We start from the raw sequence: 114548 nt of genomic DNA, 5'->3' as shown, positions 1-114548 counted from the left end.
GCGCTGGGCCTCGTCGCCCCAGCGGAACACCGTGATGCCGGGGATGAGGACCCCGATGTAGCACATGGCGACGTCGAAGCTGGCGCGCCCGAGTTCCTCGGCGATCAGGACGAGTTCCATCGGTCCCCCGCCGTCGCCGCCCTCCTCCTCGGCGAACGGAAGTGAGAACCAGCCGAGGTCCGCCATGCCGCGGAACAGCTCGGGCGGTACGACGCCCTCCTCGTCCCACTGCTTCGCCTTCTCCGCCGGGCACACGTCGGCGACGAACTGCCGTGCCGTCGCGCGCAACATGTCCTGTTCGTCGGTCAGCCCGAAGTCCACGGCCACTCCTCGCCACCACTAGGCCATTTATCTATCTAATTATTCTATGTTAGCTGATGGAGCTGATGGAATCCACGCGGTCACCAGCCCCTTGGATCTAGCTGAAACGTCAAGTAATGGCCATGGGTTGCCTGGTTGCGTACCCCATCCGTCGGCGCGAGGTGGACGCGGCGCAGGCGGTGAGCGGCAGATACGGCCCTGCACTCCCGAAGCTGCCGCGAAGTGACAAGTATGCTGCCATCAAGGTCGTTTATGGCTGTTACGGTCCTGTCATGACTCGCCGTGATCGCTCCTTGGAGCTTCTGCGTCAACACTCGGCGCTGGCTGGTGTCGCGGCATTCCCGTTCGACTTCGACCTCGATCGCGCCGAGCACGGTGAGGCAGTGCGGCTGGCATCCGGGACGGCTCTGCAGGTGGTGGCTGGAGACGACACCGGTGGGAGCTACTTCGTGTGCTCGAACGGTGAAGTTCTCTATGCCAGCTCCGAGGGCGAGGCCGGCCTGGTCGGCGACAGTGTGGACGAGGCCCTCGAAGTATTGATCGGCCTACCGGGCTGGCGGGACTACACAGACCTCGACCTCCACACCGACATTGCCGAGCTGGAGGCTGCCGTTGCCCGGACCGAGGAAAGCATCCGTGGCTCCTACGCCTCGCAGCTCGATCTCGATCGCAGCCGACTTCTGGCCGGGCTTGGACTTCGCCGGCTCCCGCAGCTGGAACTGATCCGGCGGCTGCACCGGTCACTACTTCGCACCGAGCCGGACTTCATACTGCTCAAAGCGGACGAGGGGTGCGCCTATGCCCTGCTTGACCGGCTCCCGCGCCCGCCTCTTTGGAAAACCGCCCTCGCTCCTGGGCGAGCAGATCTCGTCATGCTTCGCTCGGACCGCACCCGCTGGGCTGAGGTCGCGGACGATCCGGCACGCCGCGCAACCTTGCTTCGAGCGGCCCAGTACGACCGCCAGACCACCGACCTCCCGCTTCTGCGGGAGGTGCTCCGAGCCGAGGCCCAGCTCGGCCACACCGAAGAGCTACGTCTGGCTGCGGTTCTGGTAGGTCTGCACGGGCACGCCGAGGACTACGAGCTGATCCAGTCGCTCCGTATGGCCAACTCGGACGTCTACTACGGGCTGGGAGGCTTCCCGGAGGCGGCACAGGACTTGAGCGCGTGGGCGACCGCGTTCGATGTCTCCCACCATGGTCAAGACCCGGCGGAAGAGGATGAGCTCGCTTGGGCCGAGCTGGCCCGTCGCCAGGGCCGAACCGAGCTGGCCCGCAGCATCCTGCTACGACTGCTGGATGAGGCGGGACCGCGTGACGCACCGCTCCTCGGGCACCTCGCCGGACAGTTCACGAGGCTCGGGGACTTCATCCAGGCTGCACGCGCGCGGAAGCTGCATGCCTCCCTCCAGGACGACCCGCAGCAACGTGGGGCCTCGATGCTCAGCCTCGCCACGCTGCAACGACGGGCCGGCGATGTCGAAGCGGCCTGGAAGTCGTTGCAGCGTGCCGTCGCGGAGCTCGACGGTCCTCCGCCAACGCCCCCTACCGACCAACTCGCACTGGACCTGAACCTCCATGAGCAGGAGCGCCGCACCGTTGCCTGGCGCGGCCTCCAGCTCGGTCATAGGGCTGCTGAGGAGCACTTCCTTGTCGCACGCGCCGCAGCGGCGACGGGGCTGTCCGCGACCGCGCGTGCAGCACTGGCGGCAGGCATCGCCGTACTGGGCACACTCACGCGCCCAACCGATGATCTCCGCGGGCTGGCCAATGCGGTGACAGAGGAGGTGGAGGGCCGGTAGGGACGGCGCAGAAAACTGGCGTTGCCGTCAGGTTCGGCGAGCGGTGATCTGGGCTGCAGAGTGTGCGCTCCATCCCATGCGTTCCCCTGAGCTCCGCTGAGGGGGCGCGCCACCGGGCCACTGCGTCATGGTTCATCAGATCCTGTACGCGCCCGGTGGTACACCGATGGCGGTTCCGTACTCGGTGCGGGCCAGTACCCCTGTTCCGCGCATCGGGACGTCGGAACCGATGGTCAGGGGGCTGAGGCCGATGGCCCGGGCGAGAGCCGGAGCCATATCGAACACGGCCCACTTCCATGCGTCTTCCTCGTCTTCCGAGGCGTGCGCCGCGTCCCGTTCGGGAGACAGCCCCAGTTCGACGCGGCGATGCCGCTCGTACGGCAGGGGGTCGCCGATGGTCAGCAGGTGGTCCTCGCCGTCGCCGGTCTCGCTGTAGCGACGGATGACGACACCGTTCTCGGCGACGACCCACGCGGATCCGTCCCCCTGGGCGCCGTAGTAGTACGCCTGCGCTTGGCCGTAGCGGGTACTGAGTCTCTCGCACACCCGGAGTACTTCGTCGGCGCGTTCCTTGTCGATCGGGTCGCACCATCGGCCGGCCACGAAGGTCCAGCCGTCGAGCTCCGGGCTGACGAATACCCGGGCGAAGCACCCGGGGCCATCTGTCGGACCGTCGTGGCTGTCGGCGTCAACGACATCGTTGGCCAGCGCGAAGGTGACACTGGATCGCAGTCCCTGCCGGAAATCAGCAGGGAATCATGGATCTCCTCGGCCTGAGCTGAGCCGACGATTCGCGCGGATCTACACCGTCTCGGAACCCAGGACCCCCTCTACCGGAGGTTCTGCCTCTATCGAGATCGCGACCTCCGCGAAAGCAGGCCAACGACTCGCTATGTGACAGAGGCGCTTCGACAGGACAACTGCTCAGCGCGCTCACTCGTCAGGTCGACCCAGCCGTAAAGGTGGGTGTCATCATCCGGCCGTAGCTTCCGAGGTGGGCGCCCCGTCAGGGGCGCGGGCTCCCTGTGATCTGTGGTTCCGCCGCGTGGGCGCGAGTGACCAGAAACGATGCCGTAGGCGGGCAGCCGGGCCGGAAGACCCCGGCTGCCCGTCCGTTCGGACGGTGTCTCAGACCATGGCGAGCCGGTCCACCAGCAGCTCCACCCTCCGCTCGGCCTCCGCCGGCGGCAGCCGTCCCGCCCGGGTCAGGGTGGCCAGCCCGTGCAGGGCCGCCCAGAACACCTCGGTGAACAGTGCCGGGTGGACGCCGTCCCCGGCGACCTCGCCGAGGCTTTCCAGCAGGGCGGCGAAGGCGTCCTTCAGCGGCTCCGGGGTGTCCTCGTGCGCGAACGCCAGGCCGCCGTCGAGCTGGAACATGGCGTCGTAGACCGCCGGGTTGCGCTCGGCGAAGTCGAGGTAAGTGCGGGCGAGGGCGGTGACCCGGGTGCGAGGGCCGTCCGCGGCGGAGGTCGCGGCCCGCAGCGCCGCGGCCATCTCGGCGGCGCCCTGGAGGGCGACGGCGCCGATGATCTCGCGCTTGCCGCGGAAATGGCTGTAGAGGACGGGCTGGCTGTATTCGATGCGCTCGGCGAGCCGGCGGGTGGTGACCGCGTCCCAGCCCTGCTGCTCGGCGAGTTCGCGGGCCGTCGCCACGATGAGGCGCTCGCGGCCCGCCCGTTCGCGCTCCTTGCGTTCCTGTACCGACATGATTCGATCCTAGCACTGCTAGACAATCGATCGGCAGTAGGACTAGCGTTGCCTCATCGTCTAGCAACACTAGATCCCAGGAGGGGTCATCATGCTCAACGCACTCGGGGTCTTCACCACCGTGGTCGTCGGCCTGATGGTGGGGGTGGAGTTCTCCGTCGCCTTCGTCATCAACCCGATCCTCAACGGACTCCCCGGCGACAACGGCCTGCGCGGCCGCACCCACGGGGCCCGGATGCTCGGCGCCGTGATGCCGTTCTGGTACATCGGCTCGCTCGTCCTGAGCGCGGTCTGGGCCATCGCCGGATGGCATCACCACGGCGCCGGCCTCGTCGTCATCGCCGCCGCGCTGCTGATCTTGAGCGTGATCATGTCGCTCCTGCTGCTCGTCCCGATCAACAACCGGGGCAAGACGTGGACCACCGAGAACGTGCCCGAGGACTGGAAGGAGCAGATGAACCGCTGGGACCGCTTCCACTACGTCCGCGTTGCCGTCATCATCGCCGCCTTCGCCCTGCTGGCCGCCGCCCTCGCCTGAGCCCGCGGGCCGAGACCGCGCAGGTGGCGGCACTCCTCTACTCCGCGGGCGGTAGCCGGCGATTCGCACGGATCTACACCGCCCTCGGAACCCAGGACCCCCTCCACCGGAGGTTCTGCCTCTATCGAGATCGCGACCCCCGCGAAAGCCAGGTCGTTCGAGAACCCCGGGCCTCCGCCTTCTCAAACGACCTGGCATCCCAGCAGGCCAACGGCTCGCTATCTGACAGATGCGCTGCGACAGGACGACGGCGGCCGTCGTGGACGCCGATCCCGACGGCCCCGTCCCCTGGCTGGCCACCGCGTACATACTCGGTCCGACACTGGCCGACGCGGTCGAGGAGTACGGGCCGCTGCCACCGAAGTCGGTGCCGGCCCTCGGGGCCGGACTCCCCGAGGCACTGATCGCCGTGCACTCCGCCGGGCTGGCGCACCGCGAGCTCAAACCGTCCAATGTGCTGCTCTCCGCCCAGGGCCCGCGGGTCATCGACTTCGGCATCGTCCGCGCCACCGACGGCTACGAACTCACCCTGTCCGGTGTGCTGCTCGGCTCCCCGCGTTACATGTGTCCCGAGCACGCCACGAGTCACCCGATGGGCCCGGAGGGGGACGTGTTCTGTCTCGGCTCGGTCCTGGCCTTCGCCGCCACCGGGAACGCGCCCTTCGACGGATCGTCGGCCGCGACCCTGCTGTACCAGGTCGTGCACGGCACGCCGGATCTGACGGGGATCCCGGATCCGCCGAACACGATCATCGAGCTCTGTCTCAACAAGTCCCCGTCGGCCAGGCCGAGTCCGGACCGGGTGTCCGCAGCGTGCGCTCCCGGTGGCGCCGACACGCTGGACCGGGACGACTGGCTGCCGGAAGCCGTGGCCTCCTCGGTCGGCCGACAGGCTGCCGCCCTCATCGATATCGATATGGATATGGATCTGGATCTGGACGTCGGGGCCGAGTCGAGGGCGGACACCGTCGAGCGGGAGCCCGTCCGCGCCGCCGCCGGCCCCACTCTCGCCGGCGGCGTCCGCACCGACCTGCGCAGGACCGTTCAGCAGCTCGTCACCGAGCGCCCGAGCCCCCACCACGTCGTCTTCCCCGAAGAGCCGACGCCCGGAAGGGCGAGCTGCTCTGGAACCTCACCGATGGCCAGGACACCGGCATCAACGCCTGGCAGCTCTCCTGCGACAGCGAGGGGCCGCTGATCGCCCAGCACTTCGACAGGGTGTACGCCCTCCCGATGCCCCGGACCTGAAGGGGCACCGAAAGGCCGGGCAGGTCCCCGGCGGGAGGAAGAGAGGACCTGCCCGGCGCCGGGTCGCCCGCTGTCGTCAGCGCAGGGCACCCTTGGTGGCGTCGGCGATGAAACCGCGGGCGAAGAAGGTGAACACCAGCACCAGGGGGATGACCGACAGCAGCACCCCGGCCATCACCATGCTGTAGTCGGTGGAGTGGCCGGCGTACAGCTGGGCCAGCGCCACCTGGAGGGTGAGGCGGTCCGGGTTGACCAGCATCACCAACGGCAGGATGTAGTCGTTCCAGGCGCCGATGAAGGTGTAGATGCCGAGGAACGCGAGGGCCGGGCGGACGCACGGCAGCACCACGTGCCAGTACAGACGGAAGAATCCGGCGCCCTCGATCCGGGCGGCGTCCAGCAGTTCGTCGGGGACACTGCTGCTGGTGTACTGGCGCATCCAGAAGATGCCGAAGGCGTTGGCGGCGGCGGGCACGACGAGTGCCTTGAGCGTGCCGAGCCAGCCCAGCTGCACCATGATCTCGTACTGCGGGATGATCGCCAGCTGGGTCGGCAGGATGTACATCGCCAGCAGGACTCCGAACAGGTACTTCTTGCCGGGGAAGTCGTACTTGGCGAAGGCGAAGGCGGCCAGCGAGTCGAAGAACAGCACCAGCAGCGTCGTACAGACCGCCACGATCATCGTGTTGAACAGCGACCCGAAGAAGTCCATCTTGTCGAACAGGTGCTGGATGTTGGTCAGCAGGTGGTCGCCGAACCACAACTTCGGCGGGTACCTGTAGATGTCCTGCGAGGTGTTCGTCGCCATGACGACGATCCAGTAGAAGGGGAACACCGAGATGACGACACCGGTCATCAGGATGATGTGGACGCTCAGCCCCCTGAAGCGGCTGCGGTTCCGGCTGTTCACGGCCGTCGCTCCTTACGCTGCACGAGGCTCCAGTTGATGCCGACGATGAGCAGGATCACCAGGAAGAAGGCCCAGACGATCGCGGCCCCGTAGCCGAAGTCGTTGTTGTCGAAGGCCTGGTGGTAGAAGTAGAGCAACGTGGTCAGACCGGCCTGGCCCGGCCCGCCGGAGTTGGGATTGGTGGACGCCTCGCTGCCGAACAGCACCTGTGGTTCGGTGAAACTCTGCAGGCCGGTGACGGTGGAGATCACCACCGTGAACAGGATGATGGGCCGCAGCAGCGGGATCGTGAGGGAGAAGAAGATCCTCGCCGGGCCTGCCCCGTCCATCTTGGCCGCCTCGTAGAGCTCCGAGGGGATCGCCTGGAGACCGGCCAGATAAATGATCGCGTTGTAGCCGGTCCACTGCCAGGTCATCAGCGTCGCGATCACCAGCTTGATCGTCCACTCGTTGCTCATCCACGGCACGGCCGACACATGCACCGACCTGAGGATGGCGTTGATCAGGCCGAAGTTGTTGCTGAAGATCGCGCCGAAGAAGATCGCGATGGCCACCAGCGAGGTGATGCTGGGGATGAACAGCGCGACCCGGTAGAAGGCCGTGAGCCGCTTGGTGGAGTTCACCAGCACCGCGAGCACCAGTGCCATGAAGAGCATCGGCACGGTGGACAGCACCCAGATGACCAGGGTGTTGCGGATGGAGAGCCAGAACACCGGGTCGTCCCAGAGGAAACGGAACTGCTGGAACCCGACGAAGTGCATGTCCCCGATGCCGTCCCACTTCTGGAATGCCAGAAACACGGTGTAGAGCACCGGGAAGAGCATGAAGACCGTGAAGAGCAGGTAGTACGGCGAGATGGCCAGGTACTGCGGCCAGTACCTGGCGACCCGCCGCCGCGACCCGGGCCGGGCCCCGGCCGACACCGGGCGGATCCGACGTCCGGGCCGGCCCGGACCGCGAGAGCGGTCGGGGCCCGGCCGGCCGGCGGCCGCGGTGTCGGATCCGGAGGACGGTCCGGTGGCGGCCGGGCCGGCTACCGGGCTTGACGACATATCACTTCACTCCCTGCCGCTGGGCGATCTGCTTGGCCTGGCCGACCGCGTCCTTCCAGGCCTGGTCGGGGTCCTTGCCCTTGGCCTCGATGCTGGTCAGCTCGCTGAAGTAGGGCGCGGAGACCGCCGCGTCGGCGGGAGCCTCGTAGGTGCTGGGGATCTTCTGGGCCGCCGGGCCGAAGATCTCGATGGTCTTCTGGCCGCCGAAGAAGGCGTCGCCCCCGGTCAGCGCCGGCAGCTCGTAGGCGGCGGGGGCGGTCGGGAACAGGGCCGCGTCGGTGAAGCCGCGGGCCTGGTTCTCCGGGCTGAGGATCCAGCTGATGATCTTGAAGGCTTCTTCGGGGTTGCCACTGGTCGCGGGGATGGCCAGGAAGGACCCGCCGAGGTTGGACGGCCCGCCGGGCAGGCTCGCCACCCGCCACTTGCCCTTGGTGCCCGGGGCGGCGCTCGTGATGTCCAGCGCGTGCCAGGCGGCACCGATCTCGGTGCCCAGGGTGCCGCCGCTGACGGCGGCGTTCCAGGTGTTGTCGTTGATCTTGGCGTCGATGCCGAGGGTGTAGGGCCTCACGGCGGTGGTCCAGGCGGTTCGGATGTGGTCCTGGTCGCCGATGAACTTGTTGTCCTCGTCGATGAACCGCTGACTGCCCTGGCCGATGATCATCGAGAACACCGAGCCGATGTTGTTGATCAGCACGGTCTTCGGTACGGCCTTGTGCAGTTCGACGCCGGCCTTGAAGTAGTCGTCCCAGGTGGACAGTTGGGAGGAGACCTTGGCGGGGTCGGTGGGCAGTCCCGCCTTCGCGAAGAGATCCTCGCGGTAGAACATGGCGCAGGGGCCGATGTCGATCGGGAAGCCGATGAGCTTGCCGTCCTGGGTGGTGGCCTGCTTCAGCTTCCAGGACAGGTACTGCGGGACCAGCTTGTCCGCACCGACGGTCTTCAGGTCGACGAAGCGGTTGGCGTTGGGCAGGAACGAGGCGATGTCCTCGCCCTTGACGCCGGTGATGTCCGGCGCGGACTGCGCGGCCCTCAGGCCGGTGAGCAGCTTGGTCTTGAAGTCGCCGCCGACCACGGAGGTCTTGAGACTGATGTCGGAGAAGTGCTTCTTGGCGTCCGCGACGACCTTGTCGCTCAGTCCGCCGGACCAGTACCAGAGGGTCAGGTTCTTGCTGTCCTTGCTGCCACCCGCGCCGGAGCCGCCGCACGCGGCGGTGGCACCTGCCGTGGCGGCCGTCAGTGCGGCGGCCTGAAGGAATCGTCTGCGGGAAAGGTCCACGGTCTTCTCCTGGTGTTCGGCTTGTCCGGCAAGGACGTGTGAGTCGTGGCCGATGGCGCGGGGGGGGTGATGAGGGTGACGGGGATGGGGGAGCTGACGGCGATGGTGCGGAGGGCGGGGAGCGCGGGGAGAGTGGGGATCCGGATGGCTGAAGGGCGACGGTGGCCGACGAACGCACCTCGCTGCCCGGAACGTGTGACGTGGTCTTCTCAGACGGTGCCGACGCGTCAATGGCGGCGAAAAGCACCATTGATCCGCTTCGGCCGACCGGAGTGGGGCCCGAGCCCGGCTCGAATTACGCAAGAGAGTGCACCCGGTGCACGGCTTTGACAAGGGTCAAGCGGAGATCGAGACATTCATGCGCAACTTTGCTTGAGTTTGGCGAGTTGACGAGTATGGTCTGCCGCATGCTCGCTGACCGAAGACATGAGTTGATCCTGCGTGCACTGCGCGCGGACGGTCCCACCAGCGTGATCTCCCTGGCCGAGGCGGTCGGGGCGAGCCAGGCCACCATCCGGCGCGACCTCGCACAACTGGAGGACGAGGGGCTGCTCAAGCGGGTCTACGGCGGTGCGGCCCCCGTCATCGGTGAGGACGACCCGTTCGCGGACGTGGCCGCGGTCCGGGTCGAGGCCAAGGACGCCCTGGCCGCCTGGTGCGCAAACCTCGTCAAGGACGGCGAGACGGTCCTGCTCGACATTGGCACCACGGCGCACCGGGTGGCCCGCCATCTGCGCGGCCGGTCCCTGACCGTGATCACCAGCAATCTGGCCGTCTACGAGGAACTCCAGGACGACAAGGCCGTCCAGTTGATCCTGCTGGGCGGCGTGGTCCGGCGCGACTACCGCTCGCTGGTCGGTTTCCTCACCGAGGACAACCTGCGGCAGATCCACGCCGACCGGCTGTTCCTCGGCACCAGCGGAGTCCGCCCCGACGGCCAGGTGCTGGACACCACCGCCGTCGAGGTGCCCGTCAAGCGGGCGATGATCGCCGCCAGCGCCCAGGTGGTGCTGCTGGCGGACGCGGGCAAGTTTCCCGGCACCGGGATGGCCCGGGTGTGCGGGCCGGCGGACCTCGACATCGTGGTCACCAACGCTCCGGCCGACGAGAAGACCTGTATCCGCCTGCGTGAGGGGGGAGTTGAGGTGGTCGAAGTATGAAACTCACGATCCTGGGAGGCGGCGGTTTCCGCGTCCCGCTGGTCTACCGGGCGCTGCTGGGCGACCACGGTGAAGGACGTGTCACCGAGCTGACCCTGTACGACCTGGACGCCTCCCGGCTGGCGACCATCCGCAAGGTCCTCGCCGACCAGGCCGCCGGGCACCGCGACCCGCCCGTCGTCACGGTCACCACCGACCTGGACGAAGCGGTGACCGGAGCCGACTTCGTGTTCTCGGCCATCCGTGTCGGCGGGCTCGCCGGGCGCGCGGCGGACGAGCGAATCGCCCTGGAGCAGGGCGTACTGGGCCAGGAGACCGTCGGCGCGGGCGGCATCTCCTACGGGCTGCGCACCATCCCGGTGGCGCTCGCCATCGCCCGCCGTATCGCCGCCCGGGCGCCCGACGCCTGGGTCATCAACTTCACCAACCCCGCCGGGATGGTCACCGAGGCCATGACCGCCCACCTCGGCGACCGCGTGATCGGGATCTGCGACTCCCCGGTGGGTCTCGGCCGCCGGGTGGCCGGCGCGCTCGGCGCCGACCCGGCACGCGTCCGCCTGGACTACGTGGGCCTGAACCACCTCGGCTGGCTGTGCGGTCTGTACGCCGACGGCCGGGACCTGCTGCCGTCCCTGTTCGAGAACGAGGCGGCGCTGACCTCGTTCGAGGAGGGCAAGCTCTTCGGCGCCGACCTGCTCCGCACGCTCGGCGTGCTGCCCAACGAATACCTGCACTACTACTACTTCAACCGCGAGGCGGTCGACTCCGCCCGGACCGCCGAACAGACCCGCGGCGCCTTCCTCAACTCCCAGCAGCAGCGCTTCTACGACTCCATGGGCACGGCCGACGGCGGCCCGCCCGCACCCCGCGCCGCCTGGAACGCCTGGGACGCCACCCGCCTGGAGCGCGAGACCACCTACATGGCGGAGAACCGCGAGGCCGTCGGCATGGGCGAGCGGGACGCCTGCGACCTGGAGTCCGGCGGATACGAGCAGGTGGCCCTCTCCCTCATGCGGGCCATCGCCCTGGACGAGCGCGCCACCCTCATTCTCAACGTCCGAGGCCGCGGCCGGATCCCCGCTCTCGACGACGACGCCGTGATCGAGGTCCCCTGCCACGTGGACGCCAACGGTGCCCGCCCCATCGCCGGGGCCGCGTTGCCCGATCACGGCGCGGGTCTGGTGTGCTCGGTGAAGGCGGTCGAGCGCTCGGTCATCCAGGCCGCCGACACCGGCGATCGCACCCATGCGGTCAAGGCGCTGACCATCCACCCGCTGATCGACTCGTATGCCGTCGCGCAGCGCCTGCTCGACGCCTACCAGCGCCACTTCCCCGAACTCGCCTACCTGCGCCGCTGAGCCGTCCCCCTGATACGGCAGTTGTTCCACACACCCACCGTGGAGCGCGGGTCGTGCGACAGCCGGGCACCCGGACAGCCGCCTGTCGAGCGGATCGACGGCGTCCGAGGCCTGCGACCGGCGTGAGCGCACATGCTCGTCGTCGGCCTGCCTCGCGCGATGGATGCACACCTCCGGGGCGCGAATACGCCCCTTTCGCGCGGTTCCGACCGTCATCCGTCGCTGTTCTGCTTGACGTGCAGCGCGCACTGCCCCACCGCCCGGGCCGTCACGAGGTGGCTGTCAGGGCGTCCGCCTCCCCGGAACCCGTCCCCGCCCTCCCCCGCCTCCGTGAACCCACGCCCCACGACCTCCGACGCATCGCCGAGGCCGTCCGGGGCTCCCTGCCGCCGGCGGCTCTCCCCGCGGCAACGGAAGAGGTCACATGTCGTCCACGGCCAGGCAGTACGCCCTCGCCCGAGGTGAACGTCGTCGACCCCCGCCCTGTTCGCTGATGCTCGTGCGCATCCCCCCACCCCCGCTCACGTATGGGAGGACATGTGTCTGCCCCGGAAAGCTCCCCGGAAAGTTCCCCAGAAGGCGCCGCCGGGCCCCCCGCCGACGGACAGCGGTTCACCAGTCTCAGCACCCACGCGGCTCGTCAGCTCGCCACCACCACCAAGTCCGAACCACAGATGCAGGCCATCACCTCGCGATGGCTGCTCAAGGCGCTGCCATGGGTGGACGTCAAGGGCGGCACCTACCGGGTGAACCGGCGACTCCAGCTCCGTGTCGGCCGGGGCCGGGTGCAGTTCGAGCAGAACGGTGCGGACGACATCAAGGTCATCCCGGAGACGCTGACCGAACTGCCCGCCCTGCGCGGCTACTCCGACACCGCGGCCCTGAAGGAGATCTCCGCACGGTTCCGGGTGCGCGAAGTGCGTGCGGGCCAGGTCCTCTTCGACGCCGGGCAGCCCGTCACCGAGGCATATCTCGTCGTCCACGGCCGGTTCACCCGCTACACCACCGGCAAGTACGGCGAGCAGGAAGTCACCGGGGTCCTCACGGACGGCGACGGGATGGGGGACGAGGCCATCGGTCAGGCCGACCCGCTGTGGTTCGGCTCGGTACGGGCCGAGACTCCGGGCGTGGTGCTGGCACTCAACTGGGACGCGCTCATGCAGTTCGTGGCGCGCACCCCGTCGCTCGCGGCCCAGCTGGACGCCTTCGCCGAGCGGCAGAGCAAGCCCATGAACCGCAAGGGCGAGGCCGACGTCCCCGTGCAGGCCGGACACGTGGGCGAACCGGTCCTCGCCGGCGGCTTCGTCGACTACGACCTCGCCCCGCGCGAATACGAACTGTCCCTCACCCAGACCGTCCTGCGCGTCCACACCAGGGTGGCCGACCTCTACAACCATCCGATGAACCAGACCGAGCAGCAACTCCGCCTGACCATCGAGGAGATCCGCGAGCGCCAGGAGTGGGAGCTGGTCAACAACCGCGAGTTCGGTCTGCTGCACAACGTCGACTACGGCCAGCGCGTCAGCACTTTCACCGGTCCCCCCACGCCCGACGACCTCGACGAGCTGCTGTCGATGCGCCGCAAGACCCGGCTGTTCCTGGCCCATCCCAAGGCGATAGCCGCCTTCTTCCGGCAGTGCAACCGACGCGGACTGGTGCCCGGCACCGTGAACGTCGACGGTCACGAGGTGCCCGCGTGGCGCGGCGTTCCGCTCTTTCCCTGCGGCAAGATCCCGATCAGTCCCCATCACACCACCAGCATCATCGCGCTGCGTACGGGAGAGAAGGACCAAGGGGTCGTCGGCCTGCACCAGACCGGCATCCCGGAGGAGTACGAGCCCGGTCTGAACGTACGGTTCATGGGCATCGACAGCACCGCGATCATGAGTTACCTGGTCACCGCCTACTACGCGATGGCCATCCTCGTGCCCGACGCCGCGGGGATCCTGGAGAACGTCCAGATCGGGCGGACCGCGGAATGAGCGCACCATCGGCATCCGGTCCGCCGCTGCGACTGCCCGCTCCGCGGGGCCCCGCCCCCATCGGGCGAGCCCGTCGGAGCGGGGCGGTCCCCGGACTGCGGTACCGGCCCGCCGTCCCCGCGGACCCGGGGAAGGTCGCGGAGGTCGACCGCAGGCTGGAGGCCTGGGTCCGTCGTCTGGACGCGTTTCCCAAGGAGTGGACGGGTGACTTCGCGGGGTTCCAGTTCGGCCGGGCCGTCGTACTCCAGCATCCGGGCGCGGCCGACCTCGAACGCCTCACGGTGGCCGGCAAGCTGCTGCTGGCCGAGAACCTCGTCGACAACTGCTACTGCGAGGAGGACGAGGACAGGGGCGGCTCAGCGCGCGGACTCGGCGGCAGGCTGATCACGGCACAGTCCGCGCTCGACCCCTTCCACAGCACTCCCGAACTCGAAGAGCAGTGGCGGCGCGGCATCCAGGCCGACGGGCCACTGCGCTCGTACCACGGGGCCTTCAAGGACTACGCCGTCTTCGCCACTCCCAGCCAGACCGACCGGTTGGTGCACGATCTCGCCCGGCTGCACCTGGGCTATCTCGGTGAGGCCGCCTGGGCCGAGATCCGGTACGTGCCGCCGGTCTGGGAGTACCTGGTGATGCGGCAGTTCAACAACTTCCGCCCCTGCCTGTCGGTCGTCGACGCCGTGGACGGCTACGAGCTGCCCGAAGCCCTCTACGTCCGTCCCGAGATCCAGCGGATCACCGCGCTCGCCGGCAACGCCACCACGATCGTCAACGACCTGTACTCCTTCACCAAGGAACTGGCCAACGATCCCCGCCATCTGAATCTGCCTCAGGTCATCGCCGCCAATGAGCGGTGCGGGCTGAAGGCCGCCTATCTGAAGGCCGTCGAGATCCACAACAGGATCATGGAGGCGTTCGAGGAGGAGTCGGCGGTTCTCTCCGTCACCTCGCCTCTCGTCGAGCGCTACACCAGGGGCCTGGCCGCCTGGGTGTCCGGCAACCACGAATGGCACGCGACCAACACCCACCGCTACCACCTGCCGAACTACTGGTAACGCCCCACCCGTGGTCCCTCGCCCATCGCGCCACAAGGAGTCACCTTTGGCCATCACCGAAGCCGGTACCGCGGCAGCGCCGATGCCGACCCAGGCCAGCCATCAGTCGACGTACCAGAGCCGCGTCGCGGACTACTGGAACGCCGAGGAGAACCCGGTCAACCTCGAACTCGGAAAGATAGACGACCTCTACCACCACCACTACGGCGTCGGGGACGTCGACTGGTCCGTACTCGACGAGGACCGGGACGGGGGCGACACCGCCGAGCGCCGCGGCCGGATCACCGCCGAACTGCACCGCCTGGAACAGGCACAGGCCGACCTCCTCGCTTCCCATCTCGGTCCCCTCTCCCCCGCCGACCGCGTCTTCGACGCCGGCTGCGGGCGCGGCGGCGGCAGTGTGGTGGCCCATCTGCGGTACGGCTGTCACGCCGACGGCGTCACGATCTCCAGGAAACAGGCCGACTTCGCCCAGGAGCAGGCCCGCAAACGGGGCATCGACGACAAGGTCCGCTACCACCACCGGAACATGCTCGACACCGGCTTTCCCTCCGGCGCGTACGCGGCTTCCTGGAACAACGAGTCGACCATGTACGTGGAGCTGGACCTGTTGTTCGCCGAGCACGCACGGCTGCTGCGCCGCGGCGGACGCTATGTGACGATCACCGGCTGCTACAACGACGCCTACGGGCGGGCCTCCCGGGAGGTGTCGCTCATCAACGCCCACTACATCTGCGACATCCACCCACGGTCGGCGTACTTCCGCGCCATGGCCCGCAACCGCCTCGTACCCGTCCACGTCAAGGACCTGACCGCCGACACCATCCCCTACTGGGAACTGCGCAAGCGGGCCGACCACCTGGTCACCGGCATCGAGGACACGTTCCTGAGCGCGTACGAGAACGGCAGCTTCCAGTACGTGCTCATCGCGGCCGACCGCGTCTGACATCTCCGCCCCCGGAGGGGCACCGGGCCAGGGTCCCCGATCAGCGATGCGGGTCGGGGCCCCGCGTGGCCATCCGCCCACGGCGCCCACCCGGACGAGGGCGGCAGCGGCGGCACCTCCGCGGACCAGGCCATCCACTCCCTTGCCTCACCGCGAGCACGCACCTAGCCTGACTTTGTGCCTCGAATAAACAAAACCCGAACGCGCAACGCCGTGCCGGGTGCCGGCAGCGACCTCACCCGTCTTCGTATCGCCATCACCACCTTCTTCGCCCTCGACGGCTTCGTCTTCGCCGGCTGGATCGTCCGCATCCCCGCCATCAAGCAACAGACCAACGCCTCCGCGAGCACCCTCGGCCTGGCACTGCTGGGAGTCTCCGCCGGCGCCGTCGTCACGATGATGTTCACCGGACGTCTCTGCCACCGCTACGGCAGCCACCCGGTCACCGTCCTCTGCGCCGTCCTCCTCTCACTCAGCGTCGTCCTGCCGCCACTCACCCACTCCGCCCTCGCCCTCGGCGCCGCGTTGTCCGTGGTCGGCGTGGCGTACGGCGGGATCAACGTCGCCATGAACAGCGCCGCCATCGACCTGGTGGCCGCGCTGCGGCGACCGATCATGCCGAGCTTTCACGCGGCGTTCAGCCTGGGCGGCGTGATCGGCGCGGGGCTGGGCGCGCTGGTCGCGGGCTCGCTGTCCCCCACCCGCCATCTGCTCGCCCTCACCGTGATCGGTCTGCTCGTGACGGCCCTCGCCGGACGCACCCTGCTGCGCCACGACCCTCCGACGCCACCGGAGCGCGGCCAACTGCGCAAGGAACACAAGGAAGACGCCCCACACCGCCTCGACTCCCGCACCCGTGCGCTGGTGATCGTGTTCGGTCTGATCGCCCTGTGCACGGCGTACGGTGAGGGCGCCCTGGCCGACTGGGGAGCGCTGCACCTGCAGCAGGACCTGCGGGCCCGTCCGGGCCTCGCCGCCGCCGGTTACTCCTGCTTCGCGCTCGCCATGACGATCGGACGGGCGGGTGGGACGAGGCTGCTGGAACGGCTCGGGCGGACCCGGACGCTGGTGGGCGGAGGCGCCACGGCCGCCATCGGCATGCTGCTCGGCGCGCTCGCCCCCTCCGTGTGGGCGGCATTGCTCGGCTTCGCGATCACAGGGCTCGGGCTCGCCAACATCTTCCCGGTCGCCGTCGAACGCTCCGGCTCCCTCGCGGGCCCCAGCGGCGTCGCCATCGCCTCCACGCTCGGCTACGGCGGGATGCTGCTGGGACCGCCCGCGATCGGGTTCATGGCCGACTGGTTCTCGCTGCCCACCGCCCTCACCAGCGTGGCGGCGCTGGCCGCGCTGGCCGCGCTCATCGGGTACGTCACGCGCCGGGCGGCCGTGACCTGACGGGGCGCCGCCCTTTGCGGACGTCCGCCTCGCACGTCTCCCTCGCACCTCTCCCTCGCATGTCCACCGGGGACGTCCATGCGGACCGGGCGGGCGTGCGCCACCTCACAGGGGTCGGCGGGGCGAGGCGGGAACACCCGGGGGTGGTCGGCCGTTGTGTCGTACGTGGCTGCGGAGGGGACAGTGTCCCCGGGCCTCACCTACAGCCCATGGGGACGATCGTCCGGCTGAAGCCCCATGGAGCCCTCCGCCGAGAGGCGACCGCCCTCCGCCGGCCACCTTGTACGGCCCCGGCTGGTCTCCCCCGTCCAGTCGGGGCCTTCTCCTTGCCCACCGGGCGGGATGACTGCCGCCGGTCCGGGGCCGAGGCCCACAGCGCCGACGCCACCAGCGCGATGCTTCCTCCTGCAAGATGCCGAACGGGGCCCGTCGGCACGGTCAGCGGTGCGCGCCGAGCCTCGCCGCGTCCGGGAACCGGCGGAGCAGTTCGGGACTGCCGCCCACCACCACGGGGTGGCCCACCGCGGCCAGCAGGGGGATGTCGGAGACGTGATCGCCGTAGCCGTAGCAGTCCGCGGGGTCGATGCCGGGGTACTGCCCGAGCACCGCGGCGACCGCGGCGCCCTTGCCCGCACCGACGACCGGCGCCCCGACGACCTCTCCGGTGAAGCGTCCGCCCCGCTCCGCCGGCCGGGTGCAGACGACATGGTCCGCCCCGACGTCCACGGCGACCGGGCGAAGAACCGCGGGGAACGACCCCGACACCCGGAGACCTCGGGTCTGCCAGAGACCTCGGGTCTGCCAGAGACCTCGGGTCTGCCGGAGACCTCTGGAGCGCTGAAGAGGACCCAGTGCGCCCACTCCACCCCGCTGGCCAGATTCCACTTCCCCGTGACGGTCCAGCCGTTCCGGCACGGTACGGCACCGCCCGACGGCGGCGTCACGGCGGCCGCGATTCTGACGTCGGGCGACTCGCCCCACAGGTCCCGCTGCCCCCGCTCGGGAAAGAACGCCGCGAATCGGCCGTGGGCGGCCCAGAGCATCGCGCACCACGCGGCGGAGGCACACCCTTCGGCCACGGTGACCGTCGCCTCGAAGAGCGGCGCGACGGCGCCCTCGTCACCTCCCCACGCGCGCGGCACGAAGTGGCGCGGGAACCCGGCGGTGGTCAACGCGTCGACCACCTCGGGTTCCAGGCGGCGCGCGCGGTCCGCCGCCGTCGCGGCGGCGGCCGCGACCTTGGCCGCCTGCCACACCTGATCACTCCGGCCCACGGCCACGCACCGACTCCTTCACCATCAGGAGGGACGGCGAACTTCCCTCGCAATCGAGCGGATCGACCGGTCGTGCTCCGTTACGAGTTCCGTCACTGGCTCCGGCGGGCTCCCGCCGCCGGGTGCCCAGTGATGGCTGCCCACCGCCGCGCCAAGCTATGTCCCCGAGGGGCTCCACCGGCCCGCGGGCCGGTGGAGCCCCTCGCCGTGTGACCCGGTACGCGTCTCCCGGCCCTGGAACACGGTTCATCCGGCACACTCGCCCCATGGAGATTCCGGAGTTCGTGGAAACCCTGGACGAGGAGGGCCGTTCGCTGGCCGCGGCGGCGGAGGAGGCGGGGACCGACGCGAAGGTGGCGACCTGCCCGGGCTGGCAGGTGCGGGATCTGGTGCGGCACACGGGCATGGTGCACCGGTGGGCCACGGCGTTCGTCGCCGAGGGGTACACCGCGTACCACCCCGACGGCGGCCTGCCCGGACTCGACGGCGCCGACCTCCTGGCCTGGTTCCGGGACGGCCACCGCAGGCTCGTCGACACGCTCGCCACCGCGCCGCCCGATGTGGCGTGCTGGAGCTTCCTGCCCGCGCCCTCGCCGCTCGCCTTCTGGGCACGTCGACAGGCGCACGAGACGACGGTGCACCGGGTCGACGCACAGTCGGCGCTCGGCAGGACGCCCGGCGCGGTCGCGCGGGGCTTCGCGGTGGACGGCATCGACGAGTTGCTGCGCGGCTTCCACGGGCGGGCCAGGAGCAGTGTGCGTTCGGAGGTGCCGCGCGTACTGCGGGTGCGGGCGACGGACACCGGAGTGGGCCCGGGAGTGGCCGCGGACGACACGGACGCCGTGTGGACCGTACGACTGTCGACGCGACCGCCCGTGACCGAGCGGGGCGGGGAGACGGACGAGGACGCCGACTGCGAGGTGGCGGGGCCCGCCGCGCGGCTCTATCTGGCCCTGTGGAACCGGCTGCCGTTCCCGGACCTGACCGGAGACGCCTCGCTGGCCGCGCTGTGGCGGGAGAAGTCCGGGGTGACCTGGAGCTGAGCCACCGGGCCGGGTTCCGCCGGCGTCCGGCGGCTGCCCGCCGGGGCACGGCAGGCCTCGGACCGCGCCCCTCAGCCGCAGTCGGCCGGGTCACCCGCCAGCATCCGTGTCAATACCGCACGCTGCACCGGCAGCACCTCGCCGTGCAGTGCGCGTCCCCTCGGGGTGAGGGAGACGCGTACGCCCCGCCGGTCCTCCGCGCACATGCCACGCGTCACCAGACCGTCCTTCTCCAGGCGGGCGATCAGCCGGGACAGGGCGCTCTGGCTCAGATGGACGCGGTCGGAGATCTCCTGGACACGATAGGAGGGGCCGCCGTCGGACGCGGGGCCCCCTGCCAGCACGTCGAGCACCTCGAAGTCGCTTGCGCCCAGGCCGTGTTGGTGCAACGCGCGGTCGATCTCGCACAGAGTGCGCGCATGCACCGCGAGGATGTCGCGCCACTGGTCCACGAGCACCTGCTCGGCCTTCTTCGCCGCCATGCGCGCACCGTAGCAAAGAACCAGATTTGTTGCATCGTAATTAAATGCACTTGCATCCAATGCATGTGCATGTACTGTCTTCCGCATGACCTCTCCGCTCACCACCCCCACGCCCGAGGGACGCTGGACCCCACGGCTGTGGGGCACCCTGCTGGTGCTCTGCGCCGCGATGTTCCTGGACGCGCTGGACGTGTCGATGGTCGGCGTCGCCCTGCCGTCCATCGGCTCCGAACTCGACCTCTCCACCTCGACGCTGCAATGGATCGTCAGCGGCTACATCCTGGGATACGGCGGACTGCTCCTCCTCGGCGGCCGCACCGCCGACCTGCTGGGCCGCCGCCAGGTCTTCCTGGTGGCCCTGGGCGTCTTCGCGCTCGCCTCACTGCTCGGCGGACTCGTCGACTCGGGCCCGCTGCTGATCGCCAGCCGCTTCATCAAGGGCCTGAGCGCGGCGTTCACCGCACCGGCGGGCCTGTCGATCATCACCACGACCTTCGCCGAGGGCCCGCTGCGCAACCGCGCCCTGTCGATCTACACCACCTGCGCGGCCACCGGCTTCTCGATGGGCCTCGTACTGTCCGGCCTGCTCACCGAGGCCAGTTGGCGCCTCACCATGCTGCTGCCCGCGCCCATCGCGCTGCTCGCCCTGCTCGTCGGCCTGAAGCTCCTCCCGCGCAGCGCACGCGAGAAGGACCACAACGGGTACGACATCCCGGGCGCCGTCCTCGGCACGGCGTCGATGCTGTTGCTCGTGTTCACCGTCGTCGAGGCCCCACAGGCCGGCTGGGCCTCGACCCGTACGCTCCTGTCCTTCCTCGCCGTGGCCGTCCTGCTCACCGTGTTCGTGCGCGTCGAACGGCGCTCGGCGGGACCGCTGATCCGGCTCGGCGTGCTCCGCTCCGGCAGCCAGATCCGCGCGCAACTCGGCGCGATGGCCTTCTTCGGTTCGTACGTCGGATTCCAGTTCCTGGTGACGTTGTACATGCAGTCGCTGCTCGGCTGGTCGGCCCTGCACACCGCGCTCGCCTTCCTGCCCGCCGGCGCGCTGGTCGCGCTCTCCTCGACGAAGGTCGGTGCCGTCGTCGACCGCTTCGGGACCCCGCGGCTGATCGCGGTGGGCTTCGTCCTGATGGTCGTCGGCTACGCGCTGTTCCTACGCGTCAGCCTCGATCCGGTGTACGCGTCCGTGATCCTGCCGACGATGCTGCTGATCGGAGCGGCCTGCGCGCTGATCTTCCCCTCGCTCAACATCCAGGCCACCAACGGTGTCGACGACCACGAACAGGGCATGGTCTCGGGTCTGCTCAACACCTCGGTCCAGGTGGGCGGCGCCCTCTTCCTCGCCGTCGTGACCGCGGTCGTGACCGCGAACTCCTCGGCGGGCTCCTCCCCGCAGGACGTCCTCGACAGCTACCGGGCCGGCCTGCTCGTGGTGACGGGCATAGCCCTGGCGGGGCTGCTGATCACACTGCCGGGCCTGCGGACCCGGCGTCCGCGGGAGTCGACGGTGGTCGCCAGGTCCGTACCCGAGACCGAGGAGCGCCGGGTCGCCGTCCGCGACTGATCCCGCTCGAACCGCCCCCGCTCGAACCGATCCCACTCCAACCGACCCCGTCCAACCGACGCGCCCGGCGGGCAGCACCCTGCCTGCTGGGCGCGCTCCCATGACACACTCGCCGCATGGGGATACGTACGCAGGCGCACCGGGACGCGATGACGGTGGAGATCGGGTACGCGCTGTTCAGCGCGGCCTTCGCGGCGGCCCTCGCACTGGGTGCCGTAGCCGGTCCCGCGCTGCTCTTCGATCTACCGTTCTCCCTCGAAAAGTGCCTGATCACCTCAGGGGTGCTGCTGGCCACCGCACTCTTCGCGGTACGCGTGGTCACGGTGCTCGTCCGCTTCGGCCGCGCGGCCGGCGCTCACCCGAGCCACCCCGGCCGCACCAACCCCGACTCGTAGGCCAGCACCACCAGTTGGGCCCGGTCACGCGCGCCCAGCTTCACCATGGTCCGGCTGACGTGGGTCTTGGCGGTGAGCGGGCTGACGACAAGGCGCCGCGCGATCTCGTCGTTGGACAGACCGATCCCGACCAGGGCCATCACCTCCCGCTCCCGTTCGGTGAGCCGGGCGAGCGACTCGGCGGCCGCGGGCTCCTTGGAGCGGGCCGCGAACTCGGAGATCAGCCGGCGCGTCACCCCCGGTGACAGCAGCGCGTCGCCCCCGACCACCGCCCTTACCGCGCGCAGGAGTTCGTCCGGCTCGGTGTCCTTGACGAGGAAGCCGGACGCACCGCAGCGGATCGCCTCGAAGACGTACTCGTCGAGCTCGAAGGTGGTGAGCATGACCACCTTGACCTCCTTCAGGTCCGGCTGCTCGGTGAGACGGCGGGTCGCGGCGAGGCCGTCGAGCAGGGGCATGCGGATGTCCATCAGGACGACGTCCGGGCGCAGTTCCCGTACCTTGCGCAGCGCCTCCTCGCCGTCGGCCGCCTCGCCGGTCACCTCCAGATCCGGCTGCGCGTCGAGCAGCGCCTTGAAGCCTGCCCGGACCAGCGACTGGTCGTCGGCGAGCAATACGCGGATCACCGGTCCTCCTTGAGCCTCAGTGGGAGCACGGCCAGCACCCGGAACCCTCCGTCGTCGCGCGGGCCCGCCTCGATGGTGCCACCGAGGGCCGCGGCCCGCTCCCGCATTCCGGCCAGCCCGTTGCCGCTGCCGCCCGCGTCGACGCCGACCGCGGGCCCGTCGTCGTCGATCCGCAGCCGCAGCACGCCCTGCGCGGCATCGAGCCGCACGCGCGCGTGCCGCGACCCCGAATGCCGTACGACATTGGTGAGCGCCTCCTGGACGATGCGGAACGCGGCGAGGTCGGTACCCGGCGGCAGCTTCGGGGGGCCGCCCGGGCTCTCGATCTCGACCGTCAGACCCGCGCTCGCCGCCTGCTCGACGAGTTCCGGAAGCCGGTCGAGCCCGGGCGCCGGAGCACGCGGCGCCTCCCCCGGCGTACGGAGTGTGTCGAGCACCTGCCGGACCTCGCCGAGCGCCTCCTTGCTGGCCTCCTTGATGGTGGTGAGTGCCGTGCGGGCCTGCTCGGGGTCGGAGTCGAGGAGCGCGAGACCGACGCCCGCCTGGACGTTGATCACCGAGATGCTGTGGGCGAGGACGTCGTGCAGCTCGCGGGCGATCCGCAGCCGTTCCTCGTCGGCGCGGCGGGCGGCGGCCCGCGCACGCTCGGCACGGTCGCGGGCCCACTGCTCCCGGCGTACCCGAGCCAGCTCCGAGACCACCACGATCACCACCACCCAGGTGACGATGGCGAGCTCCTGGTTCCAGGAGGCGGCCCGGTCCCCCGTGGGCGGCAGCCGGCGGTAGAGCCAGTGCCCGATCAGCAGATGGCCGGCCCAGAGCATGGCGACGGCCGTCCAGGCGGCCCTGCGGTGCCCGGCGACGACCGCACCGAAGCAGCCGGCGGCCACGGTGACGAAGACAGGCCCGTACCCGTACCCGGCAGCCAGATACACCAGCGCCGTCGCGGCCGTCCCGAAGGCGACGAACACCGGGTACCGCTGCCGCCACAGCAGCAGGCCGGTGCCGGCGATCAGCAACGCCCTCGCGAGGAAGTCCAGGGGCGCGTGTTCGCCGGCCTGGGCGTGCGCGGCGAACTGCGAGCCGACGAGCACGAAGACGGTCAGCAGCAGGGTGGAGCGCCACGGCCACCGGTCACCGCGCTCGCGTTCACCCTGCCCCGCGCCGTGCCCCGCGCCCTGCCTCTCACCCTGCCCCTCGCCGTGCTTCTCGCCGTCCCAGCGGTGCCACCCCGGTGGCCCGTGCCGCCACCACGGCGGCGTCCCGCCCCAAGCCGGGGACCTGGGAGTTCGCTGCTCTTCCATGACGGTCACGCTAGACGTCACGGGCCGCCCCGGGCGTCAGCCGAACGAGGTGATCACGCGTACTCCCCCCGGAGTACCTCCACGGCCGTACCGCGGGTCAGGATCCGGACCCGCCGCCTCCGCCGCCCACGGTCCCGGTCGGCTCGGGGAACACCAGGCCCACACCGTGGGCGAGTTGGTCCACCGCCTGCCGGAAGAACGGCTCACGGTCCTCCACGAGCCGGTTGAACTGCCCGAAGAGCTCGAAGCCGATCAGCCCGAAGAGCTGGGCCCAGGCGGCCACGAGCGCCGTGACCACCTCGGGCGGGAGATCGGGGGCGAGGTCGGCGGCCATCCGCTGCGCCTCGGCCTTCAGCCCGGCCGACAGCGGGGTACGGGCCAGTCCCTTGCCCCGGTACGCGTCACGGACGATGCCCACCAGGAGCAGTCCCACCCGGGAGGCTGCCGGGATCGTCGTATCCGGCGCGATGTAGCCGGGCACGGGCGAGCCGTAGATGAGCGCGTACTCGTGCGGATGCTCCAGCGCCCAGCGACGCGCCGCCATGCCCACCGATGTCCAGCGCTCGCGCGGCCCGGCGTCCGCGACCTCGGCGTGCGCCGCCTCCGCGCTCTCGCCCAGGGAGTTGTAGGCGTCGATGATGAGTGCGGTCAGCAGGTCGTCCCGGCTGGGGAAGTAGCGGTAGAGCGCGGAGGAGACCATGCCGAGCTCGCGGGCGACGGCTCGCAGCGAGAGCTTGGCGGCGCCGTCCGCGGCGAGCTGTCTGCGCGCCTCGTCCTTGATGGCCGCGGTGACCTCGATCCTGGCGCGGGCACGTGCCCCTCGTGCGGTACTCATGCGGGGCAGTGTGCCACGTTTTCAGAGCAGTGCACACAAACGAGATCGGTGCACACAAAAGTGAGCGGCGCACCAAATCGAGAGCACTGCTCTTGCTTTGGAGCGCCGCTTCCGTGCAGACTGCTCTCAAGCGAGAGCAGTGCTCACAAACAGGAGCAGCGCTCTCCCCAATGAGCAGCGCTCTCTCAACCGATGGGGGTCACCATGTCCACACACGTCCAGAAGCCCGGCTGGTTCACCGTCCACATCCTCAATCGCTCCGTGGCCTGGATGACCCGCCGCGGCATCAGCGTCTGGGGTTCCCGGGTCCTGGCCGTCCGCGGCCGCAAGAGCGGCGCGTGGCGCACAACTCCGGTCAATCTGCTCACCGTCGACGGGCGGCAGTACCTGGTCGCCCCCCGCGGTCACGTCCAGTGGACGCACAACATGCGGGCCGCGGGAGGCGGTGAGCTGCACCTCGGCAAGAAGGTGGACGTGTTCACCGCGACCGAGATCGGCGACGACGACAAGGTCCCGCTGCTGCGCGCCTACCTCAAGCGCTGGAAGGCCGAGGTCGGTGTGTTCTTCGCCGGGGTCGGCCCCGATTCGTCCCCCGAGGAGCTGCGGCGCATCGCCCCCGACCACCCGGTCTTCCGGATCACGGTCGAGAGCTGACCGCCGCCGACCGACCGAGCGGTCGACCGCGGCCCACACCTCGGCCCAGGTCACTCCTCGGCCCAGGTCACTCCTCGGCCCAGGTCATTCCTCGGCCGCGGTCACCTCACTGACCGCGGGTCGCCTGTCGAGCGCGGTCAGGGCGCGCCCGGCCAGCGGGTGGGACCGTACGAGCTCGCCCAGCGTGGTCGAACCGCGGGTGATCCCGGCGAACGCCTTCCAGGCCGGCCGGAAGCCGGTGATGACCGCGTGCAGCATGCCCGGCCTGCGCTCGAAGGCGGTGAGCATGCGCTTGCCGACGCTCATCTCGACGCCGAGCCCGGCCTTGATGGCGAAGGCGTAGTTGAGCGCCTGACGCCGGGTGTCCACCGCGTCGTGCGCCTCGGCGATCCGTACCGCCCACTCCCCCGCGAGCCGGCCGGAGCGCAGCGCGAAGGAGATGCCCTCGCGGGTCCAGGGTTCGAGCAGCCCGGCCGCGTCACCGCAGACCAGCACCCGCCCCCGGGAGAGCGGCGAGTCGTCGGCGCGGCAGCGCGTCAGGTGGCCGGAGGAGATGCTCGGCTCGAACCCGGCGAGGCCGAGCCGGGCGATGAAGTCCTCCAAGTACCGCTTGGTGGCGGCGCCTTCACCGCGCGCGGAGATCACGCCGACGGTGAGCGTGTCGCCCTTGGGAAACACCCAGCCGTAACTGCCGGGCATGGGACCCCAGTCGATGAGGACCCGCCCCTGCCAGTCCTCGGCGACGGTCTCCGGCACCGGGATCTCGGCCTCCAGGCCCAGGTCGACCTGATCGATCTTCACTCCGACGTGCGCCCCTATCCGGCTGGCGCTGCCGTCGGCGCCGACGACCGCCCGCGCCAGCACCGTCTCGCCGCCCTGCAGGACGACGGCGACGGTGCGCCGGTCGGGCACGGCGGACCCGTGCTGTTCGACCCGCGAGACCGTGACGCCGGTGCGCAGTTCGGCGCCCGCCTTCTGCGCGTGCTCGACGAGCTGCTGGTCGAACTCGGGCCGGTTGATCAGCCCGAACAGCATCTGCTTGGAGCGCCGGGTGCGGGTGAACTTGCCGTCGAGCGAGAACGTGACCGCGTGCACCCGGTCCTTGAGCGGCAGCTCGAAGCCGGGTGGCAGGGCGTCGCGCGAGGGGCCGACGATGCCGCCGCCACACGTCTTGTAGCGGGGCAGCTCCGCCTTCTCCAGCAGCAGGACGCTGCGTCCCGCGACCGCTGCCGCATAGGCGGCCGAGGCGCCCGCCGGCCCCGCGCCGACCACGACGACGTCCCATACCCGCTGTTCGTCGTCCGCCGAAGAGTTCTCGCTGCTCACGATGGTCTACTGCTCCCAGTCCAGCCGTCTGCCGCACCTGTCCCGAGCATCCTACGGCGGGCATCGCCGCAGACCGCTGTGGGAGGATCGGGGGCGTATGCGCCCTGCACACCAGTACGTGCGTGCGCATCGCCCGATCAATCGCCCGATCACCTGTACACAGAAGTACAACGTCGCACCTACGAGGAGCGTGCCCATGTCGTCGAATCCGGTCGCCGAGACCGTCGCCTCGCTGATGCCCAGGGCGCAGGCGGAGCTCACCGAGCTGGTGGCCTTCCGGTCGGTGGCGGACTTCGACCAGTTCCCCAGGAGTGAGAGCGAGAATGCCGCGAACTGGGTCGCCGACGCGCTGCGCGCCGAGGGATTCCAGGACGTGGCGCTGCTCGACACCCCGGACGGGACGCAGTCGGTGTACGGCCATCTGCCCGGGCCCGAGGGCGCCAAGACCGTTCTGCTGTACGCGCACTACGACGTGCAGCCGCCGCTGGACGAGGCGGCCTGGACCACTCCGCCGTTCGAGCTGACCGAGCGCGGCGGCCGCTGGTACGGGCGCGGGGCCGCCGACTGCAAGGGCGGCTTCATCATGCACCTGCTCGCGCTGCGTGCGCTGAAGGCGAACGGTGGCGTTCCGGTGAGCGTCAAGGTGATCGTCGAGGGCTCGGAGGAGCAGGGCACGGGCGGTCTGGAGCGGTACGCCGAGGAGCACCCGGAGCTGCTGACCGCGGACACCATCGTGATCGGCGACGTCGGCAACTTCCGGCTCGGCCTGCCGACGGTCACCTCGACCCTGCGCGGGATGACGCTCGTACGGGTGCGGATCGACACGCTGGAAGGCAATCTGCACTCGGGCCAGTTCGGCGGGGCGGCGCCCGACGCGCTGGGCGCGCTGATCCGCGTACTGGACTCGCTGCGCGCCGAGGACGGTTCGACGACGATCGACGGGCTGACCGGGGACGCGCGCTGGGAGGGGCTGCAGTACGAGGAGGCGGCGTTCCGCAAGGACGCCAAGGTGCTGGACGGGGTCGAGCTGATCGGCTCCGGCACGGTCGCCGACCGTATCTGGGCGCGTCCGGCCGTCACCGTGCTCGGGATCGACTGCCCGCCGGTCGTCGGCGCCACCCCGTCCGTGCAGGCGGGCGCCCGCGCGCTGGTGAGCCTGCGGGTGCCGCCGGGCGTGGACGCGGCCGAGGCGACCAAGCTGCTGGCGGCCCATCTGGAGGCGCACACTCCGTGGGGCGCGCGGGTGAGCACCGAGCCGATCGGTCAGGGCCAGCCGTTCCGCGCCGACACCTCCAGTCCGGCGTACACGGCGATGGCCGAGGCCATGGCGGTCGCCTACCCGGGCGAGGAGATGCAGTCCGCGGGCCAGGGCGGCTCCATCCCGCTGTGCAACACCCTCGCCTCGCTGTACCCGCAGGCGGAGATCCTCCTCATCGGCCTGAGCGAGCCGGAGGCGCAGATCCACGCGGTGAACGAGAGCGTCTCCCCCGAGGAGTTGGAGCGCCTGTCGGTCACCGAGGCGCTGTTCCTCCAGAAGTACGCGGCGAGCTGACAGCTCCGCCGGGAGCAGAGGGCCCCGCTGCGGGGCGCGGGCCCTGGACGCAGCCGTCGTAGGCGGTGAAGTCCCGAAACCGCCAGCCGTGTGCCGTTGGAGGTAGCTTGACGCAATGAACACCCCTGACCCGGTGCGCGTGTTACGCCTCAAGGCGCACGATGACGTCTCCACGGCGTTGGCGCTGTGCAGTGATCGTGAACTGGCGGAGCTCGTCGACGCCGCGGCACCGCTCGGCCGGGGCATCGGGGGCAGATCGGCGCTCCTGGAGGTCGACGGCACTCCCGTCTTCGTGAAGCGGGTGCCGCTCACCGACGCCGAGTCGCTGCCGGAGAACCTGCGGTCCACGGCGAACCTCTTCGGTCTGCCGATGTTCTGCCAGTACGGCATCGGAGGGCCCGGCTTCGGAACCTGGCGCGAGCTCGCCGTGCACACGATGACCACCAACTGGGTGCTGGCGGACCGGTTCGAGGGCTTCCCGCTGATGTACCACCGGCGGGTGCTGCCGGACGAGGTACAGCCGCTGCCCGAGGAACTGGCCGATGTGGAGCGGGCCGTGGCCTACTGGGGGGACTCGGCGCAGGTGCGCCGTCGGATCGAGTCCCTGCGCGACGCCTCGGCGTGTGTCGCGCTGTTCCTGGAGTACCTCCCGCACAACCTCCACGACTGGCTGGGCGCCCGGGTGCGGGACGACGAGCAGGCGGTGTCCCTGGTGGAGCGGGGGCTCAGGGACGGCGTCTCCTTCATGAACGCGCGCGGACTCCTGCACTTCGACGCGCACTTCGAGAACATCCTCACCGATGGCCGGCGCCTGTACTTCGCGGACTTCGGCCTCGCGCTGTCCTCGCGTTTCCACCTCTCCGGCCAGGAGCGCGAGTTCTTCGCCCAGCACGAGAACTACGACCGGTCCTACACGATGACGTACCTGGTGAACTGGCTGGCCACCGCCCTCTACGGGTACGGGAGGGACGAGCGAGAGGCCTTCGTGCGCGCCTGCGCCGAAGGCGAGCGCCCCCGGGACATCCCTCCGACCGCCGCCGCCCTACTCACCCGCCACGCGCCCCTCGCCGCCGTGATGGGGGACTTCAACCGCAGACTCCGGCTGGAGAGCCGACGGACCCCGTACCCGGCCGACGAGCTGCGCCGCATCGCTCAGAGCAGTCAGAGCAGTCAGAGCAGTTCGACCGTCTCGGCGTAGTGACAGGCGACCGGGTTCCCGCCGCCCCGGTCGATCAGCTCCGGCGCCCGCTCCACGCACGAGGTCCGCTCGCTCTCCGTGAGTTCGTTCGCGAACCTGGGGCACCGGGTGCGGAAGCGGCAGCCGCTCGGCGGGCGGATGGGGCTCGGTACGTCGCCCTCCACCGTGACGCGTCGCCGGGCCCGCTCCTTGCGCGGGTCGGGCAGCGGGATGGCCGAGACGAGGGCCTGGGTGTACGGGTGGGCGGGGCGGGCGAAGAGCTGCCGGGCCGGGGCGATCTCGACGAGGCGGCCCAGATACATGACCGCCACCCGCCTGGCGACATGCCGCATCACCGACAGGTCGTGGGCGACGAAGAGGAAGGACAGGCCGAGTTCGCTCTGCAGGTCCATCAGCAGATTGAGCACTCCGGCCTGGATGGACACGTCCAGCGCGGACACCGGTTCGTCGAGCACGACGACCTTGGGGCGCAGCGCCAGCGCGCGGGCGATGCCGATGCGTTGACGCTGTCCGCCGGAGAACTCGTGCGCGTAGCGGTTGCCGTGCTCGGGGTTGAGACCGACCAGGCGGAGCAGCTCGCGCACCTCGTCGCCCGCTCCGGGGCCGTACCGGCCGTGAATGCGCAAGGGCTCGGCGACGATCTCGTGCACCGAGATCCGGGGGTCGAGGGAGGCGTACGGGTCCTGGAAGACGATCTGCAACTCCCGTCTCAGGGGCCGCATCTGACGTCTGCCCAACTCCGTCAGTTCACGCCCCTGGTAGCGGACCTGGCCGGAGGTGGCGCTCTCCAGGTTGAGCAGGGTGCGGGCGATGGTGGTCTTGCCGGAGCCCGACTCGCCGACCAGGCCGAGGGTTTCGTTCTTGTGCAGGTCGAAGGAGACTCCGCAGACGGCGTGCACGTCGCCCACGCGGCGGCGTACGACTCCGCGTGACATGACCGGGAAGTGCTTGACGAGGTCGCGTACCTGGAGCACCGGCTCACCGGTGCCGCCGTGCCCAGGGAGCGGTGCCAGGGGCTGGGGCGCGCTCATACGGTGTCCTCGCTCTCCGTGTCGGCGAAGCGGGCCAGCGCCTCGGAGTCCGCGCCGACCGCCTCGAAGAGATCCCCCGCGCCCGTGTCGACGAGCCGGTCGGCGAAGTGGCAGGCGCTGAGATGACCGTCGTGCCCCGTCGTCCGCAGCGGGGGTTCGTCGGTGTCGCACACGTCCTGCCGCAGCGGACAGCGCGGCGCGAACGGACAGCCGGGCGGCAGATGCAGCAGCGAGGGCGGGGAGCCGGTGATGGGGGTCAGCCGTTCCTCCTCGCGGTCCATCCGGGGCAGCGAGCCGAGCAGGCCGAGGGTGTAGGGCATGCGCGGGGTGTAGAAGATGTCCTCGACGGAGCCGGTCTCCACGATCCGGCCGGCGTACATGACGGCGACCCGGTCGGTGTGCCCGGCGACGACCCCGAGGTCGTGGGTGATCAGGACGAGGGCGGCACCGGTCTCGGAGCGGGCCGTCTCCAGGGCGTCGAGGATCTGGGCCTGCACGGTGACGTCGAGGGCGGTGGTCGGCTCGTCGGCGATGATCACATCCGGGTCGTTGGCCATGGCGATGGCGATGACGACGCGCTGGCGCATACCGCCGGACAGCTCGTGCGGGTAACTGTCCACGCGGCGCTGGGGACTTGGGATGCCGACCGTGCCGAGCAGTTCGACGGAGCGGTCACGGGCCGCGCGGTGGCTCAGGTCCGGCTGATGGCGCAGGAGCGTTTCGGCTATCTGATACCCCACCGTGTACACGGGGTTGAGCGAGGTCATCGGGTCCTGGAAGATCATGGCGACGCCACTGCCGCGGAGGTCCGACAGTCGTGCGTCGGACAGGCCCAGCAGTTCCGTGCCCTCGAACCGCACCGAGCCGCGCACCCGGGCCGTCGCCGGGAGCAGCCCCATCACGGCGAGCGCGGTCACGGACTTCCCCGACCCCGACTCGCCGACGATGCCCAGGGAATCGCCGCGTTCCAGCCGGTAGCCGACCCCGCGGACGGCCCGTACGACACCGTCCTCGGTCGGGAACTCCACGCTCAGGCCCTCGACTTCGAGTACGGAGTCCAGGGCGCCGCCCGCCTGTACGCCCTCGCCGGTCGTCATCACTGTCGCACCCTTTGCTGCCGGGGGTCGAAGGCGTCGCGCAGCCCGTCGCCGATGAAGTTGATGGTCAGCGCGATCGCGATGATGAAGGCGCCGGGGATGTAGAAGAGCCAGGGCCGGGTGTCGACGGCCGTCTGGGCCTGGGCGACGAGCAACCCCAGGGAGGTGTCGGGGGGTTGGACGCCGAAGCCGAGGAAGGACAGGGCGGTCTCGGTGAGGATGCCGGTGGCCACCAGGACCGTCGCGTTGACGATGACGGGGCCGAGTGCGTTGGGCAGCAGATGGCGGAAGATGATCCGGGTGTCGGAGGCGCCCAGCGCGCGGGCCGCCTCGATGAACTCCTTCTCGCGCAGCGACAGCACCGTGGACCTGACGACCCGGGAGACGTACGCCCAGGTCAGTCCGGCGATGACGACGGCGATCCAGTACCAGGAGCCGCCGCTGCGCGAGGAGATCACCAGGGCGATGGCGAGCAGCGGCAGGGTGAGGACCAGGTCGGCGATACGCATCATGATCGCGTCGACGATGCCGCGGTAGAAACCGGCGATGGCTCCCCAGACCGCGCCGACGGCCGTCGAGCCGAGGGCGATCATGATGGCGATCTTGAGCGAGGTCTGGGTGCCGCGCATCACCTGGGCGTACGCGTCGATGCCGGTGGAGTCGGTCCCGAACGGGTGCTTCCCCGAGGGTGCCTGGGAGTTGTCCGGGGTCATCCTCCCGTACGAGTAGTGCCAGAAGTGCGGCGCGACGAAGGCCCAGACGACGATGAGCAGGAAGATCACCAGGCTGGTCATGGCCGCCCGGTGGCGCAGGAAGCGGCGCAGGATCAGCTGGGTCTGGGTGCGTTCCTTGACGGTGAACTCGTGCTCGGTCCGGGCCGCACCGCCGCCGGACGCGCCGGGTGCCGAGGACGCCTGGGTGTCAGTCATACCGGATCCTCGGGTCGAGAACGGCGTACAGCAGGTCGGAGATCAGGTTGAACGCGATGACGACGACCGCCGACAGCAGCAGCCACGCCATGGTGCGGTAGACGTCGACGGTCTGGGCCGACTGGACGAGCATCTCGCCCATCCCGTGCCACTGGAAGATCGTTTCCGTGACCACGGCGCCGCCGAGGATCTGGGCGACGTCGAGCGCGGTCACGGTGGCGAGCGGGATGAGCGCGGTGCGCAGGGCGTGCCGGGTCATGACGGTGCCGCGGCGCAACCCCTTGGCGCGGGCCAGTCGTACGTAGTCGCTGCCCAGCACCTCCAGCATCGAGGCACGTGTGTAGCGGGTCCAGGAGGCGAAGGAGACCAGGGCGAGGGTGATGGTCGGCAGGACGAGATGGCCGACGCGGTCGCTGAACTCGTTCCACAGGGTGTCGTGGTCGAGATACGTCGACTTCTCGCCGATGGTGCCCAGGAACTGGCTGCCGGTCTTCTCGTTCACCCAGATCCCGGCCTGCTTGAGCAGCACGGCGAACCAGAACACGGGCATGGCGAGGAAGAGGAACCCGACGAAGGTGATGCCGTAGTCGGAGATCGAGTACTGGCGGATCGCGCTGTACACCCCGAAGACCACGGCGAGCAGCAGGGCGATGAGCATCGCGGCGGCGACCAGGGTGACGGTCACCCGGAACCGGGTGACCAGGTCGTGCCCGATGTTCAGGTTGGACTGCACGGAGGGGCCGAAGTCGCCGTGCAGTACGCCGGTGATCCAGTTCCAGTAGCGGGTGGCGACGGGTTCGTCGGCGTGGATGTGCCGGGCGAAGGCGGCGACGGCGGCCTTGCTCGGCGCGGGCTGACGTGAGGTGGCGAAGTTGGCTACGGGGTCGCCCGCGTTGACCACGACGAGAAAGACGATGAACGTGGAGGCGATCAGTACGGGGATGGAGACGAGTACGCGGCGCACGGTGTAGGCGAGCATGCGGCCTTCCCTCGGATGCCGTCCGGTGGCGGGAGCCCGGCCCCGGGCGCGGACGCCGGGGCCGGGTTGCTGCGGGAACTCGTACGGTCCGTGGGGCTACTTCTTCAGGCCCCATTCGGCGGTGTTGTACGGCGGACCCACGTTGGTCGCGTTGTCCCGCATGTTGACGAACCGGGACTGCACCGCGAGGAAGGTCGGCTTCTGGTACAGGGGCAGTACGTACGCGTCCTGCACCATCAGGCTGTCGGCCTGGTTGAGGAGTTGGGCTGCCTTCGCCGCGTCCGTCTCCCCGACGGCCTGCGAGACCAGTGCGTCGACCTGCTTGTTGCTGTAGCCGCCGAAGTTGCCGCCGCCACCGGTCACCCAGTTCTGCTGGGCACCGCTGGAGGGGAACGGCGAGGCCACCCAGGCGAAGACGATGATGTCGTACTGGTGGCCGGTGAGCACCGTGCCGAGGTCGGCGGCGCCGATCGGCTTGATCGTGACCTTGATGCCGAGGGAGGCCAGCGCGCTCTGCAGGATCTGGCACTCGCTCTGGCGGATCGCGTTGCCGGTCGTGTAGCGGCAGTTGAAGGGTCCGACCGCGGTGCCGTCAGGTGCCTTCAGCGTGCTGCCCACACCGGTGAACTCCGCGTCGGTGAGGTACTTCTTCGCCTTCGTGAGGTCGCCGGAGCCCTGCCCGCTCGCCGTCACCACGTCCTGGTAACCGGCCTGACCCGGCACGAGGTTGTGGTTGCCGAGCTGCTTCACGTTGGGGTCGAACTGCTGGACCGTCTTGGCCATGATGTCCTTGACGCTGATGGCCGTGAACATCGCCTGACGCAGGGGCTTGTACTTGCCCAGGACCGGGTTGTGCAGGTTGAGGTCGAAGTGCTCCCAGTTCAGCCCGCTGCCGATGGTGTAGGTGACGTCCGGGATGCTCTTGATCTGGTTGACCAGGTCCACCTCGGGCTGTGGGTAGATACCCTGCACCTCGTTGTTCTTGAGCGCGATCGGCTCCTGCGTGGCATCCGTGATGACCTTGAAGATCAGCCGCTGCAGGGTCGCCTTGTGCGCGCCCCACCACTTCGGGTCGGGTACGAAGGTGGCGTGGTCGTTGTCCGTCCAGTCCTGCATCTTGTAGGCGGCCGCGGTCGCGTACTTGCTGGGCGGGGTCTTCTGGAAGTACTGCCAGCCCTGGGTCATCTGAGCTGCCGTCATATGGGCCGCGTCGCCGGCCGTGGCACCGGACAGCTTCTCGGCGACATGGGCGGGATAGAGCGGATAGCCCGCGCCGAACAGGGACTTCCAGTCCGAGTAGGGCTTGGACATCACCATGGTGACGGTCTTGCCGCCGTCGGATCCGGCGATCGACTTGATCCGGTCGTATCCCGCGGTGCTCTGCGGCAGACAGCCCTTGGTCTGGGTGGAGTCGCCGGCCGGGGGTGGCGGACAGTCCTTGCCGTCGTTGGTGCGCCAGTAGTAGATGAAGTCGTCGGCGGTGATCTGGGTGCCGTCGTTCCAGGCGGCCTTCGGGTTGATCTTGTAGACGATGGTCTGCGGGCCGGCGCTCGTCTGGGTCGCCGAGGTGAGCAGATCGGTGTTGAGCTTCACGCTGAAGTCGGGCTGCGGGACGAACGCCGACGGCAGGACCACGCCGAGGGCCTCGCCGTTCTCGAAGGTGTTGCCGTTGGAGTCCTGCACGTTCCACTGCTGGATGTTCTTCTCCAGCGTGTAGGTGAAGGTGCCGCCGGACTTGGTCGCGGCCGAGTTGCACGTCGTCGCCCTGCCCTGCGTGGAACAGGACGACAACCCCGCGGAGCTGCTCTTGTTCGAGCCGCCCCCGCCGCCGCCACTGCTGCACGCGGCCAGGACCAGCGTGAGCCCGGCGGCGAGCGTGAAGCCCTTCGTGAGGGCCGAAGAGTGCGCGCGCATGTCCCTCCTTCGACCGGCGGTGATTCCGGTCCTGTTGAGGCGGCTCAGGGCCGCACAGAGGTGAGCTGCTGCACATTCACGGTAGGACTGTCAAATGCTTTCGTACGTTCCCGGGCCGTATCGGGATGGCGTCGATTTCCCCTCGCTTCGCTCTAGGAACCCCACATGCCGGGCAAAAACACGAGGCGTAGGGGCGTGGGGCGGTCGACATTTCCGCCGGATACGTTCAACGGCCCCCGCTCCGGGCGCCGTTGACCATCGGCGCGGCCGGCACACCTTGTGGCCGTACACCGTCAACATCAGCCGAGGGGTGGCCCGGCGTCGACGTCAGCCGAGCGGTATCCCGGCCTCCAGATAGAGTGGCGCCCCGCGCTCGCGCGCCCGCAGCGCCCACCGCAGCCGTTCGTAGCGCACGGGCGGCAACAGGTCGGCGGCCTCCCGCTCGGTGACGAAGCGCCAGGCACGCAGTTCGGGGCCGGGCAGCAGCAGTCGGCGGGCCTCGGCCGAGTCGAGGCGGCCCCCGTCGAAGAGCAGCCGCAGACCGCCGTATCCGGGAGGCGCGGGCGGCTCCCAGTCCACCACCAGCAGACCGGGTACGTCGTCGAGCCGTATGCCGGTCTCCTCCGCGACCTCGCGCATGCCCGCGCGCGCGGGAGCCTCCCCCGGTTCGACGACACCACCGGGAAACTCCCAGCCCGCCTTGTACGTCGGGTCGACGAGCAGCACCCGGTCCTGCTCGTCGAAGAGGAGCACCCCGGCGGCCACGGTCTCGGAGGTGGGTTCGGGGGTCTGCACGATGTCGCACACGGTCGCGTCCCCGGTGCGCACGGCCTCCGCGATACGCAGTGCGGTGTCGTACGGGGTGAGGGCGCTGGTGTCGACGGGGTGGGCGTCGGCGGTGAGCCAGGAGGCGAGCGCCGCGCGATAGGGCTCGATGTGGTCGTAGGACCACTGGCGCACGCGTATCTCGCCGTCGGGCAGGTCCTCGGGTATCTCACGGTCGGCTATGCGCGCGCGCAGGATCGTTTCCGCCGGGGCGAGGAGGAGATGGCGCACCTCGATCCGGCGCGAGGCGAGGCCGCCGAAGATCTCGTCGCGGTACTCCTGGCGCAGCAGGGTCATGGGAACCACGAGAACGCCCCCGAGCTCCGCGAGCAGGGCGGCCGCGGTGTCGACCACCAGGCGCCGCCAGATCGGCAGGTCCTGGAAGTCGCCGACCTCGGCGAGGCGTTTGGCCGGCAGCAGGTGCGCGAGTTCGCCGCCGATGACCTCGGGGTCGAAGAGCGTGCTGTTCGGGATCAGTTCGATCAGTTCCCGTGCGGTGGTGGTCTTCCCCGCACCGAACGCTCCGTTGATCCAGACGATCACGGACAGTTCCCCCTCTTCTATTGGCCCCCTGTGGCTTGCCCGCTCCACCCTGCCACGGAAACCAGCCGCTGATGAGGGAGGCAGACAGCGCGGCGCCGGTGCCCCGTCCCATGGGCCCCGGCGCCGTACTGTCGGACCTTCCCGCTCAGTCGTTCCGGCCCTGCGCGGTGTCGTCCACGGCCAGACTTTCGCTGCTGAGGGTGTGGTCGAGGGTGCTGAGCGTGTCCTGGACGTGCAGATCGCCCACGGCGTCGCCGTCGAGGGCGTGGGACGGGGTGATCGCCGCGACGACGAACCCGGTGGCGAGGGAGGCGATGGCGAGCATGCTGCGCTTCTTCATGCCCGGTTCAACTCCGAATCCGACGAGGAGTCACGGGCGGGGCGACGAGGAGTCGTGCTCGGCCCGACGTCAAGTCACTCCGGGTGACGGCGCGTCACGGGTGGGTCACGCAACTCTCGCTTCTCCCCTTCGGGCACATCCGTAGCACTACCGTCATCCCACCCGAAACACCTCAGGGGGACGAAATGACCAACCCGTACACCACACCACCCACCACACCCACCGCACCCACCACGGCACCCCGCACCGCCCCGGGATGGGCGCGCAAGCGCTACGTCCTGCCCGCGTTCGCCCTGGCCCTCTTCGTCGGCGTCGGCATCGGCGAGAGCGGCGGGGACAGCACCGAGACGGCCGCGGCCGAGCCCCGTCCGACCGCCACCGTCACCGCCACGGCGACCGCGACGGAAACGGCTACGGCGACGGTCACGGCGAAGCCCGCCGCCACCGTGACCGTACGGGCCACGAAGACCGTACGCGCGACGGTCACCGCGCAGCCCGCCGTCGCGGACAACGGCGCCGACGACAGCGGCAGCGACAACAGCGGCGGCGGGGGCTCCGTGTACTACGAGAACTGTGCCGCCGCCCGCGCGGCCGGGGCCGCTCCCGTGCACGTGGGAGACCCCGGCTACGGCTCCCACCTCGACCGTGACGGGGACGGCGTCGGCTGCGAGTGACGCCGGATCGGCCCTGTTCCGATCAGCCCTTGGTCGACCCCAGGGTCAGGCCCGCGACGAAGTGCCGCTGCAGCAGCAGGAAGACGAGGATCGTCGGGAGCGCCACCAGGACCGAGCCCGCGGCCAGCAGGTTGTAGTCCGTGAAGAACTGGCCGCGGAGGTTGTTCAGGGAGGACGTGATGGGGAGTTTGTCGGGGTCGGAGATGAAGATCAGGGCCCAGAGGAAGTCGTTGTAGATCCAGGTGAACTCAAGCGTGCCGAGGGCCGCCAGGGCGGGGCGGCACAGCGGGAGTGTGATGCGCCAGAACTGGGTCCACACGCCCGCGCCGTCCACGATGGCGGCCTCCAGGATCTCCTGCGGCAGCGTGCGCATGAAATTGGCCAGCACGAAGACGCAGAAGCCCATCTGGAAGCCGATGTTGACGATGATGACGGCCCAGTAGGAGTCGTACATCGTGAGCGAGTCGGACATCCACCAGGGCAGCGGGATCTTGTTGAACAGGACGTACAGCGGGGTGACGATGACCTGCTGGGGCAGCAGGTTGCCCGCGGTGAAGAACATCAGCAGGACGAGGCCGCCGCGCAGTTTCAGCCGGGACACGGCGAAGGCCACGAACGAGGCGAGGAAGAGGGTCACCAGGACCGCGGGCACGGCGATGAGCAGGGTGTTGGTGAAGTACTTGCCCATGCCGGATTCGCTGTAGGCACGGCGGTAGTACTCGAAGGAGAGGTGCTTCGGGAAGGAGAAGTAGCCGTTCTGCGCCGTCTCCTCGTACGGGCGCAGCGAGGCGTAGACGGCGAGCAGCAGCGGTGCGAGGAAGGCGAGCGAGACGCCCATCAGGAAGATGTGGACGCCGAAGCGGCCGGGGCGCGGTCGGCGGCGGGGAGCGGGCGTCTTCCCCGGAACGGAAGCCGGGCGCGCCGGGGCGCCGGTGCTGAGGTCGGCGGTCATCGTTCGCGCGCCCCTCGCAGCTCTTGGACCAGGAACGTCACGATGAACCCCAGGGAGACGGTGAGCAGGACGACCGCGATGGCGGAGCCGAATCCGATGCGGCTGGCTTCCCCGATGATGTTGTCGGTGATCAGGACGGAGAGCAGTTCCAGGCCGTTGCGGCCCTTGTTGACCGCGTAGACGATGTCGAACGCGCGCAGCGCCTCGATGACGGTGATGACGCCGACGATGACGTTGACCGGGCGCAGGGTGGGGAAGACGACGCGGAAGAAGGTCTGGCGGTCGCTCGCGCCGTCGATGGCGGCGGCTTCCTTCAGCTGCGGGTCGACGGACTTGAGTCCGGCGAGGTAGAGGATCATGACGTAGCCCGTGTGCCGCCAGCTCGCCGCGATCATCATCATCCAGATGTTGAGGTGCGCGTCGCCGAGCCAGTCGATCGGGTCCTCGTGGTTGTCGAGGATCGTGTTGACCACGCCCTGGTCGGTGCCGAGGATCAGCTGGGCGATGAAGCCGACGATGGCGAGCGAGAGCACGACCGGCAGGTAGATCACGGACTGGTAGAAGCGGCTGAAGCGCACTCCGCGGTCGATGAGTACCGCGAGGAACAGTCCGAACGGGGTGGCGATCAGGCCGAGGAAGAGCAGCCACAGGACGTTGTGGCGGACGGCGGGCCAGAACGCCGGGTAGTTCTCGAAGAGGTTCTTGTAGTTGTCGCCGCCGACCCAGTGGACGTCGCCGACGCCGTCCCAGGAGGTGAAGGAGAGCCCGATGGAGGCGAGGGTCGGGCCCCAGACGATGACGATGTCGAGCAGGACGGGTATGCCGAGCAGCACGCCGAGGACGACGGCGTCGCGGCGGGTGAACCGCCGCAGCCGCCGCCGTCCGGCGCGCCGTGGGATGTTGAGCGCCACGGAACGTCTTCCCCCAGGTGTTCAGCCGACGGGCGACGAGAAGATGGTCTTCTTCTGTCGTTCGATGCTGTTGCAGAGACCGTCGACGTCCTTCGGATTGCCGATGAAGTCCTGGATCGCCTTGATCATCACGGTCGAGGCGAAGTCCGGACGGGTGTCGCGGTCCATGAACTGCGAGATCTGCTTGGCGCCGGAGACGAGCTGGGCCGATTTCTTCTGCAGGGCGCTGTACTTGGAGGTGTCGGCGCCGTCGTTGACCGCCACGTTGTTGGGGTCGAGGGCGAGATAGGTGTCCTCGGCGGCGGGGGTGCCCAGCCATGTCAGCAGGGCCTTGGCACCGGTGAGGTTCTTGGACTTCTTGGCGACCAGGAATCCGTCGATGGGTGCTTCCACGGCGTCCTGCGCGTACTGCGGGTCGATCTCGGGGAAGGCGAAGAAGTCGATGTCGTCGCGTTCGTTCTCCGGGAACTGGGTGCCGGGGTGCGGCATTCCGAAGACGGCCATCCCCGTCCTGCGCTGCTGCAGGCTCTGCCCGGCCTCCTCCCAGGTCCGGCCGAGGGCGCCCTTCTGGTAGTACGGCATGACTTCGCGCCAGGTGTCGAAGACGTTCTTGACCTTGGTGTCGGTCCAGGACTCCGTGCCGGCCATCAGGGACTTGTGGAAGTCGTATCCGTTCAGCCGCATGTTGATGTAGTCGAAGGTGCCCATCGCGGGCCAGCCGTCCTTGTCGCAGAAGGCGACCGGTGTGCCGTCCGTGGACATCCGCTTGGCGAGCGCGATGAACTCGTCCCAGGTCTTGGGCTGTTGGTACCCCTTGGACTGGAAGAGGCTCTTCCGGTGGAACACGGCCCACGGATAGTAGTAGTACGGCACGAAGTACTGCTTGCCGGAGTGGGTGGACTGCTCCTTGAGGGCGTCCGAGAACCCGGTGAAGCCGCTCCACACATCGCTGATCTCGTGCAGGAGCCCCTTCTCCGCGAAGTACTGCATGCGATATCCCGCGAACCACATGAAGACGTCGTCGGGCGTGCCCTGCAGATAGCGGTTGATGTTCTCCTGGAAGTCGTTGTGGTCCTTGGTGTTGACCTTGACCTTCTTGCCGGACTTCTTCTCGTACGCCGAGAAGGCCGCCGCGTACGCCTCCTTGGGGACCGGGTCCGAGGCGTTGGACCCCACGGTGACTTCGTTCTTGTTTCCGCCGGGTCCGTCGCCGCAGGCGGACAGCAGGACGGGGAGCGTGAGTGCGCCGGCTCCGACAGCCGTGCCACGCAAGAGATTTCGCCGGGACATCCGATGTCCTGCCGTGCCTTCGGGCACGACGAACCCCTTCACCGATGACTGTGCCATGTCCCCCTCCTCGGGGTGCCACCCAACACAACCGAACGCGAGGCTCGATCTCACTCCCATGTCGGCGCGTCGTCAAGGGTTCTGACGGGATATCGAACAACCGTTACCACTTCTCTTCCAACAGAGTTGGACAGGTCCTACCGTAAACGCGCATGCTTGTCGCGGACATGCAGACATCCTATCTTTCGCGAGTTCGGAGGAACGTAACGATGCGTCACCTTCACACCCGCACAACCCGCAGAAGAGTGGTCGGAGTGCTCGCCGCAGGGCTGTTGTGCACCACGGGCCTCGCCGCGCCGGCGCTGGCCGCCGCCCCCGCGGCCCCGGTCTCCCCCGGCCTGACCGACGGCCTCGCCCTCACCCCTCCGATGGGCTTCAACAACTGGAACTCCACGCATTGCCGTGCCGAGTTCAACGAGAGCATGGTCAAGGGGATCGCCGACCTGTTCGTCGAGAAGGGGCTCAAGGACGCCGGGTACCAGTACGTCAACCTGGACGACTGCTGGGCCCTGCCGTCCCGGGACGCGGACGGCAGGCTGGTGCCCGACCCCGCGCGGTTCCCCGACGGGATCAAGGCGGTCGCCGACTATGTGCACGCCAAGGGGCTCAAGCTCGGCATCTACACCAGCGCGGGCACGAAGACGTGCAACAGCGCGGGATTCCCGGGCGCGCTCGGCCATGAGTACAGCGACGCCCAGCAGTTCGCGGACTGGGGCGTCGACTACCTCAAGTACGACAACTGCAACAACCAGGGCGTGGACGCCAAGCTGCGCTACACGACCATGCGGGACGCGCTCGGGGCCGCCGCCGAGAAGACAGGTCGCCCCATCGTCTACAGCATCTGCGAGTGGGGCGAGAACAAACCCTGGGAATGGGCCTCGGACGTCGGACACCTGTGGCGTACGACCGGGGACATCAGCGACAGCTGGGGCTCCATGCTGTCGATCCTCAAGCAGAACCTGCCGCTCGCCGCGTACGCCGGCCCCGGCCACTGGAACGACCCGGACATGCTGGAGGTCGGTAACGGCGGCATGACCGACACCGAGTACCGCTCGCACTTCTCCATGTGGTCGGTCATGGCCGCGCCGCTGCTCATCGGCTCCGACCTGCGCAAGGCTTCCGCCGCCACCTTCGACATCCTCGACAACAAGGAGGTCATCGCGGTCGACCAGGACCCGCTGGGCAAGCAGGGCACGGTGCTCTCCTCCGAGGGCGGCGGCTGGGTCGTCGCCAAGGAGATGAAGGACGGCAGCCGGGCGGTGGCGCTGTTCAACGAGACCGGCGGCGCGCGGCGCATCGCCACCACCGCGAGCGCCGTGGGTCTGCCGGCCGCCCCCGCCTACACCCTGCGCGACCTGTGGCAGCACCGCAGCTACAACACCGCGGGCGCCATCTCCGCGACCGTCCCCGCGCACGGCACGGTCCTCGTCCGCGTCGCGGCCGACCACCGGTGGGCCAAGAACCCGCCCGCCGTCGAACTCGGCCTGGACAAAACCCCGTTGGTGGAGGCCGGCCAGACGGTCTCGCTGACCTCGACGGTCACCGACCTCGGCCGTACCCCCGCGAAACACGTCTCGGTGACGCTGAACGGGCCGACGGGCTGGAGGGTCGCACCCACCTCGCCGGCCGGCGCCCGCTCCGTACCGACCGGCCGTTCGCTGCGTACGGGCTGGCGGGTCACCGTGCCCGACGGCACGCCCGCGGGCGCGTACGACCTGACCCTGAAGGCCACATACCGCTCACCGGCGGGGGCACGCGCCGAGAGCACACTGCCGCTGAACGCGACCGTGGTGGTGGCCCCGCCATCGGGGGTCTCCTCCCTGGGAGACCTGCCCTGGCTGTCGACGACCAACGGATACGGTCCGGTCGAGCGCAACACCAGCAACGGGGAGAGCGCGGCGGGCGACGGCCATCCGATCACTCTCGGCGGAGTCGTCTACGCCAAGGGGCTCGGCGTGCACGCCCCGAGCGCCGTCGAGTACTACACCGGCAAGCGGTGCGAGACCGTCACCGCGGACGTCGGTGTCGACGACGAGAAGGGCGCCAACGGCACCGTCGCCTTCGAGATCTGGGCGGACGACACATTGGTCGCCTCCACCGGGGTCCTCACCAACGCGCTGCCGGCCCAGCCGCTCTCGGCCGACGTGACCGGCGCCCAGGTGGTCCGGCTCGTCGTCACCGACGGCGGCAACGGCATCGACTCCGACCACGCGGACTGGGCGGACGCACGGCTGACCTGCTGATCGGTACGCCGAGCCGGGGGTCTCCGCCGGCTCGGCATCGACCGACGGCCCGGCCGATCAGCCCCGTTCCGGCCGTCGACCCGGCCCCGGCCGACACTCCGGCCCGGACCTTGCGACCGCGACCGAAGCACTCGGCCCGACCGGGGCCGAGCCGACCGCCCCGGGGAACTACCCAGGAGGCTCCTCGGGGGACATCGATCCCGGACCGCAAGCCCGGTCACCGGCTTGAGCCGCACCCGCGCTCGACCCACCCCCGCCGGATCACCCGCGACTCCGGTCGGCGCACCGACCCGGACGCGCCAGTCGGCGGCTGATCGCACGATCAGCCGCCGATTCACGCGATCGGCCGCCCGACTCGCACCATCGGCCCGCGACCCTACGGGCGGACCGGCCCCGACCGATCAGCCGCGGTCCGGGGCGGCACTCAGCCCGCGACCCGGGCCGCGCTCGCGCTCGGCTTCCTGCTGAGCGCGGCCGCCGCCGCGCCGACCAGACCGGCGTCCGTGCCCATCAGGGCGGGTGCCACGGTCAGCCGCTGCACGAAGGAGAGCGTGGCGTAGTCGCCCAGCGCCTTGCGCAGCGGGTCGAAGAGCACGTCACCGGCCTTGCCCACGCCCCCGCCGATGACGGCGATGTCGATCTCGACGAGGGTCGCGGTCGCCGCGATACCCGCCGCCAGCGCCCGCGCCGCGCGTTCGAACGAGGCCACGGCCACCGAGTCGCCCTCGCGCGCCGCCGCGGCCACCGCGGCCGCCGAGGTGTCGCCGTCGGGCCCGGGCCGCCAGCCGCCCTCCAAAGCCCGCCGCGCGATGTTCGGACCGCTCGCGATGCGCTCCACGCAGCCGCGCGAACCGCACGGGCAGGAATCGCCCTCCAGGTCCACGCTGATGTGCCCGATGTGGCCCGCGTTGCCCGTGGGACCGGGGTGGAGCTGCCCGTTCAGTACCAGCCCGCCGCCGACACCCGTCGACACCACCATGCACAGCGCGTTGTCGTGGCCGCGTGCGGCGCCCTGCCAGTGCTCGGCCGCCGTGATGGCCACCCCGTCGCCGATCAGCTCGACGGGCAGGTCCCCCGTCACGGCACGGACCCGCTCGACCAGCGGGTAGTCGCGCCAGCCCGGCACGTTCACCGGGCTCACCGTGCCCGCGGAGGCGTCCACCGGGCCCGCGCTGCCGATGCCGACGGCCCCCGCACGGTCCCACAGCGGCGACCCGGTCAACTCGCCGAGCACGTCCGCGGCGGCCCCCATCACGGTGTCGCCGTCCTCCTGCGCGGGCGTCGCGCGCTGCGCGCGCAGGAGGATACGGCCGTGGCCGTCCACCAGCGCTCCGGCGATCTTGGTGCCGCCGATGTCGAGCGCGGCCACGAGGTCGGTGTGCATCAGTGTCAGTTCTCCCGGTGAACCTTGTGAAAAGGGCAGTCCGGTCTCGCGAAGGGGGGCGCGGGCCGGAGATTGCGGTGGACAGTGTCCTACGCATCTGACAACGTTGTCCAGGCTCTATGCTCGACGCCACATCCTCATACAACCCCATGGACCGACGCACCCCCGTGGACAACAGAGCCCGTGAACGCCGGGATCCGACCCTCGGGCGACGGAAACCGTGGACGACAGGACAGGACAGCGCATCGTGGCAGAGACCGCCCGTCGATCCGAGAACCGCTACGGCAACCGTCCGACCATGAAGGACGTGGCCGCACGCGCCGGGGTGGGCCTCAAGACGGTCTCACGGGTCGTGAACGGTGAGCCCGGGGTCACCCCGGACACCGAGCGCCGCGTCCAGGAGGCCATCGACGCGCTGGGTTTCCGCCGCAACGACAGCGCCCGGGTGCTGCGCAAGGGCCGCACCGCGAGCATCGGCCTCGTCCTGGAGGACCTCGCCGACCCCTTCTACGGCCCCCTCAGCCGCGCGGTCGAGGAGGTGGCCCGCGCCCATGGCGCCCTGCTCATCAACGGCTCCAGCGCCGAGGACCCGGACCGTGAGCAGGAACTGGTCCTCGCCCTGTGCGCGCGCCGCGTGGACGGGCTGGTCATCATCCCGGCCGGTGACGACCACCGCTATCTGGAGCCCGAGATCAAAGCGGGTGTCGCCACGGTGTTCGTGGACCGCCCGGCGGGCCGGATCGACGCCGATGTCGTCCTGTCCGACAGCTTCGGCGGGGCCCGCGACGGCGTCGCCCATCTGATCGCCCACGGGCACCGCCGGATCGGCTTCATCGGCGACATGCCCCGCATCCACACCGCCGCCGAGCGGCTGCGCGGTTACCGGGCGGCCATGGAGGACGCGGGCATACCGGTCGAGGACGACTGGATGTCCCTGGGCGTCACCGATCCGCAGCGGGTGCGCAGGGCGGCCGAGGACATGCTCCGCGGCCCGTCCCCCGTCACCGCGGTCTTCGCCGGCAACAACCGCGTGACGGTCACGGTCGTCCGTGTCATCGCCGAGCGCGGCCGTCCCGTCGCCCTGGTCGGCTTCGACGACATCGAGCTCGCCGACCTCCTCCAGCCCGGCGTCACCGTCGTGGCCCAGGACGCCGCCACCCTCGGCAGCACCGCGGCCGAGCGCCTCTTCCGCCAGCTCGACGGCACCCTCATCACCCCGGAGCGCATCGAACTCCCCACCCGTCTGATCACCCGCGGCTCGGGCGAACTGCCGCCCGCGGACTGAGCCGTGGCCGCTCCGGACCCGCGCACCCTCGAAGCACTCGGTCTCGCCGAGGCGCCCCGCGACCACCCGCTGAGCTACCCGGGCGTGTGGCCCGAGGAGTCCGGACTCCTCGACGGGGACCGGCTGTTGCCCCTCACCCACCGGGTGTACGAGGACCGCGTCCCGGTCCTCGCGGTCGGCTCCAACGCCAGCCCGGCCCAACTCCGGCACAAGATGGCCCGGCACGGGGCGCCCGGCACGATCCCGATGGTGAAGGCGCGGGTCGACGGCATCGGCGTCGGCGTCTCGGCCCATGTGAGTCTGATGGGGTACGTGTCCGCGTCGCCGTTCCACGCGCCGGGTGCCGTCGGCGAATTGTTCCTGACCTGGCTGGACGCGGCGCAGCTCGCGGTGGTGGACGCGAGCGAGGGCGTCCAGGCGGCCGACGGACCGTACGACCGGGCGTGGCTGCCCGCCTCCGACGTGCGGATCGAGCTGGACTCCGGTGAACTCCTGCCGGGCGCCCACGCGTACGTCAACCGCCGCGGAGTGCTCCACAACGGCTCCGGAGCACCTCGCCCGCACCCCGGCGAGCGCCCGCTGCTCGCCTCGCTGCTCGCCGGATCGGCGCGGCTGCGGGAGTTGTTCGGGCAGACGCCGGAGGAGTTCTGCGCCCGGGCGCGCGGTGACGCCGCGCTCTGTGCGCGGGGGACTCGGCTGTTCGCCGAAGAGGGGCTGACCACTGCCTCCGGTCTGGAGAAGTACGTACGGGCGGGGCGCTCCGTCGCCAGAGTGCGGGCCGTATGTGGCTGGTCGCGCAGTTCCCCGCGCCCCTGAAAACGGGGCGCTCTACTTGGCCGAAATCGTAAGATCCGCTCGCCGCGGCACGGCAAAACCCTCCAGGTCCGCCCTCGTCAGGCCCGTCACCCTCGCCACCTCCGCGATGTCCAGGGCGCCGCAGTCGAGGCCGCGGAGCAGATAGCCGCTGAGGGCCTTGGCGGTGGCGGGCTCGTCCATGATGTCGCCGGTGGCGTGGTGGGCGTAGCGGGCGAGGCGGCCGCCGGCCTGTGCGAAGCCCTCGCGGTAGAAGGCGAAGACGGCGGCGTAGCGGGTGGGGAGGTGGCCGGGGTGCATGTCCCAGCCCTGGTAGTAGGCACGGGCCAGGGCACGTCGGGTGAGGCCGTAGTGCAGCCGCCAGGCGTCGTGGACCTGGTCGGTCGGGCCGACCGGCAGGACGTTGGTGGAGCCGTCCGAGACACGTACGCCGGTGCCCGCGGCCGCGACCTGCATGATCGCCTTGGCGTGGTCGGCGGCCGGGTGGTCGCTCGCCTGGTGGGCGGCGCTGACGCCGAGGCAGGCGCTGTAGTCGAAGGTGCCGTAGTGCAGGCCGGTGGCGCGGCCCCCGGCGGCCTGGATCATCCGGGCGACGGTCGCGGTGCCGTCGGTCGCGAGGATCGCCTGGCTGGTCTCGATCTGGATCTCGAAGCCGATCCGGCCGGGCTCCAGGCCGCGCGCCTTCTCGAACTCCTCCAGGAGCCGGACCATCGCCGTGACCTGCTCGGCGTACGTCACCTTGGGGAGGGTCAGGACCAGGCCCGCGGGCAGGCCGCCCGCCTCCATGAGGCCGGTGAGGAAGATGTCGAGGGTGCGGATGCCGCGGTCGCGTACCGGCGCCTCCATGCACTTCATACGGATGCCCATGTACGGGGCCGCCGTGCCGTTCTCGTGGGCCTCGGCGACGAGGCGGGCCGCGCGGGCCGCGGTCTCGTCCTCCTCGGCGTCCGGGCGCGGGCCGTAGCCGTCCTCGAAGTCGACCCGCAGGTCCTCGATGGGCTCACGCTCCAGTTTGGCCCGTACGCGGCCGTACACGGGCTCCGCGAGGTCTTCGGCCAGGCCGAGCACGGCGGCGAAGGAGGCGGCGTCCGGGGCGTGTTCGTCGAGGGCGGCGAGCGCGCGGTCGCCCCAGGAGCGGATCGTGTCGGCGGCGAACACGTCACCGGGGACGTACACGGTGTGGACGGGCTGCCGGGTGCCGGGGTCTCCGGGGTAGCGGCGCTCCAGTTCGGCGTCGACCGGGGCGAGGGAGGCGCTGATCTCCTCGCTGACGGCGCCCGCGAGACTCGTCGCCACGTTCTCCTGCCGGTCCTGACCCATCCCACACCCTCCAGTTTTCCGCTGCACGGAATCAACAATCCGTAGAGCGAAGTTATCCAGCACGCTTCCCGCTGGTCAACACCTGTCCACGGCGTGGCCCGTCGCGCGCATCTCCCGCCCCAGGCCTTCTTTCGCGTCGCGGTACACACCCCTCATGCTGGCCTGGAGGGGAGGGGATCACACATGTCGAACACCCGCAGAGTGACGAGACGCATGGGTCTGCGGACCGTGGTGGCCGCCGCGGTCGCCGTACCGCTGCTCACCACGGCGTCCGCCTCCGCCAGTCGGCGCGGTGGCCACCGTCTGGAAGTCATGACCTTCAACCTGCGTTTCGCGAGCACCGCCGAGCCCAACAGCTGGGTCGCGCGCCGCCCGGTGATGCGTGAGCTGTTGCGCCGGGAATCGCCCCACGTCATCGGCACCCAAGAGGGCCTCTACCAGCAACTGCGCGACATCGACTCCGACCTCGGACCGCACTACGACTGGATCGGCACGGGCCGCGAGGGCGGCAGCCACGACGAGTCGGTGGCGATCTTCTACGACACCCGCCGTCTCGCCCCGGTCGAGCACGACAGCTTCTGGCTCTCCGACACCCCCGAGCTGATCGGCTCCAACACCTGGGGCGCGGCCTTCCCGCGCATCGTCACCTGGGTCCGCTTCCGCGATCTGCGCGACGCACAGGAGTTCTACGCGCTCAACACCCATCTGGACAACGCGAGTCAGTACGCACGCGCGCGTGCCGCGAGTTTGATCTCCCAACGCATCGCGCGTCTCGACACCGCTCTGCCGCTCGTCGTGACCGGCGACTTCAATGCCCCCGCCCACAAGAACCCCGTCTACGACACCATGCTGGGCGCCGGGCTGGTCGACACCTGGGACACCACGGCCGAGCGCAGCGGCCTGTATGCCACCTTCCACGGCTACAAACCACTGAAGCCGGACGGCGACCGTATCGACTGGATCCTGGTCCGGCCCGGGATCACCGTGCACCGGGCGGCGATCAACACGTTCTCGGCGCACGGTCAGTTCCCCAGCGACCATCTGCCCGTGCAGGCGACACTGACCCTGGCATGAGCCGAGGCCCCCGCGACCGCGCGGGCGGTCGCAGGGGCCTCGTACAGCCGGAGCCGGGCTCGACGATCAGCCCTTGCGGGTCTTGATCTCCTCGGTGAGCTGCGGGACGACCTCGAAGAGGTCACCGACCACGCCGTAGTCGACGAGGTCGAAGATCGGCGCCTCGGCGTCCTTGTTGATCGCCACGATCGTCTTGGACGTCTGCATACCGGCGCGGTGCTGGATCGCACCGGAGATGCCGGAGGCGATGTACAGCTGCGGCGAGACGGACTTGCCGGTCTGGCCGACCTGGTTGGTGTGCGGGTACCAGCCGGCGTCCACCGCGGCGCGCGAGGCGCCCACGGCCGCGCCGAGGGAGTCGGCGAGCGCCTCGATGATCGAGAAGTTCTCGGCGCCGTTGACGCCACGGCCGCCGGAGACCACGATCGCGGCCTCGGTCAGCTCGGGGCGGCCGGTCGACTCGCGCGGGGTGCGCGCGGTGACCTTGGTGCCGGTGGCCTTCTCGGAGAAGGAGACCGCGAGGGCCTCGACGGCGCCGGCGGCCGGGGCGGCCTCCACGGCGGCCGAGTTCGGCTTGACCGTGATGACCGGGGTGCCCTTGGCGACACGGGACTTGGTGGTGAAGGAGGCGGCGAACGCGGACTGCGTGGCGACCGGGCCCTCGTCGCCGGCCTCCAGGTCGATCGCGTCGGTGATGATGCCGGAGCCGATACGGACCGCGAGACGGGCCGCGATCTCCTTGCCCTCGGCGGAGGACGGGACCAGCACGGCGGCCAGGGAGCCTCCGGCGGACACCACCTCGTACGCGGCCTGCAGCGCGTCCACCTTCGGAACGACCAGGTAGTCGGCGTACTCGGCGGCGTCGTGGGTGAGGACCTTCACCGCGCCGTGCTCGGCGAGCGCGGCGGCGGTGGCCTCGGCACCGGAGCCGAGCGCGACGGCGACGGGCTCACCGATGCGGCGGGCCAGCGTCAGCAGCTCCAGGGTGGGCTTGCGGACGGCGCCGTCCACGTGGTCGACGTAGACGAGAACTTCAGCCATGGGACTTCTTCTCTCCTGCTTGCGAAAGATGAGGGGCGGTCAGCGAGTCGGGGGTTCAGCGAGCCTCGACGGGGCCTTTAGATGAACTTCTGGCCCGCGAGGAACTCGGCGAGCTGCTTGCCGCCCTCGCCCTCGTCCTTGACGATCGTGCCGGCGGTGCGCGCCGGGCGCTCGGTGGCGGAGTCGACCTTGGTCCAGGCACCCTCCAGACCGACCTCGTCCGTCTCGATATCCAGGTCCTCCAGGTCCCAGGACTCCACCGGCTTCTTCTTGGCGGCCATGATGCCCTTGAAGGAGGGGTAGCGAGCCTCACCCGACTGGTCGGTCACCGACACGACCGCCGGGAGGGAGGCCTCCAGCTGCTCGGAGGCGGAGTCGCCGTCACGGCGGCCCTTGACGACACCGTCCTCGACGGAGACCTCGGAGAGCAGCGTGACCTGCGGAACGCCCAGGCGCTCGGCCAGCAGGGCGGGGACGATACCGGCGGTGCCGTCGGTGGAGGCCATGCCCGAGATGACCAGGTCGAAGCCGGCCTTCTCGATCGCCTTCGCGAGCACCAGCGACGTACCGATCGCGTCGGTGCCGTGCAGATCGTCGTCCTCGACGTGGATGGCCTTGTCCGCGCCCATCGAAAGCGCCTTGCGCAGCGCGTCCTTGGCGTCCTCGGGGCCGACGGTCAGCACGGTGATCTCGGCGTCGTCCGCTTCGTCGGCGATCTGCAGCGCCTGCTCCACCGCGTATTCGTCGAGCTCCGAGAGCAGACCGTCCACGTCGTCACGGTCCACGGTCAGGTCATCGGCGAAGTGCCGGTCGCCAGTGGCGTCGGGCACGTACTTCACAGTGACAACGATCCTCAAGCTCACGCCGGCTCTCCTACTGCATCGTCATGTCTGGGCTGCCTTCTTTCAGGCAGCATAGGCGCCTGAAGCGGCCGATCCCGGTCGGGGCGGCCCGCGCTCCGAACGAAATATTACTCGTCAGTACACCCAGTTCATGCCCACTGAGCAAGCGCTTTGAACTGTGACCTTGGCAACGCTGCGTAACCGACGAGTAGGACCGGCGAGTAGGACTCGCGAGTAGTACCCGCCGGTAACCACGGCCGGGTTCAGTCGCGGAGCCCGTGGAAGCGCCCCTGGTGGTACAGCAGCGGACGGCCCGCGCCGGAGGGATCGCCGAGGACGACCTCCGCCAGCACGATGCGGTGGTCCCCCGCCGGGACCCGCGCCACGACCCGGCACACCAGCCACGCCAGCACGCCGTCGAGGACGGGAACACTCTCCGGGCCCTTACGCCAACGGGTGGGCGCGCCGAAGCGGTCGGCGCCGCTGCGGGCGAAGGTGGCCGCGAGCTCCTGCTGGTGCTCGCCGAGTATGTGGACGCCGACATGGTCGGACTCGGAGATCGCGGGCCAGCTGGAGGCGCCGACCCCGATGCCGAAGGAGACGATCGGGGGCTCGGCGGAGACCGAGCTGAGCGAGGTGGCGGTGAAGCCGACGGGGCCCGCGTCACCGTGGGCCGTGATCACGGCCACACCGGCCGCGTGCTGCCGGAAGACGGAGCGCAGCAGGTCGGGAGAGGCGAGCCGAGCAGTGCCGAGGTCGGGCGTGGCCGTCATGGAGTTGTCCTTCTGCGAGTGGTGACAATCGGGTCCGTCGGTGCTCAACGGACCGGACAGCGCGCACTCGCGGTGCGGGCCAGGTCCACGTGGACGCGCTCGAAGAGAAGGAGTTCCGGGGGCATACGGTCAGGTTGACGATAGGTGGTGCGTGCAGTCAAGTACGTCCGGTCGTCCGCGAGCCGCCTCACCATGATCACCACAGGTCACACAGCCTCTCCCAGCGCCGCGATCACATCCGCCCTGCGCGGCTGCCCGGTCGCGCGCCGCACGATCCGTCCGCCCGCGTCGAGCACCAGCACGGTCGGGGTCTTGAGGATGTCGAGGTCGCGCACGAGGTCGAGGTGGTCCTCGGCGTCGATCTCCACATGGGACACGCCCGGGACCATTCCGGCCACCTCGGCGAGCACCCGCCGGGTGGCCCGGCAGGGGGCACAGAAGGCGCTGGAGAACTGGACGAGCGTGGCCCGTTCACCGAGCCCCTCCCCCAACTCCGCCGCACCGAGCGTCTTTCCGCCGTCACGCCCGCGCACTCTCACCCTCCCGTTCCGCCGCCGTTGCAGCACTCCATACCCACCCGCCACCGCGAGCACCAGCACGCACACCACAAGTCCGGTCATTCTCAGGACAAGCGTTCACGAGACCGCAAAGATTCCCGGGGCCCCGCATGGCTTCTCATACGGAATGCTTGATTCATGGACATCGATGCAAGAGGGCCACGGTTCGGTGCGGCCGTGACGACCGTCGTACTGGCGGCCGCACTGATCACCGGCAGCACCTGGCTGCTCGCCTGGCAGCTGCTGGCGTTCGCGCTGGGTGCCGCGGGCGGCGTGGCGCGCGCACCGTACGGCTGGCTGTTCCGCACGGTCGTACGCCCTCGTCTCGGGCCGCCGACGGAGTTCGAAGCCCCGCAGCCGCCGCAGTTCGCGCAGGCGGTCGGGCTGGTGTTCGCCGTGGTGGGGCTGATCGGCTTCACGGCGGGACCCGAGTGGCTGGGACTCGCCGCGACCGGCTGCGCGCTGGCGGCCGCGTTCCTCAACGCGGCGTTCGGATACTGCCTGGGGTGCGAGATGTACCTGCTTGTACGGCGGGTGACGGTACGCGCACGGTGACAATGGGTCAGAAGTACGAGGTCGAACAGGGGACACGTGACGAGGATCTCGCCGCATCGCGGCACCAGGACTGGCCACTCGCCCGTTCTTCGGGCACGATCTGCGCAATGCCGTAAACCTACGGCTGCGTAACTTTCCCGCCGGGAGACCCCTTCCCGAGCAGAGAGAAGGGTCCACCCCGTCCATGGCAGAGCTTGTCTACCGTCCCGTCGTCGGTCTCGCCCAAGTGTTGTTCAAGGCCTGGGACCTCAAGATCGACTGCAAGGGAACGGAGAACATTCCGCGCTCGGGCGGCGCTGTGCTGGTCAGCAACCACATCAGCTATCTGGACTTCATCTTCGACGGTCTCGCCGCCCTGCCGCAGAAGCGCCTGGTGCGCTTCATGGCCAAGGAATCGGTCTTCCGACACAAGGTCTCCGGTCCGCTGATGCGGGGCATGAAGCACATCCCGGTCGACCGCAAGCAGGGCGACAAGGCCTATGAGCACGCGCTGCAGTCGCTGCGGTCCGGCGAGATCGTCGGCGTCTTCCCCGAGGCGACCATCTCGCAGTCCTTCACCCTGAAGAGCTTCAAGTCCGGTGCCGCGCGCATGGCCCAGGAGGCCGGCGTGCCGCTGATCCCGATGGCCCTGTGGGGCACCCAGCGCCTGTGGACCAAGGGCCACCCGAAGAACTTCAAGCGCAGCCACACCCCGATCACCATCCGGGTCGGCGAGCCGGTGGAGGCCCCGCAGGACCAGTACGCGGGCGCGATCACCCGGCGGCTGCGCGACCGCGTCCAGGAACTGCTGGAGGCCGCGCAGCGCGCCTATCCGGTCCGCCCCAAGGGGCCGGACGACACCTGGTGGATGCCCGCGCACCTCGGTGGCACGGCGCCGACCCCCGAAGAGGTGAAGGCGGCCGAGGCCCGCTGAATCGTCACTCCGGGGCGCGGACGGTGATCCGCGCCCCGGGGCTGAACTTCGCGAGGAGTTCGGCGAGTTCCGCTCCGGCCCGCTCGACGTCGGCCACGGGCATCGGCGCCAGGCTCTCCAGCAGGAAGATCGCGGCGGTGGACTCCTCCGTGAGCCGGGTGCGCGGGCCCTGCCGCCAGTTCCAGCGCCGGCAGGTGACACCGACCTCGTCGCACCACACCACTTCGCCCGCGTCCGGGTGCTCGACACTCTCCTCGCCGCCCACGACGGTCACGAAGTCCTCGTCGCCCGTGGCGCGCACGAGCCGCATCCCGCCGCGCACCTGGTCGATGTCCTCGCCGCCGACCGGAATCAGATGGGCGACGCTGATCGCGTTGTAGACGTCGACCAGCGCGTTGATCCGGGGCAGTCCGGCCTCCGAGAGAGCACGCCTGGCCAGCGCCTCCGCCGAGTTGCGGGTCCGCGAGGGCTTCGACCCGAACGCCGTGTAGACCTCCCGCCAGGCCGCCATGTGCGGGTCCTCGTGCGGGGCGCGCCCGTCCAGTCGTACGGCGAGACGGCGGGCCGCGTCGTCGAGCAGCGCCGAAGTGCCGTCCGTGCTGGGCCCGTTGACGAGTCCGTACGCCTGGATGGCGACATGGGTGAATCCGGGGGTGAGGGCGCGCACCTCGTCGGACACGGTGAGCGTGAGAGTCATGGTCTGCCTTGCCTCAGAGTGCGGTGGGAAGCGTCTTCCAGAGATACGGCCGGTCGGGGGCGTCCCTGAGGGCGCTCAGCACGACCGGGTGAGGTTCAGCATACAGCACCGGGTAGTCCAACTCATTGGACTCCGGGTCGGGCGTGAAGGCCAGCCGCTCACCGTCGAGGGAGAACTGGGCGTCCACGCCCGGCTTGTTGCCGCGGGGGTCCTGCCGGTGCCAGGCACCGCGGAACCGTACGGCGACGAGCCCGTGCACCTCGTCGAACCTCTGGTAGCAGAACGCCGTCGGGATGTCCTCGGCACGCAGCAGCGCGGCCAGGGCATGGGCCTTGGCGTAGCAGATGCCGGTGCGGCGCTCCAGGACGTCGGAGGCGCGCCAGGTCACCCGCAGATCGCCGGAGTCGTGCGAGTGCGGGATGGTGTCGCGCACGAACTCGAAGGCCGATCGCGCATAGCCATACGAGTCCTCCGCCCCCTTGGCGAGACGCGCGGCGGTCTCCCGTACGAGCGGATGGTGATGGTCGACGACCTCGTCGGCAGCCAGGTATGCGGACAGGTCGGGGTTTTCCTGGATCAGCTCCATGCCCGTAGAGCATAGGAAAGCGATCACCCGGGAGTCAATGATTTTACGGACGATCGCATACCTATGCACCTTGCGAGGCTGGGGCTACTGGTGAGCCATCTCCTCCTTGAGCGCGGCCACGAACCCGTCGACGTCGTCCTCGGTGGTGTCGAAGGAGCACATCCAGCGGACGTCTCCGGCGGCCTCGTCCCAGAAGTAGAAGCGGTAGCGCTTCTGCAGCCGCTCGCTCACCGCGTGCGGCAGGCGCGCGAAGACCGCGTTGGCCTGGACCGGGTGGAGGATCTCGACGCCGTGCACCGCGCGCACGCCCTCGGCCAGCCGCTGGGCCATCTCGTTGGAGTGGCGGGCGTTGCGCAGCCACAGGTCCTTGGCGAGCAGCGCCTCCAACTGCACGGAGACGAAACGCATCTTGGAGGCCAGCTGCATGGACAGCTTGCGCAGATGCTTCATATGACTGACCGCGTCCTGGTTGAGGACGACCACGGCCTCGCCGACCAGCGCGCCGTTCTTCGTCCCGCCCAGGCTCAGGATGTCGACGCCGACCGCGTTGGTGAACGTCCGCATCGGTACGTCCAGGGAGGCGGCCGCGTTGGCTATCCGGGACCCGTCCAGGTGCACCTTCATGCCGTGCGCGTGGGCGTGGTCGCAGATCGCGCGGATCTCGTCGGGCGTGTAGAGGGTGCCCAGCTCGGTGCTCTGGGTGATCGAGACGACCTGCGGCATGGCGCGGTGCTCGTCGTCCCAGCCGTACGCCTGACGGTCGATCAGCTCGGGGGTGAGCTTGCCGTCGGGCGTGGGCACGGTGAGCAGCTTGAGGCCGCCCATGCGCTCGGGGGCGCCGCCCTCGTCGACGTTGATGTGCGCGCTCTCCGCGCAGATCACCGCGCCCCAGCGGTCGGTGACCGCCTGGAGCGCGACCACGTTCGCGCCGGTGCCGTTGAAGACCGGGAAGGCCTCGGCCGTGGCACCGAAGTGGCTGCGGATGATCCGCTGCAGGTTCACCGTGTAGTCGTCCTCGCCATAGGCGACCTGGTGGCCGCCGTTGGCCAGGGCCATCGCGGCGAGTACCTCGGGGTGGACCCCCGCGTAGTTGTCGCTGGCGAAGCCGCGGACGGCCGGGTCGTGGTGACGCCGGGCGTCGGTCTTCGGAGGGTTCACGGCTTCTCGGTCAGCCACAGACGGTTTCCGTTCACTTCGGCGGCGGGCCGCGTCCAGACGTCGGCGATGGCCTCGGCCAGTTCGTCGACGTCCGTGAAGCCCGCGAACTTCGCGTTCGGGCGCTCGGCGCGCATCGCGTCGTGCACCAGAGCCTTGACCACCAGGATGGCAGCCGCGGAGGTCGGGCCCTGCTCGCCCCCCGCCTTGCGGAAGTAGTCGGCCATGGCCAGCGTCCACGCCTCGGCGGCGGCCTTGGCGGCGGCGTAGGCGGCGTTGCCCGCGGTGGGCCTGCTCGCGCCGGCGGCGCTGATCAGGACGTACCGGCCACGGTCGCTGCGCTGCAGCGCCTCGTGGAAGGCGAGGGAGGTGTGCTGCACCGTGCGGACCAGCAGCAGCTCCAGGAAGTCCCAGTCGTCGAGGCTGGTCCTGGTGAAGGTCTCGCTGCCCCGCCAGCCACCCACCAGGTGGACCAGGCCGTCGACGTGGCCGAAGTCCTTCTCGATGCGGGTGGCCCAGTCGTGGGTGGACTGCAGGTCGAGCAGGTCGACGGTGTCCCCGACGACGGTGGCGCCGCCGTGCCCGTAGCGGGCCGCGTCCACGGCCTCCGCGAGCCGCTCGGGGTCGTTGTCCGAGGCGACGACGGTCGCGCCCCCGTCGGCGAGCCGGGCGAGCGTCGCACGCCCCGCGGGTCCGCCCGCTCCGGCGACCGCGATCACCGTGCCGCTGAGAGGTCCATTGTGGTTCCCGTGTGACATCGTCTTCGCCTCCTGAACATCCCCGGTACGAGCGTTCACGCGGCGGCCCGCTCGGCGCCCGTCGCGGTGATGCCCTTGGTGGAGGCGATCACGTTCTTCAGCTTCTTGGAGAGCGCCTCATAGAACATGCTCAGCGGAAACTCGTCCGGAAGCACCTCGTCCACGAGCTTGCGCGGGGGCTGGGTCAGATCGAGGGCGTCCGGGCCCTTGGCCCAGCGGGAGCCGGGGTGCGGGGCGAGATAGGTGGAGACGAGTTCGTACGCCTTGAACCAGTGGACGAGCTTGGGGCGGTCGATGCCGGCCCGGTAGAGGTCCTCGATCTCGGCGCACAGCCGGTTGGTGACCTGGGGGGCGCGCTGCCAGTCGATGTGCAGCTTGTTGTCGGTCCAGCGGATCACGTCGTGCTGGTGCAGGTAGGCGAAGAGGAGCTGGCCGCCGAGACCGTCGTAGTTGCGCACGCGCTCGCCGGTGACGGGGAAGCGGAACATCCGGTCGAAGAGCACGGCGTACTGCACGTCACGGCCCTGCGGGAAGCCGTCGTCCGCCAGCTTCACGGCCTCCTTGAAGGCGGTGAGGTCGCAGCGCAGCTCTTCGAGGCCGTACATCCAGAACGGCTGGCGCTGCTTGATCATGAACGGGTCGAAGGGCAGGTCGCCGTGGCTGTGGGTGCGGTCGTGGACCATGTCCCACAGCACGAAGGCCTGTTCGCAGCGCTCCTGGTCGTGGACCATCGCGGCGACGTCCTCGGGCAGCTGGAGGCCCAGGACGTCCACGGCGGCGTCGGTGACGGCACGGAAGCGGGCGGCCTCGCGGTCGCAGAAGATACCGCCCCAGGAGAATCGTTCCGGCGCCTCGCGCACGGCGATGGTCTCCGGGAAGAGGACGGCCGAGTTGGTGTCGTAGCCCGCGGTGAAGTCCTCGAAGGTGATGCCGCAGAACAGCGGGTTGTCGTAGCGGGTGCGCTCCAGGTCCGCCAGCCACTCCGGCCAGACCATGCGCAGCACGACCGCCTCGAAGTTGCGGTCCGGGTTGCCGTTCTGCGTGTACATCGGGAAGACGACCAGGTGCTGGAGGCCGTCCTCGCGGCGCGCGGCGGGCTGGAAGGCCAGCAGCGAGTCCAGGAAGTCGGGCACCCGGAAGCCGCCGTCGGCCCAGCGGCGCAGGTCCTTCACGAGCGCCTCGTGGTACTCGGCGTCGTGCGGCAGCAGCGGGGCGAGCTGCTCGATGGCGTCCGCCGCACGGCGTACGGCCAGATCGGCCTCGGACGCGTCCGGGGCGCCCTCCGCCTCGAAGTCGATCGACCCGTCCTTGGACTGCCAGGGCCTGATCTCCTCCACGGCATCCTTGAGCACAGGCCAAGCAGGGTGCTCCACCACCCTGGCCACGGGAGGAACCCGCTCCTCCGTACCCACCCGCACAAGAATTTCCGTCATGTCCCATCCTCCACTGGAGAACCTCGCGTATGGACACCGTATGTATTCGAGGTTCCTTCCCGCAAGGGGAGATCCGAGAGATTATCCTGCCCGACCCCCGACTTAACCGCTCTTTTTCCTGCCTGACACCGCAATGACGGCTACTTCCGCTACGCAACACCGGCCGGTACGGGCGGCACGGGCATCCGCCAGAAGCTCGGGGAAGCGGGGCGGCCACGGCGGAGGGTGACGGGCCCGCGGTCAACCGCCGGGAGACTCGCCCACCCGCGAGTGACGCGCCCGGCGGCACCGGGCGGTTCACCCCTTGCGGCAGACACGCCCTGCCCGGCGTACGAACGGGTACATCCCGCGGCGGGGCCATTAGGCTGCGGCCTGCCGCGTGGGTGCCGCCGAGACCACGCGCGAGCCGAGCCGCCGTCGACGGAAGCGAGTCGAATCTTGAACTTCCTCACCATCGGTCATCGCGGAGTGATGGGTGTCGAACCCGAGAACACCCTCCGTTCCTTCATCGCCGCCCAGCACGCGGGCCTCGACCTGATCGAACTCGATCTGCACCTGAGCAAGGACGGCGCGCTCGTCGTCATGCACGACGCGGACGTGGACCGTACGACCGACGGTTCGGGGCCGATCTCCGAGATGACGCTCGCGGAGCTGCGCACGCTGAACGCCGGCAACGGTGAGCGCGTGCCCGTCTTCGAGGAGGTCCTGGACGCCGTCAGGGCGCCACTGCAGGCCGAGATCAAGGACACGGCGGCGGCGCGGGCGCTGGCCGAGGTGATGCACCGGCGCGACCTGGTGGGGCGGGTCGAGGTGTCGTCGTTCCACGACGAGGCGATCGTCGAGATCACCCGGCTGGTGCCGGGCGTCCGCACGGCGCTCATCGCGAGCCGCTACGGCATCGATGTCGTGGACCGCGCCCTGGAGGTCGGTGCCACGACCGTCTGCCTCAACATCCGCCGGCTGACCCTGGAGGTCGTCGAGCACGCCCGCAAGGCCGACCTGCGGATCATCGGTTGGGTGGTCAACACCCAGGACCAGCTGCGGCTGGTGCGCGCCCTGGAGCTGGACGGCGCGACCACCGACTACCCCCAGATCAAACGCACCGGCCGCTTCACGGCCTGAGGGCCGCACCGGCGCCTCGGCCGGCGATCCGGCCGACGACTACGCGAGGGGCTTGACCAGCAGCTCGAACCGCAGGTCGGCGCGCTGCGGAATGCCGAAGCGCTCGTCGCCGTACGGGAAGGGGGTCATCTTTCCCGTACGGCGGTAGCCGCGCCGCTCGTACCAGGCAATGAGGTCGTCGCGTACGGAGATCACGGTCATGTGCATCTCCGCGACCCCCCAGATCTCACGCGCGTGGCGCTCCGCCTCGGCGATGATCACCTTGCCGAGGCCGCCGCCCTGGAGTGCCGGGCTGACCGCGAACATGCCGAAGTAGGCGTGCTCGCCGCGGTGTTCCAGCTGGCAGCAGGCGATGACGGTGCCGTCCCGCTCGACGGTCAGGAGACGGCTGTCGGGCGACTTGACGACGGCCAGCACGCCCTCGGGGTCGGTCCGCTGCCCTTCGAGGATGTCCGCCTCCGTGGTCCAGCCGGCCCGGCTGGAGTCCCCGCGGTAGGCCGACTCGATCAGCGTGACGAGGGCGTCCACATCGGCGTCGGTGGCGTCGCGGAAGGTCAGTCCGGTGGAGGCGGCGGTGTCCATGGAACGGTTCTCCGAAATCTCTGGCGCGGCTCGGGCACCGCTGAGCGTAACTTCCCGGCCGTGGAGGCCCTAGGCTCCGGGTGCATGGTGCATGTACTGAGCAGCCGGATCCTTCTGCGTCCCACCGACCCCGAGCGCTCCCGCTCCTTCTACGGCGAGCGACTGGGCCTCGCCGTCCACCGGGAGTTCGGGACGGGCCCCGAGCGCGGCACGGTCTACTTCCTCGGCGGTGGCTTCCTGGAGGTCGCGGGCCGCTCCGAGACCCCGCCCTCACCCGCGCTCAAGCTGTGGCTCCAGGTGGCGGACGCGAACGCGGCGCACGAGGAGCTGTCGGCCGCCGGGGTCGACGTCCTGCGTCCCCCGGTGAAGGAGCCGTGGGGGCTGATCGAGATGTGGATCGCGGATCCGGACGGCACCGAGATCGTGCTCGTGGAGATCCCGGCGGATCACCCGCTGCGCTACCGGCCGGGCATCTGACGGCGCTCCCGATCCGACGGCGCTCCCGGCCGTCAGACCATCGGTGTCACCGCCACCCGGTCGATGACCGGTGCGTAGGCGGAACGCTGCCGGTGGGCGTCGGTGGTGGCGCCGTCGAAGTCGGGCAGTTCGTCGGCGGTGAAGGTGAGGGTGTTGGTTCCCTCCTTCAGGGTGACGGGGACGGTGAGGTCCCAGAAGTTGTTGAAGTGGAAGGTGGTGGGGAAGAGCACCCGGTGCGGCGGCTCACCGTTGACGGACAGGTCCGCGTGGCGGCAGACCGGATCGGGGTTGTAGTGGGTGGCCGGGGGCTGTTCGCCGTTGGAGTAGCGGACGGTCAGGGCGTGGCGTCCGGCGCGCGCCGCCGTGACGGTCAGGGTGAGGGCGTTCCCCGGGCCCTTCCCTATCCCCTCGACGGCCTTCCCGCCGGTGGCGAACGGGTACGCGCCGGTCACCCTGGCGTCGCCCGTCACGGTGCCCTCTCCGGCGGCGTACACGGTGGTCCCGAGGTGCCCCCTTCCGGGTCCCACGCGCAGCCGGTCGACGACAAGGTGCTCCGAAGTGGCCGTCACCGTCAGCTTGTTGATGCCGGCGGCCAGGAAGAGCGGGGTCCCGTCGCGGCCGAGGGTCCCCGGTTCCTCTCCGTTGACCTTCAACGTGCCCGCGCCGACGCCCAGACGGTCCACCGTGACGAGCGCCTCGCCGTCGGTGGGCGCGTGCACCCAGAACGTGACGGTGCCACCGCGCGGCAGCAGCACGGCACCCGGCCCCGAGGCTCCGCGCTGCGCGTACGTCACCCGCGCGCCACCGCCGAGGCTCGCGTACTCGGCCTCGTACAGCGCGGGCGCGCTCACCAGCTCGTCCCGTGGTGTGAGGTCGATGCGGTCGATGAGCGCCTCGCCCTTGGTGACACCGAGCTCGGGGTCCCGCGCGGAGAGGGTGATGAGGTGCGCGCCCGCCGTCAGCTCCACCCGGGTGTCGGTGTGGCCCCAGACCACCGGCTTGTAGCCGAGCGGCAGCCGCAGTTCCTGGGGCCGCTCGCCGTCGACGCGCAGGAAGACGTTGGTGGGGCCCTGTTCCCTGACGAACTCGTGCAGGTTGTGGGAGTTGGCGAAGACACTCAGGTCGTACGTTCCGTCCTGCGGGACCTCGACGGAGAAGGCGAGGACGCCGTCGGAACCGGTGCGCAGACCTCCGATGTGGTAGGTGCCCGAGGTGGCGAACCGGTCGACGTCGGAGGGCGATCCCTCGGGGCCGTTCCTGGAGTAACCGCCGCCCGTGTAGGCAGCGTTCTCCGCCGCGTACGTCAGCCGCCGGCCCACCGACGGCGGGACGAGGACCGCGCCGTTGCCGCCGGGTGAGAGGAGGACCTCGTAGGCGGACATGTCGTCGAGGTCGGCCAGCGACAGGGTCACCCTGCCTCCGCTGACCGGAAGTTCGCGGTCCTGGAGCCGCAACGGCTGGGCACAGGAGCCGACTTGACCGGTCCACGGGATCTCGTGCAGCCGGATGTGCGCCGTGCCGCCGAAGATCTCGGCGGACACGCCCTCGAAGACGAGGTCCGCCGCGCCTCTCCCGCCGCCGAACAGCACCCGCGCCTGCCGCTTGTCCCGGTCGAGCGTGGCGACGCCCTGCAGGGTGTACTGGACGTTGGGGCGGGGCGCGGTCACCCGCACCGTGCGGCCCGTCATCCGGCCGTAGGTGTGGAACAGCCACCACTGGCCGTTGCCCTTGTTCGCCTCGACCGCCGAGTCGTTGAGGTTGCCGTCGATGTTCCAGTACGCCATGTCGGCGTCGATCTTCGACTCCTCGATGGCGGAGATCCACTGGATCATCTGCCCGGGCACGGACAGGTGGTAGTTGTGCGCGTACTCGTTGATGTTGACGGGGAGGGGGCCGATCCCCAGGTCCCGTTCCATCCGGCGGTACTCGGCGACGTTCGTACGGATCGCGGCGGGCGTCGACAGCTCGTGCCAGGTGATCACGTCCGGGAGTACGTCGTGCGCCTTGGCGAAGGCCAGGAAGCCGCGCACCTCCTCGTAGAGGATGCTGGTGTTGGGGCCCGCGATGCGGGCCTGCGGGTCGAGGCCCTTGATGAGGCGGTGGAGGTCCTTCCAGGCGGCGAAGTAGTGCCGCGGGTCGGTGCGCCAGGAGACCGTGTCGTAGCTCCACTCCCCCGTGCCGAACATGTTCCCTTCGGGCTCGTTGAACGGCACATAGACGATGTGGGACTTGCGGGCCCCCGTCGTCAGGACCTGCCTGACCTGCTTCTCCACCCTGGCCCGGTAGTCGGCGAGGCGCTCTTCGCCCGTGGCTCCGGGCCACTGGTAGGGGAAGCCGCGGTAGATGTCGGTCATGTAGAGGTAGACGTCCCTGCCGCCCGACTCCACGAAGGACGGCAGGATTTCGAGTGCGTCGGCGCCGGGATGCTGGGTGCCGTCCTGGGCCTTGGTCGACACCGTGCGGACGTACATGCCTTCGACCACGTTGCGGCTGGGCACGCCGTCGCCGTACAGGCCGTAGAGCGTGCCGCTCGCCCCGCCGTGGAAGGGGCCGGTGTCGGCGGCGAGGTCGATGGTGAGCGTCTCGGGGTGTGCTGCCACTGCGCCTCCGCGGAAACTCCGGTCGTTCGACATCTCGTACGCCAGTCGGATCGCCGAACCGGGCGAGCCTGAACGTAGGAGCGGCGCGCAGGTCGTGTCAACGGTCGGTGGCTCCCGGGGTGTTCGTCCCGCTCCCGGCGCCGGGCTCAGACGCGCGGCGCCCCGAGCCGGCCTTCGAGCTGACCGAGCAACTCACCGAGCAGTGCGGCCAGTTCGCGTTGGCGGGCGAGGTCGATGCCGGAGAGGGCCGTTGTCTCGTAGGCGAGTTGCTGGGGCAGGATGCCGTCGACGAGGTCGCGTCCCGCGTCGGTCAGTCGGACGTGCGCGACCCGGCGGTCCCGGGTGTCGCCACGGCGCTCGACCAGGCCGCGCTCGGTCAGTTGCTTGAGGCGCTTGGTGACGGCGGCGCCGGAGGAGAACGTCTCACGGGCGATCTCGCTGGGGGTCAGCTCGTGACCGGTGCGGCGCAGGGTGCCGAGGACGTCGAACTCCGGCCGAGTGAGCCCGGCCCGGCGCAACGGGGCGTCCTCGGCCTGCTGGAGGAGCGCGGCCGAGCGGTTGATCCGGCCGATGATCTCCATCGGGCCGGTGTCGATACCGGGGTGCACGGCCTGCCACTGGCGCACCACGGCAGCCATGGTGTCGACAGGGACGGCGGGGACGACAGGAACGGCGGTGCCCGTGGGGCCCACGGGCACCGCGGGGGTGCCCGCCGGGGCCGCCTGGACGCCCGACCGGGACGCCGAGCCGCCCGACCGGGACGCAGGGGTGCCCGACCGGGACGCAGGGGTGCCCGCTGGGGCCGCCGACTCGCCCGGTCGTTCCGCGGGAGTGCCCGCGTCTCCGGCTCCTCCGCGCGGGGCGCCCCCGCCCGGGGCTTCTCGGGGCGCGACGCCCGCGACCTCGCCGGGCGTGGCGCCGGCCGCTGCCGATGCGCCGGTCGGAGTGTGCGCGGACGCGGCCGGGGCGGCCGGGGCGCTCGCCGAGCCGGACCGCCGCGCCGGGGTGCCCTCGGCTTCCGCCCCTTCGGCCTGGGGGCGCGTTTCCGACGCTCCCTCGGGTCGGGCGTGGCCCGACGCCATGCCCGCGATCGGGGGAACCGTCGAGGGGTCCCGCGGTGCCGCGTCGGCCGCCGACGCCGCGGGACCCGCGGCTGCCGTCGTTCCGGACAGGTGGCCCGAGTCCGCCACTCCGGCGGCCGCGGCGTCCGGCGAAGCCGCCCGGCCGGCGGGGCGGCCCGCCGGTTCCATCGCACCGGGCTGCGCATCCGTCGGCGCCGGTGAGGTGGCGGGACCGGTTCCCTGCGTGAGTGCCGCGTCCGTCGCGCGCCCATCCGCTGCCGTCATGCCCGTGCGCCCTCCAAGGAGTGCAGTCCCTGCCGTCGTACCGTCGCCGCGAGCGTACGGTGTCCGGACTGCTCGGCCCGCACCACCCGCTCCTCCGGCAAGGCGCGCTGCCACCATTCGCCCGCCGCGGCGTCGGCGGTGGCCCGCAGTTCGACGACCGCGGCGGCCAGTCCGCGGCGGGCGGCCTCCAGGGCGCCCGCCTCCGGGTGCTCGGAGGCGAGGAGGCGCGCGGCGTGCTCGCGGGCCCGCGCGACGGCGTCGAGCGCGTCCTCGACGCGGTCACCGGCCCGCCGGTTGGTGACGGCGACCGCCGCGAGGAAGCCGACCAGCGCGCCCACCAGGGTGTCCACGACGCGTTCGGTCATCAGCTCCCCGGGCTGCTGGAAGCGCGCGAACTCGGTGATGAGCAGGGCCATGGGGGTGACGCAGACGCTGCCGAGCCAGTAGTTGCGTCCGATCAGTGCCTCGGCGCCGAAATTGAGGGCCAGACAGAGCAGGACGAGGATCATGCGGCTGAGATGGGCCGACGGGGCGAGCGCCGCGAAGACGAGGACGCCGATCAGGTTTCCGACGACGCGCTGCACTCCCCGGCTCCAGGTCAGGGTGACGTTGGCCTGGTAGAGCGAGGCCGCGGTGACGAGGGCCCAGTAGGGGCGGCCGACGCCGAGCGCGAGCGAGGCGTAGCCGGCCAGCGCGCAGCCGAGCGCGGTACGCAGGGCGATGGGGGCGAGGGGGCCCGGACGACGGAACAACGGGTACAACGGGTACTCGGAGACGGTGGGTTCGGCCTCCACGCCCAGGAGTTCGTCGGCGGCTTCCCCGAGGTCGTCCGGGCGTGGCACGGGCCCCGTGCCACGCAGCTCGCGCGCCCACGCACGCAACCGCTCGGGCTCGGTGCCGGCGGGCGCGGCGAGCGCGATCTCGGCCCGTACGACGAGCCGTTCGAGGGCGCGCCGGGGCGTGGAACGAGCGCCGGTGGAGAGCAGCGACTGCCAGGCCCCGTGCACGGCGGCGGCCGCGGCGGAGCGGGCCCGGGCGGCCGCGTCACCGTTGCCGCGGGTCGCGGCGTACACGGCCGCGGCGTTCAGGGCGTGGGCCGTCGCGCGGCGCTCCGGTCCGTGCGGACGGACGAGCGCGGGGGCCATGCCGACGAGCCAGGCCCAGGCACCCGCGGCGGCGCCCAGCGCGAGATGGCCGGGGACCTGGCCGAGGGACTGCGGCACGAACAGGGACGCGGAGCTGATGAAGGTCAGGACCACATGGCCGGGCGGCCCGATGCGCGTGGCGTCGCACAGTGCTTTCTGTACGGCGGCGAGCAGCGCGCCGACCGTGACCAGCACGACGGCGTCCGTCGTGAGCGAGGCCGCGACCAGCGCGACGGCGAGGCCGCCGAGCATGCCGAGGACCACCCGGGCGAGGGTACGGGCCCGGGCGGTGTACGGACGGTTGTGGGCGTAGAGCGCGCAGAGCGACCCGGCCATGGTGTACATCGCCAGGTCGAGGCGCCCGAGCGCGAGGAGCGTCAGATTCGGCGGGGCGACCGAGGCGACCACGCTCAGCGCGGGCTTGAACCAGATGTCGGAGGGTCGGCCGAGGCGCAGCACCCCGGCCAGCGGGAGGCGACGCGCACCGAGGTGGTGTACGCGGGGGTTCCGGGGGGTCGCACTACTCATACTTTTAAGATTAGCAGGTGTTTTACTCGTAAAATATACCGTCGTCCGCACCCGCACTCGCTCGGCCCGAGCGCGCTCACCTGCGGTGCACTCCCGCACGCTCCCCCGTGTACACCCTTGCGCTCGCTTGCGCACCGCCGTGACCGGGCATGTCCTGACCGACTGTCCGCCATCAACGACTGTCCGACTCCGTCACGTGGGGGAGGTACGCGGTGCACGGACCGGCTTCACCTGGCTGGCTGCTCGTCGCGCTGTGCGCGGCGACCGGGGCCTACTGCTTGCTGCGGATGCGCAGCCCCGTCGAGGAACAGCGCCGCACCGCGGGTGCCGAGGCGCTCATGGGGTTCGGCATGGCCGCGATGGCCGTGCCCGCGGCGGTGGCCACACCGCCGCGCTGGGCCTGGCTCGCCTACGCCGTGGTGTTCGCTGCCGCCGCCCTGCGCGCACTGTGGTCGGTCCGGAGCAGTCCGCACCATCTGCACCATCTGGTCGGGGCCTGTGCGATGGCCTATATGGCGGGCGTGATGGCCGCCTCTCCCGGACACCACGACCACGGCGGCGGTTCCGGAATCCCCCTGGTCACCGGGCTGCTCCTGCTCTACTTCGCCGCGTACGTACTGCGGGCCGGGGCCCGGCTGCTGCCGGTCGCCGCCGTGGCGGGGGGCTCCCGGACACTCGCCGGTGGCACCCGGACCCTCGGGTGGGGCGATCGCCCCGAGTTGTCGCGGGCGTGCCGGCTGTCCATGGGGATCGCGATGTTCGCCATGCTGGTCACGCTCTGAGACCCACGCCGGTCACGCACTGAAACCCATGCCGGTCGCGCGCTGAAGTACACGCCGGTCACACTCGAAATCCCGCTTCCGCCACCGCTGTACGAAACCGTGGCGTACGTCACTTTGCCGTCGCCGCCCGTATCCCCCGGCGACGCTCCGCTCATAGGCTTCACCCCATGATGGTCCCCGCGGCACTGTTGCTGCTCGGCGCCCTGGCCGCCGTGGTCGCTCCGCGACTGCTCGCCCGGGCGGACTGGCCGGACCGCGAACCGGTGGTCGCCCTGTGGGTGTGGCAGTGTGTGGTGGCCGCCGTCCTGCTGTGCTGCGTGCTGTCGATGACGCTCAGCGCGGCCGCCGCGTGGGTGGCTGTCCGCGGCCATGTCTTCGCCCCCGCCCCGCATTCCGTCGTGGACGCCTACGCCCTGAGCAAGGGAAGCCCGTGGGCCGCGACGACGGCCGTGGCGCTCGCGTGCGGCGGTGCCTGGACCGCGGCGATGCTGGTCCGCGAGGTGCGGGGAGCCCGGGCCCGCCGTCGGCAGAGCCGTGGCGAACTCCTGGTCCGCGCGCCGCTGTTGCCCGGCGAGGAGCCGGGGAGCGACCGGCTGGTGGTACTGGAGGGCGAGCGTCCGGACGCCTGGTGGCTGCCGGGCGCGGCACCCCGACTGGTCGTCACCACGGCCGCGTTGCGCCGTCTCAAGGGGCGCCAACTGGACGCCGTACTGGCGCATGAGCAGGGGCACGCGCGAGCCCGGCACGACTGGCTGCTGCACTGCTCGGCCGCGCTCGCCGTCGGCTTTCCGCAGGTGCCCGTGTTCGCCGCGTTCCGCGACGAGATGCACCGCCTGGTCGAACTCGCCGCCGACGACATGGCCTCCCGTCGCTTCGGCCGCCTCACGATCGCCCTCGCGCTGGTGGAACTGAACGAGGACCGGGGCGTGTTCGGCCCCTGCCCGACCCCGCAGGCCCATGTCCCGGCGCGGGTGCACCGCCTGCTGACGCCCCCGGACCGGCTGACTCCCTCGCGGCGGCTGCGGCTGACGGCGGCGGCCACGCTGGTGCCGGCGGTCCCGCTGCTGGTGGCGTTCGTACCGGGCCTGCGGGCGCTCGGCTAGTCGACACGGCGGCGACCGGCGGCCCGGGGTTGACCTCCGGTCCCGTACGTCGGCGAGGATCGCCGTATGCACTCCCCGCCCGTCGACTCCCCGGCCCCACGGACCGCGGCACGTACCGCGGCCGCTCTCGCCGTGCCCTCGGTGCTGCTTCTCCTGCTGGTCACGTTCTCCTGGCAGCCGCTGCTCGCCCTCGACGACGGCATCGCGCGGTCCACGCACCGCCGGGCGGTCGACGAACACGGCATCACCCAGGTGTTCCGTGTCCTGACGGACTGGGTGTGGGACCCCTGGACGATGCGTGTCCTCGGTGCGGCGGTCGTGGTCGGGCTGGTGTGGCGGCACTCCGCATGGTGGCCCGCCCTGTGGGTGGTGGCCACCGGTGTGCTGGGCACCGTGGTGCAGCAGACCCTGAAGGCGGCGGTCGGACGTGAGCGCCCTGTCTGGCCGGACCCCGTGGACTCCGCCCACTACGCGGCCTTCCCCTCCGGTCACGCCATGACGGCGACGGTGGTGTGCGGGCTGCTGCTGTGGCTGCTCCAGCTGTACGGCGCCGGGCTCGCCCTGCGGCGTACGGCGCTGGCACTGGCTGTGGTCTCCGTCGCGGGTGTCGGGCTGACCCGCGTCTGGCTGGGCGTCCACTGGCCCTCGGACGTCCTGGGCGGCTGGCTGCTCGGCGCGCTGCTGGTCGCGCTGGCGGTGATGTCGTACGAGCGATGGCCGGGCTCGGACCGTGCCGGACCGGCGAGGACGGCGGTGCGCACGTGAGCGGTGGGCACGTGAGCGGGGCGGGCGGCGGTGGGCGCTTGAGCGGCCGTGGGGGCGCTCGACCGGCTGGGGCAACGGTGCGCACTTGACCGGTTCGGAGTGCGCCCCGAAGGATCTCCCTCATGACCATCAAAGGCGTGCTCTTCGACTTCTCCGGGACCCTCTTCCGCATCGAGTCCACCGAGTCATGGCTGCGCGCGGTGCTGAGGGAAGCCGAACTCGACCTTTCCGAAGCCGAGTTGATCCGTACGGCGGAGGCGCTGGAGTCCGTGGGCGCACTCGCGGGCGGCGCCCTTCCGTCCCGGCCGCTGCCCGCGGACCTCGCCGAACTGTGGGCGGTCCGCGACCGGAGCGCCGAGGCACACCGAGCCGCGTACACCGGAGTCTCCCGCCAGGTGCCCCTGCCCGACCCCCGGCTGCACGGCGCGCTGTACGACCGTCACATGCTCCCGGACGCCTGGCGGCCCTATCCCGACGCGGCCGAGGTGCTCGACGCGCTGCGCGGAGGCGGGGTCGCGGTCGGCGTGGTCAGCAACATCGGCTGGGACCTGCGGCCCGTCTTCCGCGCGCACGGTCTCGACCCGTATGTGGGCGCGTACGTCCTGTCGTACGAGCACGGCGTCCAGAAGCCGGACACCCGGCTGTTCGCGACCGCCTGCGACGCGCTGGGCATCGCCCCCGAGGAGACACTGATGGTCGGGGACGACCGCCGCGCGGACGGGGGCGCGGCGGCGCTGGGGTGCACGGTGCACTTCGTGGACCATCTGCCGGTGACACACCGCCCGGACGGGCTGCGACCGGTGCTGACACACCGCCCGGACGGGCTGCGACCGGTGCTGGATCTGATCGACCGACCCGCGCCCGCGTCCGCGCCGCCCGTTCAGCTCTGATAGTCCTCGACCTGCGAAGACGGTCGTACGCGCGCCTCGTCCGGGTTCTCCCCGAACTCGGACTTCGCGCGCCGCTGGCGCAGCAGGTCCCAGCACTGGTCGAGCGCGCGCTCCAGCTCTCCGAGCCGTTCGTGTTCCGTGCCGCTGTCGATCTGCCCGGACGCCACGGCGTCGCGCAGCCGCCGCTCGTCGTCGACCATCGCCGCGATCCTGGCCAGAATCTGCTCTTGATCCATGTCCACCCGCCTCCTAGGAAGTCCAGCCCACTCTATGGAGGCCGGGGCGGCCGTGCGACTCGCTCGGGAATCCCGCTCGCTCATGCCTGTCCGCCTGAGACGTTCCCCCGCGACGCCCCAGGCGGACGGCAGCCCGGAGCCTCCCCCGCGGAGGGTCACGGCCCCGGACGCACTGAGTATAGTTGGCTGGCAGCCAGTCAATACAGGAGTTACAGCATGTCCCCGCGCAGCCCGTCGGTCAATGAAGAGTTGCGGCGGCGTTCCCGGGAGCGGCTCCTGCAGGCCGCGGTGGAGTTGGTGAACGAGCGCGGTTATGAGGCGACGACGCTCGGGGACATCGCGGATCGCGCGGGATCGGCGCGCGGACTGGTGTCGTACTACTTTCCCGGTAAGCGCCAGCTCGTGCAGTCCGCCGTGCACCGGCTGATGCACCGCACTCTGGAGGAGGGGCTGGAGCGCGAGCCGCGTACCGAGGACGGCCGGGAGCGGATGGCGCGGGCCATCGACGCGATCCTGGGCCTCGCCCGGGACCGGCCCGTGCTGATGCGTCAGCACATGGCCGGAATGCTGCAGGGCGAGGGGTTCGTGCAGTGCCCGGAGCAGCAGCGCCTCGCTCAGCTTCTGCGGGAGACCGTCGCCCGGCACGGCTCGGCGGACGCCGCCACCGACTACCCGATGCTGCGGGCGCTGCTCATGGGAGCGGTGTACGCGGCCCTGGTGCCGGGCGTGCCGATGCCGCTCCCGACGCTGCGGACCGAGCTGTTCGAGCGCTACCACCTCGACTGGGAGATGGGGGTCCCGCCGGACACCGAGGTGCCCGGCGGGACCTGCGAGACGGACCTGTCACGGTTCTTCGCGACCGGCCGACGACCGGACGATCAGGGGCGGGACGATCGGCTCCATGACGATCGGCCGATGCCGGACGATCAGCGGACGGACCATCAGCGGACGGACGATCAGTCGAAGTAGTCCGGCTGCGTCTGGACGTTGAGCTCGCGCAGGTGGACCCGCTTGGCCGGGTCGGTGCGCCGGTCGCTGAGCTTCAGCACGTCGAAGCCCTTGGTGATGTCGTTCGAGTAGATGTAGCCGTTGTAGTAGTACGCCGACCAGGAGCCGCCGACCCTCAGGGTGTCGGTGGTCAGCGGACCGCGCTCGAAGTAGGCGATCTCCCTGGGGCGGGCGGAGTCGGTGAAGTCCCAGACGGAGACACCGCCCTGGTACCAGGCCTGGACCATGAGGTCCTTGCCCTTGACGGGGATCAGCGAGCCGTTGTGGGCCACGCAGTTCTCGGTGTCGGCCTGGTGGCGGGGGATCTTGTAGTAGCTCTTGAAGACGAGCTTGCGCCGGTCGCCCTTGCCGACGATGTCGTAGATGCCGTCGGCCCCGCGGTTCGGACCGACCGTCGCGTTGCAGGTGGCGGCGCCACCGCCGCCCAACTCGTCGGTGAACACGACCTTGTCGGCCTTCTGGTTGAAGGTCGCCGAGTGCCAGAACGCGAAGTTGACGTTGTCCTCGACCTGGTCGATGACCTTGGGGTGCTCGGGGTCCTTGATGGAGAACAGGATGCCGTCGCCCATGCAGGCGCCCGCGGCCAGGTCCTTCGACGGCAGCACCGTGATGTCGTGGCAGCCGGTGGTCTTGGAGACCCCCGGGTTGGCGGGGCCGCCCGGGTTGCCGCCGCCGTCCGGTCCCTCGCCCGGGAACAGCACCGGGAAGTTCACCACGGCTGCCTTCTCCGGGGCGCTCCGCGGCACCTTGATGACCGAGATGCCGTCGTGCGGGGGCTGGCAGTCGGGGAAGGTGGCGCTCGGTGAGTAGGAGGAGACGTAGATGTAGACGTTCTTGCGTTCGGGCACCAGTGTGTGGGTGTGCGAGCCGCAGGCGGTCTCGACGGCGGCGACGTACTTGGGGTTCGCCTTGTCGGTGATGTCGAAGACCTTCATGCCCTCCCACGAGGACTTCTCGGTCGCGGGCTGCGTGGTGCTGTTGCAGGAGTTGTCGCTGCGCGAGGAGTCGGTGGAGAGGAAGAGCAGGTTGCCGGAGACGGAGATGTCGTTCTGCGAGCCCGGGCACAGCACCTGGGAGACCGTCCTGGGCGCCTTCGGGTTGCTGATGTCGAGGATGCGGAAGCCGTCGTAGTTGCCGGCGAAGGCGTACTTGCCCTGGAAGGCGAGGTCCGAATTGGTGCCGGGCAGCGCCTCCTTGGGGATGTTGGTGAGGTGTTCGATGTTGTCGGAGTGGACTATCTCGTCCTGTCCGGGTATCTCGCCGCTCGCGATCGCGGCCTTGGCCTCGGCGGCATCGCTCCGGGACACCTTTTCCTGCACAGCGGGGCCGTCCCCGGGGTCGGGGGTCGCGGCCGCCGGGCCGGCCGTGAGCAGTGTGGCGAGGAGTCCGGCCGCGGCGGCGGCAACTCCCAGGCGTCTGCGCCGCGTTCGGGGTTCGATCAACAGGGTCACTGTGTTCTCCCTTGTAGCCGTTCGCAGTTGAACGGTTCACGGACCCCTGAAGTATCGTCCGCCCCATACGTTGATCAACAGGAGGCAACGTACTCGTAATGAAGGTTTTCAATCAGTCACGTTCACGAGCGCCCCAGAACGGTCATGAACACCCGTGAGGTGTCCGCCGATTCGCGTGCCCCAGGAGGCTGTTGTGCTTCTCAGCCGTACGTCACGTATGCCACGTATGCCACGTGCCTCCCGCGCACCCCTGCTCGCGGTGTCGCTCGCGGTGGCCGCGTTCGCACTCGGGGGCTGTGACTCCGGCTCCGCCTCGACGGCCGGGGCCGCCAGGTCGAGCGGGCCTTCGGTGATCGCACCCGGCAGGCCCGGCGAGGCGGCCGAGACGCTGTCGGCCGCGGACGCCGCGCGACAGCGCGCCGAGGACGACTCCCCCAACGCGGCGGACTTCGCCTATGCGCGGATGATGATCGAGCATCACTCCCAGGCTCTGGAGATGACCGGACTCGCCCCGGAACACGCCGCGTCAGGCCAGGTGAAGGGGATCGCCGCGCGGATCGCCGCCGGGCAGGGACCGGAGATCACCACCATGAAGGGCTGGCTCGCGACGCACGACGGCGAACGGCGGGCCGCACAGCACCAGCACGAGGCGATGCCCGGCATGGCGACCGAGGCACAGCTGAAGACCTTGCGCGCGGCGCGGGGCAAGGACTTCGACGAACTCTTCCTGAAGCTGATGATCACCCATCACGACGGGGCGATCACGATGGCCACGGAGGTGAAGGCGCAGGGCAACAACCTCCAGATCGAGGAGATGGCCGACGACGTCATCGCCCAGCAGACGAGCGAGATCAGCAGGATGCGCGACATGTCGTAGGCCTCCGCATCACACGGCGCTACCGCAGGTCCCGCAGATACGCACAGTATCCATATCGTCACATTTCATCACGGCGGACACGTACACATGTGCCGCGCGCCGGACCCTGTCAGCGGGGCACCGGTGGTGCGATGCTGGAGCCATCAGCGACCTCCTCGGGCTGTTCAGGTTTCGGATTGGGAGTTCCGCCGTGCTGCATGTCGCCGTCGTCGGCTCGGGGCCCAGCGGGGTCTACACCGCCCAGAGCCTCGTCCAGAGCGGGCTGCCCGAGGTCCGGGTGGACGTCCTGGACCGGCTGCCGTGCCCGTACGGCCTGGTGCGCTACGGCGTGGCGCCCGACCACGAGAAGATCAAGTCGCTGCAGAACAATCTGCGGGCGGTCCTGGAGGACGAGCGGGTGCGGTTCCTGGGCGGTCTCCAGGTCGGCCCCGGCGGGCTCCCGACGGCACGCCTGCGGGACCTCTACCACGCGGTCGTCTACTGCGTGGGCGCCGCCACCGACCGCCATCTCGGAGTACCGGGCGAGGAGCTGTCCGGCAGCTGGTCGGCGACCGAGTTCGTGTCCTGGTACAGCGCGCACCCCGATTCCGTCGCCACCGACTTCGCGCCCGGCGCACGCTCGGCCGTGGTCGTGGGCGTCGGGAACGTCGCCGTCGACGTGACCCGGATGCTGGCACGCACGGCCGCCGAGCTCAGCCCCACCGACATGCCGCAGGCGGCGCTCACCGCGCTGGGCGCGAGCAAGGTGACGGAGATCAGCATGGTCGGGCGGCGCGGTCCGTCGCAGGCCCGCTTCACCACCAAGGAGCTGCGCGAGCTCGGCTCGCTGCCGGACACCGAAGTCGTGGTGGATCCCGAGGAGTTGGCGCTCGATCCGGGGTACGCCGACCCGTCGGCCCTGCCCGCCGCACAGCGCCGCAATGTGGAGGTGCTGCGGGGGTGGGCCGCCGCGCCTCCGCAGGACCGAGCCCGTCGGATCCGGCTGCGTTTCTTCCTGCGCCCCGTCGAACTCCTCCCCGACGAGGGCGACGGCACCCGCGTGGGCGCGGTGCGCTTCGAGCGTACGGTGCCGGACGGGCACGGCGGGGTGACGGGCACGGGGCGGTACGAGGACATCGGGGCGCAGTTGGTGCTGCGCTCGGTCGGCTATCGCGGGGTCCCGCTCGAAGGGCTGCCGTTCGACGCGGCGCACGGCACGGTGCCGCATCTCGCGGGTCGTGTACTGCGCGACGGCGTGGTCGCGCCGGGCGAGTACGTGGCGGGCTGGATCAAGCGCGGCCCGACCGGCGTCATCGGCACCAACCGGCCGTGCGCCAAGGAGACGGTGACCTCGCTGCTGGAGGACGCCCCCGAACTCGTACGGCGGGACCTGCCCGAGGACCCGCTCGCGGCGCTGCGGGCGGCCGGGGCGGCGCCGGTGGAGTGGGCCGGGTGGCAGGCGATCGAGCGGGCGGAGGCGGAGCTCGGGGCCTCGCTCGGGCGGGGTGTGGTCAAGCTGCCCGACTGGACGTCGTTGCTGGCGGCGGCGCGGACGGCGGCGACCTCGTAGCGGAGTCGAGCCGACTTCTGCGGGCCTGACACACAGCGGCAACGGGCCGGAAATCAACAAACTGTTCAAGCCCCCTACGGTCTCGTGCTGTCCGGACGTCCCCCGCCGTCCGGACGCCCCCGCTCCCCGCCGCCGCTCCTGGAGTGCCCATGGCAACCACCGCACCCGTGCATCCCGTCGACGAGGTCCCACCCGTACGCCAACTGGCCGCCTTCGGGCTGCAGCATGTGCTCGCGATGTACGCGGGCGCGGTGGCCGTGCCGCTGATCGTGGGCGGGGCGATGAAGCTGTCGCCCGCCGACATGGCCTATTTGATCACCGCGGACCTGCTGGTCTGCGGCATCGCGACGCTCATCCAGTGCGTGGGTTTCTGGCGGTTCGGTGTACGACTGCCGATCATGCAGGGCTGCACCTTCGCGGCCGTCTCACCGATGGTGCTCATCGGGACGACGGGCGGCGGACTGCCCGCGATCTACGGGTCGGTGATCGTCGCGGGACTCGCGATCGTGCTGCTGGCGCCGGTCTTCGGCAGGCTGCTGCGCTTCTTCCCGCCGCTGGTCACCGGCACCGTCATCCTGATCATCGGCGTCTCACTGCTGCCGGTGGCGGGCAACTGGGCGGCCGGCGGTGTGGGCGCGAAGGACTTCGGCGAGCCCAAGAACCTGGCGCTCGCCGGCTTCGTGCTGACCGTGGTGCTGGGCGTGCAGCGGTTCGCGCCGGCCTTCCTGAGCCGGATCGCGGTGCTGATCGGCATCGCGGTGGGCCTCGCGGTCGCGGTGCCGTTCGGATTCACGGACTTCGGCGGGGTCGGGGACGCCGACTGGGCCGGGATCAGCACACCGTTCCACTTCGGCGCACCGTCGTTCCACGCCTCCGCGATCGTCTCGATGCTGGTCGTGGCGCTGGTGACGATGACGGAGACGACCGGTGACCTCATCGCGGTGGGCGAGATGACCGACCGGAAGGTCGAGCCGCGCACGCTGGCCGACGGGCTGCGCGCCGACGGTCTCTCCACGGTCCTCGGCGGTGTGTTCAACACCTTCCCCTACACGGCGTTCGCGCAGAACGTGGGTCTGGTCGGCATGACCCGGGTGCGCAGCCGCTGGGTGGTGGCGACCGCGGGCGGCATCCTCGTCCTGCTCGGCCTGCTGCCCAAACTGGGCGCGGTGGTCGCGGCGGTACCGGCGCCGGTACTGGGCGGCGCCGGCCTGGTGATGTTCGGGACGGTCGCCGCGAGCGGACTGCGCACCTTGGCCGGGGTCGACTTCAAGGGCAACGACAATCTGACGGTGGTGGCCGTCTCGGTCGCCGTGGGCATGCTGCCGGTCGGGGTACCGACGGTCTACGAGAAGTTCCCGCACTGGTTCCAGACGGTGATGAACAGCGGGATCAGCGCGGGGTGCCTGACGGCGATCGTCCTGAACCTGCTCTTCAACCACCTGCCCGGGAGGGCGGGTTCAGCCGAGGCGGGAGGCCTCGCGGGCGGCGGCGGAGAGGACACCGCCGAGAAGTCCAGGAAAGAGATGATCTAGGTCGTCCTCGCGCAGGGCGTTCATCTTGGCCGTTCCGCGGTAGACCTGTCGGATCACCCCGCTCTCGCGGAGCACCCGGAAGTGGTGCGTGGTGGTCGACTTGGTGACCGGCAGGTCGAAGTGCGAACAGGAGAGCTCGTCGCCGACCGCGGCGAGTTCTCGCACGATCCGCAGCCGCATGGGGTCGGACAGCGCGTGCAGCACGCCTTCCAGCCGGATCTCCTCGCGCGCCGGATGCGGAAGATCGCGACTGCTGGCGGCGGGGACGACGGTCGTCACGGCAGCTCCACTTCGGGGACGGAACTTCATTGTACGAGAACCATCGTAGTTTGACACCCTCCGTACTACGATGACTATCGTACGAGTCGTCCATCGACCCCCGTGACGAAGGGAACAGTTCGCCATGAGCGCGCTCTTCCAGCCCTACCGGCTACGCGCAGTGACCGTCCCGAACCGGGTATGGATGCCCCCGATGTGCCAGTACTCGGCCGCGCCGGAGGGGCCGGACACGGGCACGCCCAACGACTGGCACTTCGCCCACTACGCGGCCCGGGCCGCGGGCGGCACGGGCCTGATCATCGTCGAGGCCACCGCCGTCTCGCCCGAGGGCCGGATCTCCCCCTACGACCTCGGCATCTGGAACGACGCCCAGGCCGAGGCCTTCCGCCGGATCACCCGCTTCCTCAAGAGCCAGGGCAGCGTGCCCGCGATCCAGCTCGCGCACGGCGGCCGCAAGGCCTCCACGGACCGCCCCTGGAAGGGCGGCGCGCCGGTCGGCCCGGACGCGTACGGCTGGCAGCCGCTCGGCCCGAGCCCGCTCCCCTTCGACGGCGGCCACCCGGTCCCGACGGAGCTCACGGTCGCCGAGATCCAGGCAGTCGTCGGCCGGTTCGCGGACGCGGCCCGGCGCGCCCTGGACGCCGGCTTCGAGATCGCCGAGATCCACGGCGCCCACGGCTATCTCGTCAACGAGTTCCTCTCGCCGCACTCCAACCACCGCACCGACGCCTACGGCGGCTCGTTCGAGAACCGCATCCGCTTCGCCCTCGAAGTCGTCGACGCCGTACGGGAGGTCTGGCCCGACGACAAGCCGCTCTTCTTCCGCGTCTCCGCCACCGACTGGCTGGACGAGGGCGGCTGGAGCGCCGACGACACCGTCCGCTTCGCGGGCGAGCTGCGCGAGCACGGCATCGATCTGCTGGACGTCTCCACCGGCGGAAACGCCGCGGGCGTACGCATCCCGGTCGGGCCCGGTTACCAAGTCCCCTTCGCCGCACGGGTGAAGGCCGAGACCGGCCTGCCCGTCGCCGCCGTCGGCCTCATCACCGAGGCCGAGCAGGCCGCGAAGATCCTCGCCAACGACGAGGCCGACGCGGTGCTGCTGGGGCGCGAACTGCTGCGCAACCCGTCGTTCGCGCGCCTCGCGGCACGTGAACTCGGCGCCGAGGTGCACGTGCCCGAGCAGTACCACCGCTCCGTGTAGCAGTGCCACCGCTCCGTGTAGCAGTGCCACCGGTCCGTGCGGGTGGTCGCCGGGCGGCGGTGCGCGTCAGAGGGGCGCGTTGCGGTGCAGTCGCCGCAGGACCAGGGCCAGTTGGAGCCGCAGTCGGCCGGCCGGGTCGTGCACCGGCCAGTCCAGCCAGTGCTCGGCCTGGGCCAGACGGTCCTGGAGCGTGGAGTGGTGGACGTTCAGCTCCGCGGCGGCGGCCCGCAGACTCGTGCTGAAGGCGACCGCGTTCAGGGTGCTCGCCGCCCAGGGGGCCGTCGCGACGGCGTGCTCCAGGGCGCGGACGTCGGGGAGGATTTCCGTGGCCGGGCCGACCGCCTGCGCGAGCAACGCCAGACCGCCCAGCTCGTCCGCGTACACCGTGCGGGGGCCGGGGTCCTGGTCGGTGCCCTCCGCGGTGAACCGCAGGGCGGTACGGGCGGCGGCCCACGACGCCGGAAGGTCCCGTACGGCAACCGAGGGGCCGATGCCCGCGCGGCGGCCACCGGTGGCGGGCGTGCTGTCGCCGGAGGCCGGCACCCCCTCCACAAGCGGCCCGCCCTCGGCGGTCGCCACCACACGGGCGGCGGCCACGTCCCGCAGACCGACACGGAGGGCTGCCTGGCGCCGGGCGTGCTCGGTGGCGGAGGCGTCCAGGAGCACCTCCACCGAGGCGGGATCCGCGTCCCGGACGTCCGTCGGTGCCCGCCCGCGGGTCCGGTCCAGCACCACCCGGGCGGCTGCCGCGGCACGCTCCAGCACCATCGCGTGGACCCCGTCGGAAGGTCCGGCGCGCTCCAGCCAGACGGCCGGGGGGCCGGTCGGCGTCAGCGGGGCCGAGGGCCAGGCCGGGTCGGGAGGCCCGCCGTCGTCGCGGCGCGTCCCGTCGGCCTCGACCCGGACGCGGACCCCGCGCTCCTCGTCGACGAGCCGGGCGGGGCAGCCGGACAGCACGGCCGCGCCGCGCACCAGGGACTCCAGGCCCGCCCGGCCCTCGATCAACCGGTCGAAGTAGGAGATCACCTGCAGCGCCGCGCCCGCGTCGGGGTCGAGCGCCGCGAGCCTGCCCGCCAGCTCCTTCACCGAATGTCACCTCGCACGGGCTCGCCGGACACGCTGTTCGGCCCGTCGCCCGGCGCCGCCCCCTCATGCTCCGTCTTCCGGCGCCCGCTGCCAAGCCACCGGCCGGAACGCCCGGCGGATCCGGTCAGTTCCCCAGCAGCCTGCGCAGCCACCGCAGGCGCGCGGCCTTGGTGTCCTGGGACAGGGCGGCCTGCGGGGCCATCAGGTCGTATCCGTGGAAACCGCCCGGCCACACGTGCAGTTCGGCCCGGCCGCCCGCCTGCCACAGACCCGTCGCGTAGGCGACTGCCTCGTCGCGGAAGGTCTCGGCCGAGCCGACGTCGATGAAGGTCGGGGGAAGTCCGGAGAGATCGTCGGCGCGGGCCGGGGAGGCGTAGGGAGAGACGTCCGGTCCGCCGCGGGCGTCGCCGAGCAGGGCCGTCCACCCCATCTCGTTCGCCGTGCGGTCCCACACGCCCAGACCGGCCATCTGGTGGCTGGACGGGGTGTCGTTGCGGTCGTCGAGCATGGGGCACAGCAGCACCTGCCCCAGGAGCGCCGGGCCGCCGCGGTCGCGGGCGAGCAGGGCGACCGCCGCGCTCAGGCCACCGCCCGCGCTCGCCCCGGCGACGATGATCCGGTCGGGGTCGAAACCCAGTTCCTCGGCGTGCTCGGCCGTCCACCGCAGTCCCGCGTAGCAGTCCTCGGCGGGGGCCGGGTGCGGGTGCTCGGGCGCGAGACGGTACTCCACCGACACCACCGCCGTGCCCAGCTCCTGGGCCCAGTCGAGCATTTCCCCGATGCCGGTGCGGTTGTCGCCGATCACCATGCCGCCGCCGTGCACGTTGTAGACGACGGGCACGGCGACGGTCGCGCCGGTCGGCCGGCAGATGAGCAGGGAGATGTCCGGGGCGCCCTGTGGGCCGGGCACCGTGCGCTCCTCGACGGAGAAGGCGCCGTCCCGGGTCAGGTCCGGGTCCGCCCCGTCGGACAGCGCCATGCCCTGGCGCAGCGCCGGAATCATGTCTATGTGGAACGAGGGCGGCAGCTGTTCGCCGATGACTTCGAGGGCGGCGGCGAGCTCCGGGTCGAACGGCGGGGGCGGCCCCACCCGGGAGCCCTGCGCCTCGACGGAAGGAATGGTGGTCATCGGCTCTCCCTGCGTCACGGCCACGTCCCTGTGACCACTGCCGTCATCGTGCCTCGCGCCCGCCCGCCCACGGGAGCGCCAGACGGCGGGGATGTTCCGCCGGACGGCGGGAAGCCGGACAGCGGGACACCCGTCGTCACTGTGCGAGGACTCAGGACGAAGCGTTCCACCGGGCGCCGGGTGAACGACGCCGCCGCCGTACAGGACGGCGCGTGCTTCACGACATTGGTGAGCGCCTCCTGCACGATCCGGTACGTCTGTACGGCGATGTCCGCCGGAAGGCCGGCCCGTTCGCCGTCGCGGTGGACGGTGTCGAGCATGACGGCACGTTGAAAACCCTACATACTGTAGGGTTTGGCTCGTCAAGAGCCTCTTACGTCTCGGGGGACCCCTATGCAGGAACGTGACGCCGGTCCGGCGGCGCCGAGTGACGGCACCTTCGAGCGGATCCTGGACCGGGCTCTGCACTCCCCCGAGATCATCGCAGCGATGAAGGGCCTCGGCCCGCTCGACACGCGGCGCGCGGAACTGCGCGCCGAAGCCCTGGACGCACGCGCCCCGCTCTGCCGGACCGCTACGCCGGAGTACGAGCGTTATCTGCGCGTGCGGGCCCGCCGACGCGGTGACGGCGCCTCAAAGGTCCCGACGCGTCCGGGAGATGGCCCCGTTTCCGTGTCCGCGCTGCTCGCGCCCAGTCTCTGTGTCGTCGCCGCGGGCGTGTATCTCCTGAGCGGGTTCGACCTGCACGCCCTCGACGTACGCCCGCATCTGAACGACGGACTGATCATGGTGGTGGTGATCCTGGCCGCTGTGACGGCGGGCGCGGCGCTGGGTGATCTCCTCTGGTCGCTGGCGACCCGCGGCCGCCCCACCCCGCAGGACCGCGATCCCGAGGTGAGGCACGCCCACGAGGACTGGCAACGGACCCTGCTGGAACGGGGAGTGATGCCGTTTCTGCTCGGGCGTCTCAACGGGGCGCCCCCGTTTCAGCCCTCGATCAGCGAGCGGCCGAGCCAGTCCGACTGGTCCTTCACACCGGGCAGCGCGAAGAAGTAGCCACCCCCGGTGGGGCTGATGTAGTCGACGAGCGGCTCGTCGATCAACCGCGTCTGGGTCGCCTCGAACTGGCGGACCACGTCCTGCTGGTACGCGCAGAAGGCCAGGCCCATGTCGAGGTTGCCGGCCTCGTCGACGCCCCGGTCGTAGTTGTAGCCGCGGCGCAGGATCCGGGTCGTGTCGGTCTTCGCCGTACGGGGGTTGGCGAGCCGGATGTGGGCGTCGAGCGGGATCGCCTCGCCCTTGGGGTCCTTGGTGTAGCGCGGGAGGTCGGTCTCCTGGGCGCCGTCCAGCGGGGCGCCGGTGTCACGGCGGCGGCCGATCATCTTCTCCTGCTCGGTGAGCGAGACCCGGTCCCAGAACTCGACCAGCATGCGGATGATGCGGATCACCTGGTAGCTGCCGCCGACCGCCCAGGACGGTTCGCCGTCGGCCGCGGTGACCCAGACCAGCTTGTCCATCTCGCGGCCGGAGGTCGTGTCCGGATTGGCGATGCCGTCCTTGAAACCGAGGAAGTTGCGCTGCGCGCCGGTCGGCCGGGACGGGTTCTGGAAGCCGTCGACGCGCCACTTGATCTGCATCGCGCCGCGCGTGTGGCGGGTGATGTCGCGCAGGGCGTGCAGCACGGTGTCGGAGTCGGCGGCGCACAGCTGCAGCGACAGGTCGCCGTGGCACTCGGCGGCGTCGAGGTTGTCGTTGGGGAAGGTGCGCATCGGCTTGAGGTGGCGCGGTATGCGGTCGGCGAGGCCGAAGCGGTCGTCGAAGAGGGAGGCGCCGATCCCCACGGTGACGGTGAGGTCGTCCGCGGGCAGATCCGGTCCCAGCAGGCCGCTGTCGGAGGGCGGCGCGCCGACACCCAGGTCGACGGGGGTGCCGCCGGTGGTGAGGAAGCGGGCCCGTTCGGTGATCGTGCGCAGCAGGGTGGTGAGTTCGCTCCGGCCGTCGGCGATGACGTCGAAGGAGACGAAGACGCCGGCCTTGGGTGCGGGGGTGGTGATACCGGCCTGGTGAGCACCGTGGAAGGGCACCTTGCCGCCGCCCGAGTCGGCCGCCGCGGCGGGGGTGCTGCCCGCGGCCGCCCGGGCGCCGACGAGTCCGGCGCCCGCCAGGGCGGCTCCGGCCGCGCCGACACCGAGGGCGGTCCTGGTGAACGTACGGCGGCCGACGGGGCAGCTGCCCGGCGCGGCCTGGTCGTCCTGGCTCGGGGTCGTCATCGGGGGAGGTCCTCTCCTGTGGGCGCATGCTCCCGGTACTGCGGGGGTGTGGTGGTTCGGCTGGTTCGGCGCGGGCGGGCCGGAGCGTGATGGCGGACGCCGGTGGACCGCTCACGCGGCCTGGCGGATCTCCAGGAGGTCCGGGATCGGCGCGAGCTCTTCCAGCAGTTGACTGACCGTGCCGTCGAGGCGCTGACGGTCGGTGTCGGACAGCTTGTCCAGCGGCGTCCAGGTGCCGTCCTCGGCCCGCTGGGCGAGCACCAGTCGCTCGGTGCGCTCCATCCATGTGTCGACGGCCCGAACGACCTCGGCGTCGCGCTTGTCGATCAGCGGGCGCAGCAGGGTGAGCAGTTCGCGGGTGCCGTCGAGGTTGGCATCGGTGGTGGCGAGCTCGGTGCCGCTGCCGTAGTCGGCGGTGCCGCTGAGTTCGCGGTGCAGGGTGTTCTCAAGGATCTCGTGGGTGCGCAGCGGGAGGTCGCCCGGGTCGAAGTCCTGCTTCGGGAAGTCCTTGCGCAGGGCGTCGACGTCGTCGGTGAGCTGCTTGGCGTACGGCGCGAGGGTGGCGGCGGACTGGCCGTGCCACAGGCCGTATTCGATGCGGTGGAAGCCGGTGAAGGCCGGGTCGTCGACGCCGCCCGCGAGTCCGGCCGTACGACCGTTGATCTTCGCGTCGAAGTCGGCGAAGGTGCCGTAGGCGGCGCCCAGTGAGGCGTATCGCAGGTGCGCGGGCAGCCAGTCCTCGCGGGCCCGGTCCAGCTTCTTCGCGTCGATGTCGCTCCGCAGGGCGCGGGTCCTGGTCAGCAGGTCGGCCAGGCCCTGGTCGACGTATGTCCGGTAGGCGGCCAGCGGTGCGGCGAGGTCCTGCTCGGAGACCGGCAGTACGGCCTGGGCGGAGCCACCCCCCGCGCTGACACGCACGGCCGCCGAGGTGACGGCCTTGCCGCCGTCGGGCACACAGCGCCAGGCGTACGAGCCCGTGCCGATGGTGGCGATCAGGGCGCGGGTGGTGCCGGGGGCGATGCCCTCGACCTCGCCGTAGACGGCGTTGCCGGCCGGGTCGACGAGATAGATCTCGGAGGTGCGGGAGCCGGTGTTGCGCACCTGGAAGGTCTGCCGGCCCGGCTCGGGCGCGGTGAAGCCCTTGCCGCAGTCGGCGGCGGACACCTCGACGACGGGGGTGCCGGCGGCGGGCTTTCCGTCGCCGACGGCGATGGCGATCCCCGCGATGAGCGCGGGCGCGGCGACGAGTGCGGCGGGGACCGTCCAGCGGGGGAGGCGGCGGGCGACCGACCCGGTCGCCGAGACCCCCTCGCCTTCGCCGGAACCGGCCGCCGCGACGTTCCCCGCCCCGACGGACACGGTCACGGGAGCGGGCTTTACGGGGGCCGGCCCCCGTGCGAAGAGCGTCATCACGATCGCCAGGTACAGGGCGTGGACGGAGATCTGAAGCCAGGTCATCTGCGGGGTGAGATTGAGCGTGCCCTGGACGACGGTGACGTACCAGGATCCCGGGTCGAGGTGCGCCGACAGGTCGAAGGCGTACGCCGTGCCGCCCGGGAGCACGGTGGCTTCCTGCAGGTCGCGTATGCCGTAGCCGAGGACGCCCGCGGCGATGACGATGAGCACGGCGCCGGTGAGCGTGAAGAACCGGGTCAGGTTGATGTGCAGGACCCGCCGGTACAGCCCCCAGCACAGCGCCGCCGCGATCAGCAGCCCGGCCGCCGCTCCGGCCAGGGGGCCCGAGGCACTCCCCGCCGCCTGTGCCGTGGTCCACAGGAACAGCGCGGTCTCCAGCCCCTCACGGCCCACGGCGAGGAACGAGGTCGCGATCAGCACCCCCGCCCCCATGCCCAGCGCGGTGGCGACCTTCTGCTTGATCTCTCCGGAGAACGTACGGGCGGAGCGCCGCATCCAGAACACCATGGCGGTGACGAACACGACCGCGATCAGGCTGAGCGTGCCGCCGAACGCCTCCTGCGACTTCCCGGGCAGGTTGGCCGCCGTGAAGGTCAGGATCGCGCCGAAGCTCATGGAGAGCCCGATGGCGGCGGCAACTCCCGTCCACACATGGGGCAGTCGGGCACGCTGGTCGGACCGTACGAGCGTGGCGACGAGGACCGAGACGATCAGCCCTGCTTCCAGCCCCTCACGCAGACCGATCAGAAAGCTGGGAAATGCGTCGTCCCACACCTCGGGCCTCTCTCCGATGCAGCAAATACCAGGCCGGACGGCTACAGGCGGGGCTTAGTGTAGGCATGCCTAACTAACATTCAAGAGGTGCGCAAATGCTGGCATAGTGGACGCGGGCGGCATGCCGGGACCGCACCGGCCGCCTCACGGGCGGACGGAACGACCGGTCCGCGCGAGATCCGAACGGAGTCGGCTTCAGAGCCGTGAGCTGCGGGAACGCGATGGCGAGATGTCGGTGTCGCCGCCTCCGGCGCCCGCCGTACGTCGCGCACGGCGGGGTGTGAGGGCGCGGCCGGAACCCCCTCGCGGACCGTCTGTCCGCGCTTCGATTCTTACCAGCCCCTTACCCCCTAATACCGCGCGGACCAGGCATTCTTTCCCCGCAACGCCGCCGACCGTCGCTCGTTAAGACACTCGGCCGCGATCCTCACCGCGGCCACAACTCACCTTTTCCCTACGGCATGTAGGGTTTGCTGGCCCTACGGGTTCGTAGGGAACACACAGGGTTTACCGCCCGCGTCCCCCTCCCCTCTCCCCAAGGTGATGCTTCACGGTGTCTGCACAACAGCCAGTGCTCCTCCCGGAACAGAGGACCTCGAAGTCGCGCCGGACCACCCCGACCGGCCGCCCGGCCCTCGGCGCCCGGCTGCGGCCACGGGCGGCCGCGGCCACGGTCTGGTATCTGCGGCTGCTCGCGCTGCTCAACCTGGTGGCGGTCGTGTCACTGCCGTTCCGCGAAGAGGTGCACGAGCACAACGGAGGTGGGTTCTTCACCCCCTACCTGGCCACCGCCGGGCTGGTCTCGGCCGCGCTGGCGCTGTTCCTGGCCCTGGTGATGCGGCGCCGCAAACGGGCCGCGTGGATCTTCAACATGCTGCTGGCGGGGCCGCTCTTCGGGCTGTACGTCCTGGCCCTCACCCAGGAACAGTTCCGACGGCACGGCTTCAACTGGTTCTCGACCCTGTTCACCGGCCTCTTCGTCGCCGCGCTGCTGCTCGGACGGCGGGAGTTCCAGGCCGTCGGGGACCGCTCCAACCCCCGGCTGGCGCTGGCCGTCGGCGCCGGCGGTCTCCTGGTCAGCGGCACCCTCGGAACGCTGCTCGTGAGCGCCACCAACAAGGTGTCCGGGGCGCCGCTGGGCGACCGGATCGCGTACACCCTGCTGCGTGGCGTCAGCGTCGGCCCGCTCGCCGACCGGCTCGACTCCGTGGTCGCCCCCCGCTGGGTGGACGTGCTCATCAACATCCTGATCGCCGCGTCCTTCCTGCTTGTCCTCTACGCCTGCTTCCGCGCGCCGCGCGGGCGTGAACTCCTCGGCGAGGACGACGAGCGGCGCCTGCGCGAACTCCTGGCCAGGCACGGCGAACGGGATTCGCTGGGCTACTTCGCACTGCGCCGCGACAAGGCCGTCATGTGGTCCCCGAGCGGCAAGGCCGCGGTCGCCTACCGGGTGGTCGGCGGGGTGACCCTGGCCTCCGGCGACCCGATCGGTGACCCCGAGGCCTGGCCCGGCGCGATCGAGGCGTGGCTGCACGAGGCGCGCAGGCATGCCTGGACGCCGGCGGTGATGGGCGCCAGTGAGGAGGCCGGCACCATCTACGCCCGCCATGGCCTCGACGCCCTCGAACTCGGCGACGAAGCGATCGTGGACCGCGCCGACTTCACCCTCGAAGGGCGTGCGATGCGCGGCGTGCGCCAGGCGCACAACCGCATCCGCCGGGCCGGATACTCCGTCCGCATCCGCCGCCACGCGGACATCCCCGAGGCCGAGATGGCCACCCTGATCGACAAGGCCGACCACTGGCGCGACGGCGAGACCGAACGCGGCTTCTCCATGGCCCTCGGCCGGCTCGGCGACCCGGGCGACGGCCGCTGCGTCATGCTGGAGTGCCACGACAGCCAGGGCGAGCCGCGGGCCGTGCTGAGCTTCGTACCGTGGGGCGAGAAGGGACTGTCCCTCGACCTGATGCGCCGGGACCGGAACTCCGAGAACGGGTTGATGGAGTTCATGGTCATCGAACTGCTGCTGCGCGCCCAGGAGATCGGGGTGCGGCGGGTGTCGCTGAACTTCGCCATGTTCCGGTCCGTCTTCGAACGCGGTTCCCGGCTGGGCGCCGGACCCGTGCTGCGGCTGTGGTGCACCGTGCTGACCTTCCTCTCCCGGTGGTGGCAGCTCGAATCCCTCTACCGGGCCAACGCCAAGTACCGGCCGGTGTGGGAACCCCGCTATCTCCTGTTCGAGAAGAGCAGCGACGTCCCCCGCATCGGCATCGCCGCCGCCCGCGCGGAAGGCTTCCTCACCCCGCCCGCCCTGCCCGCGCCGGGCCGCCGCCGACGCCTTCGGACACCGGGGGCACGGGCCCAACCGCCGTACGGGGGCGCGCAGATCCCCGGCCGACGGCGGGCGACGGACGCGGACGGCGGCAGGGTGACGGACACGGAGGGCGGCACGGTGACGGACACGGACGGCGGCACGGCGGCAAGCCCGCGTCCCGGTTCGCGGCCGACTCCGTCGTCAACCGGCTGATCCGACCGGGCCGTTCACCACGGGGAGGTGCGGCGGCCCGCCATTCCATGGTCATTCGGTGTTCACATCGTGCGGAAACGATGCGGCCGTTCAACCCGAGCCCGCCCCCGGACGAATCGACGCCACATGAAACGCATCGCGGCCGCCCCCGCTCTGGCTCTCGCGCTCTCCGCGCTCTCCCTACTGATGGTCTCCCCCCTCCCGGCGCAGGCCGCGGGCGGATCCTCCGGCAGCTACGGGACGAAGGCGCCGTACGCGCCGCAGCAGGACGCCCGCACGTATCAGCGCGCACCGAAGGGATTCGTCCCGGTGTTCACCGAGAACGTGTCCCGGCACGGTTCGCGTGCGGCGACGAGCGGTGAGGACGGGGAACTGATCCTGCAGCTGTGGGACAAGGCCGACAGCGAGGGCGGGCTCACCCGTGCCGGTGCGGAGTTCGGGCCGCAGGTGCGCTCACTGCTGGCGGCGATGGAGAAGGTCGGGTACGGCAACCTCAGCGGGCGGGGCAAGCGGGAGATCCAGGCCACGGCGACCCGCATGGAGCGACGGCTGCCCGGACTGTTCGCGCGGATCGCCCGGGACTCCGAACCGATCGACCTCGTCAGTTCCGGCCAGGGCCGTGCCGTGGACAGCGGCGCGCTCTTCGCCTCGGCGCTCGCCGACGCCGACCCGGCGCTCGGGCCGCTCATCGGCCCGGCGCGGACCGACCCCGACCTGCTCTACTTCCACAAGTCGGCGGGCGGTGCCGCGTACCGCGACTACATCGCGAACGACCAGCGGCTGGCCGCCACGCTCAAGAGCGTCACCGAGCAGCCGGCCACCCACACGGCGGCCCGGAACATACTGAAGAAGATCTTCACCCCGTCCTTCGTACGGCGGATCTCCGCGGGCGAGTTCGCCTCGATCGGCACCGAGGTGGACGCGGCCCAGGCGGTCTACAACCTGTACAGCATCGCCCCGGCCATGAGCGACGAGGGCAGCTGGCACCTGGAGCGCTATCTCGCCCCGCGTGACGCCGCCTGGTTCGCCTATCTGAGCGACGCCGAGGACTTCTACGAGAAGGGGCCGGGCTTCGCGGACAGCGACATCACCTACAAGATGGCCGACGTCCTGCTCGACGACTTCTTCAAGAAGGCCGAGGCCAAGCGCGACGGTACGAGCGAGCTGGGCGCGGAGCTGCGCTTCACGCACGCCGAGGAGATCATCCCGCTCGCCGCGCTGATGCGCCTGCCGGGCAGCACCGAGCCGGTGACCGAGGATCGGCCGTACACCTATGCCGACAACCCCTGGCGGGGCGGCTCGGTGGCTCCGATGGCCGCGAACATCCAGTGGGACGTGTTCCGCAAGGGCGACACCTATCTGGTGCGGATGCTCTACAACGAGAAGGAGACCGCGTTCAAGCAGGGCTGCCGGCCGGTGGCCAAGGGCAGCAGCTTCTACGATCTGGACGAGCTGGAGCGCTGCTTCGGGCGCCCGGTGTCCTGAAGACGGCTCCATCCAGGCGACTTGGGAACTTCTTTACCGGCGCAACGAGTTACTTGGTTCTGATGACACCGGTCGGCGTGCGCGTCGACCGGTCAGGAACAACGAGTGCGATCAGTGAAGGAGCCACACCGGCATGGTGTTCAAACGGCTGCTCGGGGCGATGGGTGCAGGCGGCCCCTCGGTGGACACGGTTCTCGACGGCGGCGCGGTGGCGCCCGGCGGGATCCTGTCCGGGCAGGTTCATCTCCAGGGCGGCGGCGCGGAGGTGGAGATCGAGCACATCGGACTCGAACTGATCGCCCGGGTCGAGACCGAGCACGAGGACGGGGAGAGCGAGGGCGCCGTCGTCTTCGAACGGTTCACGCTCGGCGGCGGCTTCCGCCTCGCCGAGGAGGGGCGCTACAGCGTTCCGTTCAGCGTGCCGCTGCCCTGGGAGACGCCCGTCAGTGAGCTGTACGGTCAGCCGCTGGGCATCGTGCTCGGCGTGCGCACCGAGATCGCGGTGGCCGGAGCGAAGGACAAGGGCGACCTGGATCCGCTCACGGTGCGTCCGCTGCCCGTCCAGGAGGCGGTCCTCGAAGCACTGGGACAGCTGGGCTTCGGCTTCCGCTCCGCCGACCTCGAACGCGGCCACATCGGGGGTACGGGGCAGCAGTTGCCCTTCTACCAGGAGATCGAGCTGACCCCGGCCCCGCGGTACGCGCACGCGGTGAACGAGATCGAGCTGACCTTCCTCGCCACCCCGGCCGGCATGGAGGTCGTCCTGGAGGCGGACAAGCGCGGCGGGCTCTTCGGGTCGGGACACGACGCCCTCACCCGCTTCACGGTGAGCCATCACGACGTCGGGGTCCGCGACTGGAACGGCGAAGTCGACGGCTGGATGCGGCAGTTGGTCGAGCACCGGGCGTCGTACGGCTCCCACGCCTCGTACGGCCATGACGATCCGTATGCCGCCGGGAGCGGGTACGGGCATGGGTCGGGCCATGAACCGGGCCATGAGGGCCACCGTTCCGGGCCGGGTGTGGGCACGGCGGTCGCGGTCGGCGCGGCGGGGCTCGCGGTGGGTGTGGTGGGCGGCATGGTCGCGGCCGAAGTCGTCGACGAGGTGGGCGACTTCTTCGAGGGCGACGAGGACAGCGCGGACGACGGGGGCGGCGAAGAGGACTGAGCCCTCAGGAAGGTCCGTGTCCGGGGGCGGTGTGCGCCGCCCCCGGACACGGACGCCGTGGGCTCAGTGCGCGGCGCCCGGGGCCTCCGTCGTCGCACGCGGGGCGGTCTGCTCGGCGGAGTTCTGGACGACCGCCGCGGCGGTCACCGGGGACGTGCCCGGTTCGGCGGCGGCGGACGCGGGGTTCTCGCTCTTCATCGCCTTGGCCTCGCTCTTGAGGATGCGCATCGACTTGCCCAGCGCGCGGGCGGTGTCCGGCAGCTTCTTGGAGCCGAACAACACGATGAGCACGATCGCCACGATCAGCCGGTGCCAGGGTTCCAGTCCGTTGCGGAGCATCGCGTGCCCGCCTTTCTTCGCCTCGGTCTTCGCCTCGGTCTTCGCCTCGGTCTTCGCCTCGGTCTTCGCCTCGGTCTTCGCCTCGGTCGAGGGCGCGCCCCCCAGGCCGCCACCCGCTTGAAGATTGCTGCTTTGCGCAACTGCACAACCGTGGCTTCGGGCCGGACGGCCCGCTATTCCGTGCGCAGGGCGGTCGCGGTACGGGTCCGGGCGGCCCAGCCCGCGGGCAGCAGCGCGCCGAGGACGGCGATGAGCAGGCCGCCGAGCGCGAGCAGGATCAGTTCGGGCGTGCGGTAGACCGAGATGACGGAGTCGGGCAGGTTGAGCCCGGCGCTCTGTCCCATGGCCGGCATGATCCAGCCGTGCAGGGCGACGCCGAGCGGTACGCCGAGGGCACCGCCGACGAGTCCGGTCACGAGGACCGAGGTGACGACCATGACGACGGTCTGCCGCGGGGTCATGCCCAGTGCCTTGTGGATGCCGAGGTCGTGCACCCGTTCGCGGGTGTCGAGTACGACTCCGTTGAGCACGCCCAGACCGGCGACCGCGACGAGCATCAGCGTGAGGACCGCGGTCAGCGAGTTCAGGACGGTGACCATGTCGCTGCGGTTGGCCGCCCGACCCGTCTCGGCGGTGACCCCGAGCGGCCGCAGTGCGGCGTTCAGCCGGTCGGTGTAGGTCGCCACGTCCGTCCCGGCCTTCACCGCGATGTGGTGGCTGCCGACCTGGAGGTCCGGTTCCGCGGCGCTGAGGGTCGCCCGGTCGGTGAAGACCTCCATGCCGCCGTGGTGGGTGTCGAGGACCTCGCCGACGATCCGGACGGCGACCGCCGTGCCGTGGTCGTTCACGGTGACAGTGTCGCCGACCCGGGTGTCGGTGGCGGTGAGGAAGGGGGTCGGCACGACGGCTTCGCCGGGTCCCTCGATCCACCGCCCCGACACCATTTCGTAGCCGCCCCAGGAGGCGTCGCCGGTGAACGCGAACACACTGATGGTCCCGGCCGTCCCGGAGACGGTGGCCTGTGTCGTGGCGATGCCGTAGTACTTCCCGGTGCCCGGCTGGGAGTTGATCGCCGCGGCGATCGCGGCAGGGTCCGCGGCGATGGCGGCGGAGTCCGCGGCGATGGCGGCGGAGTCCGCGGTGGCGCCCGGCTTCTCACCGGCCGTCTTCGTCGTGCCCGGCCGGGCACCCCTCGGCAGGGGTGCCTGCGGCTCCAGGTCTCCGACGGTGACATCGGCGGCGTCGTGCGCCTGTGCGGTCATCACCTCGGCGAGCGACGAGGAGAGGCCGACCGCGAAGGTGACCGCCACGGCGCCGAACACGACGGCCGCGCCCATCGCGGCCGAGCGGGCGGGCCGGGCGAAGGGGCGGGCCAGCCCGAGGCCGACCGGCCTGGGCAGCGGCAGCCGGACGCCGACCCGGGCCGCGAGTCTCCCCCGCCCGGGATGCGGCGTACGGCCGATGGCGAGCGCGTCCACGGTGCGCAGCCGGCCGGCCCGCCACCCGGCGGCCCAGGCGGTGACCGTGACCAGGCCCAGCGCCCCGGCGCTCACCACGACGTCGATCCACGGGGCGACCGCCAGGCCTCCCGTGCCGTAGGCGTTCGCGGTCTCGGACAGCACCGGAACGGCGGCGAGGTTGCCCGCGACGACCCCGAGCGCGGTACCGATCGCGGCCGGGAGCAGGGCTTGGCCGATGTATGCCCGGACGACCTGGTGCGGGGTGAAGCCGACCGCCTTGAGGATGCCGATGCGCCGCAGTCCCGCACCGACCGACCCCGCGACCACGTTGCCGACGATCAGGACCGACATGGCCAGGCCCAGCACACCGAACGCGACGAGGAAGGGGACGAACAGCGCGGTCTCACGGTCCGCGACCTTCTTGACGGCCAGCCAGGACTGCGCGCCGCTCACCGCCCCCGCCGGAACGGCCGCCGTGACCGCGCGCCGGCCCGCGGCGACCTGGTCCGCGGTGTCCGCCGTGGTCAGGCGGAAGAGCATCTCGTAGCCGCCGGTACGGCCCTTCGGCGTCAGGGCGGCGATCTGGGCGGGGACGACCCAGGCGTCGCCGGTGCGGCTCGCCGACCGGGCCAGACCGACCACCTTCAGCGTCGGTCCCCCGGCCAGTTCGGGGAAGGTGAACTGCCGCCCCAGGCTCGGGAAGGGCTGGGATCCGTCGGAGATCACGATCTCGCCGGGGCCGTCGGCCCACCGGCCCTCGGTCAGCGCGACCCGGTCGACCCCGGTGTGCGGCGCGGCACGGCCCACGACCGTCATCGGCACCCCGTCGATGCCTTCGTCGCTGTGCGGGGTGACCGTCGCCGTCCGGAACGGGCCGGACGCCTCGGCCACGCCCGCGGCGTCCGCCGCGGCGGACAACTGCGCCGGTGTGGCCCGGCCCGCGTCGAACTGCACGGACAGATGCGCGCCGTGCTCCCGGGCGAAGGCATGGTCGAAGGGTGCGCTGGAGGCCACCAGGAGCGACCCTCCGAGGACGGCCGCGGTCACGGCCATCATCATGGTCAGCCCGATCACGAAGGTCTGCACCCGGCGGCGCCCGACGCCCGAGCGCACGACACGGCCCAGCCCGCTCATCGGACCGCCTCCGGCGTGACGTCCTCGGTGACCCGGCCGTCGACGAGCCGGACCGTGCGGGTGGTGCAGGCCCGGGCCAGCGCGAGGTCGTGGGTGACCACGACGATGGTCTGACCGTCGGCGTGGAGATCGGTGAGCAGCGCGCTGACCTCCTCACCGGAGGCCGTGTCCAGGGCGCCGGTGGGTTCGTCGGCCAGCAGCAGCGGCGGACGGTTCATCAACGCCCTGGCCACGGCGACACGCTGGCGTTCGCCGCCGGACAGCCGGCCCGGGTAGGCGCGGGCCTGCCGGTCGACACCGAGCGTTTCGAGCAGTTCCGCCGCGCGCCGGTGCGCCTCGCCGCGGGGCAGGCCGGCCAGTTGGGCCGGCAGGACGACGTTGTCGGTGACGGTCAGGTCGTCGAGCAGGTTGAAGAACTGGAAGACCATCCCGATCCTGGCCCGCCGGTAGCGCGCCGAAGCGGCCTCGCCGAGTCCGTCGACCCGTACGCCGTCCACGGTGACCGTTCCGGTGTCCGGCCGGTCCAGTCCGGCGATCAGGTTGAGCAGCGTGGACTTGCCGCTGCCGGACGGTCCGAGGATCGCGACGGCCTCACCGGCCCGGACGGTCAGCGACGTGTCGTGCAGAGCGGGCGGTCCGTCGTCGTACCTCCGGCTCACCTCGCACAGCTCGATCAGCGGTGTGGTCATGGTGTCTCCCTCGTTCCGTCCAGCCGCTCGGCCGGACCGTTCGGACGCTAGTGCGCCGCCGGTCCGGGCGCGTCGGTCGGCCGAGGCACTTCCGCTACCGCGTCCGGATGAGACCGCCCCGCGTCATCCCTGCGATGTAGGCGGGGGATGTAGGCGGCGGTCGCCGGAGGGGTCGGCAAGGAGGATGCCGGGGTGGGCGGTGCCCGGCGAGAATGGTCCGGTGATGAACGCGTCGACCGGTCGCACTTCTCCCGGCCCGGCAGGGCTCCTGGACCACGCGCGGTCGGACGCGGCCGAGCCGCCGCAGCACCCGCCGTATCCGCCGCACCCGAAGCGCTCCAAGCACCCGAAGTACCCGAAGGTCCTTCGCAGGTGGGCACTCGGTCGGCCCGGGCGGCCCGGGCGGCCCGCCCTCCGGCCTCGCTCTCTCCGCACGGCATTCGCACACCTGTGGCTTCGGACCGGTCCGCTCCCGCGCCCGACCCGGCAGAACCTGGCCTTCGACGTCACGCTGGCCCTCGTCCTCGGCGCCTCTACGCTCCTGTGGGCCGCGGAGTCCGGTGCCGACCATGTGCGCGATGCCCACGACGGCATCGCCCCGTTCGTCGGCTCGACGCAGACTGGCAGTCTGATCGCCGCGCTGGCGCTGGCGGCCGCCGCCGCACTCCCCTTGGTGCTGCGCCGCCGGTATCCGCTCGCGGTGCTGTGGATCGTGACGGGTGCGGCGGCGCTGACCCCGCACGAGGCGCAGCGGCTCGTCTTCTACTCCTGCGTCGTCGCCGCGTACAGCGCGGCGGCGTACGGCCCCTATCGCGTGGTCACGTTGGCGAGCCTGCCGGTGACGGCGGTCACGGTCGCCACGGTCGGGGAATCGGTGTCGTCCCGGGTGCCCGGCCAGTACGTGCCGCCCACGGTCCCCACCCAGTACGTCACGCTGCTGATCCTCGTGCCGCTCGTGGTGGCGGCCGGCGGGCTGCGGATGTGGAAACTGCGCGCCGACGAGAGCCGGGCGCGGATGTCCGCGCTGGAGCGTGAACGGGCGGAGGAGTTGCGTCGCGCCGCCGAGCGCGAACGGGCCCGTATCGCCCGCGAGTTGCACGATGTCGTCACCCACAATGTCAGCGTGATGGTGATCCAGGCGGGCGCCGCCCGCAAGGTGATGGACCTCTCGCCCGACCAGGCCCGGGAGGCCCTGCTCGCGGTCGAGGCGGGAGGGCGGGCGGCCATGGCGGAACTGCGGCACGCGATGGGCCTGTTGACGATGGAGGCCGAGGGACCGGCCCCGGCCGCCACGGCGGATCTCGCGCCGCAGCCGGGCCTGGACCAGTTGGAGGGCCTGGTCGGACGGGTACGGGACGCCGGGGTTCCCGTGGAACTGACGATCGTGGGACCGCCCTCCGCGTTGCCGTCGGGGGTCGACCTGACCGCGTACCGGGTGGTGCAGGAGGCCTTGACGAACACGGTGAAGCACGCGGTCGGCGCCAAGGCGACCGTGACCGTCGAGTACGGCACCGGCCATCTCCGCGTCGCCGTCAAGGACAGCGGAGGCACACCGGACGCGTCCGCGGCGACCACCGGGAACGGCCGCGGTCTGCTCGGTCTGCGCGAGCGACTGGCCGTGTACGGAGGCACCTTGGACACCGGCCGACGTCCTACCGGCGGCTACCGCGTCACCGCGCACATCCCCCTGGAGGCGATATGACGGCGCCGCTGCGCGTGGTGGTCGCCGACGACCAGACCCTCGCCCGTACGGGCTTCCGGATGATCCTCATGGCCGACGGCATCGATGTCGTCGCCGAGGCGTCCAACGGCGCCGAGGCCGTACGGGAGGTCCGCCGCACCCGCCCCGACGTGGTCCTGATGGACATCCGCATGCCGGAACTGGACGGTCTGGAGGCGACCCGCCGTATCCTCGCGGACAGCTCGGACACACCCCGGGTGATCATCCTGACCACCTTCGACCTCGACGACCTGGTCTACGCGGCGCTGTCCGCCGGGGCCAGTGGCTTCCTCCTCAAGGACGTCACGCCCGAACACCTGGTCTCCGCCGTCCGCCTGGTCCGCTCCGGGGACGCGCTCCTGGCCCCGACGATCACCCGCCGCCTGGTCGAACGCCACGCTCGCCGGCGCCCCGCGACGGCCCCGCTCCACCGCGACCTGGCCCCCCTGACACCGCGCGAACTCGAAGTCCTGCGTCTGCTCGCCCAGGGCCTGAGCAACACCGAACTCGCCGCCCACCTCCACCTGGCCGAGGCGACCGTCAAGACCCATGTGGCCCGCATCCTCGCCAAACTCGGTCTGCGCGACCGCGTCCAGGCGGTCGTCACCGCGTACGAGACCGGCCTGGTCACCGCGAACTCCGTCGTTCATGCGCCCTCCGGGCAGCCGTGAGCGCGGTCGCGTACAGCAGGAGGACCGTGGCGAGCAGGGCGTAGTAGAGGAGCGGCAGGGCCGCCATGCCCAGGAGAGGGCCGAGAGGGGAGAGCGGGAGGAGGAGTTCCGCGAGCGCGAGGATCGCGAAGGTGGCCAGATCGGCGACGGCGTTGAGTACACCGAAGCCGGTGATGAAGCGCAGGAGACGACGCGGTCGCAGCACCGTGGGACGGCGCAGGGCGGCGGGGTGCGGGCGGTCGTGGGCGAAGGCGAGTCGCGACGCGCCCCGCGCGAGGCTCGTGGTGACGATGACCGGCGGCATCTCGGGCGTCAGTCCGACCGCCACCGCCACCGCCACGGCGAACGGCAGGGTTTCCGGGCCCCGCCCGCGCAGCGCCGCGTTCGCCGTCAGCACCAGCGGCGGGGTGATCAGCATGAACCGGATGAGCGCCGAGGAGATGCCCGCCACGGAGCGGTCGAAGGCACTCGCCGGACGGCGCGGCGTCGCGTCACGCCGGGGCGCCCTCCAGCGGAATCGGGCACCGGGCGGCGAACCAGCGCGAAACACTCCACCGTATGTGGCCGCGAACCTCGTCCGCGCTCCCGCCGCCAGCACCACCGCCGTCCCGCTGCCGGTCGCCACGCCGCTGCCCTGGAAGCAGAGGTGTCGCTGCGTGAAGATCCCCTCGTCCGCGTCGTACGACGGTTCCGGCACGTCGACCGCGCCCTTGGCGACCGGCGCCGACTCCCCCGTCGGCGCGGCCTGACGCACACTCAGCCCGCGCGCCCGCAGCAGCCGTACGTCGGCCGGGACGAGGTCGCCCGGTCCCAGCCGCACCACATCGCCGGGCACCAACTCGCCGACCGGGATGTGCCGGATCCGCGGCGGCCCGCCCTCCTCTGACCGTCGCACCACGGTCACGGTGTCGGCGACCAGTTCGCGCAGCCCGGCCATGGAACGGTCGGCCCGGTACTGACCGGACGAGCGCAGCACACAGCTGACCACGACGAGGGAGAGGATGACGCAGGCCGTGCCGTAGGCGGCCACCGCGGCGGAGACGAGTCCGAGGGACAGCAGTACCGCCGTGAAGGGGTCCCGCAGGCTGCGGACGAACAGGCGCGGCCGGGACTCCGTACGCCAGGTCGGGTCCGTGTTCGCGCCGAAGCGGCCCAGTCGCTCCGCAGCCTGTGCCTCGGTCAGCCCGCGCGGGCCGCCTGCCGCCTGCCGCCTGCCGCCTGCCGCCTGCCGCCTGCCGCAGCGTCTGCGGGGAGGTCGGCCCGAGGAGATCCGCGGATCCGTCGCCGAGGGGGAGATCTCCCTCGCGCGACCACGGCGGTTCTACGGCGATCACGCCGATCACCCCGATCACCCCGATCTCGCCGATCACGCCGATCACGCCGATCACGCCGACCTGTTCATGCCCTGCGGGCCCTGCGGCCTCGGTACCCCTGGTGGCCCCGGTAGCCCTGGCAGGCCCGTCACCCCCGGTGGCCCCGGTGGTCACGACTCCCTCAGGCGCCAAAGCCGCGGAGCCGTCGCACCGCCCCCTGCGCCGACCGGCCGGCGCGCTCGGTTGCGCGTTCCGTCAGTTGTCCGACCATGAGCCGTACGACGGCGACCACGTCCGGATCGTCGACGAAGTAGACCTGTCGCCGTCCCTCGCGCCGGGACCGTACGAGCCCGGCGAGCTTCAGCTTGGTGAGGTGCTGACTCACCGCGGGCAGCGCCCCGCCGACCCGTTCGGCGAGTCCGGTCACATCGCTCTCGCCCTGCGCCAGCGCCCACACGATGTGCAACCGCGCCGAGGAAGCGAGCAGCCCGAAGGCCGCGGCCGCCTCCGCCAGCACCTCGGCGGAGGGGTCCTGCGAGCCGCCGACGCCTGTCGCCACCGTGCGCCCCCTCATCCGGCCCCGACCGTCCCGTGTGAACCGCCCCAGTCTAGGGAGGCCGAGGCCCTCGGTCGGTCCTCGTAACTGTCAGTGCTGTGGTGCACACTCGCCATCAGTTGTCGTACGTCCGGGGAGGATGCCGTGTTCGCGCGGATCGACGAGGTCGGCTGGGCCTCCATGAAGCATGCCTACGGAAGCGCCGAGAAGGTACCGGAGCTGCTGAGAGGGCTGGCGTCCGTACGCCCGGCCGAGCGCGAGAAAGCACTCGACGGGATGTACGGGGCCGTGCACCACCAGGGCGATGTGTACGACTCGACGCTCGCGTGCATCCCGTTCCTGTTCGAACTCGTCGCGCACCCGGAACTCTCCGACCGGGGCGGCATCGTGGAGCTGCTCGTCAGCATCGGCGGAGGAGACGCCCGCGACGACCACCGCCCCGAGGACGAAGACCGTGCCGACGACAACTACGCCATGGCCCGGACCGCGATACGGGAGGGTGCCGCGGTCTTCGTGGGCCTGCTCGGGGACCGGGACCCGGAGGTGCGCCGGGCGGCGCCGGCGGCGGTGACACGGTTCCTCGCCGAACCGGAGCGTGTGCTGGGGCTGTTGGGGGGACGGCTGGAGGCGGAAGAGGAGGAGCGGGTCCGGCTGGCCCTGGCCGAGAGCCTCGGGCTGTTCGCCCGCCTGCACCCGGGGTCCGCCGCACCGACGGTGGACTGGCTGGTGGAGCTGTGCGACGCACCGCACGACCCCGGGCTGCGGCTCGCCGCGCTGGGCCAGCTCGCCGGCTGCGCACCCGACCGGCTGCCCGCCGACTTCGTACCCGTCGTCGTCGCGCTGCTCCGTGCCAGATCATGGCACCCCCGGGGGCCGGAGCAGGCCGAACGGCCCGACACCGACACGCTCATCGGTCATCTGCGGCGCCTGCGCCCCGCGGACGAGGAGGGCTCCCAGCTCCTGCGGACGCTGCACACCGCGCTGGGCGGCCGGACGGCCGACCGGATCGCCCTACTCAAAGGGCAGTTGACCAGCGACACTCCGGCCGACCGGTGCAATGCCGTGTGGATGTCCGCCGGGCTCTTCCGGGAATGGCGTGGGTCGTACGAGGAGCTCGTCGCGTTGATCGGCGAGCAACTCGGCGCGCGGGACCAGCGGTTGCGCGACGCCGCGATCTCCGTTCTGGACGATCTGTTCGACCTGGCCCGCCCCGCCGCCGACCGCCTCGCCGCCTTGGTGGTGGCAGCGCCCGAGCACTGGATACGCCAGTGGGAGCGGGGAGCGCCCGAACTCGGCGGTCCGCTCAAGGCGCTGGCCAGAGCCGGGGACCCCCGCGCGGTACCCGCCCTCGCCGAGGTACTGGCCGGCCCGGTCGTGCCGCACGAGGCCGGGTACGCGATCGAGTACCTGGGCCCGGCGGCGGCACCGCTCGCCCCGCTGCTGCGCAAGCGGCTCGGCGAGGTCCCCCTCGACGCCCCCGACATGCACGACCGCGCCGCACCGCTGCTCTTCGCGCTCGGCCGGCTGCGGCACGCCGCCGCGCTGCCGGAGACACTGCGGCTGCTGCACGGCATGCCGGGCGGACTGCGCGGCCGGGACTGGCTCGTGAAGGCGATCGCCCAGGCCCTCGGACGGTTCGGGCCGGCCGCGCGGGAGGCGATACCGGTGCTGCGCGAGCTGCTCGACAGCGAGTGCGCCGTGGCGGCCGCGTCCTCGCTCTGGTCGGTGGAGGGGGACGCGGACGCCGTACTGCCGGTGCTGCTCCGAGAGTTGGCGCAGGGACAACAATCCCCCCAGTCGCGGGCCCGGTCCCAGTCCCAGTCTCAGTCACGGGCCCAGTCACGGGCCCAGTCACGGGCCCAGTCACGGGCCGCTGCCGAAGCCCTGGGCCGCCTGGGGCCCTTGGCGGGCGCCGCGCTGCCCGCACTGCGCCGGATGACCGATTCCGAGGACGTGTGGCAGCGCGCGACCGCCGCGTGCGCGCTGTGGGACGTCGCCGGGGATCCGGAGCCGGTGCTCCCCGCGCTCCGCTCCGCCTGGGAGCGGAACGCTCATACCCGCGGCACACTCGCCGCGTGTCTCGTCCGGATGGGCCCGGCGGCCGCTCCCGCCCACGATCTGCTCCGCACGGAACTCGCCACGCCACAGCGGCACCGGGCGCGTTCCGGCGGACACGGCAGCCATGACATCGTCGACGACGAGCGGCTGCTGCGCGTCTGCCGCAACGCCCTGGGCACCCTGGACGGCGTATAGAAACCGCAGGTCACGGCAGGTTCCGCACAACCCGTCGGGGCATTGTCAGACCCCTCCCCTACTGTGATCACCATCGCCGACAGGTGGCTTTCGGGAGGGGTCCTGTCATGGGTTGGATCGAGACATCGGGTGGGTACGCCGTCACCTTGGACGGCACCCAGGTGCGGTGCCGCAACGCGGCGGGACGCGCGCTGAAGCAGGTGCCCGCGAAGCTGCGGGACGACGTGGAGGTCGTCCGGCTGCGGCAGTTGGCCGAGTGGCTGGAGCGGCACGAACAGGAGTGCCGGGCGCAGGTGGACACCTGGATCGTCCGTTCCCTGCCCGTGCCGACGGACCTGCTGGCCCAGGTGTGGCCCGACGCCGCGTGGCAGGGCGCACTGCGGGACCTGGTGGTGGCGCCGGTGGGCCCGGACGGCACCGCCGATCTGGAGCGCGCCGGATTCCTGCGGGACGCGGCTCCGGAGCGTGGTCTCGGCGTGGTCGACCTGGACGGCGATTCGGTACGGCTCGCCGTGGAGACGGTGATGATCCCGCATCCGGTGCTCCTCGAAGACCTGGCGGAGCTCCGGGAGTTCGCGGCGGAACTCGGCGTCGAGCAGGGCGCGGGGCAGCTGTTCCGGGAGGTCTGGCCGCGGCCGGACGAGGTGGCGGACACCGCGTTCGAGTGGGGTGCCTACGCGGGCGGGAAGTTCGTGGAGCTGCGGCACGCGACGGCGCGCGCGGGGTCGCACGGCTACCGGGTGCGCGGCGGGTACGCGGTGTGCCCACTGATCGAGAACGGGACCGCGGTGGAGGCGGCGTACTGGCTCGGCGCCGACTACCCGGAGGCCGAGGCCCACACCGGCGGGCTGGAATGGCGGGCCGCGGGCGGGCGCCGTCTGACGCTGCGGGAGGTGGGACCCGTGGCCTGGTCGGAGGGGGTCCGGATGGCCGCTCTGGTGTACGCGGGGCGTGTGGTGGACGGCGAGGACGAGGAGGGGGAGCTGTGAGCGGGGATCAGCTGCTGGACGCGGGAGCGGTGCTGCCGCTGGGCGAGGGCACCGGCGATGTGCTGACGGCACGGACGTACGGGCATCCCGTGCTGGAGGGGCGCACGGTGGTGCGGCTGGTGCCCGAGGCGATCGGGGCCGCCGAGGATCTCGCCCTGGAATACCTGGGGTTCGGCGGCGCGGCCTCGGCGCCGGTGGGGCGGGTGAAGCGGCAGTCGCTGGGCTTCCCGGCCTGGGCGCTGGTCAACGACCCGGTCAACGGCCATCAGGCACTCGCCGTGGTCAAGGAGATGGAGCGGCTGACCCGGCTGGTGTCGAGCAAGCCGGGGCATGCCAAGGACGGCTTCGACGACATCGGCACCCGGCTGGACCGCTCGGTGCCGCACTTCCTGCCGACGTACTACGAGCAGGTGGCCCGGCTGTTCCTCGCCGCGGAGTCGCGCCAGCACGCCGCGTCCTTCTTCGGCAAGGCGCGGGCCGCCGAGCAGCGGCATGCCCTCGCCGTGGACGAGGACCGGCTGCGGGAGGTGTTCCTGGAGTTCGCGGGGGCGGGCGCGCTGAGCGGGAAGGCGCTGCGCGAGCACGCCAAGGGGCTGACGGCGCGGCTGTCGGGCGCCGCGGCGTACGAGCAGTTCAGGACGCTGTCGTTGCAGCGCTGCGCGGCCGGGATCGCTCCGTACGCGGGCATGCTGGAGGATCTGCGGCGGCTGGCGAAGGGTGCGGGGCTCCAGCCGGGCGCCGAGGAGCGGGCGCTGCTTGCCGGGATCCTCCCTTCGGGGGCCATGAACCGCGCGGCCGGGACCTTCTGGAAGTCCGCGCTGCCGGCCCTGGCCGAGCTGGCGCACGAGGATCCGGCCGTCCGGGAGCGTCTGCTGACGCTGCTGCCGTCCACGGGCGGTGACCAGCGCGAGGAGTTCGACGCGGCGTGGCTCGCGCTGCTCGACGCCTGCGGGGCGATCGATCTGCTGCTCGACGGGACGGCCGACGCGGCCGACTGGCTGACCGCCTGGGACCGGCACCGTCAGCGCGGCTGGCGGCAGCGCAAGCGGCTCGCCGAGGAACTCGCCCTCGTGGAGCGGCTGGCACCCCGCCTCGTCGCGGCCGGCCAGCCGGTCCGGCTGCTGCGCGAACAGGGCTGGAACTCCTCTGTGGACCTCGACCTGCTGGACACCTCCCTGGCGGCGGGCGTGCCGGTCGCCGACCCCTCCCCGCAGACCAAGGGCCTGGAGCTGCGCTACTGGATGGAGGACGAGCGCGCGGGACGCCGGGATCTGGCCGCGGTGGCCGCCGACCCGCGCTTCGTGCCCCTGCTGCGCAGGGCGCTGGAGGAACTCTCCCTCGGCGACGGCCCCGGGATCGGCCCCTCGGCCCGTCTGCGGCGGCTCGCGGACCATCCGGCGCTGCGCACGGCGCTGGCGGGCTGGCTGCGGGACCGGGCCGACCAACTGGCCGAGCCCGTCGGCCTGCCGGGGCTGGACCAGCTGCTGACGAAGATCTCGCGGTTCTCCGCGGCGTCCGTGCTGGCGACGGCACCGGAGGCCGTCCGGCGGATCGTCTCCTTCGACCCCGCCCCGGTCCTGGGCCGCACCCTGCGCGCGGGCATCCTGGACGAACTGGGCTGGCCCGCCCTCGAAGAGGCCCTGGACACCCTCGGCACCGTCACCCCGATGAACGCCGCCCAGTACCAGTGGCCGCACCAGCGCGGCCGGTGGTATCAGCACGCGGACGCCTGGCCCGCACTGATCGTCCGCGTCCAGACACAGGTCGCGCTGGCCGGCCCCGACGCCCTCCTCGACGCACGCACGCTCACCCTGCCCTCCCAGGGACCGCAGTACGGCGAGCCGACGGTGCGCTTCGTGGACGGGCAGTGGCTCATCGCGTCCGGGTACGGGAAGGACCAGCGGGCCGTCTGGTCCGGGCGCCCCGCCGACGTGTTCGCGCCGAGGGGCCTGCCGGGCGGCTGGTACGGCGGCCACCCGGTGTCGCTCGCGCTGCCCGACGGCGGCCGCTGCTTCGGCGGGCGCCCCGTGCACGCCGGGGACACCACGTTCGCCGAGCAGCGCCGCGAGATCGCCTCGGACGGCATCTCGTACTGGGTGCTGCACGAGAACATCTGGTACGAGTACGACCCCGCCTCGGCCAAGCGCGGCCGGGCCTCGGTGCCGGCGTTCTTCGACTCGGCGCTCGCCGACGCCCGCCCGGGCGTCACCCTGACGCAGCCGGACTGCCGGCTGCTGCCGGTCCAGCCGGGCCTGGAGGGATCGCCGTTCGGCAGCAAGAACGGCCTGCTCGGCTGGTGGGTGACACACGACCCGAACACCCGGTCCTGGACCGCCTGTTCGGTCGACGGTACGCGCAGTCCCGCGACCACCGAGGGCGTTCCGGCCCCTCCCCTGCGGCTGCCGGGCGGGGCCGCCCTGCACCCGGTGCAGCAGGGCTGGAACCGTACCGTCGTCGAGTTGTACGACACGGACGGCGTGGTCGTCGCCCGTGTCCAGCAGGGCGACCGGGGCGGGGTACACGCGGCGGGCACCCGGTTCGTGCCGCCGATGTGGTACTGGCACGCGCTGCGACCGCGTGACGAGCGGGGCTCCGCCGCGCTGCGCGCCGTGACCGACGCGGACGCCACCGCCCTGCTGGCCGCCGTCCGCGGCGGCGAGAGCCCGCGGGAAGCCGTGGCCCGCCTGCTGCCCGCCGTCACCGACGAGCGGCTCGCCCTCGGAGTGGCCGGGCTGGTCGAGGAGACCGCCCGCTGCGCCCGGCTGATCGCCACCCTCGCCGAGCGGGCCCACCAGCCCGTACCCGGGTCGCAGGACCGGAAGGACGAAGTCCGGCACGCGCACGACCACATCCTGCGCGAGGCGCTGCGGGAGCTCACCGTTCCCGGGCACTTCTACGGCTACTACGGCAGGGACCGGCATGTCACCACCGCCATGGACCAGCTCATCGCGCTGCGCACCCTGCTGGCCCCGGGCACTCCGCCCGCGAAGTTCCGGTTCGCCGGCACCGGGGTGGGCTGGCTCTCCCTGGTCGGCCCCGGCATGACGGCGGTCGCCCTGCGCGCCACGGCTCCGACGACATCGAAGGAGGAGCGCGCAGCACTGCTGGAGTTCCTCGACGTCGTGCTGTCCGTCGGCGACTCCGTGCTCGTCGATCCCCGCGGTCGACTGCGGACCGTGGAGCTCAAGTCCGCCCGGTCACAACGCCCGGATCGCGTCGGCGAGGTGCTGTCCTCGGGTGACCGGCGGCTGCTGATCCTGTCCTGTCAGAGGGTCGACGGGGACGAGGCGTACTGGAACGCCGTCGAGTACGACCCGGCCCGTGCGTTCGGTGCCTGGGAGGGTTTCGCGCTCGTCGACTCCGCCGTCCACGGCACGGCGGAGGACCACGCCCTGGCGCCCGCCGTGCGGCGGTTGGTGGCGCTCGTCCGGGCGAGGGGTCCGCTCCCCTACCGGCCGGAGCAGGCACAGGAGTTCGCGGCACGGGTCGGGGTGAGCGCGGTGGCCGGGGCGCTGCTGCTCCTGGGGCTGCCCGGTGTCAACGCGTACGGCAGGGAGGGGCTCCTGCCCGCCGAGCAGCTCAAGCCGCTGGGCGCGAAGAGCGCGGAGGCGCAGGCCGCCCGGGGCGTGCTCGGTGAACTGGCGGCGGCCGAACGGCAGTTGTTCACCGCCGCGCTGGTCCCGGAGGATCCGGGACACGTGGAACGGCTGTGGAGCGACGGTTTCGACCTGGAGCCCGTGGTGCGGCTGTGGATCGAGCGGCGCGGGCAGCGGCAGGCGGCGCCACCCGAGCTGATCACACGGATGGTGAGCGAGATCGGTCCGGGCCGGATGCTCGACGCCGTCCTCAATCCGCAGGCGCGCCCGGAACTGACCGGTCGCACCGAGCAGCGGATGGCGGACAACGGCTTCGAACCGCTGGACAGGCGGGCCCTGTTCACCGGCTCCGACCTCACGGCGTACGTCGACATGCTGCGCCGGCTCTCCTATCGGCTGCCGTACGGTGATCCGCTGCGCGCCGCACTGCCCCGGACCCTGCGCGCGGTGCGCGAGCGTCTCACCGATCCCGGACTGCTGCTCGACCTCCAGGTGACATGGGGGCCCGACGGCAACACGGTGTCGAGCCGGATCCGGGAGACCTTCGGGCTGCCGGCCCAGGGGGGCGGTGCCGCGGAGGGCACGGTGCCGGCGGGCCCGGCGATCGTGCTGGCTCCGATGCGGCACCGGTCGGAGTGGGACACGGTGTGGCTGCGGCCGTCGGCCGTACTGCCGGAGGCGGGCCAGGAGGGCGGACCCGACCATCCGGCGCTGAAGCTGCTGGAGGCGTTGAGTCAGCCCAGTGAGCACCTGCGGTCGTTGCGGGCCGTGGTGAGCGAGGAGTTCACGGCGCTGGTCACGGCGGACGGGCCGGTCGGAGCCGCGCAGCACCCGGCCCACAGCGTTCCCGAGCTGGTGGCCGAGGCGGCGCAGCGGCTCGGGCTCGGTGAGGACGCGGCCGCGCTCTATCTGATGCTGCTCGCCCTTCCGGACCCGACGGACCGCAACCAGGTGGCCTGGACCGGATGGAAGCCCGCGCGGCTGAAGAAGGCCAGGGCCGAGCTGGCCGCCACCGGGCTGGTGGTGGAGGCGAAGCGGGCGCGGGCCGGACGTACGCAGTTCCTGCCCGGCGGCTGGCTCGACCGCAAGGCGCCGCGACTGCCCGTCGAGAGCTGGAAGGCTCCACTGCTGCCAGGATCCGAGCACACCTTCGTGGTGCCGGACTGCCCGGTGCCGGAGTTGTTCGCGCGGGCCTGGCGGAGGGTCGTCGAGGGCGACGCACCAGGGTTCGAGGAGTTCGCCGGGCGAGGTGGCCGGGGCGGCAGAAGTGGCCGAGGCGGCCGGAGTGGAGGCAGGGCATGACCGGCGGACAGGGCGTGACGGACAGGGCGGGCTCGACAAGCTCTGCGGGCTCGACAGGCTCGGCGGGCGGGCGGCAGATCGAGCTGCCCGAGGACCGTCATGCCGAGGAGCTGGCGTTCCTCGCGGCGTACGACGACGGGCCGCGACCGCCCGGCTGGCGGATGACACCACGCGCCGTGGTGACGTTCGTGTGCGGTTCCGGCGGCGAGGCGCTGGTCGGGGCGGAGGGGCAACGGCTCGTCGTGTCACGGAAGTTCGTCGGCGACCGGGGGCTCGTCGAGCGGTGTGTGGTGACTCTCGCGGGCGAGCGGGGGCTGCTGCTGGTCGGCGAGCCCGGCACCGCCAAGTCGATGCTCTCCGAGCTGCTGGCCGTCGCGGTGTGCGGCACCAGCGCGCTCACCGTCCAGGGCACCGCGGGCACCACGGAGGACCAGCTCAGATACGGCTGGAACTACGCGATGCTGCTCGCCACGGGACCGAGTCGCGCGGCCATGGTGCCCTCGCCCGTGCTCACGGCGATGACCCGGGGAGCGGTCGCCCGGATCGAGGAGGTCACCCGCTGCCTGCCCGAGGTGCAGGACGCCTTGGTGTCCCTGTTGTCCGAACGGCGCATCGCCGTGCCGGAGCTGGCGGGAGGACCGGACGGGGACGGCACGGTGCACGCCGTACCGGGGTTCACGCTGATCGCGACGGCCAACCTCCGCGACCGCGGCGTCTCCGAGATGTCCGCCGCCCTCAAGCGCCGCTTCAACTTCGAGACGGTCGGGCCGATCGACGACCTCGACGCGGAGACGGAGCTGGTCCGCGGCCAGGCCACGGCGGCGCTCGCCCGGTCGGGTGCGCGCTTCTCCGTGGACGACGCGGTGCTGGAGGCGCTGGTCACCGCCTTCCGGGACCTGCGCTCGGGCCGCAGCGCGGAGGGCTGGGAGGTCGAGCGGCCCACCACCGTGATGTCGACGGCGGAGGCGGTGCAGGTCGCCACGTCGATGGGGCTGGGCGCCGCGTATCTCGGGGACGGCAGGGATGTCGTACGGACCCTGCCGGGGCATCTGCTCGGCACCGTGCGCAAGGACGACCCGGCCGATCACGCACGCCTGTTGGGCTACTGGGACGGGCCGGTGCGGCGGCGGGCGGAGCAGGGGGCCGCGCTGTGGCGGACGTTGTGGGAGCTGCGCGATGGCCTCGTGTGAGGAGGCGGCGACGGACGGCTCGGCAAGGTCACCGCGGGTGGCTCTTGAGGCGCTGGCCGAGTGCCGTGAGCCGTTTCTGATCGGTGTGCGGCATCACTCGCCGGCGCTGGCGGCCGCCGTACCGGCCATGCTGTCCGCGGCCGCGCCGGACGTGCTGTTCATCGAGCTTCCGGAGGAGTTCGCGCCGTGGCTGGAGCATCTGGGGGATCCGGCGACGGTTCCGCCGGTGGCACTGGCCGGGAGCCGGGAGCACGGCGGGGTGGTCTTCCTGCCCTTCGCCGAGTTCTCCCCGGAGCTGGCGGCGATGCGGTGGGCGAGGGAGGCGGGGGTGCCGGTCGTACCGTTCGATCTTCCCCTGGCCGCCCGGCAGTCGGAGGAGGCTGCCGAGAGGGGAGAGGAACCGGCCGCGCGCCGTGCGGACGGCGGGCGCGGGCAGCTGGTGGCCGCCCTGCGGGCGCGCGCCGGGGGCCGGGCGGAGGACGACCTGTGGGCCCGTCTGGTGGAGTCGGCGGCGCCGGGGGCCACGGCGGAGGAGTTGCGGCGAGCCGCGCTGCTCGTCGGCTGGGCGTTGCGGACGGACACCGGGGAGGACGCGGTGGACCCGTACGACCTGCGACGCGAGGCCCATATGCGGCGTCGGCTGGCCGAGCACGTGGGGTGTCGTAGGGCGGTGGTGGTCGGGGCGTTTCACGCTCCCGCGCTGATGGGGGTCGAGTCCGGCGCGGCGGGGTCCGCCGGGGCGGAGTCCGGCACGGTGGGGTCCATCCAGGCGGATTCCGACACCGTGGGGTCCGTTCGGGCGGACTCCGACACCGAGGGCTCCGTTCGGGCGCGGTCCGGCATCGAAGGCTCTGTTCGGGCGCGGTCCGGCAGCGAAGGGTCCGTTCCGGTGGCGGCAGGTGTCGCGGCCTCCGGGGCCGTCGAGGAACATCGCGCCTCGGTCGTCACCTCCCTCGTGCCCTACTCCTATCCGCTGCTCGACGAGCGGTCGGGGTATCCGGCCGGAATCCGTGATCCGGAGTGGCAGCGGGGAGTGTTCCGGGCGGCCGGAGAGCCGGAGCGGCTGGACGAGCTGCTGACGGCGACGGCCGTACGGATCTGTGCCGCCGTACGCGCGGCGGGCCATCCCAGCGGTCCCGCGGACGCCCGGGAGGTGGTGCGGGTCGCGCGGGATCTGGCGGCGCTGCGCGGACTGCCTGCCGCGGGCCGCGGGGAGTTGGTCGAGGCGGTGCAGACAGTGCTCACGCAGGGACAACTGCTGGGACGGGGGCGCGTGGTGGCCGCGGCCATGGAGCGGGTGCTCGTCGGCGACCGGCAGGGACGGCTGGCCCCCGGAACGCCACGCTCCGGGCTGGGCCCGGCGGTCGAGACCCTTCTCGCGGACCTCTCCCTCCCGTCCCCCGCCGCTCCCGCCCGCCGTGAGCTGCGACTCGACGCGCTGCGGTCCGAGCCGGACCGGCGGCGCGAGATCTGTCTGCGCAGGATGGCGGTCTGCCGCATTCCCTACGGCGAGGAGGCGGGCGTCGCGGGGACCGGCGAGAGTGCCGCCCTCACCACGCGGTGGACGGTGACCTGGACTCCGTCGACCGCGGCGATGCTGGATGTCACCGGCTTGCACGGGGTGACCCTGGCGCAGGCGGCCACCGGCGTACTGGCGCGGCGCCGGGCGGCTGAGCGGCGCGAGGGCGGTCCGACCGCGGCCCAGGTGCTCACGGGACTTGAGGACGCGGCCCGCTGCGCCCTTCCGGAACTCGCCTCGGAACGCCTCACGGAAGTCGCCGAACTGCTGCCCGCGTCCGGCACCCTGCCCGAACTCCTCGGCGGGCTCGACCTGTTGAGCCGTATCGGCGCGGGGCATCTGCCGGGTCTGCCCGCCCCGTGGGAGAAGGAGCGGGTCGAGGCGGCGTACGAGGAGTTGGGCGCGGCGGGGGTCCGCGCGCTCGACGGCCTGGCCGGGTCCACCGACACCGGTGACGCCCGCGCCCTGGTGGACCTCGCCACCCGGGTGGACGGCGCGGGCGGTGGCCTGCGGCTCGCGGACGCCCTTGCCCGCCTGGACGAGGACGGTACGCCGCTGATCCGGGGCGCCGCGGGAGCCGCGCGGGTGCTGCTGGGGCTGCGGGAGGCGGCGGAGTTCGGTACCCGGCTCGCCTCCCGTGTCGACGGCGCGGTGACTCCCGAACTCCGGTCCGACCTCGCCGCGTTCCTGCGGGGCACGTTGCTCGCCGCCGGTCCGCTGCTGGAGACGGGCGAGGCCCTGGGCCCACTGCTGGAGCGCGTCGAGTCCCTCACCGACCGGGCCTTCCTCGACCGGCTGCCGGCACTGCGCGCGGGCTTCGACGCCCTGGCACCCGCGGCCCGGTCCCGGATGCTCGCCGCGGTGGAGGACCGCACCGGGTACGCGGTGGGTGAGTTGCCCGAGGCGGTGGCGGAGCCCGGGTTCCTGGCCCGGATGGCGGCGGCGGACCTGGCCGGGCGTGCGGCGTTGGCGACGGCGGGTTGGGGCACGGGGGCGGCCACCGCACCCCTTGAGATCCAGGCCCCGGCCCCGGCCCCGGCCCCGGCTCAAGCCCCTGCCCCTGCCCCTGCTCCTGCCTCGGTGCGGAGCCCGCTGCCCGACAGCCTCGGCCCCGGTGACCGCTGGCGCCTCCTGTTGGGCAGGGCACGGCAGTTGACGGGACGGGCAGGACGGATCGCCCGCGCACTGGACGAGTTGTACGGGAGCGGACGCGGCGAGGGGGCCGGTGGGCCCGAGGAAGCCGGTGCCGGCGGCGGGAGCGAGCCGTCGTTCCCGGACGTGCGGAGCTGGTCCGAGGAACTCGCGGCGCTGTTCGGGCCCGGAGTACGCGAAGAGGTGCTGGCCGCGGCCGCCGACACCGGACGCGTCGACGCCCTGCAGGAGCTCGACCCCGCCTCGGCCCGTCCCTCGGTCGAGCTGTTGCGGACGGTGCTCTCGTACGCGGGCGGTATGCCCGAGCAGCACCTCGCGCGGCTCCGGCCGCTGGTGGCCCGGCTGGTCAAGGAGCTCACCGACGCGCTCGCCCACAGACTGCGGCCCGCGCTCGCCGGTCTCGCCCACCCGCGGCCCACCCGTAGACCGGGCGGACCGCTGGACCTCGCCCGCACGGTGCGCACGAACCTCGCGACGGCGCGCCGGGATCCGGACACGGGAGCGGTGACGGTGCTGCCCGAGCGGCCGGTGTTCCGAACCCGGGCCCGCAAGGCGGCGGACTGGCGGCTCGTGCTGGTCGTCGATGTGTCCGGATCCATGGAGGCGTCGACGATCTGGGCCGCGCTCACCGCGTCCGTGGTCGCCGGGGTCCCGGCGCTCAGCACCCACTTCGTGGCGTTCTCCACGGAGGTGCTCGACCTCACCGACCAGGTGGACGATCCCCTCGGGCTGCTCCTCGAAGTGCGCGTCGGCGGCGGGACGAGCATCGCGCGGGGCCTGCGGCACGCACGCTCCCTGGTGACGGTTCCGTCCCGCACCCTGGTCGTGCTCATCAGCGACTTCGAGGAGGGAGGTCCGGTCGGCCCGCTGCTGTCCGAGGTACGCGCGCTCGTCGACTCGGGCTGCCACGTCCTCGGGTGCGCCTCGCTCGACGACGCGGGCCGGCCTCGCTACTCGGCGGGCGTGGCGGGGCAGTTGGTGGCCGCGGGCATGCCGGTGGCGGCCCTCAGCCCACTGGAACTGGCCCGCTGGGTGGGCGAACGCATGGGAGGTACGCACCGGTGACCACACTTCCCCCGGTGACCGCCGAGGTGGCGGCCGCCGCGCTGGAGCTGCTCCCGACCCGGCTGCGCAAACGCGCCGACGCGGCGGCCGCGAAGGCGGCGAACTGGCCTGTGACCAGTACGGACGCGACGGTCGTGGTACGGGTCGACGATGCGACGACGGTCACGCTGACCACCACGGCCGGAGTCGTGGCGGCCGCCGAGGACGCCGTCTGCTCCTGCCTGCTCGCGCCCGCGTGTCTGCATCGCGCGGCGGTCCTGACACTGGCACCGCTGGCGGAGGAGACGGAGCGGCCGGAGACGACAACCGCCCCGTCGAGCGGCGAGGCCCCTGCCCGCGTCGGGACATCGGAGGAGTCATCAGCCCCTGACCTCACCCGGGTGGAGAAAGTGACCCCCGAGGCCACCGCGGACCCTGCCGGGGCTCGGGCCCTCCATCTCACTCCCCCGCAGTCCAGCGCGGTGCGGGCCCTGCGATCCGCCGCGACCGCCGTGCTGTCGGCGGGAGTGACCGGTTCCGGTGCCGTGCACCGCACCTCGCTCCTCCACGCCGCCCACTCGGCGCGCGTCGCCGGACTCCACCGTGCCGCGGCCGCGGCCGTCCGGGTGGCACGGCGCCTCATCGAGGCGGGCACCGGCGATCCGGCGTTCCGACTGCCCGAGCTGGCGGCGGAGCTGGCGGAGTTGCTGAGTGTCGTAGGCGGGCTGAGTCATGCGCCGGACCCGGCGCTCATCGGCACCGCACGGCGCGGTTACGCGGCGAACGGTTCGTTGCGGTTGCACGGTCTGTTCACCGAGCCGGTGGTGACCGCCTCGGGGTACGCGGGAGCGGTCGCGTACGCCCTCGCGCAGGACGGCCGGCTCCGTTCGCTGTCGGACGTGGCGCCGGGCGACGCCGACCGGGTGCGGCAGGCCGCGGGTTCCGCCGTTCCCGGCGGCGGTGCCCTCACCCTGCGGGAACTGGGCGATCACGGAGGGGCGATCCTCACCGACCCGACCGTCTCGCCGGACGGCCGGATCGGCGGTGGCGGCACGGTCCGTTCCGTGCGGGCGTCGGGTGCGCGGTGGCACGAGGAGCCCCTCGACGCCCTGTGGCGGCGCGCTCCGGCCGACCATGTGGCGGCCGCGCTGAAGTGGTCGGCGGAAGCCGTCGAAGAGCGGGCGGCAGGTGGCGACCTGCTCTTCCTCACCGGGACGATCACGGGCGGAGGATTCGCGGTGCACGACGGTCCCACCGTCCGCCTCCTGGCGCCGGACGAGCGCCCCGAACTTGCCTACGCCGAGAATCTCCGCCTTCTCGCGAACGCCCACGGGCTGTGTCTGCGCGTCGTCGCCCGGCTCGCGCCGGACCGGCCGAGCGGCATCCTCGCTCTCGCCGCGGCCTGGCAGGGCGAGGACGGCGAGACGGTCCGTACGGACCTCGGCCTGCGCCGCCTCAACCGCACCCACCTGCCCACGACCGCGACAGCCGTCACACCGCCGACATCGGCCCCGGCTCCCGCGATTCCCACGGAACTCGATCTGCTGCGGCGCGCCGTGGACCGCGCGGTCGCGGGAGGACGCGCGGTCACCGCGGCCGGGGCTGACGGCGGACTCCCCCGCCGGCTGGGTGCGGTGGGCCTGGCCACGGGGGCCGAGTGCGCGCGGGCGTTGACGGACGCCGCCGCGGACCGCCGCCACGACGCGCTGGGCCGTCTGCGCCCGGCCGACCCGGACGCCTACGCCCGCGCGTGGCTCGCCTCGGCCACGTACGCCTCGGCCGCCACGGCATCGCTGCTCACGGCCGCGTGGATGCCGGAGGGAAGCCACGATCGACCATGACCGCCAGCGACCAGCCACGACCAGCGGTGATCGACGACGATCGGCGGCCAGAGCTGTGGAAAAGGCACGGCCGAAGCCACCGAAAGGGGACGGCCGAAGCTGGAGCCACGGACGGGGCGGGCCGACCCGCAGAGAGCCCCGGCCCCCGCTCAGCCCGTCTTCCGCCCCCACAGGGGACCTATCCGCTGCCACTCCTCGTCCCACTGCGTCATGCGCCGCCGCTCCATCCGCCCGCGTACGAGCCGCCCGCCCACGAAGGGGACACCCGCGACGCCCACGCCCACCAGGACCCCCACCAGCGAGGCGCGCAGCCGGGCCTGGGACGGGGTGGCGGGCTTGGTGACGAGCCGGCCGTCCGGATCCGTCCACACGGTGACCGGGGTGCCCGCGGGGCTGCCGACGGACACCCGTGCCTGGCCCGCGTGCGGCGAGCCGTCCGCCGCGGTCCAGTGGACCTTCGCCCAGACCATGTCGGCGCCGGTCGCCGACGCCGTCGACTTGGGCACGTCGGCGTCGAGCAACGCCAGGACGGCGTGCCACTCGACCCGCTGCCGGGCGAGGCCGTCCTCCACGGACTGCGTCGCCAGCAGACCGGTGAACACCCCACCGAGCACGGTGAGCGCCCAGGCGACGAGAACGATCCAGGCCTCCAGGGCGTCACTGCGACGCCTCAGCGGATTGCGCCGCCACCGCCACAACCACACCTTCGGAACCTTCGGACCACGGAATGCCGCCATCAATGGCATCCTCCTCACGACCGCACGGACATGCCACATCGCCCTCCCATACGGGATCGGTCCCTCCGATACTCACAACGAGTCCGGCGACTCATGCGTTCCATGCGTTCCGCCGCCCCGCGCCCGTGGTCGCGCGGACCGCGCACAGTGGCTGCCGAAGATCGACGCCACCGCCCTGACCTGTGGAAACGCCGCAGTCAGGGGAGAGTGTCAGTGCCGGGGTGCAGACTGGCCGGTGTCTGGGACAACGACGTCGCGGAGGTGGTCGCAATGGCCGAGGTGCTGCTCACCGTAGGTACACGCAAGGGGCTCTTCATCGGGCGGCGGCGCGCAGGCGCCTGGGAGTTCGACGAGAGTCCGTACTTCAACGCACAGGCCGTGTACTCGGTGGCGATCGACACCCGCGGCGAGACACCCCGGCTGCTGGCCGGAGGGGACAGCGCGCACTGGGGCCCGTCCGTCTTCCACTCCGACGACCTCGGCCGGACCTGGACCGAACCGGCGCAGCCGGCCGTCAGGTTTCCCAAGGACACCGAGGCTTCGCTGGAGCGGGTGTGGCAGCTGCACCCGGCGGCGGCCGAACCGGACGTGGTGTACGCGGGCACGGAACCGGCCGCGCTGTACCGCTCCGAGGACCGTGGCGAGTCCTTCGAGCTGGTCCGCCCCCTGTGGGAGCATCCCACCCGGTCGCGGTGGGTGCCGGGCGGCGGCGGGGAAGGGCTGCACACGGTCCTCACCGACCAGCGCGACCCCCAGGCCGTGACAGTCGCCGTGTCCACGGCGGGGGTGTTCCGTACGCACGACGGCGGCGCCAGCTGGACACCGTCCAACTCCGGTGTCTCCGCGGTGTTCCTGCCGGATCCGAACCCGGAGTTCGGTCAGTGCGTCCACAAGATCGCACAGGACGCGTCGAGCCCGGACCGGCTCTATCTGCAGAACCACTGGGGGGTGTACCGCAGCGACGACGCGGGCGGCCGATGGACCGACATCGGCGCGGACCTGCCCTCCACCTTCGGGTTCGCGGTGGCCGCGCACCCGCATCGCGGCAACACGGCGTATGTCTTCCCGATCAACGCCGACGCGGACCGGGTGCCGGCCGACCGGCGCTGTCGTGTCTTCCGCACGGCGGACGCGGGCACGACCTGGGAGCCGCTGACGGCCGGGCTGCCCGTGGAGGATCACTACGGCACGGTGCTGCGTGACGCGCTGTGCACGGACGACGCGGACCCGGCGGGCGTGTACTTCGGTAATCGCAACGGCGAGCTGTACGCGTCGGCGGACGACGGGGACAGCTGGCACCAGTTGGCCTCGCATCTGCCGGACGTGCTGTGCGTGCGCGCCGCGGTCGTCGACTGAGGCGCCCGGGCATGTCGTCACCTCACCGTTTCCGCTGATGGCGGGGCCTTCAGACATCCGTACCTCGACGCCTCGACACGGTGAGGATGGTAAAATTAGCGGCTTTTATATGGCGCATCTCCCCACATTGCGAACCGGCGCGGTCGCGATCGCTGGGTGCGAAGGCTGTGATGCCGACGATGAGGAATGGGCGCGCGAGGAATGGACGGCCCATCCGTACAGGTGTGCTCGCGTCGTGCTGCGCCCTCCCCCGGGCGGTCGGCGCTGAAGCCCATTGATCCGGCGGCGTTGCGGGCGGCCGTGGACTCCGCCGCCAAGAAGCTGCTCGTTTCCGGCGCAATGGTGCTGGTGCGCACCCCGCAGGGCACCTTCGAGGCGGGGG

General features: G+C 71.3%; 98 protein-coding genes and 1 pseudogene (2 of these 99 only partly in view). 48 read left to right on the top strand and 51 right to left on the bottom strand.

Going from position 1 to position 114548, the window contains the following annotated elements:
- Nucleotides 1–321, bottom strand: partial view of an acyl-CoA dehydrogenase family protein gene (locus tag RV986_RS46540; protein ID WP_475923139.1) — the 5' end (the start) only. It extends 831 nt beyond the left edge of the window; only the first 321 of its 1152 coding nucleotides appear in the window; the start codon lies at nucleotides 319–321; its stop codon lies beyond the left edge, outside the window.
- A 272-nt stretch (nucleotides 322–593) separates the two neighbouring features.
- Here RV986_RS46540 and RV986_RS46535 point away from each other — a divergent pair, with 272 nt between their 5' ends.
- A complete protein-coding gene (locus tag RV986_RS46535; RefSeq protein WP_475923138.1) occupies nucleotides 594–2123 on the top strand; it encodes a tetratricopeptide repeat protein in 1530 nt (509 codons plus the stop codon).
- 135 nt (nucleotides 2124–2258) lie between these two features.
- Here the strand turns inward: RV986_RS46535 and RV986_RS46530 are convergent, their stop codons facing one another.
- Both RV986_RS46530 and RV986_RS46525 read right to left on the bottom strand, forming a co-directional pair.
- Nucleotides 2259–2726 (bottom strand): hypothetical protein, encoded by a 468-nt coding sequence (locus RV986_RS46530; RefSeq protein ID WP_475923137.1) that lies wholly within the window; start codon nucleotides 2724–2726, stop codon nucleotides 2259–2261.
- A gap of 525 nt (nucleotides 2727–3251) precedes the next feature.
- Nucleotides 3252–3830, bottom strand: a complete 579-nt coding sequence (locus RV986_RS46525; protein ID WP_475923136.1) for a TetR/AcrR family transcriptional regulator — start codon at nucleotides 3828–3830, stop codon at nucleotides 3252–3254.
- A gap of 91 nt (nucleotides 3831–3921) precedes the next feature.
- Here RV986_RS46525 and RV986_RS46520 point away from each other — a divergent pair, with 91 nt between their 5' ends.
- Both RV986_RS46520 and RV986_RS46515 read left to right on the top strand, forming a co-directional pair.
- Nucleotides 3922–4368 (top strand): anthrone oxygenase family protein, encoded by a 447-nt coding sequence (locus RV986_RS46520; RefSeq protein ID WP_475923135.1) that lies wholly within the window; start codon nucleotides 3922–3924, stop codon nucleotides 4366–4368.
- Nucleotides 4369–4597: 229 nt separating this feature from the next.
- A complete protein-coding gene (locus tag RV986_RS46515) occupies nucleotides 4598–5566 on the top strand; it encodes a serine/threonine-protein kinase (protein WP_475923134.1) in 969 nt (322 codons plus the stop codon).
- A 126-nt stretch (nucleotides 5567–5692) separates the two neighbouring features.
- Here RV986_RS46515 and RV986_RS46510 read toward each other — a convergent pair whose 3' ends face one another.
- From RV986_RS46510 to RV986_RS46500, 3 genes are all read right to left on the bottom strand, one after another.
- Nucleotides 5693–6472, bottom strand: coding sequence for a carbohydrate ABC transporter permease (locus RV986_RS46510; protein ID WP_475924676.1), 780 nt, complete (start codon nucleotides 6470–6472; stop codon nucleotides 5693–5695).
- A gap of 50 nt (nucleotides 6473–6522) precedes the next feature.
- Nucleotides 6523–7449: a carbohydrate ABC transporter permease gene (locus tag RV986_RS46505; protein ID WP_475923133.1), complete on the bottom strand. Its 927-nt coding sequence runs from the start codon at nucleotides 7447–7449 to the stop codon at nucleotides 6523–6525.
- 130 nt (nucleotides 7450–7579) lie between these two features.
- Nucleotides 7580–8854, bottom strand: coding sequence for an extracellular solute-binding protein (locus tag RV986_RS46500; protein ID WP_475923132.1), 1275 nt, complete (start codon nucleotides 8852–8854; stop codon nucleotides 7580–7582).
- A 386-nt stretch (nucleotides 8855–9240) separates the two neighbouring features.
- On the opposite strand from RV986_RS46500, the gene RV986_RS46495 reads away from it, so the two are divergent.
- The 6 genes from RV986_RS46495 to RV986_RS46470 all read left to right on the top strand — a co-directional run bounded on the left by RV986_RS46495 (nucleotide 9241) and on the right by RV986_RS46470 (nucleotide 16750).
- Nucleotides 9241–10014, top strand: coding sequence for a DeoR/GlpR family DNA-binding transcription regulator (locus RV986_RS46495; protein WP_475923131.1), 774 nt, complete (start codon nucleotides 9241–9243; stop codon nucleotides 10012–10014).
- Nucleotides 10011–11372 carry a 6-phospho-beta-glucosidase gene (locus RV986_RS46490; RefSeq protein ID WP_475923130.1) on the top strand — a complete coding sequence of 454 codons (1362 nt, stop codon included), beginning with the start codon at nucleotides 10011–10013 and terminating at the stop codon, nucleotides 11370–11372. Before RV986_RS46495 ends, RV986_RS46490 begins: the two co-directional genes overlap by 4 nt.
- Nucleotides 11373–11911: 539 nt before the next feature.
- On the top strand, nucleotides 11912–13354 hold the full coding sequence (locus RV986_RS46485; RefSeq protein WP_475923129.1) for a family 2B encapsulin nanocompartment shell protein: 1443 nt from the start codon (nucleotides 11912–11914) through the stop codon (nucleotides 13352–13354).
- On the top strand, nucleotides 13351–14409 hold the full coding sequence (locus RV986_RS46480) for a family 2 encapsulin nanocompartment cargo protein terpene cyclase (RefSeq protein WP_475923128.1): 1059 nt from the start codon (nucleotides 13351–13353) through the stop codon (nucleotides 14407–14409). Before RV986_RS46485 ends, RV986_RS46480 begins: the two co-directional genes overlap by 4 nt.
- Nucleotides 14410–14491: 82 nt before the next feature.
- Nucleotides 14492–15355: a geranyl diphosphate 2-C-methyltransferase gene (locus RV986_RS46475; RefSeq protein WP_475924675.1), complete on the top strand. Its 864-nt coding sequence runs from the start codon at nucleotides 14492–14494 to the stop codon at nucleotides 15353–15355.
- A 213-nt stretch (nucleotides 15356–15568) separates the two neighbouring features.
- Entirely contained in the window at nucleotides 15569–16750 is a 1182-nt protein-coding gene (locus RV986_RS46470; RefSeq protein ID WP_475924674.1) for an MFS transporter, read from the top strand.
- Between the two features lie 438 nt (nucleotides 16751–17188).
- Here RV986_RS46470 and RV986_RS46465 read toward each other — a convergent pair whose 3' ends face one another.
- On the bottom strand, nucleotides 17189–17611 hold the full coding sequence (locus RV986_RS46465; RefSeq protein ID WP_475923127.1) for an HAD family hydrolase: 423 nt from the start codon (nucleotides 17609–17611) through the stop codon (nucleotides 17189–17191).
- Between the two features lie 30 nt (nucleotides 17612–17641).
- Here RV986_RS46465 and RV986_RS46460 point away from each other — a divergent pair, with 30 nt between their 5' ends.
- Complete coding sequence (locus RV986_RS46460) at nucleotides 17642–18010, top strand: hypothetical protein (protein ID WP_475923126.1); 369 nt, start codon at nucleotides 17642–17644, stop codon at nucleotides 18008–18010.
- A 280-nt stretch (nucleotides 18011–18290) separates the two neighbouring features.
- Nucleotides 18291–19067: a maleylpyruvate isomerase family mycothiol-dependent enzyme gene (locus tag RV986_RS46455; protein WP_475923125.1), complete on the top strand. Its 777-nt coding sequence runs from the start codon at nucleotides 18291–18293 to the stop codon at nucleotides 19065–19067.
- Nucleotides 19068–19138: 71 nt separating this feature from the next.
- On the opposite strand, the gene RV986_RS46450 is transcribed toward RV986_RS46455, so the two are convergent.
- Nucleotides 19139–19549, bottom strand: coding sequence for a MarR family winged helix-turn-helix transcriptional regulator (locus RV986_RS46450; RefSeq protein ID WP_475923124.1), 411 nt, complete (start codon nucleotides 19547–19549; stop codon nucleotides 19139–19141).
- Nucleotides 19550–19634: 85 nt separating this feature from the next.
- Between RV986_RS46450 and RV986_RS46445 the strand changes: the two genes are divergently transcribed.
- Entirely contained in the window at nucleotides 19635–21113 is a 1479-nt protein-coding gene (locus tag RV986_RS46445; RefSeq protein ID WP_475923123.1) for an MFS transporter, read from the top strand.
- Between the two features lie 116 nt (nucleotides 21114–21229).
- The gene (locus RV986_RS46440) at nucleotides 21230–21508 is read left to right on the top strand and encodes a DUF6332 family protein (protein WP_475923122.1); all 279 of its coding nucleotides are present in this window, start codon (nucleotides 21230–21232) and stop codon (nucleotides 21506–21508) included.
- Here the strand turns inward: RV986_RS46440 and RV986_RS46435 are convergent.
- From RV986_RS46435 to RV986_RS46425, 3 genes are all read right to left on the bottom strand, one after another.
- Nucleotides 21469–22134: a response regulator transcription factor gene (locus tag RV986_RS46435; protein ID WP_475923121.1), complete on the bottom strand. Its 666-nt coding sequence runs from the start codon at nucleotides 22132–22134 to the stop codon at nucleotides 21469–21471. The genes RV986_RS46440 and RV986_RS46435 overlap by 40 nt on opposite strands.
- Nucleotides 22131–23438: a sensor histidine kinase gene (locus RV986_RS46430; protein WP_475923120.1), complete on the bottom strand. Its 1308-nt coding sequence runs from the start codon at nucleotides 23436–23438 to the stop codon at nucleotides 22131–22133. Before RV986_RS46430 ends, RV986_RS46435 begins: the two co-directional genes overlap by 4 nt.
- 97 nt (nucleotides 23439–23535) lie before the next feature.
- Nucleotides 23536–24273 carry a TetR/AcrR family transcriptional regulator gene (locus RV986_RS46425; protein WP_475923119.1) on the bottom strand — a complete coding sequence of 246 codons (738 nt, stop codon included), beginning with the start codon at nucleotides 24271–24273 and terminating at the stop codon, nucleotides 23536–23538.
- 204 nt (nucleotides 24274–24477) lie between these two features.
- Between RV986_RS46425 and RV986_RS46420 the strand changes: the two genes are divergently transcribed.
- Entirely contained in the window at nucleotides 24478–24927 is a 450-nt protein-coding gene (locus tag RV986_RS46420; protein WP_475923118.1) for a nitroreductase family deazaflavin-dependent oxidoreductase, read from the top strand.
- An 84-nt stretch (nucleotides 24928–25011) separates the two neighbouring features.
- Here the strand turns inward: RV986_RS46420 and RV986_RS46415 are convergent, their stop codons facing one another.
- Nucleotides 25012–26253: a geranylgeranyl reductase family protein gene (locus tag RV986_RS46415; protein WP_475923117.1), complete on the bottom strand. Its 1242-nt coding sequence runs from the start codon at nucleotides 26251–26253 to the stop codon at nucleotides 25012–25014.
- A 196-nt stretch (nucleotides 26254–26449) separates the two neighbouring features.
- On the opposite strand from RV986_RS46415, the gene RV986_RS46410 reads away from it, so the two are divergent.
- Together RV986_RS46410 and RV986_RS46405 are read left to right on the top strand one after the other, a co-directional pair.
- The gene (locus tag RV986_RS46410) at nucleotides 26450–27805 is read left to right on the top strand and encodes a M20/M25/M40 family metallo-hydrolase (RefSeq protein ID WP_475923116.1); all 1356 of its coding nucleotides are present in this window, start codon (nucleotides 26450–26452) and stop codon (nucleotides 27803–27805) included.
- Nucleotides 27806–27920: 115 nt separating this feature from the next.
- The gene (locus RV986_RS46405) at nucleotides 27921–29003 is read left to right on the top strand and encodes a protein kinase family protein (RefSeq protein WP_475923115.1); all 1083 of its coding nucleotides are present in this window, start codon (nucleotides 27921–27923) and stop codon (nucleotides 29001–29003) included.
- Here RV986_RS46405 and RV986_RS46400 read toward each other — a convergent pair.
- The 7 genes from RV986_RS46400 to RV986_RS46370 form a co-directional block, all read right to left on the bottom strand.
- Entirely contained in the window at nucleotides 28976–30034 is a 1059-nt protein-coding gene (locus RV986_RS46400; protein ID WP_475923114.1) for an ABC transporter ATP-binding protein, read from the bottom strand. The genes RV986_RS46405 and RV986_RS46400 overlap by 28 nt on opposite strands.
- Nucleotides 30031–31131, bottom strand: coding sequence for an ABC transporter ATP-binding protein (locus RV986_RS46395; RefSeq protein WP_475923113.1), 1101 nt, complete (start codon nucleotides 31129–31131; stop codon nucleotides 30031–30033). The genes RV986_RS46400 and RV986_RS46395 overlap by 4 nt, the downstream gene beginning before the upstream one ends.
- Nucleotides 31131–32060, bottom strand: a complete 930-nt coding sequence (locus tag RV986_RS46390) for an ABC transporter permease (protein ID WP_475923112.1) — start codon at nucleotides 32058–32060, stop codon at nucleotides 31131–31133. Before RV986_RS46390 ends, RV986_RS46395 begins: the two co-directional genes overlap by 1 nt.
- A complete protein-coding gene (locus RV986_RS46385; RefSeq protein WP_475923111.1) occupies nucleotides 32053–33039 on the bottom strand; it encodes an ABC transporter permease in 987 nt (328 codons plus the stop codon). Before RV986_RS46385 ends, RV986_RS46390 begins: the two co-directional genes overlap by 8 nt.
- A gap of 96 nt (nucleotides 33040–33135) precedes the next feature.
- Entirely contained in the window at nucleotides 33136–34953 is a 1818-nt protein-coding gene (locus RV986_RS46380; RefSeq protein WP_475923110.1) for an ABC transporter family substrate-binding protein, read from the bottom strand.
- A gap of 327 nt (nucleotides 34954–35280) precedes the next feature.
- The gene (locus RV986_RS46375) at nucleotides 35281–36321 is read right to left on the bottom strand and encodes an NUDIX hydrolase (protein ID WP_475923109.1); all 1041 of its coding nucleotides are present in this window, start codon (nucleotides 36319–36321) and stop codon (nucleotides 35281–35283) included.
- A gap of 145 nt (nucleotides 36322–36466) precedes the next feature.
- Nucleotides 36467–36661: a hypothetical protein gene (locus tag RV986_RS46370; protein WP_475923108.1), complete on the bottom strand. Its 195-nt coding sequence runs from the start codon at nucleotides 36659–36661 to the stop codon at nucleotides 36467–36469.
- Between the two features lie 185 nt (nucleotides 36662–36846).
- On the opposite strand from RV986_RS46370, the gene RV986_RS46365 reads away from it, so the two are divergent.
- A complete protein-coding gene (locus tag RV986_RS46365) occupies nucleotides 36847–37335 on the top strand; it encodes an excalibur calcium-binding domain-containing protein (protein ID WP_475923107.1) in 489 nt (162 codons plus the stop codon).
- Nucleotides 37336–37357: 22 nt separating this feature from the next.
- Here the strand turns inward: RV986_RS46365 and RV986_RS46360 are convergent, their stop codons facing one another.
- Genes RV986_RS46360 through RV986_RS46350 form a run of 3 tightly spaced genes read right to left on the bottom strand, consistent with a single transcriptional unit; the run spans nucleotide 37358 to nucleotide 40488 of the window.
- The gene (locus tag RV986_RS46360) at nucleotides 37358–38287 is read right to left on the bottom strand and encodes a carbohydrate ABC transporter permease (RefSeq protein ID WP_475923106.1); all 930 of its coding nucleotides are present in this window, start codon (nucleotides 38285–38287) and stop codon (nucleotides 37358–37360) included.
- On the bottom strand, nucleotides 38284–39198 hold the full coding sequence (locus RV986_RS46355; protein ID WP_475923105.1) for a carbohydrate ABC transporter permease: 915 nt from the start codon (nucleotides 39196–39198) through the stop codon (nucleotides 38284–38286). The genes RV986_RS46360 and RV986_RS46355 overlap by 4 nt, the downstream gene beginning before the upstream one ends.
- Before the next feature lie 21 nt (nucleotides 39199–39219).
- Nucleotides 39220–40488, bottom strand: a complete 1269-nt coding sequence (locus RV986_RS46350) for an ABC transporter substrate-binding protein (protein ID WP_475924673.1) — start codon at nucleotides 40486–40488, stop codon at nucleotides 39220–39222.
- A 266-nt stretch (nucleotides 40489–40754) separates the two neighbouring features.
- Here RV986_RS46350 and RV986_RS46345 point away from each other — a divergent pair, with 266 nt between their 5' ends.
- Nucleotides 40755–42788 (top strand): NPCBM/NEW2 domain-containing protein, encoded by a 2034-nt coding sequence (locus tag RV986_RS46345; RefSeq protein ID WP_475923104.1) that lies wholly within the window; start codon nucleotides 40755–40757, stop codon nucleotides 42786–42788.
- A gap of 424 nt (nucleotides 42789–43212) precedes the next feature.
- On the opposite strand, the gene RV986_RS46340 is transcribed toward RV986_RS46345, so the two are convergent.
- Entirely contained in the window at nucleotides 43213–44172 is a 960-nt protein-coding gene (locus RV986_RS46340; protein ID WP_475923103.1) for an ROK family protein, read from the bottom strand.
- A gap of 220 nt (nucleotides 44173–44392) precedes the next feature.
- On the opposite strand from RV986_RS46340, the gene RV986_RS46335 reads away from it, so the two are divergent.
- Both RV986_RS46335 and RV986_RS46330 read left to right on the top strand, forming a co-directional pair.
- Complete coding sequence (locus tag RV986_RS46335; RefSeq protein ID WP_475923102.1) at nucleotides 44393–45457, top strand: LacI family DNA-binding transcriptional regulator; 1065 nt, start codon at nucleotides 44393–44395, stop codon at nucleotides 45455–45457.
- Between the two features lie 3 nt (nucleotides 45458–45460).
- Nucleotides 45461–46273 (top strand): hypothetical protein, encoded by an 813-nt coding sequence (locus tag RV986_RS46330; RefSeq protein WP_475923101.1) that lies wholly within the window; start codon nucleotides 45461–45463, stop codon nucleotides 46271–46273.
- A 12-nt stretch (nucleotides 46274–46285) separates the two neighbouring features.
- Here the strand turns inward: RV986_RS46330 and RV986_RS46325 are convergent, their stop codons facing one another.
- Complete coding sequence (locus tag RV986_RS46325) at nucleotides 46286–47590, bottom strand: DUF6986 family protein (RefSeq protein ID WP_475923100.1); 1305 nt, start codon at nucleotides 47588–47590, stop codon at nucleotides 46286–46288.
- Nucleotides 47591–47773: 183 nt separating this feature from the next.
- Between RV986_RS46325 and RV986_RS46320 the strand changes: the two genes are divergently transcribed.
- Complete coding sequence (locus RV986_RS46320) at nucleotides 47774–48664, top strand: endonuclease/exonuclease/phosphatase family protein (protein WP_475923099.1); 891 nt, start codon at nucleotides 47774–47776, stop codon at nucleotides 48662–48664.
- A 66-nt stretch (nucleotides 48665–48730) separates the two neighbouring features.
- On the opposite strand, the gene RV986_RS46315 is transcribed toward RV986_RS46320, so the two are convergent.
- The 4 genes from RV986_RS46315 to RV986_RS46300 form a co-directional block, all read right to left on the bottom strand.
- A complete protein-coding gene (locus tag RV986_RS46315; RefSeq protein WP_475923098.1) occupies nucleotides 48731–49705 on the bottom strand; it encodes an electron transfer flavoprotein subunit alpha/FixB family protein in 975 nt (324 codons plus the stop codon).
- Nucleotides 49706–49782: 77 nt separating this feature from the next.
- On the bottom strand, nucleotides 49783–50568 hold the full coding sequence (locus RV986_RS46310) for an electron transfer flavoprotein subunit beta/FixA family protein (RefSeq protein WP_475923097.1): 786 nt from the start codon (nucleotides 50566–50568) through the stop codon (nucleotides 49783–49785).
- Nucleotides 50569–50810: 242 nt separating this feature from the next.
- Nucleotides 50811–51320: a flavin reductase family protein gene (locus RV986_RS46305; protein ID WP_475923096.1), complete on the bottom strand. Its 510-nt coding sequence runs from the start codon at nucleotides 51318–51320 to the stop codon at nucleotides 50811–50813.
- Between the two features lie 206 nt (nucleotides 51321–51526).
- Nucleotides 51527–51940, bottom strand: coding sequence for a TlpA family protein disulfide reductase (locus tag RV986_RS46300; protein WP_475923095.1), 414 nt, complete (start codon nucleotides 51938–51940; stop codon nucleotides 51527–51529).
- A gap of 75 nt (nucleotides 51941–52015) precedes the next feature.
- On the opposite strand from RV986_RS46300, the gene RV986_RS46295 reads away from it, so the two are divergent.
- Both RV986_RS46295 and RV986_RS46290 read left to right on the top strand, forming a co-directional pair.
- Nucleotides 52016–52432 (top strand): DUF4395 domain-containing protein, encoded by a 417-nt coding sequence (locus RV986_RS46295; protein WP_475923094.1) that lies wholly within the window; start codon nucleotides 52016–52018, stop codon nucleotides 52430–52432.
- Nucleotides 52433–52616: 184 nt separating this feature from the next.
- Nucleotides 52617–53345: a lysophospholipid acyltransferase family protein gene (locus RV986_RS46290; protein ID WP_475923093.1), complete on the top strand. Its 729-nt coding sequence runs from the start codon at nucleotides 52617–52619 to the stop codon at nucleotides 53343–53345.
- 4 nt (nucleotides 53346–53349) lie between these two features.
- Here the strand turns inward: RV986_RS46290 and RV986_RS46285 are convergent, their stop codons facing one another.
- The 5 genes from RV986_RS46285 to RV986_RS46265 form a co-directional block, all read right to left on the bottom strand.
- Nucleotides 53350–54042 (bottom strand): B3/B4 domain-containing protein, encoded by a 693-nt coding sequence (locus RV986_RS46285; protein ID WP_475923092.1) that lies wholly within the window; start codon nucleotides 54040–54042, stop codon nucleotides 53350–53352.
- A 13-nt stretch (nucleotides 54043–54055) separates the two neighbouring features.
- Nucleotides 54056–54628: a transglutaminase domain-containing protein gene (locus RV986_RS46280; protein ID WP_475923091.1), complete on the bottom strand. Its 573-nt coding sequence runs from the start codon at nucleotides 54626–54628 to the stop codon at nucleotides 54056–54058.
- Nucleotides 54629–54712: 84 nt separating this feature from the next.
- The gene (locus RV986_RS46275) at nucleotides 54713–55786 is read right to left on the bottom strand and encodes a threonine aldolase family protein (protein ID WP_475923090.1); all 1074 of its coding nucleotides are present in this window, start codon (nucleotides 55784–55786) and stop codon (nucleotides 54713–54715) included.
- On the bottom strand, nucleotides 55783–56541 hold the full coding sequence (locus tag RV986_RS46270) for an SDR family NAD(P)-dependent oxidoreductase (protein WP_475923089.1): 759 nt from the start codon (nucleotides 56539–56541) through the stop codon (nucleotides 55783–55785). The genes RV986_RS46275 and RV986_RS46270 overlap by 4 nt, the downstream gene beginning before the upstream one ends.
- Nucleotides 56542–56576: 35 nt before the next feature.
- Entirely contained in the window at nucleotides 56577–57974 is a 1398-nt protein-coding gene (locus tag RV986_RS46265; RefSeq protein WP_475923088.1) for a DUF6421 family protein, read from the bottom strand.
- 438 nt (nucleotides 57975–58412) lie between these two features.
- Here RV986_RS46265 and RV986_RS46260 point away from each other — a divergent pair, with 438 nt between their 5' ends.
- Nucleotides 58413–59096, top strand: coding sequence for a glycerophosphodiester phosphodiesterase (locus tag RV986_RS46260; protein ID WP_475923087.1), 684 nt, complete (start codon nucleotides 58413–58415; stop codon nucleotides 59094–59096).
- Between the two features lie 39 nt (nucleotides 59097–59135).
- Here the strand turns inward: RV986_RS46260 and RV986_RS46255 are convergent, their stop codons facing one another.
- On the bottom strand, nucleotides 59136–59678 hold the full coding sequence (locus RV986_RS46255; protein WP_475923086.1) for a GNAT family N-acetyltransferase: 543 nt from the start codon (nucleotides 59676–59678) through the stop codon (nucleotides 59136–59138).
- A gap of 84 nt (nucleotides 59679–59762) precedes the next feature.
- On the opposite strand from RV986_RS46255, the gene RV986_RS46250 reads away from it, so the two are divergent.
- Nucleotides 59763–60155 (top strand): VOC family protein, encoded by a 393-nt coding sequence (locus RV986_RS46250; protein WP_475923085.1) that lies wholly within the window; start codon nucleotides 59763–59765, stop codon nucleotides 60153–60155.
- 32 nt (nucleotides 60156–60187) lie between these two features.
- On the opposite strand, the gene RV986_RS46245 is transcribed toward RV986_RS46250, so the two are convergent.
- The 3 genes from RV986_RS46245 to RV986_RS46235 form a co-directional block, all read right to left on the bottom strand.
- Nucleotides 60188–62788: a cellulosome protein gene (locus RV986_RS46245; RefSeq protein WP_475923084.1), complete on the bottom strand. Its 2601-nt coding sequence runs from the start codon at nucleotides 62786–62788 to the stop codon at nucleotides 60188–60190.
- 113 nt (nucleotides 62789–62901) lie between these two features.
- Entirely contained in the window at nucleotides 62902–63393 is a 492-nt protein-coding gene (locus tag RV986_RS46240; RefSeq protein ID WP_319745516.1) for a MarR family winged helix-turn-helix transcriptional regulator, read from the bottom strand.
- A 704-nt stretch (nucleotides 63394–64097) separates the two neighbouring features.
- Nucleotides 64098–65774: an FUSC family protein gene (locus RV986_RS46235; protein ID WP_475923083.1), complete on the bottom strand. Its 1677-nt coding sequence runs from the start codon at nucleotides 65772–65774 to the stop codon at nucleotides 64098–64100.
- 212 nt (nucleotides 65775–65986) lie between these two features.
- Here RV986_RS46235 and RV986_RS46230 point away from each other — a divergent pair, with 212 nt between their 5' ends.
- The 4 genes from RV986_RS46230 to RV986_RS46215 all read left to right on the top strand — a co-directional run bounded on the left by RV986_RS46230 (nucleotide 65987) and on the right by RV986_RS46215 (nucleotide 69314).
- Entirely contained in the window at nucleotides 65987–66556 is a 570-nt protein-coding gene (locus RV986_RS46230; protein ID WP_475923082.1) for a DUF5134 domain-containing protein, read from the top strand.
- Nucleotides 66557–66723: 167 nt separating this feature from the next.
- Nucleotides 66724–67659 carry a M56 family metallopeptidase gene (locus RV986_RS46225; protein ID WP_475923081.1) on the top strand — a complete coding sequence of 312 codons (936 nt, stop codon included), beginning with the start codon at nucleotides 66724–66726 and terminating at the stop codon, nucleotides 67657–67659.
- A 66-nt stretch (nucleotides 67660–67725) separates the two neighbouring features.
- Nucleotides 67726–68424, top strand: a complete 699-nt coding sequence (locus RV986_RS46220) for a phosphatase PAP2 family protein (RefSeq protein ID WP_475923080.1) — start codon at nucleotides 67726–67728, stop codon at nucleotides 68422–68424.
- Between the two features lie 122 nt (nucleotides 68425–68546).
- Entirely contained in the window at nucleotides 68547–69314 is a 768-nt protein-coding gene (locus tag RV986_RS46215; RefSeq protein WP_475923079.1) for an HAD family hydrolase, read from the top strand.
- Here RV986_RS46215 and RV986_RS46210 read toward each other — a convergent pair.
- The gene (locus RV986_RS46210) at nucleotides 69305–69550 is read right to left on the bottom strand and encodes a DUF2630 family protein (RefSeq protein ID WP_475923078.1); all 246 of its coding nucleotides are present in this window, start codon (nucleotides 69548–69550) and stop codon (nucleotides 69305–69307) included. The two genes, RV986_RS46215 and RV986_RS46210, sit on opposite strands and share 10 nt — an antisense overlap.
- 216 nt (nucleotides 69551–69766) lie before the next feature.
- On the opposite strand from RV986_RS46210, the gene RV986_RS46205 reads away from it, so the two are divergent.
- On the top strand, nucleotides 69767–70519 hold the full coding sequence (locus RV986_RS46205) for a TetR/AcrR family transcriptional regulator (RefSeq protein ID WP_475923077.1): 753 nt from the start codon (nucleotides 69767–69769) through the stop codon (nucleotides 70517–70519).
- Here the strand turns inward: RV986_RS46205 and RV986_RS46200 are convergent.
- Complete coding sequence (locus RV986_RS46200) at nucleotides 70507–72009, bottom strand: LVIVD repeat-containing protein (RefSeq protein ID WP_475923076.1); 1503 nt, start codon at nucleotides 72007–72009, stop codon at nucleotides 70507–70509. The two genes, RV986_RS46205 and RV986_RS46200, sit on opposite strands and share 13 nt — an antisense overlap.
- A gap of 217 nt (nucleotides 72010–72226) precedes the next feature.
- On the opposite strand from RV986_RS46200, the gene RV986_RS46195 reads away from it, so the two are divergent.
- The 3 genes from RV986_RS46195 to RV986_RS46185 all read left to right on the top strand — a co-directional run bounded on the left by RV986_RS46195 (nucleotide 72227) and on the right by RV986_RS46185 (nucleotide 75967).
- The gene (locus RV986_RS46195) at nucleotides 72227–72886 is read left to right on the top strand and encodes a DUF305 domain-containing protein (protein ID WP_475923075.1); all 660 of its coding nucleotides are present in this window, start codon (nucleotides 72227–72229) and stop codon (nucleotides 72884–72886) included.
- A 190-nt stretch (nucleotides 72887–73076) separates the two neighbouring features.
- Nucleotides 73077–74435: an FAD-dependent oxidoreductase gene (locus tag RV986_RS46190; protein ID WP_475923074.1), complete on the top strand. Its 1359-nt coding sequence runs from the start codon at nucleotides 73077–73079 to the stop codon at nucleotides 74433–74435.
- Nucleotides 74436–74584: 149 nt separating this feature from the next.
- Nucleotides 74585–75967, top strand: a complete 1383-nt coding sequence (locus RV986_RS46185; protein ID WP_475923073.1) for a nucleobase:cation symporter-2 family protein — start codon at nucleotides 74585–74587, stop codon at nucleotides 75965–75967.
- On the opposite strand, the gene RV986_RS46180 is transcribed toward RV986_RS46185, so the two are convergent.
- Entirely contained in the window at nucleotides 75893–76246 is a 354-nt protein-coding gene (locus RV986_RS46180; RefSeq protein ID WP_475923072.1) for an ArsR/SmtB family transcription factor, read from the bottom strand. The genes RV986_RS46185 and RV986_RS46180 overlap by 75 nt on opposite strands.
- Before the next feature lie 124 nt (nucleotides 76247–76370).
- On the opposite strand from RV986_RS46180, the gene RV986_RS46175 reads away from it, so the two are divergent.
- Complete coding sequence (locus RV986_RS46175; protein ID WP_475923071.1) at nucleotides 76371–77450, top strand: NADH:flavin oxidoreductase/NADH oxidase; 1080 nt, start codon at nucleotides 76371–76373, stop codon at nucleotides 77448–77450.
- A 66-nt stretch (nucleotides 77451–77516) separates the two neighbouring features.
- On the opposite strand, the gene RV986_RS46170 is transcribed toward RV986_RS46175, so the two are convergent.
- The 3 genes from RV986_RS46170 to RV986_RS46160 all read right to left on the bottom strand — a co-directional run bounded on the left by RV986_RS46170 (nucleotide 77517) and on the right by RV986_RS46160 (nucleotide 79985).
- Nucleotides 77517–78536 (bottom strand): helix-turn-helix domain-containing protein, encoded by a 1020-nt coding sequence (locus tag RV986_RS46170; RefSeq protein WP_475923070.1) that lies wholly within the window; start codon nucleotides 78534–78536, stop codon nucleotides 77517–77519.
- A 124-nt stretch (nucleotides 78537–78660) separates the two neighbouring features.
- Complete coding sequence (locus RV986_RS46165) at nucleotides 78661–79665, bottom strand: alpha/beta hydrolase (protein WP_475923069.1); 1005 nt, start codon at nucleotides 79663–79665, stop codon at nucleotides 78661–78663.
- Nucleotides 79666–79679: 14 nt separating this feature from the next.
- Complete coding sequence (locus tag RV986_RS46160; RefSeq protein WP_475923068.1) at nucleotides 79680–79985, bottom strand: ATP-binding protein; 306 nt, start codon at nucleotides 79983–79985, stop codon at nucleotides 79680–79682.
- Between the two features lie 73 nt (nucleotides 79986–80058).
- Here RV986_RS46160 and RV986_RS46155 point away from each other — a divergent pair, with 73 nt between their 5' ends.
- Entirely contained in the window at nucleotides 80059–80721 is a 663-nt protein-coding gene (locus tag RV986_RS46155) for a hypothetical protein (RefSeq protein WP_475923067.1), read from the top strand.
- Here the strand turns inward: RV986_RS46155 and efeB are convergent.
- Nucleotides 80652–81935 carry an iron uptake transporter deferrochelatase/peroxidase subunit gene (gene efeB / locus RV986_RS46150; RefSeq protein WP_475923066.1) on the bottom strand — a complete coding sequence of 428 codons (1284 nt, stop codon included), beginning with the start codon at nucleotides 81933–81935 and terminating at the stop codon, nucleotides 80652–80654. The two genes, RV986_RS46155 and efeB, sit on opposite strands and share 70 nt — an antisense overlap.
- 111 nt (nucleotides 81936–82046) lie before the next feature.
- Nucleotides 82047–84125: an iron uptake transporter permease EfeU gene (gene efeU, locus RV986_RS46145; RefSeq protein WP_475923065.1), complete on the bottom strand. Its 2079-nt coding sequence runs from the start codon at nucleotides 84123–84125 to the stop codon at nucleotides 82047–82049.
- Between the two features lie 553 nt (nucleotides 84126–84678).
- Here efeU and RV986_RS46140 point away from each other — a divergent pair.
- The 3 genes from RV986_RS46140 (at nucleotide 84679) to RV986_RS46130 (ending at nucleotide 89305) form a co-directional block, all read left to right on the top strand.
- Entirely contained in the window at nucleotides 84679–86652 is a 1974-nt protein-coding gene (locus tag RV986_RS46140) for a phosphatidylglycerol lysyltransferase domain-containing protein (RefSeq protein ID WP_475923064.1), read from the top strand.
- A gap of 126 nt (nucleotides 86653–86778) precedes the next feature.
- Nucleotides 86779–88137, top strand: coding sequence for a histidine-type phosphatase (locus tag RV986_RS46135; RefSeq protein WP_475923063.1), 1359 nt, complete (start codon nucleotides 86779–86781; stop codon nucleotides 88135–88137).
- Nucleotides 88138–88270: 133 nt separating this feature from the next.
- Nucleotides 88271–89305: a sporulation protein gene (locus RV986_RS46130; RefSeq protein ID WP_475923062.1), complete on the top strand. Its 1035-nt coding sequence runs from the start codon at nucleotides 88271–88273 to the stop codon at nucleotides 89303–89305.
- A gap of 63 nt (nucleotides 89306–89368) precedes the next feature.
- On the opposite strand, the gene tatA is transcribed toward RV986_RS46130, so the two are convergent.
- The 3 genes from tatA to RV986_RS46115 all read right to left on the bottom strand — a co-directional run bounded on the left by tatA (nucleotide 89369) and on the right by RV986_RS46115 (nucleotide 92927).
- Nucleotides 89369–89644, bottom strand: coding sequence for a Sec-independent protein translocase subunit TatA (gene tatA, locus RV986_RS46125; RefSeq protein ID WP_475923061.1), 276 nt, complete (start codon nucleotides 89642–89644; stop codon nucleotides 89369–89371).
- A gap of 173 nt (nucleotides 89645–89817) precedes the next feature.
- On the bottom strand, nucleotides 89818–92238 hold the full coding sequence (locus RV986_RS46120; RefSeq protein ID WP_475923060.1) for an ABC transporter permease: 2421 nt from the start codon (nucleotides 92236–92238) through the stop codon (nucleotides 89818–89820).
- Nucleotides 92235–92927: an ABC transporter ATP-binding protein gene (locus tag RV986_RS46115; RefSeq protein WP_475923059.1), complete on the bottom strand. Its 693-nt coding sequence runs from the start codon at nucleotides 92925–92927 to the stop codon at nucleotides 92235–92237. The genes RV986_RS46120 and RV986_RS46115 overlap by 4 nt, the downstream gene beginning before the upstream one ends.
- Before the next feature lie 223 nt (nucleotides 92928–93150).
- Here RV986_RS46115 and RV986_RS46110 point away from each other — a divergent pair, with 223 nt between their 5' ends.
- Together RV986_RS46110 and RV986_RS46105 are read left to right on the top strand one after the other, a co-directional pair.
- A complete protein-coding gene (locus tag RV986_RS46110) occupies nucleotides 93151–94629 on the top strand; it encodes a sensor histidine kinase (RefSeq protein WP_475923058.1) in 1479 nt (492 codons plus the stop codon).
- Nucleotides 94626–95318, top strand: coding sequence for a response regulator (locus RV986_RS46105; RefSeq protein WP_475923057.1), 693 nt, complete (start codon nucleotides 94626–94628; stop codon nucleotides 95316–95318). The genes RV986_RS46110 and RV986_RS46105 overlap by 4 nt, the downstream gene beginning before the upstream one ends.
- A 241-nt stretch (nucleotides 95319–95559) precedes the next feature.
- Here RV986_RS46105 and RV986_RS46100 read toward each other — a convergent pair.
- Nucleotides 95560–96588, bottom strand: a pseudogene (locus tag RV986_RS46100) (P-type ATPase actuator domain-containing protein); the annotation flags it as partial.
- Nucleotides 96589–96812: 224 nt separating this feature from the next.
- Complete coding sequence (locus RV986_RS46095; protein ID WP_475923056.1) at nucleotides 96813–97190, bottom strand: ArsR/SmtB family transcription factor; 378 nt, start codon at nucleotides 97188–97190, stop codon at nucleotides 96813–96815.
- Nucleotides 97191–97331: 141 nt separating this feature from the next.
- Between RV986_RS46095 and RV986_RS46090 the strand changes: the two genes are divergently transcribed.
- The 6 genes from RV986_RS46090 (at nucleotide 97332) to RV986_RS46065 (ending at nucleotide 112073) form a co-directional block, all read left to right on the top strand.
- Entirely contained in the window at nucleotides 97332–99440 is a 2109-nt protein-coding gene (locus RV986_RS46090) for a HEAT repeat domain-containing protein (protein WP_475923055.1), read from the top strand.
- A 107-nt stretch (nucleotides 99441–99547) separates the two neighbouring features.
- A complete protein-coding gene (locus RV986_RS46085; protein ID WP_475923054.1) occupies nucleotides 99548–100429 on the top strand; it encodes a DUF4132 domain-containing protein in 882 nt (293 codons plus the stop codon).
- On the top strand, nucleotides 100426–105327 hold the full coding sequence (locus tag RV986_RS46080) for a hypothetical protein (RefSeq protein WP_475923053.1): 4902 nt from the start codon (nucleotides 100426–100428) through the stop codon (nucleotides 105325–105327). The genes RV986_RS46085 and RV986_RS46080 overlap by 4 nt, the downstream gene beginning before the upstream one ends.
- The gene (locus RV986_RS46075; protein ID WP_475923052.1) at nucleotides 105324–106517 is read left to right on the top strand and encodes an ATP-binding protein; all 1194 of its coding nucleotides are present in this window, start codon (nucleotides 105324–105326) and stop codon (nucleotides 106515–106517) included. Before RV986_RS46080 ends, RV986_RS46075 begins: the two co-directional genes overlap by 4 nt.
- Nucleotides 106504–110253 carry a DUF5682 family protein gene (locus RV986_RS46070; RefSeq protein WP_475923051.1) on the top strand — a complete coding sequence of 1250 codons (3750 nt, stop codon included), beginning with the start codon at nucleotides 106504–106506 and terminating at the stop codon, nucleotides 110251–110253. The genes RV986_RS46075 and RV986_RS46070 overlap by 14 nt, the downstream gene beginning before the upstream one ends.
- Nucleotides 110250–112073, top strand: coding sequence for a hypothetical protein (locus tag RV986_RS46065; RefSeq protein WP_475923050.1), 1824 nt, complete (start codon nucleotides 110250–110252; stop codon nucleotides 112071–112073). The genes RV986_RS46070 and RV986_RS46065 overlap by 4 nt, the downstream gene beginning before the upstream one ends.
- Before the next feature lie 149 nt (nucleotides 112074–112222).
- On the opposite strand, the gene RV986_RS46060 is transcribed toward RV986_RS46065, so the two are convergent.
- Nucleotides 112223–112810 carry an Rv1733c family protein gene (locus RV986_RS46060; RefSeq protein WP_475923049.1) on the bottom strand — a complete coding sequence of 196 codons (588 nt, stop codon included), beginning with the start codon at nucleotides 112808–112810 and terminating at the stop codon, nucleotides 112223–112225.
- A gap of 213 nt (nucleotides 112811–113023) precedes the next feature.
- Here RV986_RS46060 and RV986_RS46055 point away from each other — a divergent pair, with 213 nt between their 5' ends.
- The gene (locus RV986_RS46055) at nucleotides 113024–114166 is read left to right on the top strand and encodes a WD40/YVTN/BNR-like repeat-containing protein (RefSeq protein WP_475923048.1); all 1143 of its coding nucleotides are present in this window, start codon (nucleotides 113024–113026) and stop codon (nucleotides 114164–114166) included.
- Nucleotides 114167–114367: 201 nt separating this feature from the next.
- Nucleotides 114368–114548, top strand: the 5' portion of a protein-coding gene (locus RV986_RS46050; RefSeq protein ID WP_475923047.1) for a hypothetical protein. Its footprint extends 104 nt past the window's final position; the window shows 181 of its 285 coding nt (coding positions 1–181); its start codon is at nucleotides 114368–114370; the stop codon falls past the right edge of the window.

Source organism: Streptomyces sp. RLA012 (assembly GCF_056270325.1).
The sequence above is the reverse complement of the archived record's forward strand: the minus strand, read 5'-3'. Positions and strand labels throughout refer to the sequence as shown.

What these genes read in the sequence shown, in the direction of transcription:
- RV986_RS46270 (WP_475923089.1), bottom strand. Translation starts at nt 56,541, where the DNA reads ATGTCACACGGGAACCACAATGGACCTCTCAGCGGCACGGTGATCGCG.
- RV986_RS46385 (WP_475923111.1), bottom strand. Translation starts at nt 33,039, where the DNA reads ATGCTCGCCTACACCGTGCGCCGCGTACTCGTCTCCATCCCCGTACTG.
- RV986_RS46480 (WP_475923128.1), top strand. Translation starts at nt 13,351, where the DNA reads ATGAGCGCACCATCGGCATCCGGTCCGCCGCTGCGACTGCCCGCTCCG.
- RV986_RS46245 (WP_475923084.1), bottom strand. Translation starts at nt 62,788, where the DNA reads ATGTCGAACGACCGGAGTTTCCGCGGAGGCGCAGTGGCAGCACACCCC.
- RV986_RS46345 (WP_475923104.1), top strand. Translation starts at nt 40,755, where the DNA reads ATGCGTCACCTTCACACCCGCACAACCCGCAGAAGAGTGGTCGGAGTG.
- RV986_RS46280 (WP_475923091.1), bottom strand. Translation starts at nt 54,628, where the DNA reads ATGGAGCTGATCCAGGAAAACCCCGACCTGTCCGCATACCTGGCTGCC.
- RV986_RS46115 (WP_475923059.1), bottom strand. Translation starts at nt 92,927, where the DNA reads ATGACCACACCGCTGATCGAGCTGTGCGAGGTGAGCCGGAGGTACGAC.
- RV986_RS46405 (WP_475923115.1), top strand. Translation starts at nt 27,921, where the DNA reads ATGAACACCCCTGACCCGGTGCGCGTGTTACGCCTCAAGGCGCACGAT.
- RV986_RS46160 (WP_475923068.1), bottom strand. Translation starts at nt 79,985, where the DNA reads ATGCTCGACACCGTCCACCGCGACGGCGAACGGGCCGGCCTTCCGGCG.
- RV986_RS46185 (WP_475923073.1), top strand. Translation starts at nt 74,585, where the DNA reads ATGGCAACCACCGCACCCGTGCATCCCGTCGACGAGGTCCCACCCGTA.
- RV986_RS46525 (WP_475923136.1), bottom strand. Translation starts at nt 3,830, where the DNA reads ATGTCGGTACAGGAACGCAAGGAGCGCGAACGGGCGGGCCGCGAGCGC.
- RV986_RS46290 (WP_475923093.1), top strand. Translation starts at nt 52,617, where the DNA reads ATGGCAGAGCTTGTCTACCGTCCCGTCGTCGGTCTCGCCCAAGTGTTG.
- RV986_RS46295 (WP_475923094.1), top strand. Translation starts at nt 52,016, where the DNA reads ATGGACATCGATGCAAGAGGGCCACGGTTCGGTGCGGCCGTGACGACC.
- RV986_RS46225 (WP_475923081.1), top strand. Translation starts at nt 66,724, where the DNA reads ATGATGGTCCCCGCGGCACTGTTGCTGCTCGGCGCCCTGGCCGCCGTG.
- RV986_RS46195 (WP_475923075.1), top strand. Translation starts at nt 72,227, where the DNA reads ATGCCACGTATGCCACGTGCCTCCCGCGCACCCCTGCTCGCGGTGTCG.
- RV986_RS46305 (WP_475923096.1), bottom strand. Translation starts at nt 51,320, where the DNA reads ATGACGGCCACGCCCGACCTCGGCACTGCTCGGCTCGCCTCTCCCGAC.
- RV986_RS46350 (WP_475924673.1), bottom strand. Translation starts at nt 40,488, where the DNA reads ATGTCCCGGCGAAATCTCTTGCGTGGCACGGCTGTCGGAGCCGGCGCA.
- RV986_RS46120 (WP_475923060.1), bottom strand. Translation starts at nt 92,238, where the DNA reads ATGAGCGGGCTGGGCCGTGTCGTGCGCTCGGGCGTCGGGCGCCGCCGG.
- RV986_RS46165 (WP_475923069.1), bottom strand. Translation starts at nt 79,665, where the DNA reads ATGACCACCATTCCTTCCGTCGAGGCGCAGGGCTCCCGGGTGGGGCCG.
- RV986_RS46510 (WP_475924676.1), bottom strand. Translation starts at nt 6,472, where the DNA reads ATGACCGGTGTCGTCATCTCGGTGTTCCCCTTCTACTGGATCGTCGTC.
- RV986_RS46445 (WP_475923123.1), top strand. Translation starts at nt 19,635, where the DNA reads ATGACCTCTCCGCTCACCACCCCCACGCCCGAGGGACGCTGGACCCCA.
- RV986_RS46155 (WP_475923067.1), top strand. Translation starts at nt 80,059, where the DNA reads ATGCAGGAACGTGACGCCGGTCCGGCGGCGCCGAGTGACGGCACCTTC.
- RV986_RS46300 (WP_475923095.1), bottom strand. Translation starts at nt 51,940, where the DNA reads ATGACCGGACTTGTGGTGTGCGTGCTGGTGCTCGCGGTGGCGGGTGGG.
- RV986_RS46515 (WP_475923134.1), top strand. Translation starts at nt 4,598, where the DNA reads ATGCGCTGCGACAGGACGACGGCGGCCGTCGTGGACGCCGATCCCGAC.
- efeB (WP_475923066.1), bottom strand. Translation starts at nt 81,935, where the DNA reads ATGACGACCCCGAGCCAGGACGACCAGGCCGCGCCGGGCAGCTGCCCC.
- RV986_RS46210 (WP_475923078.1), bottom strand. Translation starts at nt 69,550, where the DNA reads ATGGATCAAGAGCAGATTCTGGCCAGGATCGCGGCGATGGTCGACGAC.
- RV986_RS46400 (WP_475923114.1), bottom strand. Translation starts at nt 30,034, where the DNA reads ATGAGCGCGCCCCAGCCCCTGGCACCGCTCCCTGGGCACGGCGGCACC.
- RV986_RS46265 (WP_475923088.1), bottom strand. Translation starts at nt 57,974, where the DNA reads ATGACGGAAATTCTTGTGCGGGTGGGTACGGAGGAGCGGGTTCCTCCC.
- RV986_RS46075 (WP_475923052.1), top strand. Translation starts at nt 105,324, where the DNA reads ATGACCGGCGGACAGGGCGTGACGGACAGGGCGGGCTCGACAAGCTCT.
- RV986_RS46390 (WP_475923112.1), bottom strand. Translation starts at nt 32,060, where the DNA reads ATGACTGACACCCAGGCGTCCTCGGCACCCGGCGCGTCCGGCGGCGGT.
- RV986_RS46380 (WP_475923110.1), bottom strand. Translation starts at nt 34,953, where the DNA reads ATGCGCGCGCACTCTTCGGCCCTCACGAAGGGCTTCACGCTCGCCGCC.
- RV986_RS46070 (WP_475923051.1), top strand. Translation starts at nt 106,504, where the DNA reads ATGGCCTCGTGTGAGGAGGCGGCGACGGACGGCTCGGCAAGGTCACCG.
- RV986_RS46175 (WP_475923071.1), top strand. Translation starts at nt 76,371, where the DNA reads ATGAGCGCGCTCTTCCAGCCCTACCGGCTACGCGCAGTGACCGTCCCG.
- RV986_RS46360 (WP_475923106.1), bottom strand. Translation starts at nt 38,287, where the DNA reads ATGACCGCCGACCTCAGCACCGGCGCCCCGGCGCGCCCGGCTTCCGTT.
- RV986_RS46235 (WP_475923083.1), bottom strand. Translation starts at nt 65,774, where the DNA reads ATGAGTAGTGCGACCCCCCGGAACCCCCGCGTACACCACCTCGGTGCG.
- RV986_RS46315 (WP_475923098.1), bottom strand. Translation starts at nt 49,705, where the DNA reads ATGGCTGAAGTTCTCGTCTACGTCGACCACGTGGACGGCGCCGTCCGC.
- RV986_RS46320 (WP_475923099.1), top strand. Translation starts at nt 47,774, where the DNA reads ATGTCGAACACCCGCAGAGTGACGAGACGCATGGGTCTGCGGACCGTG.
- RV986_RS46105 (WP_475923057.1), top strand. Translation starts at nt 94,626, where the DNA reads ATGACGGCGCCGCTGCGCGTGGTGGTCGCCGACGACCAGACCCTCGCC.
- RV986_RS46370 (WP_475923108.1), bottom strand. Translation starts at nt 36,661, where the DNA reads ATGAAGAAGCGCAGCATGCTCGCCATCGCCTCCCTCGCCACCGGGTTC.
- RV986_RS46430 (WP_475923120.1), bottom strand. Translation starts at nt 23,438, where the DNA reads ATGGAAGAGCAGCGAACTCCCAGGTCCCCGGCTTGGGGCGGGACGCCG.
- RV986_RS46410 (WP_475923116.1), top strand. Translation starts at nt 26,450, where the DNA reads ATGTCGTCGAATCCGGTCGCCGAGACCGTCGCCTCGCTGATGCCCAGG.
- RV986_RS46215 (WP_475923079.1), top strand. Translation starts at nt 68,547, where the DNA reads ATGACCATCAAAGGCGTGCTCTTCGACTTCTCCGGGACCCTCTTCCGC.
- RV986_RS46205 (WP_475923077.1), top strand. Translation starts at nt 69,767, where the DNA reads ATGTCCCCGCGCAGCCCGTCGGTCAATGAAGAGTTGCGGCGGCGTTCC.
- RV986_RS46365 (WP_475923107.1), top strand. Translation starts at nt 36,847, where the DNA reads ATGACCAACCCGTACACCACACCACCCACCACACCCACCGCACCCACC.
- RV986_RS46135 (WP_475923063.1), top strand. Translation starts at nt 86,779, where the DNA reads ATGAAACGCATCGCGGCCGCCCCCGCTCTGGCTCTCGCGCTCTCCGCG.
- RV986_RS46060 (WP_475923049.1), bottom strand. Translation starts at nt 112,810, where the DNA reads ATGGCGGCATTCCGTGGTCCGAAGGTTCCGAAGGTGTGGTTGTGGCGG.
- RV986_RS46110 (WP_475923058.1), top strand. Translation starts at nt 93,151, where the DNA reads ATGAACGCGTCGACCGGTCGCACTTCTCCCGGCCCGGCAGGGCTCCTG.
- RV986_RS46455 (WP_475923125.1), top strand. Translation starts at nt 18,291, where the DNA reads ATGGAGATTCCGGAGTTCGTGGAAACCCTGGACGAGGAGGGCCGTTCG.
- RV986_RS46425 (WP_475923119.1), bottom strand. Translation starts at nt 24,273, where the DNA reads ATGAGTACCGCACGAGGGGCACGTGCCCGCGCCAGGATCGAGGTCACC.
- RV986_RS46535 (WP_475923138.1), top strand. Translation starts at nt 594, where the DNA reads ATGACTCGCCGTGATCGCTCCTTGGAGCTTCTGCGTCAACACTCGGCG.
- RV986_RS46220 (WP_475923080.1), top strand. Translation starts at nt 67,726, where the DNA reads ATGCACTCCCCGCCCGTCGACTCCCCGGCCCCACGGACCGCGGCACGT.
- RV986_RS46440 (WP_475923122.1), top strand. Translation starts at nt 21,230, where the DNA reads ATGGGGATACGTACGCAGGCGCACCGGGACGCGATGACGGTGGAGATC.
- RV986_RS46475 (WP_475924675.1), top strand. Translation starts at nt 14,492, where the DNA reads ATGCCGACCCAGGCCAGCCATCAGTCGACGTACCAGAGCCGCGTCGCG.
- RV986_RS46450 (WP_475923124.1), bottom strand. Translation starts at nt 19,549, where the DNA reads ATGGCGGCGAAGAAGGCCGAGCAGGTGCTCGTGGACCAGTGGCGCGAC.
- RV986_RS46255 (WP_475923086.1), bottom strand. Translation starts at nt 59,678, where the DNA reads ATGGACACCGCCGCCTCCACCGGACTGACCTTCCGCGACGCCACCGAC.
- RV986_RS46285 (WP_475923092.1), bottom strand. Translation starts at nt 54,042, where the DNA reads ATGACTCTCACGCTCACCGTGTCCGACGAGGTGCGCGCCCTCACCCCC.
- RV986_RS46520 (WP_475923135.1), top strand. Translation starts at nt 3,922, where the DNA reads ATGCTCAACGCACTCGGGGTCTTCACCACCGTGGTCGTCGGCCTGATG.
- RV986_RS46325 (WP_475923100.1), bottom strand. Translation starts at nt 47,590, where the DNA reads ATGGGTCAGGACCGGCAGGAGAACGTGGCGACGAGTCTCGCGGGCGCC.
- RV986_RS46250 (WP_475923085.1), top strand. Translation starts at nt 59,763, where the DNA reads ATGGTGCATGTACTGAGCAGCCGGATCCTTCTGCGTCCCACCGACCCC.
- tatA (WP_475923061.1), bottom strand. Translation starts at nt 89,644, where the DNA reads ATGCTCCGCAACGGACTGGAACCCTGGCACCGGCTGATCGTGGCGATC.
- RV986_RS46395 (WP_475923113.1), bottom strand. Translation starts at nt 31,131, where the DNA reads ATGACGACCGGCGAGGGCGTACAGGCGGGCGGCGCCCTGGACTCCGTA.
- RV986_RS46490 (WP_475923130.1), top strand. Translation starts at nt 10,011, where the DNA reads ATGAAACTCACGATCCTGGGAGGCGGCGGTTTCCGCGTCCCGCTGGTC.
- RV986_RS46085 (WP_475923054.1), top strand. Translation starts at nt 99,548, where the DNA reads ATGGGTTGGATCGAGACATCGGGTGGGTACGCCGTCACCTTGGACGGC.
- RV986_RS46420 (WP_475923118.1), top strand. Translation starts at nt 24,478, where the DNA reads ATGTCCACACACGTCCAGAAGCCCGGCTGGTTCACCGTCCACATCCTC.
- RV986_RS46240 (WP_319745516.1), bottom strand. Translation starts at nt 63,393, where the DNA reads ATGGCTGCCGTGGTGCGCCAGTGGCAGGCCGTGCACCCCGGTATCGAC.
- RV986_RS46340 (WP_475923103.1), bottom strand. Translation starts at nt 44,172, where the DNA reads ATGCACACCGACCTCGTGGCCGCGCTCGACATCGGCGGCACCAAGATC.
- RV986_RS46130 (WP_475923062.1), top strand. Translation starts at nt 88,271, where the DNA reads ATGGTGTTCAAACGGCTGCTCGGGGCGATGGGTGCAGGCGGCCCCTCG.